The organism is Bradyrhizobium sp. KZN70725, from assembly GCF_055264925.1.
Map to the genome: position 1 here is coordinate 114,445 of NZ_JBUYWT010000007.1, position 110,926 is coordinate 225,370.

A 110,926-nucleotide genomic window follows, 5' to 3' on the forward strand; every position below is an offset into this window, starting at 1 on the left:
GCGAGATTCTTCCGGACGATTTCAGGACCTCGAGCGTGCCGTTCGGCTTCTCGGCGGATTGACGAAGTCGATCACCCCTGCGGCCGGTTCGCGTCGTACAGCACCCGCACGCGGATCGTGCCGTCAATGGCTTTCAAATCGGCCAGCAGTCCCTCGCCCTCGCCGCCGACCACGTCGGTCTCGAGCACGACATAGCCGACTTCCGGATCGGTCTGCAGATATTGCGCCAGGATATTGATCCCGTGCCGGGAGACCGCGTCGTTGACCTGGCGCATGACGCCGGGAACGTTGCGATGAACATGGATGAAACGGGTGCCGGTCGGTCGCGCCGGCAATTGCACCTGCGGAAAATTGACCGCGCCGAAGGTCGACCCGACATCGGAATAGTCGATCAGCTTGCGCGCAACTTCGCCGCCGATCCGATCCTGCGCTTCTTCCGTCGAACCGCCGACATGCGGCGTGAGGATGACGTTGGGGAGACCTTGCAGCGGCGAGACAAAGCGCGCCTCGTTCGACACCGGCTCGACCGGAAACACGTCGACCGCAGCACCCGCCAGCCGGCCCTCGCGCAGCGCGCTCGCCAGCGCATCGAGATCGACCACGGTGCCGCGCGAGTTGTTGATCAGATAGGCCTCAGGCTTCATCAGCTGGAGCTGGGCGGCGCCGATCATGTTGGCGGTGGCCGGCGTCTCCGGCACATGCAGCGATACGACGTCGCTGGCTGCGAGCAACGCGTCGAGCGATTCGGCGGGCTCGGTATTGCCATGGCGGAGCTTGTCGGTCTGATCAAAATAGATCACGCGCATGCCCATGGCTTCGGCGAGGTTCGACAGCTGCGAGCCGATGTTGCCGTAGCCGACGATGCCGAGCGTCTTGCCGCGCACCTCGCGGCTGCCTTCGGCGGACTTGTCCCAGCCGCCGGCATGTGCGGAGACCGAACGCGGAAAGATCCGGCGGAACAGCATCACGATCTCGGCGATGGTCAGCTCCGCCACACTGCGGGTGTTGGAGTATGGCGCGTTGAATACGGGGATTCCCAGCTTCCGCGCGGCGTCGAGATCCACCTGATTGGTGCCGACCGAAAAGCAGCCGACAACGAGCAATCGGTCGGCGGCCTCCAGGATGTCCGCGGTCAACTGGGTCCGCGAGCGAATTCCCAGCATGTGGATGCCCGACAGCGCCTGCCTGAGTTCTTTTGGTCCCAGCGCCTTGGGCAGACGCTGCAGCTCGGTATAGCCGTTCGCCTCAAACATCCGGGCCGCGGATTCGTTCACGCCCTCCAGCAGCAGCACGCGTATTTTGGTCTTGGGAAGCGACAGCATCATCGAGATCCGGATTCGTAAGGTTCGGGCAGATCCTGCCACGAGCGCAGTTTCGACGGATCGCGTGATAGCATGGAAAACGGTCGCGTCAGAAGCCGCCGTGGGCTGCCCGCTCTGCGATTCCCGATGAAGCCTCTCGATCCGCGCATCCAGGCGCGGAGCGGGAACCCGTTCAGTCAAAGATCCTGGCCAATTCGCCCCAGAAGCCGCGTTTGCGGCTCCTGGGGCGCTCGAACGCCTGCTCCGGCTCACGGGCCGGAGCTCCATTCGTGCTCAGCGTGGCCGCCGAGGGCTATTGTCTGGAGCGGCGGGTTCGCTTCCTCCCCGTTCCGGCGCCGCAAGCCTGCGGCAGTCTCACTGGCAGGGATACCGCCGGCCGTCCTTTGCCTGGAACGTATTCGACGCCGCATCGTACGAGCGATAGCGCTGGGCGCAGGACGCCGCGTGCTGCTGGGCGGCGGCAGCTTCCTGCTGCGCGGCGGCGTTGGCTGCGCCGGCCGCGATGACGCCGCCGATGAGGCCACCGACCAGTCCGCCGACGGCAGCGCCGCCGCCATTGTCATAGCACTGCCCGTAACGGCACCAAACCTTCTCGGTCAACGATGGCACTGCCGCCGCAACGCCGGTACCGTGCTGCAACGGAGCCGAAATGGCGGAGGCCGAAAACACCACGGCACCGGTGGTCGCCATCAAAACAACTTTCACAAAGCGAGCCCTGCGCATCATATCTCCTGCTTCATTGCTGTGGGCGCAGGCCGGCACCTGCGTCCCGATTCCCTCGACTTGGATGAACTCGTCTGGTTCCGGACCGGACGACACCCGGACACGCGCGGCCGGTTACAATTCGCGCGTCAGCCCGCTTCACAGATGGGCGAAGTTCATTGGCCGGCCGCGTTCACGACGCGGCAGAGGTTATCGCCGACACCTGGAGCCAACTGTCCCGGCGGCAAGCTGAAGATCGCATCGACGCGGCTGCCTTTGCCGTCCTTGCGGACGACGACTTGCAGCGTTTGTGGGCGGCCGGATCCGGTGGTGTCCTGCTGGGTGGTCAGCGTGCCGAGTTTCTTGTCGACGTTCACACCGACAAAGCCCTCCGCCAGAACGGCGCGGGACACCTTGTCGAGGGCGGCACCGGGATTGACCGACGGGAAGATCATCCAGGTCTTGTGCGTCATGCCCGTTACCATGGGAACGCCGGTGCTCTGGACGTGATCTGCGCAACCATCGGCCAGCGCAGGCATGGACGAAAGAACTGTAAGCGCGAGTACGCAAGTAATCCTTGTAAGCATGCTTTCATAACCCGTTTGAGTTGGTCGTGACGATTTAGGCCAAATGGGCTACGAGTCCATGGACGACGTCGCATTCCGGATGCAGGCGTTCGGATTGTGGCTAGAGCAGTCGATCGCGAATGCTGTGCATCCGCTGGTGCTCTCGAACGTTGGCGCGGCGGATTGAATCGGAACGTTCGCGCGATGCCGGCGAGCGGATGAGATCAAATGTCAGCTTTCGCGGCTCGATTGCGCGACCTGGATATTCTGTTCGCTATTCGGATATTGAAGAAATTGTGAGAAAGGGTACGCGACCCGAAATCACCAAAGCTGTGCTAGTGTGGTGATGCGGTCTATGCGTGTGGCGGACGCCCTGAACAGCGGAAAACCGGTCTGATGGATCGGGCAATCCGCGAAACAGCAATCATCCGATGGTTGGGATTTGATGGTCGAAGACGTACTCGCTGCACCTCCCACGCGATCGGGATCTTCGTTCGAAGAACTCCTTGAAATGCTCCACCCCCACGGGATCAATGCGCATTCCTCGCCGCGGCCTGACGAATCGTTTCGCTGGCATGCGGACATAGCCATCGGCGCGGAACTTGACGTCGTGCGGGCCGATCTGTCGGCCGGTTGGGATTGGCGCTATTCTTACGAGAAATCTGCCGGAGAGCTTGCAATAAGCCTGCTGAATGCCGGCCAGGCCGAAATGCTCATCGCAGGAAAGAGCATCCAGCGGACCCCCTCCGAGATCGCCATCGTCCCCCTTCCGACGATGCAAGCGCAGCGGGTCGAAGCGGTCGATGGACGATACTCAAGCGTCACGCTCACCTTGCATACGGGCGTAGTTGCCAAGGTGCTGTCTGCGACGTTCGGGAGCACGGCGCTGGAAGATCTCAACCTAACGCCGATCGTCGACTTGTCGACCGGCGTTGGACAGACCCTTCTTCAGCTTGTCCGCACGAGCACCACCGGCTTGTATGACGGGATCCTGGTACGCTCTCCGAAAGCCAGCGCGCTGCTATCGGAAGCAGCCATACAGCTCATCCTTGAGAACGTTCCTCATCGGTTGACCGACCGGTTGAGCCGCCACCCGCGGGATGCGCCGCCGCGCTACATTCGCCGTGCGGTCGAGTATATGCGGGCCAATCCGCATCTGCCGCTGACGATCTCGGATATTGCCGCAACGGTTGGGGTCAGCAGCCGGTTGCTGCAATTGGGCTTTCGTAAAATCCACGGCACGACGCCGGTCGCCTATCTGCGACAAATTCGGCTGGAGGCCATCCACGACGAACTGTCGCGACCGGAGAACATGCTCCCGATCAGCGAAGTCGCGCTGAAGTGGGGTTTTACGCATATGGGCCGTTTCGCTGCGGTGTACCGCTCGGCCTTCGGCCTGTATCCGTCCGATACGGTCCGGCGCGCGCGAGGTTTCTTAAGCTAGGCAGGCGGTTGTCGAGCCAGGCTGCGGCGGATCAGCAAATAGCCGTCCCAGACGCCTTGTCGAATAAGTGCGTTCGCTCAAGATCGAGCGCGACGTCGATGACATGATCCGGTTCCGCGGCGACGCCGACCGGCATTTGCGCCGTGAACGCGAATGGGCCGACGGTCCCGATCACCAGAGTGTGCGGCCCGAGCGGCTCCACGTCTTTCACAAGGATTCGGACGGAAGAGCCTGTCGATGCGTCTTGCCGCAACACATGGTCGGGCCGGACGCCGAGCACCACGGGCTTGCCGACGCTGCCGGCATAGGCCGCCTCGCGTGACTTCGGCACTCTCAACGCAGTGCCCGACGGCTCGGTGAAAATGAGCGCGCCGTCGCGGGCGACTAGCTCGCCATGGATGAAATTCATGCTGGGCGCGCCCATGAAGCCGGCGACGAAGAGATTGCTGGGCTTCTCGTAGATCGTGATCGGATCGGCCGCCTGCTCGATGCGGCCGCGGTTCATCACCACGACGCGGTCGGCCATGGTCATGGCTTCGACCTGGTCGTGCGTGACATAGACGATCGTCTTGGCGAGACGGCGGTGCAGCGCCTTGATCTCGGTCCGCATCTCGATGCGAAGCTTGGCGTCGAGATTGGACAATGGCTCGTCGAACAGAAACACATCCGGGCTGCGCACGATGGCGCGGCCGATCGCCACGCGCTGGCGCTGCCCGCCCGAGAGCTGTTTGGGCCGGCGCTGCAAATATTGTTCGAGGTCAAGCACGCGCGCAACGTCGCTGACGGCCTTCTCGATGCTGGCGCGCGATTCCCCGCGCACCTTCATGCCGTAGCCGATGTTCTCTCCGACCGTCATATGTGGGTAGAGCGCGTAGTTCTGGAACACCATCGCGCAATTGCGCAAGCCAGGACGCAATTGCGTCACGTCGCGATTGCCGATGCGGATAGTTCCGCTCGTCACCGCCTCCAGTCCTGCGATCATGCGCAACGTCGTCGTCTTGCCGCAGCCGGACGGGCCGACAAGCACGACAAACTCCTCGTCGGCCACGTTGAGGTCGAGCCCTTCAATGATCTTGTAGGGCCCGTATGCCTTGCTGACATTCTCGATCTCGACGTGCGCCATGGATTCCTTTTCCGTCCCTTCGTCGACGGCAAGTAAAGTCCCGGACGATGCTCGCGCATCATCCGGGACGTCTCACTGGAAAGCTAGTTCTTCGGCGGAAGGCCCATCGCCGCGCGATAGGCCGCGAGCTGCTTGGCCCGGCCGAACTCGTCGGTCAGCCGATTCCACTCCTTGGCCATCGCGTCGAGCGCCGCCTGCGGCGTGGTCTGGCCGGCCAGCGCCTTGCCGAGCTCGATCTCGACCACCTCGGTGTAAGAGAAGTAACCGGGCAGACGCATGTCGAGCGCGACGTTCTTGGCATTGATGGAGTCCGATTGCGCGCCGAGATATTCCTTGGCCTCTTCCGGCGAGAAGATCTTGCTCCACAGTTGTAGATTGGCAGTGTGCGATTTGCGATAGGGATTGACGCCGCTGCCGCCGGTGATCGCCGCCTGGCCCGACACTTCAGGGCTTGTCAGTGTCTTGACGAAATCCCATGCCGCCTTCTGGTTCTTGCCGGCCTTCGGCACCGCGATCTGCCAACCGCCGAATGCCATGAACGGGCCCGGAAGCACGCTCGGGAACTTGTCCCACTTCTTGGTCTTGGCGTTCCAGATCTCGTCCGAACCGGGCAGCATCGCCGAACCGACCTTGCCCGAGATCTTCGACTGCTTCGGTTCCGCGGCGATGACACCGGTGTCGCCCCAGCCGATCGATTCCGCAACCTGGCCGCCGGCCACCGCCGCGTTCACCTCGCCGAACGAGAAATTCAGCGCGTTGGGCGGACCGAGCTTCGATGCCCTGATGTACTCCTCGAGCCCCTTCACCCAGCCCGGGTTGTTGATCTGCGCGTCCATCGTCTCGGGGTCGAAGAACATCGCGCCCGGATAGTTCGGATTGTTGGTGTAGGCCGCCGCATGGCTGAAGAAGAACCAGAACTGCTGACCGCCGCGGCGGAAGGCTTCCGCCGTTCCCCACAGCCCCTTGTCGGGCCGCTGGAAGAACTCGGCAATGTCGAGATACTGCTTCCAGGTCTTCGGCGGCGCGAGGTCGTAGCCGTATTTGGCCTTGAAGGCGTCCTTCTCCTTGGGATCGCTGAACAGGTCGGTGCGGTAGGTATAGGTGTGGACGTCGCCATCCATCGACTGCGAGTAGATCTTGCCTTCCCACACCATCAGCCGTTCGCGATAGGCCGGCTCGATATCGTCCCAGTCCTTGCCGGACTGCATCTCCTTCGGCATCTCGCTGAGATAGGGCACGAAATCCGGCAGCCAGGCCGGCGCGAAGCTGACGAGGTCGAACGTCGCGTCCGATGCGGTGAGCGACGTCGCGATCTTCGGATAGAGCTCGGACCATGGAAACTCCACGACATTGACCTTGCCGCAGGTCTTCTTCGCCCATTCGTCCGCGCCGAGCTTGAGCGCGGAGGCGATATACGGCCCGGTCTGCGACGCCACCGTCAGGGTGACGCCGGTATAGTCCGGGCTGCAGGCAGCATTCGCCTGGCTCGCGGCACAGGCCATCGCGAGCGAGGTGGTCAGCATCAGGAACGTCCGTCGCAACATCGTCTAGTCCTCCCTACAAGGTTTTTTGCTATTTGATGGCCCCGAGCAGCAGGCCCGACCGCATCATCCGGCTGAGCAGGCCCGCCATGATCATCATGGGAACGATGGCGACGAGCGCCGCAGCCGATATCGCCCACCATTCGTCGCCGCGCTGGCTGTTCTGTCCCGCCACCAGGATCGGCAGCGTCTGCCATCTGGAATTGGTCAGGAACAGCGCGAACAGAAACTCGTTCCAGACGAAGGCCAGCGTGATCATGAACGTCGCCAGCAGCCCGTTCATCGACATCGGCACCACGATGCCGAAGAAGATGCGCCAGCTCGGCACATTGTCGACCATCGCCGCCTCCTCGACCTCGATCGGCACAGCCTCGAAGAAGTCGCGCATCAGCCAGACGACGATCGGCAGCGAGAAGGCGACGTAGCAGAGCGTCAGGCCGACAAAGCTGTCGATCAGCTGGAAGCCCAGCCGCCCGATCTCGCTGTAGAGCAGATACAGCGCGAAGGCGGTGACGATGGGCGGGAACATGCGCTGGCTGACGAACCAGAACAGGATGTCCTCATTGCCGAGGATCGGTCCGGGCAGCGGCAGGCGGTTGGCGGCGACGGCCACGATCAGCGCGATCGGAAAGGCCAGCAACAGGGCCTGCGGGCGGGTGAACCCGAACGTCGTGTTGAACAGCAGGTAGCCGCCGAGCGCGAGCAGGAAGAACGCGAGGCCCGCGCCGAAGCGGACCTTGAATTCGAAGCGCACCAGCGCATAGGCCGCCATCGCGCCAATCGCCGTGGCGATCGCTGCCGCGGATAGGCCAACGATGGTCGAGTTCAGGAAGGTCCGGAAGAACTCGCCGCGGATGCCCTGATAGAGATCGATGAAGGGCTGCAAGGTCGGCGTGAAGTCGATGAACGGCAGATAGGTCGGCCCGCCGACGACGCCGGGCGGCGTCTTGAATGCGGTCACCACCACCCAATAGAGCGGAAACACCGTGATCAGGCACCAGATGAGAACGCCGGCCGCGACCAGGCGGCGGCGCCATGGCGACAGTCCCGTCAAGCCCTGGCCGCTCATCGGCGCTTCTCCAGATGCGGCCGCAGCAGCGCCAGATAAGTCACGCCGATGATCGTGATCGCGATCAGGAACAGGAAGCTGAGCGCCGATGTGTAGCCGAGATTGAACTTCTTGAAACCTTCCTGATAGGCGAACAGCGTCAGCGTCTCGGTGTCGACGCCCGGCCCGCCGCCGGTCATCACGAACACCGTGTCCATGATCTTATAGCTCTCGATCAGGCGGATGAAGACGACGGCGGCCGAGATCGGCAGCATCATCGGAAAGGTGATGGCCCAGAACTGCTGCCAGGCGCTGGCATTCTCGAGCTCGGCGGCCTCGTAGACATCTTCGGGAAGCGTTTGCAGCCCGGCTAGCATCATCAGGATGACGAACGGGGTCCACTGCCAGACCTCGACCGCGATGATGCAGGCGAGTGCCCAATGTCCATTGGTAAGGAACGGCAGGTTGACCAGGCCGAACTTCGACAGGAACTGATTGAGCGGTCCCATCGTCGGATTGAAGATCATGCGCGCCACCAGCGCGACCGCGACGGGCGCCAGCAGCATCGGCAGCAGCAGGGCGACGCGGAACAGCCGCTCACCCGGCACCCGCGCATTCAGCGCCAGCGCGACGCCGAACCCGATCGCGTATTGCAACCCGACCGCGATCAGCGCAATCAGCGTCGTGGTGAAGAGCGCATTCCAGAACCGCGGCTCCTGCAACAACGCCGCATAATTGCCAAGCCAGACGACGCGCGGCGGGATCGGCGGAATCAGCCGGTAGCTGAGGAAGCTCGTAGTCAGCGAATAGATCAGCGGAAATATCGAGATCGCCAGCACGACGAGCACCGCCGGCCAGATGAAGACATGCTTGATCGGATCATTCCGCATCATCGCAGCATCATCCCCTCAGCAGCGCTTCGATCTCCGCGCGCCGCGGCATCGCGGGCGCGGTGCCCGGCCGGGTCACCGAGATTCCCGCCGTGGCCGCACCGAACCGCGCGGCCTCGAGCGGATCGACGCCGTCGGCGAGCGCCGCCGCGAAGCCGCCGACGAATGCATCGCCCGCGCCGGTGGTTTCGACGACCTTGCCGGACGCGAAGGGCGGCACGTGCAGCGAGCGATCCCGCGCATGGAATAGCGCGCCGCGTTCGCCGAGGGTGATCAGCGCGGTCCCGGCGCCTTTGGCCAACAGGGCGTCGCCGGCGCGGCGGGCGCCGGCGAGGTCGCCCACCGCGATGCCTGTGAGCGCTTCGGCCTCGGTCTCGTTGGGAACGACATAATCGCACAGCGCAAACAGGCCATCGTCGAATTGGATCGCCGGTGCCGGATTGAACACCGTGATGCTGCCGGCGGCGCGCGCAATCTCGAGTCCGCGCCGCGCTGCATCGACCGGCTGCTCGAGCTGCGTCACGAACACGCGGCTGTCGCGGATCGCGTCCGCCACCGCGTCGACATCGGCCGGGCCGATACCGCCCGCTGCACCCGGCACCACGATGATGGCGTTGTCGCCGCACGTCTCATGGACATAGATAAACGCCGCGCCGGTCGGCGCATCCGCGGTCCTCGCCACGCGCGGCCGGATTCCCTCGGCCTCCCAGGTCCTGATCGCAAGCTCGCCGAAGGCGTCGCTGCCGATCCGCGAGATGAAGCTCACGCCGGCGCCGGCCCGCGCGGCCGCGACAGCCTGGTTGGATCCCTTGCCGCCGGGCCCCATCGCGAATCCCGAACCGGCGATCGTCTCGCCGATCGCCGGCATGTTGCCGGCGCGGAACGCCAAGTCGACGACGAAGACGCCGAGGACGGCGACGCCACTCTTGCTCATCTCGTCACTCCCCGTCCGGCCCGATCACGCCCTTGCTGAACAGGAAGCAGCCATAGAAGCGCCGCTCGCCCGTCGCGATCACGCAATAGGCCGTCTTGGCCTTCTCGTAGAAAGCGTGGCGCTCGACGCCGACCAGCGGCCATGACCGTCCCTCCGCGCGATCGATCGCGGCCTGCACCTCGCGCTGCACGGGTGGCACTTCCTGAGCCTGGCCGACAATCTCCATGCGGATCGCTGCATCGTCGACAAACGTATCGAGCGGCATCACCGACAGCATCGCCTCGATCGCCCTAGCCGCGTTGACATTGTCGATGCGCAGCAACCGGCCGAGAACCGTCTGGCGCGCGATCGAGTCGGCCGGAAAATTGGTATCGCACACCACCAGACGATCACCATGCCCCATCGCCCGCAGGGCATAGAGTACGTCGGCATTGAGCAGTGGATCGATGCCCTTGAGCATGTTGCGTCCCTCCCTTGTGTTCAAACTCGCCGGACTCTGACGGTCCGAACCCCATCGATATCACCGCGAGGTGACGTCGCTAGTCACCGTACGGAATCCAGATGTTCTTCACCTGCACCGCGTGGCGGAGCAGGATCGGGCCCTCGCTCGCGGCCTTGTCGTACCAATCGAGCGCGAGGCCATGATCGACCAGCGTCCGTTTGAGATTGCCGATCGACAGCCGTTCGGCGGCCGCTGAGGCGTCCTGCGATCCGAACGCCCAGAGCGCGTCGACATCGTCGTGCTCGGCAAGCACCTTGACCAGCTCGCTGTGATCGCCGGTGACGATGTTGACCACGCCGCCAGGCACGTCCGAGGTCTCCAGCACCTGGTAGAAGTCGGTCGCGGCGAGCGGATGCCGCTCGCTGGGCACGGCGACGACCCGGTTGCCCATCGCAACCAGCGGCGCCACCAGGCTGATGAAGGCAAGCAGCGGCGCCTCGTCGGGACAGGCGACGCCGACCACGCCGATCGGCTCATGCATCGCGAGCGCCACGCCGCGCAGCGGCGGCGCGTGGATGGATCCTTCGAATTTGTCCGCCCAGGCGCCATAGCTGAACAACCGCTCGATGCTCGCATCGACTTCCGTGCGCGCCTTCGCAGCCGACACGCCGGTCATCTCGGCGATGCGCCGGGCGAATTCGTCGCCGCGCGCGGAAAGATTCTCGGCAAGGTAATAGAGGATCTGGGCGCGATTATGCGCCGTCGCCCGCGCCCAGGACTCGGCGGAGCGCGCCGCGGCCACCGCATTGCGGATATCCTTGCGATTGCCCTCGCCTGCCTCGCCGAGGCGCCGGCCCTTCGGCGACAGCACCGGACGCGAATAATTGCCGTCCGGGCGCACCTGCTTGCCGCCGACGAACAGTTTTGCCGTTCGATCGATCGGCGGCACATCGAATCCGGCGCTGGCGCCAGAAGCCGTCGCCAGCGGCGATGCCTTGGCCCGCGCCTTGCGCCCGCTCCAGGCCTTCGGCTTGAGGTACTCATACATGCCTTCACGGCCGCCCTCGCGGCCGAAGCCGGACTCGCGATAGCCGCCGAAGCCGACGCTGGCGTCGAACAGATTGGTGGCGTTGACCCAGACCACGCCGGCCAAGAGCTTCGGCGCGATATCGAGCGCCAGCCCGAGCGTCTCGCTCCACACGCTCGCAGCAAGACCGTAGCGCGTGTTGTTGGCGAGCATCACAGCCTCGTCGGGGGTGCGGAACGTCATCGCCACCAGGACAGGGCCGAAGATCTCTTCGGTCGCAACCGTCGAGGACGGATGCACGTTCCAGAGCAAGGTCGGCGGATAGAAACATCCTTCCGCCGGGATCGCACCGGACGCCTGATATTTCTCGGCACCCTCCTTCACTCCGGTCTCGACCAGCGACTTGATCCGTTCGAGTTGCACCGGCGCGACCACCGCGCCCATGTCGATCGCCTTGTCGAGCGGCATGCCGACGCGAAGCGTCTCCATGCGGCGGATCAGGCGCCGGCGGAAAGTCTCCGCGATCCCCTCCTGCAGCAGCAGCCGCGAGCCGGCGCAGCAGACCTGGCCCTGGTTGAACCAGATCGCATCCACCACGCCTTCCACCGCGCCGTCGATATCGGCATCGTCGAACACGATGAACGGCGACTTGCCGCCGAGCTCCAGCGTGAGGGACTTGCCGGTGCCTGCGGTCGACTGGCGGATCAGCCGTCCGACCTCGGTCGAGCCGGTGAACGCGATCTTGTCGACGCCGGGGCTTTCGACCAGCAGCGCGCCGGTGGCACCGTCGCCGGTCACGACATTCAGCACGCCCGGCGGCAGGCCGGCCTCGGCCGACAGTTCGGCGAACAGCAGCGCGGTGAGCGAGGTGAACTCCGCCGGCTTCAGCACCACCGTATTGCCCGCGGCCAGCGCCGGCGCGATCTTCCACGCCAGCATCAGCAGCGGAAAATTCCACGGAATGATCTGCCCGATCACGCCAACCGGCACCTGATCGGTGAATTCGCGCTCCTGCAGCTGCGCCCAGCCGGCGTGATAGAGGAAATGGCGCGCGGCGAGCGGCACGTCGAGATCGCGGGTTTCCCGGATCGGCTTGCCGTTGTCGATCGCCTCCAGCACGGCGAACAGCCGGGCGTGACGCTGTAGCATGCGCGCCAACGCATAGAGATGACGCGCGCGGCCGTGACCGCCGAGCTTTGCCCAGGCTGTCTGCGCAGTGCGTGCGGCGTTGACCGCCGCCTCGATATCGGCGGCGGCGCCCTGCGCGATGCGCGCCAGCGTCTTGCCCGTGGCCGGCTCGGTCGTCGTGAGGTGTTTGCCGGCGTGCGGCGCTGTGAACTTGCCGGCGATGAAATGCCCGAACGTGGCGCCATGCCGCGCCAGCCAGGCGCGTGCCTCGCCGTCCGCCTCCGGCGCGGGGCCATACTCCATGGTCTCGAAATAGCTTGCGACGCTCATCGCTGGAGTCTCATCCCACGGGGTGGCGATTGAAGGCCGAATAGTGGCCGGTCACGTGATGCTCGAGCTGTCGCTCGATATCGGCGAGCAGGCTGGAGGCGCCGATGCGGAACAGATCCGGCTCGAGCCAGTCGCGTCCCAGCTCCTCCTTCATCAGGAACTGATAGTTGAGCACGTCCTTTGCCGTCGAGATTCCGCCGGCCGGCTTGAAGCCGATCTGGTAGCCGGTGCGCTCCTGATAGACGCGGATCATCCGCAGCATCGCGAGCGTCACCGGCAGCGTCGCGTTGACGCCTTCCTTGCCGGTGGAGGTCTTGATGAAATCGGCGCCGGCCATCATGCAGACCATCGACGCCTTGGCGACATTGCGCAGCGTCTTGAGATCGCCGGTGGCCAGGATCGTCTTCAGATGCGCGTCGACGCAGGCGACGCGGAAATCCCGCACCTCGGCGTAAAGCGCCCGCCAATCGCCGGTCAGCACATGCTCGCGCGTGATGACGATGTCGATCTCCTGCGCGCCGTCGCGGACCGACGCTTCGATCTCCTTCAGCTTCAGATCATGCGGCACGAGGCCTGCGGGAAATCCGGTCGAGACCGCGGCGACCGGGATGTCCGATCCGCTGAGCGCTTCGACGGCCGTCGCCACGAACCGATGGTAGACACAGACCGCGCCGGTATGCAGCTCGCGGCCGGCAAAGCCGAGCCGCTCGAGAAGGTCGCCGCGCACCGGCGCTTTGGCCTTGGCGCAGAGGCGCTTCACCCGTTCGGTCGTATCGTCGCCATTGAGCGTCGTCAGGTCGATGCAGGTGATCGCCTTGAGAAGCCACGCCGCCTGCGCGTCTTTCTTGACCGTGCGCCGGCCCGGCAGGCTCGCAACGCGGCGTTCGGCGGCCGACAGATTGATCCTGATCTCGTCGACCCAATCCATCTCGAGCGCGCGACCGCTGTTGCGCGGGAGCTGATGCCCGCCGCCCGGGGAAGGCGACTGCGCGGCCAATGGGGATGGATTCTGCATGAAGACGCTCTGCGTCATGGAGGCGCCGTGCGTCCTAGCGAATCGACGAGATCGCCAGATAGACTGAATGTGTCGATCGCAACATGTGATCCTCCCCTGACCTTGCCGCGGGGTTTGCCGACGGCCTGAGGACGACACCGTCCCCGACCCTCGATCAGCCCGCCGGACTGGATGTTATTATTGTAACAAATCGACGTTGATAAACTCACAACATTGTAAGATCATTGTCAATCGGATAAGCAAGCCCGGCGATCAAAATGGCTGAAACATCGAACGCACGACCAAGCGAGACGCGCGTGCAGCGCCTGCAGAGGCTGCGCCGCGCCGTCGAATCGAGCGGCACGCTGCATCTGAAGGACGCCGCCGAGCTCCTCAAGGTTTCCGAAATGACGGTCCGGCGTGATCTCGCCGGGCCGGACGCCGCGCTGGCGCTGCTCGGCGGCTACGTCGTCAATGCGGCGTCGCCGACCGGGGTCAAGTACACGTTCGAGCAGGAGATCGATCAGCACACCCAGGACAAGCGCCTGGCCTGCCGGTCTGCCGCGGCCTCGATCAAGGAAGGCGATACGATCTTCATCGATTGCGGCACGACGATGCAGTCGCTGGCGGACTGCCTACCGGAGGACCTGCCGCTTTCGGTGATCTGCTATTCGATGAACGTGGCGTCGATCGTCACGCGACGGCCGGCCACGCAGGTGATGCTGATGGGCGGCCTCTACCATCCGTCGTCGCAGTCCTTTGCGTCGGACGACGGCCTATCCTATCTGCGGCGGCTCGGCATCAACAAGGCCTTCATCTCCGCGGGCGGCGTGCACTGGACCCGCGGCGCGAGCTGCTCGAATTTTCACGAGGTCGCCGTCAAGCAGGCCGTCATCGAGACCGCGATGGAAAGCATCCTGGTGATCGACGCCAGCAAGCTCGGCAGCCTCAAGTCGGCGTTCTTCTCCGATATCGGCGCGTTCTCGCGCATCATCGTCGGCGGCGCGGCGTCAGCGGACATGCGCAAGCACTTCCGTAGCCTTCCCGTCGAGTACGTGACCAGCGCAACCTGATCCGAGCGGGGGCTGGCACGCCCGGATCAGGCTGCTCACGATGCGCGGGCTCGCGGGACCACGCATCGCACTCCTGCGGCTCAGTTGCAGGCAGGCTTCGCCTTGTTGCAGGCGTCGGTCAGCTCCGGCGGCGGCTCCTTCTTGAACACCGTCTTGTAGGATTCCAACACGTTGGACTGCGTCACCGGCAGCGACTGCACACCGATCCAGCCCGGCGTTTCCTTGCCGAGCAGCGCGTTCATCATGGCCATCGCTTCGGCGACACCCTGGTCATAGGGGCGCTGCGATCCGGTCGCCTTCAGCGGGCCACCCTTGGCGATCTCGATCGCCGATTGCAGGCCGAGATCGACGGTGGCGACCGGAATGTCGATGCCCTGCGCGCGCATCGAGCTCAGCGTATCGAGCGCCGGCTGGTCCCAGACCGCGAACAGGCCCTTGATATCCGGATTGCCGGTGAGGAAGTCGCCCGCGATCTGCGACACCTTCGGCGGGTCGGTGAAGTCGACCTGCTTCATCTTGATGTCGGGACGATTCTTCTGCATCCACTCACGGACGCCCTTGGTGCGCTCGTTGGTGCTGAAATAATCGACGCCGAAATTGACGAGGCCGATGGTGCCGCCCTGCGCGACGCAGGACGCCAGGATCTGGGCCGCGATCAGGCCGTTGCCCTGGCTATCCGCCGAGATCATGGAGGCATATTCCTCCGGATGCTTCAGGCCGGTCGGGATGCTGTCCATCAGCACGAGCTTGATGCCGGCCTTGGCGATCTTCTTGTAGGTCGGTGCGGTCGCCGTGAAATCGACCGGGATCGAGATGATGCCATCCGGATGCTGCTGGATGGTGTTCTCGATATCGGCGATCTGCTTGTCGACCTGATATTCGGCGGACGCGACGCCGGTGACGGTCACACCGTACTTCTTCAGCGTATCGGTGATGCCCTGGATCTGCAGTTGCGCCCAGTCGAGATTGACGGTCTGCATGGAGATGCCGACCTTGAAATGCTTCTCCCTGATCTTGGCGGCATCGGCGTCCGACAGCGCCAGCACTTCGGGCGAGGCGGCCTTCTCGCCGTGCGGCCCCTGACCGACGATCGATTTCGGTCCAAGCGTCGCGAGATCGACGCCCTTGACGCAGGTTGCAGGCACTTCGGCGCGAGCCGAGGCGGCGATCGAAATGGCCGTCGCCGCGATCAACGCGGTCAGCGGCAGGGTTTGTCGCAAGATCGGCTTCATTGTTTCCTCCCGTTTTGGTCGCCGATTGACCGGAGGCCGGCGACCTTGCCCCTACCCTTGCAACGCCTGACCTTGCGGCCCATGCGCTGCACCGTCGTGCTCTAGCGTTTCGTGAAGGCGACCGCGGCCACGATGATCGCTCCCTTGATGACGAGCTGCAGCGGCGAGCTGACGCCGAGCAGCACGAGGCCGTTGTTGAGTGTGCCGATGATGAGGCTGCCGAACAGCGTCCCCAGGATGTAGCCGCGCCCGCCGAACAGGCTGCAACCACCGAGGATCACGGCGGCGATGACGTCGAGCTCCATGCCCTGCACGACGTCGGGCCGCGCGGCGTGCGAGCGCGCGGACAGCACCAGCGCCGCAAGCCCGGCGAGCGCGCCGGTCAGCACAAAGGCCGCGGTCGTTACCCATTTGGTGTTGATACCGGAATACAGCGCCGCGGTCGGATTGCCGCCGACCGCATAGATGCGGCGGCCGAACACGTTATAGTGCAGCAGCAGGATGCCGACGATCATCGCCACCAGCGTCCAGGCGATCGGAACCGGTATGCCCAGGAACGAGCCTTCGCCGAAGATCGCAAAGTACGTCTCGTTGGTGATGATGACAGGCTTGGTATTGGTTACCATCATCGCCAAACCGCGCGCCATGCTCAGTGAACCCAGCGTCACCAGGAACGACGGGATCGAGAGCTGCGTGGTCAGGATGCCGTTGAGCAGCCCGACCAGCGCGCCGGTGCCGAGCCCGGCAACAGCGCCTACGATCCAGCTATTGTTGATCTGACTCATCGCGAGCGCCGCGGCCATGCCCGACAGCGCCAATGTCGATGCGACCGACAGATCGATCTGGCGCGCGATGATCACAAAGGTCATGCCGACCGCGATGATCGAGACCAGCGTGGTCTGGCGTCCGACGTTCAGGAAATTGTCGACCGACAGGAACCAGGGCGAGGACAGGCTGAACACGACCAGCAGCACCACGAAGGCGATGTACAGCATGTAGGGCCGCTCACCCCGCAGCAGATTCTGCAGCAGCTTGCGGCGTCGATCGGATCGGGTCGACGAGGCGACGAGGTTGGGCGCGGTCAGTTCGGTCATGCGAGCAGCTCTTGCAATACGCCTTGTTCGGAAGCCTGGTAGATCTGCAGCAGATGATGGAGCTCTTCGGCATCATCGATCTCCCCGCGCAGCAGCGTTCGCGCCACGCGTCCATCGACGATCACGGAGATGCGGTCGCAGAGCTCGATCAGTTCGACGAGGTCCGACGAGACCACCAGGACGCCGGTGCCGTCGCGAGCGGCATTGCGGATCACGCCGTAGATCTCCTCGCGCGCGCCGACGTCGACGCCGACCGTCGGCTCGTCGAGCAGCAGCACGCGCGGCCGCGGATCATTCCATTTTCCGAACACGACCTTCTGCTGGTTGCCGCCGGACAATGTCCTGACCAGGCTCGAAGCGCCTTGTGCCTTCACCGACAGCCTCGCCACCGCAGCGTCGGCACGCCGGGCGGCGGCGCGCTGCTGCATGAAGCCCCAGCGCGAGAAATGCGGAATCCGCGGCAAGGTGATGTTGCGCTCGATCGAATGATCCAGCACCAGGCCCTGCAGATGCCGGTCTTCCGGCACCAGCGCGACGCCATGGTCGATCGCATCGGCCGCGCTCCTCGGCAGCCATGGCCGGCCGTCGATCTGGCATGTGCCGCTGTCGACCGGCCGAAGGCCGAAGATGGTCTCCAGAATCTCGGTGCGTCCGCTGCCGATCAATCCGGCAAGGCCGTGGATCTCACCCTTCATCACGGACAGTTCGACGGCCGACAGGCGATCGTTCGACACGCGCGACAGCGACAGAACCGGCGACGGATCGAATGAACGCGCAACTGCAGGTTCGGCGCGCGACGCCGCGGGCACCAATCGATCGATGCCGATGATGGCGTTCACCAGCCGCTTCATGTCGGTCTCGGCGGTGACGAAAGTCCCGGCATTGCCGCCGTCGCGCAGCACCGTGACACGCTGCGAGATCTCGAACACCTCGTTGAGCCGATGCGTCACATAGATCACGCCAACGCCGCGGCGCGTCGCCTTGCCGATCGCATCGAACAGGATGCGAACTTCATCCGAAGTAAGGGACGATGTCGGTTCATCGAGGATCAACAGGCGCACCTCGCCCATCAGTGCCTTGGCGATCTCGGTCATCTGGCGGTAGGCGAACGGCAGCGAGCCGACTGCTGCCTTGGTATCGAGGGGAATGCCGAGCTCGCTCAGGAACGCCCCGGCCCTGGCCATCAGTTCGCGCTTGCGGACAAAGCCGAACCGCGTACGCGGCTCGCGGCCGAGCAACAGATTGTCGGCGACGCTCAGCGACTCGACGAGACTGAGGTCCTGATAGACGACGGCGATGCCTGCCTCGCGCGATCTAGCCGGACTGTCGAACGTAGCTGGTTTGCCGGCGATCTCGATCGTGCCGCTGTCGGCCGCGTGGACACCACTAAGGATCTTGATCAGCGTGGACTTGCCGGCCCCGTTCTCGCCCAGCAGCGCGTGCACCTCGCCGGCCCGGACCTCTAGGTTGACGTCGCGCAACGCCCGCACGCCGCCGAAGCGTTTGTTGATGCCACCGACCATCAACAGCGCCGTCGACGGCCGAGGCTCGGCTGCGATCGAACCGGACAATTCCAAATTTTCCTCCCGTCGACCGCGCGAGGCGCTGGTACGATGGTGACATATTGTTATTTTTGCAACTTATCTTGTTATAATTCTATCACATCGACCGACCTGTCAATGGGAGATCGCGCCGGCGGGCGCTCGAATTGAAGGCGGCGATCGGATGTTGCACCGCCATACGTGCGGCCGGCCTCCGCCAGGCACGATGGCAGCCGGAAGGTTGTGCTAAGCTGCAATTGCTCTCTTCATCAAAGCCAACGCCGGTGAATCACGATGAAACTGAGTGCTGCGATTGCCATCGCCCTGATCTCGTCTTGCCTGCCCGCCGCGGCGCAGCAAGCCGGTGCCGACCTCTACGCGCAACGCTGTGCGCAATGTCACGACAGCAGCAACACGGGTGTTCGCGCGCCGAGCCGCACCACCCTGCAATCCAGATCGTTCGACGAGGTGCTTGGTGCGATCACCACCGGCCCGATGGCATCCTTCGCGCAGGGACTGACCAGCGACGAGCGGGCGGCGATCGCCTCACTCGTCACCGGAAAGGCCGCGTCGCTCGTGCCAACCGAGAGCGCAGGCCAATGCGCGCAGAACGAGACCGGCTTTCCGCAGCCGATCGATGGGCCGCGGTGGAACGGTTGGGGCACGGATATCAACAACAGCCGGTTTCAGCCGGCGGCAATGGCCGGCCTCGCGCAAGACCAGGTCCCGCGGCTGCGTCTGAAATGGGCGTTCGGATTTCCTGACACGTCGAACGCCAACGCGCAGCCGGCTGTCGTCGGCGGCTTGCTGTTCGTCGGTGGCGGCGACCGCAAGGTCCACGCCCTCGACGCCAAAAGCGGCTGCACGCGCTGGGCGTTTCCGACCGAGGCGCCGGTGCGGACGGCCATCAGCTTTGCCCCGCTGGACAACGGCCAGCCTGCCATCTTCTTTGGCGATGTGCGTGCCAACGTCTACGCCCTGAATGCCGCGACCGGCAAACTGATCTGGAAGAGCAAGGTCGACGATCATGTGGCCGGCCGGATTACCGGTGCGCCAGTGTTCTATTCCGGCGTCGTCTATGTCGGCGTTTCATCGATCGAGGAGGCTATCGGGTCTCGTCCCACCTACCAGTGCTGTACGTTTCGCGGCAGCGTCGTTGCGCTGAAGGCCGAGACCGGCGCGCAGATCTGGAAGGCCTATACGATTCCCGAGGCACCGCATCCGACACGGGCGAACGCCCTCGGGACCCAGCTGTTCGGTCCGGCCGGCGCGTCGGTCTGGTCCGCGCCGACGATCGACGTGCAGCGCCAGGCGCTCTATGTCGCGACCTCGAACAGCTATGCCGATCCGGCAACCGACACCAGCGATGCCATCCTCGCGTTCGATCTCGCGACCGGCCGAATGCTTTGGCACCAACAGGCCACACCGAAGGACAGCTTCGTCGTTGCGTGTTTCGGCACCGATCAGAGCAATTGTCCGGAAGACCGCGGCCCCGACCATGATTTCGGCCAATCACCGATCCTGGTGAGCCTGCGTAACGGACAGCGCGTGCTGGTGATCGGCCAGAAATCCGGCGTGGTCCACGCGCTCGATCCCGACCACGAGGGCAAGATCCTGTGGCAGACGCGGATCGGCAAGGGTGGCGCGTTGGGCGGGACCGAATGGGGTTCCGCCGCCGACCAGGACCGAATCTATGTCGCCAATTCGGACGTACGATTTCTCAGGGACGGCACGCGACGTCTGAATTCAAGCGAAGGTGGCGGCCTGTTCGGGCTCGATCTTGCGACCGGAAGGATCGCGATGCAGGTGGCGCCGGTGGCCTGTGGCGACCGCCCCCAGTGCAGTCCCGCTCTCTCCGCGGCGGTCACCGCCATTCCCGGCGTCGTGTTCTCGGGCGGCGTGAGCGGCTTCCTGCGCGCCTACGCGACCGATGACGCACGGCTGCTCTGGGAAATCGACACCGCCCGCGACTACGCCACGGTCAACGGCGTTGCGGCCCATGGCGGCGCCATGGACGGACCCGGCCCGGTCGTCGTCGACGGCATGCTGTACGTCAATTCCGGCTACGCGCAATGGAGCGGGCTGCCCGGCAATGTTCTGCTGGCCTTTGACGCCGGCAACCCTTGACAGGTATTTGCGCCGGCAAGCTGAGCACTACTCGCGGCGGGCTATTCGTGCTTTGATGCCGGACAGGATCAGTCGAGAGGTCCGAAGGGAGACCGTGTGGTGATTGGCGACGTGCTACGCAACATCACGTCAGGGGCCGTTACCCTCGCGCGCTCCAATGGTCCCGAATCGCCGATATCAGAGACAGGCGTCCCGAAATCGACCGACATGGCAGCCGCGCTTCAAATCGATGCGCATGTCGTTGCGCACGAAAAACACAGAAACTATAAGTGCTTGAAAGAATGGTCGGAGTGGCAGGATTCGAACCTGCGACCCCTGCGTCCCGAACGCAGTGCTCTACCGGGCTGAGCCACACTCCGACTGAGGGCCGGCTTATAGCGTCGGGTTTCGGGGACCGCAAGGGACCACGAGCCACCCAATTGAGGAATCTAGTCACAGTGGATACAGGTCTGAAAACGCACGTTTTGTCCGCCGGCGCCGCCGCCACGGCGACGGCCGCCGGGGTCCTGGCCGAGGGCGGCCTGGTGGCGTTTCCGACCGAGACGGTTTATGGCCTCGGCGCCGATGCCGGCAACGCCTCAGCGATCGCCCGGCTTTACGAGGCCAAGGGCCGGCCGGCCTTCAATCCCCTGATTGCCCATGTCGCCGATCTGGGCGCCGCCCGCCGGATTGCCCTGTTCAATGGGCAGGCCCTGCGATTGGCGGACGCGTTCTGGCCGGGTCCCCTGACCCTGGTGCTGCCGAAGGCGCTGTCCTGCCCAGTTGCGGAACTCGCGACCGCCGGGCTCGACACGGTCGCCATACGCATCCCGGCCCACAAGGTGGCGCGCGACATCATCAAGGCTTTCGGCGGTGCCGTGGTAGCGCCGTCGGCCAATCTCTCCGGCCATGTCTCGCCGACCACCGCCGAGCATGTGAACGGCGATCTCGCGGGCCGCATCGACCTGATCGTCGACGGCGGGCCGGTCGAGGTCGGCGTCGAATCCACCATCATCGGCTGCTTCTCCGATCCGGTGCTGCTGCGACCGGGCGGGCTGACGCGCGCAGAGATCGAGCGCGTGCTCGGCCAGCCCTTGCAGTCGCCGCCGCAAGACGCGGAAAGCGACGCCCAGCCGGTTGCCCCCGGCATGCTCGCCTCTCACTACGCGCCGCGGACACCGGTCCGGCTCAATGCCAGCGACGTCCATGTCGGCGAAGCCTTGCTGTCGTTCGGGCCGGCCAAGGTCGCGAGGCGCGAATGCGCCTCGGTGGAGATGAACCTGTCCGAGCGCGGCGATCTTGCCGAGGCCGCCGCCAATCTGTTCGGCTACCTTCGCACCCTCGACAAGAGAAACGCGGATGCGATCGCGGTGACGCCGATTCCCGAGGAGGGATTGGGCGAAGCCATCAATGACCGGCTGCGCCGCGCAGCCGTTGGGCGGTAACAAGCATGACCCGGACCGGAACGGCCGCGTTGGCGCCAAGCGGGAACCGGTTTTCCCTCGCGACAAACGCGAAGCGTTTGCGCGAAGGGCATGCTTAGGCAAAGATCCCCGACTGAGTGAAAGACCAAGAAAAAATGAACATCGTCCAATCAGCGGTGCCGCCGCTTCCGCCCGAATTGCTTGAAAAATTCCGCGCCATCGTCGGCGCGAAATATGCGGTGACCGATGCTGCCGACATCAAGCCTTACGTCACCGAGGAACGCGACCTGTTCCACGGCCGCTCGCCGCTGGTGCTGCGCCCGGGTTCGACCGCCGAGGTCGCTGCGATCTGCAAGCTTGCGACCGAGCACAGGATCGCGCTGGTGCCGCAGGGCGGCAATACCGGCCTGGTCGGCGGCCAGACGCCGCACAATGGCGAGGTCGTGGTCTCGCTGCGGCGTCTCGACAAGATCCGCGATATCGATGTCGAATCCAACACCATGACCTGCGAGGCCGGCGTGGTGCTGCAGGTCGCGCAGCAGAGGGCAGTCGAGGTCGACCGGCTGTTTCCGCTGTCGCTCGGCGCAGAAGGCAGCTGCACGATCGGCGGCAACCTCTCGACCAATGCCGGCGGCACCGGAGCCCTTGCCTATGGCGTGGCGCGCGAAATGGCGCTCGGGGTCGAAGTCGTGCTGGCTGACGGCCGTGTGCTGAACGCGCTGTCGAAGCTGAAAAAGGACAACACCGGCTACGATTTGCGCAACCTCTTCATCGGCGCCGAAGGCACGCTCGGCATCATTACCGCGGCCACGCTAAAGCTGTTTCCGCGGCCGCGTGCGGTCGAGACCGCCTATGTCGGCTTGGCTTCGCCGGCGGCCGCACTCAAGCTGCTGTCGATCTCGCGCGATCAAGCGGCCGGAGCGCTGACGAGCTTCGAGCTGCTCGCCGACGTCGCGGTCGACTTCTCGATCCGCCACGGCATCGATATCCGCGATCCGCTTGAGAGCAAGCACCCCTGGTACGTGCTGATGGAATTGTCGTCGTCGCGCGACGATGCGCGCGACACGCTGGAGGCTATCCTGGCCCAGGGCATGGAGGACGGCATCGTCGATGACGCTGTCATCGCCGCCAATCTGAGCCAGCGCCAGGCGTTCTGGAAGCTGCGCGACGAGATGTCGGCGGCGCAAAAGCCGGAAGGCGGCTCGATCAAGCACGACATCTCGGTGCCCGTCGCAGCCGTGCCCGCCTTCATCGAGGAAGCCAATGCTGCCGTGGTGAAGCTGATCCCCGGTTCGCGGCCGGTGCCGTTCGGCCATCTCGGCGACGGCAACATCCACTACAATGTCAGCCAGCCGGTCGGCGCCAATGCGGCCGACTTCCTGGCGCGCTGGCACGACGTGAATGCCGTCGTGTTCGAGATCGTGCTGCGGATGGGCGGCTCGATCTCGGCCGAGCACGGCATCGGCGTGCTCAAGCGCGACGAATTGCCTGACGTCAAGGATAAGGTCGCGATCGAGCTGATGCGGCAGGTCAAGGCGATGCTCGATCCGCTCGGCATCATGAACCCGGGCAAGGTGCTGTGACCGCGCAGGCGACGATGCCCTCCTCCTCTGCCTCCCTCGCCATTGCAGAGATCACCGATAACGACATCGCCGATGTCGTCGCGCTGTGGCAGGCCTGCGGCCTGACGCGGCCATGGAACGATCCTGCTGCCGACATCGCGCTGGCGCGGCGCGGACCGAATTCAGCCGTGCTGGTCGGCCGCGACGCCAATGCGATCGTGGCGACCGCGATGGTCGGCCACGACGGTCATCGCGGCTGGGTCTATTACGTCGCGGTCGATCCCAACCGCCAGGGCAAGGGGCTTGGCCGCACCATCATGGCGGCGGCCGAGGACTGGCTGCGCGCCGCCGGCGTGCCGAAGCTGCAACTGCTGGTGCGGCGGGAGAACGCCAAGGCCGGCGCGTTCTACCAATCGCTCGGCTATGACGAGTCGACCTCGGTGATGCTGGCCAAATGGCTCGACGGGCGCGAAGCGACGCCGTGAGAGGGCTGAGGACCGACGCATGAGCATCGCCGACCGCGTTCGCGTCAAGCACGTCGAGCTGCTTTCGAAGCGCCGCTACGAGCTGAAGAGCGCGACGTTCGACTACCGGCGCGCCAACGGCGAATGGCAGACCCAGGTGCGCGAGGTCTACGACCGCGGCAACGGCGCGGCGCTGTTGCCCTACAATCTGACGACCCGCTGCGTCGTGCTGGTGCGCCAGTTCCGCTTCCCCGCTTTCGCCAACGGTTATGACGATCTGCTGATCGAGGTTGCCGCCGGCATGCTCGACGGTGCCGAGCCGGAAGCACGCATCCGCGCCGAAGCGGAGGAAGAGATCGGCTACCGGCTCGTGCATGTGCGCAAGGTGTTCGAGGCTTTCACGTCTCCGGGCGCCGTGACCGAGAAGCTGCATTGCTTCGTCGCCGAATACGACGCCGCGATGCGCATCGGTGACGGCGGCGGGCTCGCCGACGAGGGCGAGGACATCGAGGTGCTCGAGCTTGCGATCGACGACGCGCTCGCCATGATCAGCGACGGCCGCATCGTCGACGCCAAGACCATCATGCTGCTGCAATACGCCGCGCTGCATCTGTTCAGGTGAGCGCGGCTTCGCCCCGGCCGGTGCCGGCACGGCCTTGCGGCTTCGCGCACTCAACGCTTTAGACTAGCTGTCCCCGTCATCCCTGCGCAATGGCTATGCCATTGTCATGGCTATGCCATTGTCGCTGGAGGTGCGAGCCACTTCGGCGAGCCTCGAAGGATGAATCGGCCACCAGTCGGGCCGTGCATCCTTCGAGACGCGCGAAGACGCGCTCCTCAGGATGACGGGGATAAACCGAACGAAATGCTCTACCGCATCGTGATCGCAAGCCCGCTCAGATCGGCGTTGGCCATCAGGCCGACCTGGTGGCCGGTCAACTCCAACACCGCGCCCTTCTGATTGGTCAGCACGATCGCACGCGCGCCGCGTCCGACGGCAAGCCCCGCGCCGGCCGCACCGTAGACGCCGGCAACGTCGGACGGACGGTTGATGTTGCTGACCCGGCCGCGTAGCACGGTCTTGGAGCCGCCGAACACCAGTCCGTAGTCGAGGCCGCCGGTGGAGAGCCGGTAGGAGCGGCCGCGGAAGGTCAACACGCCGCTGCCGCCGGAGCCACCGATGATCCATCCGGCCTTGTAGATCGTGAGCGTCACGAAGCCGCTGTCGGCGCGGGCCGCGGAAGAGAACGCAAGGCCAATGAACGCCAGCAGCGCGGCAAGCGCAGCACGCAGGGTGGATGAAGGTTTCATGTGTGGTCTCCCCAGGATTTACTCACGTCGATTTGCTCTCGTCGATTTGCTCGCGTCGTGACACGGCTGCGAATCGCGATGCTCCGACTGTAGCAAGCGCGTAAACAGGCGCAATTTGGCACAGCGATGGCCGATTTGTTGACGGGTGCTTTCGCACGACCGGTGTTGAACCTGTTCCCGGGGTTGCAATACTCACTGCATGTCCGGGGCGATCGGCCCCTGAGCTCCAGGATTGCCCCGCGGAGCATTCATTTTTCAAACCGGAGATTTCCCATGCGTCGTCTTGCGATTGCCTGTGCCGCCATTGCCGCCACCGTGTCCTTGCTTGCCGCGGCAAGCCCAGCCAGCGCCACGCCCTATCATCTGATCCGCTGGCAGGACACCGGCTTCTGCCAGATCTGGGACCAGAGCATCCCGACCACGCCGTGGCCGGCGAACTTCTCCATCGTCAGCGAGGAGCTGCCGACCTTCGACGCTGCGTTCAGCTACAAGACCGGCCTCCTGAACAACGGCACCTGCGCGTTTTGAGCGAACGCCATTCGATCACGCAAAGGGCGGACACGCGGCAACAGCGCGGCGTCCGTCCTTGTGCTGTCAGATATGACGCGATCCAGCGTCAGTGATGCTTGATCAGGGCGTCGCGCGCGGCGGCGAGTTCGAGGAATGCCGCGCCGTTGCCGCCGCCGTCGGGATGCACCGTCTTGGCGGCGCGCTTGAAAGCCTGCTGGACTTCGGTCGCAGCGAGGCGGCGGCCCAACGGCAGGCCGAGCAATTGCCGGTACTGCTCCTCCTGCGTCAGCGCCTTCGGCGCCAGGCCGCGCTGGCCAAACCGCGGTGCCGACAGCATGTGCAGTGCGTCGTTGACGATGCCGAGACGGCGCAGCGCCATCGCTTTGGTGCGGCGGTCGGCCGATTTCATCGCCGCCTGGCGCAGGATCGGCAGCACCTGTGCGGCCGCATGCCGCAGCGTCTCGTCGATGTCGGTCGCGGCGATCTCCGCGACCATTTTGGCCATCTCGCGGTAGTCGGGATCCGGCGCCGCGCAAAAGCGCTCGATCGCAACTTTCCAGTGTCTGATATGCGGGTCCATGTCCGCGGTCCGTAACCGTCATCCGAATCCGGATAACAGCAACGCGCAAACGCGGCTTGGCGTTTCGGTTGGCGCAGTTTTGAATAGTGTTGTCGACAACGCTCACAAATCAGAACGAGGAAACGCCATGGCCCTTCTCGACAATCACATCGCCGTCATCACCGGTGCGGGCTCGGGCATCGGGCGCGCCATCGCACGGGGCTACGGCCGCGAGGGCGCGCGCGTGGTGCTGCTCGACATGAACGGCGATGCGGCGGCGGAAGCGGCCAGGGAGATCCGCAATGCCGGCGGCAAGGCGGAGAGCTTTGCGCTCGACGTGACCAATCGCGACGCCTGCGTCGCGATGGCAAAGCAAGTGGCCGACAAGGCCGGGCCGGTCTCGATCCTGGTCAACAATGCCGGCATCGCGCGCCGCAACGGCATGCTCGGCACCGACGAGGCCGTGATCAAGGATTGGGAAGACATCATCTCGATCAATCTCACCGGCGTGTTCAACGTGACGCATTCGTTCCTCGCGCCACTGCGCAAGAACAAGGGACGCATCGTCAACATCGGCTCGATCCAGTCCTTCGTGCATCTGCGCACGCCGAGTTCGCCGGCCTATACCGCCTCCAAGCACGGCGTGCTCGGCTTCACCAAGGCGCTGGCCGCCGAACTCGGCAAGGATGGTGTGCGCGTCAATGCAATCGGGCCGGGCTTCATCGAGACGCCGTTGAACGAGAAGGTGCGCGCCACCAATCCCGACCTCGTCAAGGTCTTCATGGACCACACCCCGCTCGGCCGCGCCGGCAAGCCGGAGGACATCGTCGGCCCCGCCATCTTCCTCGCCTCGGACCTGTCGGCCTATGTCTCGGGATCGATCGTGATGGTCGATGGCGGCTACCGCACATTGTGACGGATGGAACCGCAATCGTGGCGATTTCTGGGTATTTTGCTTACAGAGCAGGGAGTTAGGGGCGCGTTAAGGGCTTGTTAACCAAACCGGCACACCGTTGATCTACGGGGTAGTTGGTTCTCGATGTCTTCGCTTCACCGACGAAGCGGGCGTTGATCGGGAGGAGTTCATGTCTTACGCGTCCACCGTACCGTCGCCGGAAGCTCTGCTGCCGTCGCTGGCTCCAAATGAAATCGTCCCACTGCTGATCGGCGCGACCGTCGATGAAGTCGAGCGCGAGCTCGTGCTGCAAACGCTTGCGCGCTGCGACGGCAACCGCACCCGCGCCGCGCGCGTGCTCGGGCTGTCGGTTCGGACGTTGCGGAACAAGATCCGCGAATATTCGGCCGACGGCATCGACGTGCCGCTGAGCGAGCACGCCGCAGCCTAGAGCAAGATCCGGAAACGCGCGAAGCGGCTTTCCGGGAAGATCGTGCTTGGACAACGAGCTAAGCGTGATGACGATTCAACCGGATCGCATCACGCATGAGCGGCACGTCGACGCTAGATCGGCAGGTCGATCGAAAGCCGCCGCCAGCGCGACAACAGCTCGCTGCCGCCGGCATCAAGGCAGCGAGCGAGACGCACCTCGGTCGTCGCGGCCTGTTGCAGCGTCTGCGCGACCAGCGCCGTCGCATAGTCCCAATAGTCGCGCCGCCCCTTCGGATCGTCGTCGACCAGCGATTTTGCGAGGATCTCGACATAGATCGCAGCGACGGCTCTTTGCCAGAGCTCACCCGCGCGCTCGCCCTCCGCCAAGGACGCGCCGGTCCGCGACTGACAGGCCAACCAATAATTTTCCTCCGCGCCGCCCCAAGCGGATGGCAATAGCGATGGATCGAGGCATGGCGAGCGACACTCAAGCGGCTGCATGCCGCGCGCGTCGCAGAAGAAGCAATAGCCAAGCTTGTCGTACCAGTTAACGCGCAGCAATCTGCGAATCTCGGTCTGTTGATCCGCTGCGAGCCGCCTCATGCCCGTCAGTTCGAGATCGCCGATGATCGCCGCCAGGCGATCGCGATCATACGGCTCGACCTCGAGCACCACGCCGATATTGCGCGGAAACAAGGCGTCGAGCATCTCGATCATCTCGCGATAGAACCGGCCCGCCAGGCCGCCGCCGCGCCACGCCTTCGCGACGCCGACATAGTTGCAGTAGATCAGCTCGCTTGCGTGATCGTAGGTGAAGAAGCCGAGGCCGATCGCGCGCCCTTCCGCGCGCAGGATGAAGCAGCGCGAGTCGAGGCAATATGACAGCTGCTGATCACCGACGCTGAACTCTCGTCGCTCGCCGACATCATCTGACAACACCCAACGCACAATGTCGTCGGGGGCGTCGCGCTCGTTCGGAGGAAACAGCTCGGCATACAGATCGAGGACGCCAGTGTTGCGAAACGCCGCTTCGTCGCGCAGATCGTGCCGCGTCACCACGATGTCGAACGTCAGCGTCCCTGTTGCGTCGCCTGCAACTGCCCCGCGCCTGTCGTTCAGAATCCGCAACGCGTCCTCCCGTCACGATCTTCGCATCGAATTATGATTGTTGATCGCTTGCATCAGCCGCGCCCGGCAGAATTGAAGCCGTCATCCAACCTCTGTTACAAGCGGCTTGAAATCGCGACGGAGCATATCAGTGGCTGACGAGACAATCTCCCGCCAGGGGTCACGAGGGGCGCAGGGGCCGCAGGGCCGTCAGGGCGAGCCGGGTCGGCCCGGTCCGCAAGGACATCCGGGGCGGCCGGGGCCGGAAGGTGCGCGCGGCAAGCCGGGTCCGCAGGGCAAGCCCGGACTGGTCGGGAAGGCGGGGCCCCAGGGCAAGCCGGGAGCGCAAGGCAAGGCGGGCGTGCAGGGTCCGCGCGGCGAGGCTGGCCCACAGGGACCGCAGGGACCGGCCGGCCCGCGCGGTGAAGCCGGCCCGCCCGGACAATTGCCGTCGATCGAGCAGGTGATGCCGTGGCTGCACATGATCTTCGACGCCTGGGAAGACTACAAGCGCACCAAGGAGCGTGAAGCCGCCGAGTTCGCCGAGCGCGATGCCGCCGAGCGCGCGGCAGCGGAGGCGATCGCGCTTGACGTCGACGCCATCGACTTTGCGGAAGATGACGACGAGGACGACGATCACAAGAAAAAGAAGAAGCACCGCAAGAAGGACAAGAAGTAATCCTTCCGGTCCTGGCGCGGCGACGCGGCCAGCTCTGTCCGTGTCGCCCCGATGCCTACTGCTCCGCGCCCGGATTGGCCGGAGGATCGGAGGGGCGAGCGAGGTGCATGAGCTGGAAGACCCAGCGCATGGCGTAATACCAGGCAACGCCCGCGAGCGCCCCGCAGGCCGACAGGATGATGACGTTGGCAAGGTCGATCGTCCCGCTCGACCACAGCATGCCGCAGGTCCAGAGCACGGCGAACGCAATCGAACAGGACGTGAGCAGGGCAGGCTTCATGGCGTCGCTCCGGGATCGGGTGAACGACACCGATGCCCGGACGCGTGGCGCCGTACCGTGATCTGCATCACAGTGCGCCCCGCCCTCAGCCAAACCGCAGGCGCGAACGCTCCCTCGCCTTCTCCGCCTCCACCTCGCGATCGCGCGCCGGTGCCGTGGTCTGCAACGAGATCAGGAGCCTGCGCGCGGCATTCGAGACCTCGGTCACGGCCAGGTTGAAGGCGGCCTCATTGGACTGCGACGGCTTGTTGAAGCCGGACAGTTTGCGCACGAACTGCAGCGCCGAGGCGTGGATCTCGTCCTCGGTGGCGGGCGGCTCGAAGTTGAACAGCGTCTTGATATTGCGGCACATGTCGGTCTCCCTCGCCCGCGGCAACGGGGCGGCTCTCTCAGGACGATCGGCTGCTGCAAAATACGACATCGTGGTCTATTCTGGCAGTGTCATCGTCCACGGTGGAGCGAGGTTCCGGATGAGCCACGTGATCTACAAGGTAGTCCAGCACGACGGCGGCTGGGCCTATACCGTCAACGGGGTGTTCTCGGAACCATTTCCTACCCACGCCGCGGCACTCGCCGCTGCCCGACGCGCCGCCAACGAGCAGCGCGTCCCCGGCCGTACCGAGGCGATCCAGTACGAGACGTCGGACGGCAAATGGTTGACCGAAACCGCCTCCGGCAATGACCGCCCGGAGACCGAGGTCGAGGACGGCCGCTAGATCATCTCGTCGCCTTCAGAACGGAACCTGGACGCCAAGCCGGTCGAAGAACGCCCGCCCCCGGTCGGTGATCCGCAATGCGCGCGGAATCCGATGCGGCGCAACGCCGCGCATCTCGATCAGCCGCGCCAGCACGGCATTGGCAAACGGACCGGCGAGATGCGGCACGCGCTCGGTCCAGTCGTTGCAGAGCCGCAGATGCGGCTGCCGCGCCGAATCGAAATCGATTGCCTCGGCCCGGCACCAGGCTAACCCCTGCTCGGTCACGCGACCATCGCGGCCGTCGATCACGACGAGGCGGCGGCGGATCAGCGCATTCGACAACAGCACGCCGAGCTGACCCGCAAGGTGGTGGTAGCAGGTCCGCGATCGCCTGAGCTGCTCGGCCGGCATCGCACGCCGCCGCCCGACGGTGGCCTTGGCCGCAAGATCGACGAGGTTCTCGATCAGCGCCGCGACGTCGTCGTCCCTGATCCGGTAATATCTGAACCTGCCCTGTGCCCACACCGACAGCACGCGGGCGTCGACCAGCTTCTGCAAATGCGCGCTGGCGCCTTGCGGCGAAATGCCGGCGACCGCAGCAAGCTCGCCCGCCGGCAGCGCCTTGCCGTCGGCCAGCGCACTGACCATCGCCTCGCGGACCGGATCGCCCAAGGCCTCGGCGATCCGCGAAAATCCTGTCTGCAAGCCCTGGGATGATCCCACCGCATCGTCCTCCAGATCGCGCCGAAACGTCCTACCCGCATGCGCCGTGCCACGCAGCTCATTTCAGATTTTCCTGAAACGTTGCGGCGGCCTGTTCCGTTCAAATGGGCGGCAGTCGACCAAACACAAGGGAACGATCATGACAGCTGGCAGCAACGACGCGGAACGTATCTACAGGCTCTGGGATGATGCGCTCGGTAACAAGGACCTCGAGGCGGCGCTCGCGCTCTACGCAGCCGACGCCTCGATCGAGAGCCCGCTGGTCCAGCATTTGATGCAGACCAAAGACGGGATCGTCCGCGGCCGCGACGCGCTGTGCGAGTTCATCACGCGCGTGTTCCGCACGAACCCGCCGCAACGGCGGCGCTTCAAGCAGGGCTTCTTCAGCGACGGCCGCCTTCTCACCTGGGAGTATCCACGGCAGTCTCCGGACGGCGATCAGATGGATCTGGTCGAGGTCATGGAGATCGATGACGGCCTGATCCAGCGTCACCGCGTCTATTGGGGATGGTATGCGCTGAACGTGCTGAAGGCGAGTTAACCGGACACTTCTGCGTCAGGGGCGCGGCGCCGCTATCGGACGACGCCTTCCGTCATGCTAGGCTTGCACGCAAGCGGCTGGACAAATGCGCCGCGCGTGGGAAGAAGCATAATGATCCGTTGGTGCGCGGCCTTTGTGGCCGCTGTTGTTGTCTCGATGTCGGTACCGGCCATGGCTGCAGACTATCCCACGCCGCAGGATGGCGAATGGATCGCAAAGGACTTCAAGTTTCACAGCGGCGAGGTGATGCCGGAACTGCGGCTGCACTACACCACGGCCGGCGCGCCCACCGGACAGCCGGTGCTGGTGCTGCACGGCTCCGGCGGCTCGGCGGCCAGCATGCTGACGCCGAGCTTTGCCGGCCAGCTGTTCGGCCCCGGCCAGCCGCTCGATGCGGCGAAATACTACATCATCATCCCCGACGGCATCGGGCACGGCAAATCGTCGAAGCCGTCGGACGCGATGCGGACGAGCTTTCCGAAATACGACTACAACGACATGGTCGACGCGCAGTATAGGCTGGTCACCGAAGGGCTCGGTATCAGGCATCTGCGGCTCGTGATCGGTAACTCGATGGGCGGCATGCACACCTGGATCTGGGGCGTGCGCTATCCGCGGATGATGGACGTGCTGGTGCCGATGGCCTCGCAGCCGACCGCTATGGCGGCACGCAACTGGATGCTGCGGCGGACGATGCTGGAAACGATCCGCAACGATCCCGACTACAATGGCGGCAACTACACCAGCCAGCCGCGGATGATGAAATACGCCATCGCCGCCTATCGCTTCGCCAGCGCCGGCGGCACGCTCGCCTACCAGATGCTGGCGCCGACCGCGACGCAGGCCGACAAGCTCGTCGACGACCAGCTGGCCCTGCCGGTCACATCAGATGCCAACGACTACATCTATCAATGGGAGGCCTCGCACGATTACGATCCGTCGGCGGGACTGGAGAAGATCGAGGCCACCCTGCTTGCGATCAATGCGGCCGACGATGAGCGCAATCCGCCGGAGACCGGCGTCACCGGAGCTGCAGTGAAGCGGATCAAGAACGGCAGGATTGATCTGATCCCGGCAAGCAGCGAGACACGCGGCCATCTCACCACCGGCGACGCGCGGTTCTATGCCAGGCAATTGCAGGAACTGTTGCAGACGGCGCCGCAACGCACGATGTAGCGATCGAGGCCAAGGCGATGTCCGCTGATCGCTTCCGCCGCATTGCGCTGAGCCTGCCCGAGGTCGTTGAAGGCGCGCATCACGGCACCGCCGACTTCCGCGTCGGCAAGCGCATCTTCGCGACGCTCGGCTATCCCGACCAGGATTGGGGCATGGTGAAGCTGACACCTGAGCAGCAGGCGATGGTGGTCGAGGCCGAGCCGGAGATCTTCCGGCCGGTGCCGGGCGGCTGGGGCAAGAGCGGCAGCACCAATGTCCGCCTCGCGAAAGCGGATCAGATCACGCTGCGCAGCGTGCTCGAAATGGCGCGGGACAATATCGCGGTGAAAGCCGCGAAGAGGGCGCGCACGAAGCAACCAACCTGAGCGCAACCATCCCGCACTGCATCACGCCTGACTGCGCGGTTTCGCCGATTCTTTGAGCATGCATCCCGCGCGCGGTTCGTGCCTAATCGCGCAAACACCGGATTCGCGTGACGCTACGCGCGGGTCACGTAGAAGTTTTCGCCGGAGGAAGGCAATGCGAAAGCTCACGCATGTCGCGGTGCTTGCGTGGCTCGCCATGATGGCGGGCGCTGCACTGGCGTTCGACAACGGCCAATATGACAACGTGCCGCCCGATATCCGCGCCTGGTTCAAGAGCGTGATCGCGCCGAATGGCGTGCCGTGCTGCGACATCTCCGACGGCCATCGCACCAGCTACGACGTTCGGGGCGGCGCCTATTGGGTGCCGATCGAGGGCGAGTGGATGATGGTGCCGGAGCGCGCCGTGATCCGCGATCGCGGCAACCCGGTCGGCGAGGCCGTGGTGTGGTACGTGCACCACCGCGGCAGCATCATCATCAGCTGCTTCGTTCCGGCGGATGCGGTCTGAGCGGCGCCCGCCGCCTGCGCGGGAAGCCTGCGCGCGAGGTCGCGTCAATTTGAAACAGTTACTCCCTGTTAACCTTACTTTTTAACCAATAATTAAGGATGAGTTTGCGGGCGCCATGAGGCGCGGCCTAGCGTCTGCAGAAATGCTCCGTAACCGCGAGTTGGTGCGTGCCATGGCTCTTCGAAGAATGGCGTATCGAACAACTGGGGCGCTGATGGCGTCCCTTGGCATTGCAGCGCTGCTGCTTGCTTCCCCGACCGAGACCTATGCGAGATCCGGATCCGCAGCGCGCGGCACGTTCTCCTCGCATCATCCAGCTTTCCGCCATCATGTGCGGGTGCCCGGCATCGTGTTGCCGGACGCGGGCGGATATTATGATGGCGCGGCGAGCGTTCCTTTCGCCGCCGAGGTCCCGGCGCCGGTCTCGAGCGACGTCCGCTACACCTACACGCAGGACGTGCCGTGGGATTGGGCGCACCGCTATCCGCCGGCCGTGGTGCCGTCGGATCGGCCCTATGTGTCGAGCTGCCCCACCGAGAGCGTCACGGTGCCCGGCCGCGGCGGCGACCGCACCATCAACATCACGCGGTGCTACTGACGAATAGCTCGTTCACAAAAACAAAAGAGGCCGCCCGCAAGGCCGGCCTCTCGTATTTTGGCAGACGCTCGGCGCGCGGCTGACAGCCGGTCAGGAATCCTCGCCCTTCAGATGACCGACGTGCTTCTGGGTGTAGAGCTCAAGGCCGATGCGCTTGATCAGGTCGAGCTGGGTCTCGAGGAAGTCGATGTGCTCTTCCTCGTCCTTCATCAGCTGCTCGAACAGGTCGCGGCTGACATAGTCCTTGACGCCATGGCAGTAGGTCGCCGCCTCCTGGTAGAGCGTGCGCGCGCCGATCTCGGCGGCGAGGTCACACTCGATGATCTCCTTGACGTCCTGGCCGATCTTCAGGGGATCGAGCACCTGCAGGTTCGGGAAGCCGTCGAGGAACAGGATGCGATCGACGAATTTGTCGGCGTGCTCCATCTCCTCGATGGACTCCTTGCGCCAGACCTTGGCCATCTCCAGGAGGCCCCAATTGTTGAGCATCCGGTAGTGCAGCCAGTACTGATTGATGGCGGTCAGTTCGCTGCGCAGCCCCTTGTTCAGATAATCGATGACCTTCGGGTCGCCTTGCATGATCCACTCCACCTGTCGCGGCCAACCTTGGCCGGCGCTAAACTTAGAACGCTTCTAAATCAGATTATCGGCAAGAGCAACTCTTCGCAGAAGCAGCGCGTAGATAACCGGATTCGAAGGATTAGCGCAGCGTCTTCCAGCGAAACGGAAGCCGGTTCGCCGTCAGGAAGCGCGTCGAAACGAGAAGCGTTAGCAGGCCGCGAGCGCGAATTCTGCCGGCTCGGCGTCCTCGTTGGCGGCGTGCGGATGGCCGCTGTGGGGGCAGCCGGAGCAGCAGGCCTTGGCGCAAGGACCGAGCGCCTCGTCGATGATCGCCTTGATGGTGCGCGCGCAGCGGCCGCATTCGGCATTGCAGCCGAGGCAGCCGTACACCTGCTTGGCATTTCGAGTCACGGACCCACCGCCATTGACGGCATTGCGGACATCGTGGTCGCTAAGGACGTTACAGGAACAGACAATCATCGGAGAAAGGCGGGGTCCAACGGTGATGCTTGGCAATATGGATATTGTCGGCTCCCGCGGGATGCAAAAGGAAAAAGCGGTTTTTGTAGCAATTCCAAACTGATGCGGGATTCATATTGGAATGAGTCTAAATCGGTCGGAGGTCAGGAATCCGACACCCGCCGGGTGGCTGACGGCCAATAACCGCTGCCTTCGCCACCGGCCCCCATGAGTAGGCGCCTCGCCGCGGCGCTATCGGGCTTGTGCGTTGCAAGATATTGCAAAAACTGCAAGCATTTGGTCGCGAATGCGGCAGCGTCGTTCATTGATCATTCAAGCTGAATATGGAACCCTCCGGCGAGACAGATCGCCAATGCACGCTGTCCCTGCTGCCGCGAGAAAGGTGAGGCCATGAAGAAGACATTGCTGGCGCTTTGCGCCGTCGCCGCTGTGGCGGCTTCGACTGTGGCGGTGCCCGCCCCCGCCCAGGCACAACGCGGTGTCGCCGCCGGCGTCGCTGCGGGATTAATCGGTGGCGCCATTGTCGGTGGCGCGATCGCATCGCAGAACCGCTATTACGGTCCCGGATACGGCTACTATGCGCCCGGTCCGGCCTATGTCGCCGAACCCGGCTACGGCCCCGACTGCTTCTGGCAGCGCCAGCGGTTCTGGGACGGCTACACTTGGCGTGTTCGCAGCGTCCGCGTTTGCGATTGATCGCCGTTCATCTCGATTAAATCGAACCAGATGTCCCGGAAGACCGACTGTTTCTCCGGGACATCTGCTGCAGATGGCCAGAAAAAACCGCTTTTCTGCGCGATCAGCCTGCGGACGTTTACTTTCGGTTGACTGTTCTGCGCTGTTTAGCAAGACAGCAGTTCGAGATCAGCGTGTGAGTCACCTCAACCCGGCGCCGAACCACGGCGCCACCATCTTCCAGGAGAGCCAAAGACATGAAGAAGACTTTAGCTGCCCTTGTCGCCGTTACCACGATTGCCGGTTCGCTGGCCGTTGCTCCGGCTGCCAAGGCTGGTGACGGCGGCGCCGTCGCGGCCGGCGTTGCCGGCGGCCTGATCGGCGGCGCCCTGCTGGGCGGCGCTATCGCAGGCGCTCGCCCCGCCCCGGTCTATGTCGCACCGGCGCCGGTTTACGTCGAAGAGGCCCCGTGCCGCATGGTTCGTGAGCGCTTCTGGGACGGCTACGGCTGGCGCTTCCGTCGCATCCAGGTTTGCGACTGATCGACCGACACGTTTTCAGCATCACATTCGAAAACCCGGCCTCGCGGCCGGGTTTTTGCTTTTACGCCAACAGGCGGCCTTGCGAGCCAGCCCGATCAGCGCTGCCCGTTCATCGCGCGCAGCACCGCCTCGCTCGGCCAGCAATCAACCTTCAGCCCGGCCTGCTTCTGATAGGCGCCGAGCGCCGCGCGGGTCTGCATCCCGGCCTTGCCGTCGAGCTTGTCCTTGTAGAGACCGATCTTCGTCAGCTGCTGCTGCATCGCCTCGACATCGGCGGAGCGCAGCTGCTTCGACGCCGACCATGGCGTCGCGAATGGCTGCGGGCTCGTCATGCGGTCGGCGAGGTGGCCGACGAACAGCACGTAGAGATCGGAGAAATTGTATTCCTTGATCACGAAGTAGTTCGGCGTGGTCAGGAAGGCCGGACCGTAGCTGCCTTCCGGCAGCAGCAGCGACGCCGATTGCGCCTGCTCGGCGGCGCTGAGCTTCTGCCCGCGCACCGGCACGAAGCCGGCGCGCAGCCACTGGCTGATCGGCTTCGTCACTTCAGGCACGCCCATCGTGCAGTCGGCATTGGCCGGCGCCTGCACCTCATAGGCCCAGCGCACGCCGGGCTGCCAACCCTTGTTGACCAGCTGCTGCGCGGCGGAGGCGAGCGCGTCCGGCACCGAATGCCAGATGTCGACGCGGCCGTCGCCGTCGAGATCGACGCCGTGCTTGTAATATTCCGACGGCAGAAACTGGGTGTAGCCGGTCGCTCCCGCCCACGATGAGCGCATCTCCTTGCGCGTCACCGCGCCCTCGCCGAGGATCTTCAGCGCCAGGATGAACTCGGTGCGGTACTGATCCTTGCGACGGCCGACATAGGCCTGCGTCGCCACCACGCGCAGCGTGTCGTAGGGCAGCGAATAGCGCCCGTAATCGGTCTCGCGGCCCCAGATCGCCAGCACGACGGTGGCCGGGACGCCGAACCGCTTCTCGATCGCATCAAGCGAGGAGCGATACTTCTGCAACAGCCGCTGCCCCTCAGCGGCGAGCCGCGCGATCGAGGCTTCCCTGATGTAATCGGCCGGCACCTGCACGAACTCGGCCTGCGCCGGTGCGCCGGTCTTCGGACGTCCGGGCAGGATCAGGTCGGGCAGCTTGTAGTCGGGCTCGATCGAGCGCGTCTCGCGATCGAAGGTTTCGCGCGACACGCCGGCGGCCTTGGCCTCCGGCCACAGCGAGGCGATGAATTGGGTGAACGCGGCATCGGCGGCGCGCGCGGGTGAGACGACGGATGCAAGCAGGAGCCCGAGGGCAAGCGCGCGGAGGAATGTCAAATCCAACAACCTGTTCACGCAGCGGTCCAATGGGCGCGGCATCAGGCCAACGCCCGCGATATCAGTGTCGTGAGCCTTACCACGACACCGGATTGCTGTGAACCTTGGCGGCCGCGCTCAATGCGCGGCCTGCTTGGCGCCCTCGATCGAGTCGTTCGACAGCTTGTCGACGATGGCGATGCCGATGGCCGACAGGATGAAGACGCAGTGGATGATGGTCTGCCACATCACGCCGGTCTCAGTGTAGTTGCCCTTGCCTGACGACAGCGCGCCGGCCTCGATGAAGGTGCGCAGCAAATGGATCGAGGAGATGCCGATGATGGCCATCGCCAGCTTGATCTTCAGCACGCTGGCATTGACGTGGCTCAGCCATTCCGGCTCGTCCGGATGGCCCTGCAGATTGAGGCGCGAGACGAAGGTCTCGTAGCCGCCAACGATCACCATCACCAACAGGTTCGAGATCATGACGACGTCGATCAGGCCGAGAACGGCCAGCATGATCTGCTGCTCGCTGAAATCGAAGGCATGGGCGAACAGGTGCCATAGTTCCTTGAGGAACAGCACGACATAGACGCCCTGGGCGATGATCAGGCCGACATAGAGTGGCAATTGCAGCCAGCGCGATCCGAAGATCAGCATGGGAACGGGACGCAGCGACCGGCCCTTCGCGGGGGCGCGCGCCTCAGAAAGTGCGGACATGGTGGAGTGCTCGCAGGATTGAAAATTGCGGAGCGCTCTATCTACGCAATCCCGCGCGCTTGAAAAGCGACAACTGGCCGCACATTGCGCCGCGATGCCGTCACGATCCTGCCAACGAAGAACGGTCGAGCGCGGCGAGATGCCGCGTTCGACCGTTCATACTGGTCAGCGCGTCAGCTTCTTGTACTTCACGCGATGCGGAATGATGCTGTCCTGGCCGAGCCGGCGCATCTTGTCCTTTTCGTAATCCTGGAAGTTGCCCTCGAACCATTCGACATGGCTGTCGCCCTCGAAGGCCAGGATGTGGGTCGCGATGCGGTCGAGGAACCAGCGGTCATGGCTGATAATGACGGCGCAACCGGCGAAATCCTCGAGCGCCTCTTCCAGCGCGCGCAGCGTGTCGACGTCGAGGTCGTTGGTCGGTTCGTCGAGCAGCAGCACGTTGGCGCCCGACTTCAGCATCTTGGCGAGATGCACGCGATTGCGCTCACCGCCTGACAACGCGCCGACCTTCTTCTGCTGGTCAGCGCCCTTGAAGTTGAACGCCGAGCAGTAGCCGCGCGAATTGACTTCCTTCTTTCCGAGCAGGATCAGCTCGTTGCCCCCGGAGATCTCCTCCCACACCGTCTTGTTGCCCTCGAGCGCGTCGCGCGACTGGTCGACATAGCCGAGATGCACGGTCTCGCCGACCGTGATGGTGCCCTTGTCCGGCGTCTCCTGCTCGGTGATCATCTTGAACAGCGTGGTCTTGCCGGCGCCGTTGGCACCGATCACGCCGACGATGCCGCCGGGCGGCAGCTTGAAGGTGAGATCGTCGATCAGCAGGCGATCGCCAAATCCCTTGCTGAGACCTTCGAAGTCGACGACGTTGGCGCCGAGCCGCTCGGCGACCGGAATGATGATCTGCGCTGTCTGGGTCTGCTTCTCGCTCGCCTTCTTGAGCAGATCCTCATAGCGCTGGTAGCGCGCCTTCGACTTGGCCTGGCGCGCCTTCGGCGAGGACGCCACCCATTCCTGCTCGCGGGCCAGCGTCTTCTGGTGCGCGGCGTCCTCGCGGCCTTCCTGCTCGAGTCGCTTCTGCTTCTGCACCAGCCAGGACGAGTAATTGCCCTCGTACGGGATGCCGCGGCCGCGGTCGAGTTCGAGGATCCAGCCCGTGACGTTGTCGAGGAAGTAGCGGTCGTGGGTCACGATCAGGATCGCGCCGGGATAGTTGCGCAGATGGCCTTCCAGCCACGACACCGATTCGGCGTCGAGATGGTTGGTCGGCTCGTCCAGCAGCAGCAATTCCGGCTGGTCGAGCAGTAGGCGGCACAGCGCCACGCGGCGGCGTTCACCGCCGGACAGTTTTGTGACATCGGCATCGTCGGGCGGGCAGCGCAGCGCGTCCATCGCCTGGTCGACCTTGCTGTCGAGATCCCACAGGCCCTGGGCCTCGATCTCGTCCTGCAGCTTGGTCATCTCGTCGGCGGTCTCGTCCGAATAGTTGACCGCAAGCTCGTTGTAGCGGTCGAGGATCGCCTTCTGCTTGGCGACGCCCTGCATGACGTTCTCACGAACGTTGAGTGCCGGATCGAGGTGCGGCTCCTGCTCGAGATAGCCGACGCGGGCGCCCTCGGCGACCCAGGCCTCGCCGTTATACTCCTTGTCGAGGCCGGCCATGATCTTGAGCAGCGTCGACTTGCCCGAGCCGTTGACGCCGAGCACGCCGATCTTGGCGTCCGGGTAGAAGCTCAGATGGATGTTATCGAGCACCTTGCGGGTCGGGTACGCCTTGGTCAGACCCTGCATGAAATAGATGAACTGGCGAGCCATCCGCTGTCCCTGGAATTGATCCGATTTGTGGAAATTTTGCTGCCGCCGATGTAACGGCCGGCCCCCGAAAGCGCAACCGCGGGACCTCTGTTTTCCGTCCGTTCACCACGTTTCGCGGCTTCACCACGGATGATTACGGGTTCGACGTCATGTGTGCGCCGAATCACGACAATTGAAACCATCTTTTAATAAATCAGGCCAAAACTCGTTCTCAACGTCGAAAAACGGCGATTTTCGCGGCAGAACCGCGGCCAAAACAGTTGAGGCCACGTCATGGCTACCATCATTTCAGCACCCCTTCCGCGCCCGACGACCAAAGGCGAGGCGACGCTGTTCGCCGAATTCCGCGCCTTTTGGCGCGCCTTCGTCGCCAAGGCTTTCAATCCCTACCGGCCGGAACTGCACTATATGCGCGGCCCGGGTCCGGCCTGCCGTGCCAAGCAGATGGCGCTGTCGCCGGCGGTCCGCTCGATGCTCGCCGATATCCGCGCCACGAAGAAGCCGTCGCCGCGCGTGTGACAATCGCCGCTTTTTGAAACCGCGGCCGCTTGCGCGCCTGCCGATTGCGCGCGACCATGACGGGTATCCCGACGGTTGATCTCCCGCCGTCGTCCTCACCCTGAATGGACCTCCCCGATGACGCGGCTCCGCTGTGCAATCCTCGACGACTATTTTGACATCGCGCTTTCGGTGGCCGACTGGCCGAAGGTCAAGGACCGGGTCGACGTCACCGTGTTCGACAAGCCGTTCGCGAGCGAGGCGGAAGCGGCGACGAAGCTGAAGGATTTCGAGATCATCTGCGCGATGCGCGAGCGCACCCCGTTCCCGAAGAGCCTGCTCGACGCGCTGCCCAGGCTGCAGCTCCTGATCACGTCAGGCATGCGCAACGCGGCGATCGACATGGAGGCCGCCAAGAACCGCAAGGTGGTGTTGTGCGGCACCCAATATAGCCGCGATCCCACCGCGCCGCTGACCATGGGCCTGATCCTGGAACTGACGCGCGGCATCGGCCGCGAGAATGCGCGCATGCACGCCGGCGAGGCCTGGCAGACCTTTGCCGGTACCGAGATCGAGGGCAAGACGCTCGGCATCATCGGCCTCGGCAAGCTCGGCAGCAAGGTCGCCGGCATGGCCAAGGTGTTCGGCATGAACGTCATCGCCTGGAGTCCCAATCTGACGCCCGAGAAGTGCAAGGGGGCCGGCGTCGGCTATGCCAGCAAGGACGAGCTGTTCGCGACATCAGACATCATCACCATCCATGTCGTGCTGAGCCCGCGCTCGCGCGGACTGGTCGGCGCCGCCGATCTCGCCCGCATGAAGCCATCGGCCTATCTCGTCAACACCGCGCGCGGGCCGATCGTCGATGAGGACGCCCTGTTCGCGGCGCTGCGCGACAAGACGATCGCCGGCGCCGGCATCGACGTGTTCTCGGTCGAGCCGCTGCCGTCGGATCACCCGCTGCGCAAGCTCGACAACGTCGTGATCACGCCGCATCTCGGCTACGCGACGCGCGAGAGCCTGCAGGCGCATTATCAGCAGATGGTCGAGTGCATCGATGCCTTCACCAAGGGCAACGAGCCGCCGCGGCGCCTGGCCTGACAGCGGCATTCACTGCGGCTAGCCGAGCCAGCGGAACGCGCGTTCGAGCTCGGCGCGGCCGTCCCGGTCGTACCAGCGCCCGTGGGCGAGAATGATCCGCTCCGGATCCCATTCGATCATGCGGTCGACGGCGGCCTTCATCGCGTCCCTGTCCTGCAGGAAGGTCGAGCGCAGATCGGTTGGCGTGCTGCCGTCGGGATCGCGCACGCCGCCGAGCCAGATCAGGAACCGCATCAACGGCGAGCGGACTCGTCCGGCCTCAAAATTCTCGATCAGGTCCGTCAGCAGCAATGTCCGCGACGGCAGATGGAAGAACACGACCTCCGTCATGTAGCTGCCTGCCACCGGCAGCGTCGCGATCCACTCATCCCAGGGATAGCCGGATGATCGTTCCAGTGGCTCGCCTTCGAAGGTCAGCCGATTGTCCGCCTGTTGCTTGATCCCGGGCGCAAGGAAGATGCGCGCGTCGGGATAGGCAGCATTCCATTGCGGAATCCACCAGTAATGCAGACGGTTCGGACCGATGATCCAGCGCGGTACGCCCAGCTCAACGATTGCGGCCTTGAGCTCGGCCAGCAATGGTGTCGGCGAGTGAATGAACAGCCGCCCACCCGGCAGACGAACGATCGTCGCGCGCGTTGGAAACGGCATCTTGAACCAGCGCGGACCGAACCGGATGATCGGACCATCGATCATCCATACGTCATCGGCGACAGGCTTTGGCGCATTCAGCGGCGGATAGGTCTCGCAGACGTCCTGCATCGCATTGCTTCCCAAGCTGCAACGTCGAAATGCGCGGCTTGTTGCAACAAAAAAAGGCGCGCTGTTCGCGCGCCTTTTTCAATGATGAACTTGCCGGTTGGCCTAGCGCACCGTCACCGGTGCGGGCAGCGGCTGCACCGTGGTCGGCTGCGTGCCGGGCAGCGGCGCGGCCGCCTGAGCCTGGGCCGCAGAGGGAGCCATCGGGTTCGCGGGCGCGGCAGAAGCCGTCGCCGTTCCCGGCGGCGGACCACCGGGCAGCACAACCACGCGGGTGCCGACCTTGGCACGCTCGAACAGGTCGGAGACGTCCTCGTTCAGCATGCCGATGCAGCCCGACGAGACGAACTTGCCGATGGTCGACGGCTGGTTGGTGCCGTGAATACGGTACACGGTCGAGCCGAGATACATCGCGCGGGCGCCGAGCGGGTTGCCGGGTCCGCCGGCCATGAAGCGCGGCAGATAGGGCTGACGCTCGATCATCTCGGTCGGCGGATGCCAATCCGGCCACTCGGCCTTACGGGTGATCTTCTGCACGCCGGTCCAGGTGAAGCCGTCGCGGCCGACACGGACGCCGTAACGGATCGCCCGGCCGTTGCCCAGGATGTAATAGAGGTAGGTGTTCGACGTATCGACAACGATCGTGCCTGCCGGCTCCTTGGTCGCGAACGACACTTCCTGGCGACGCAGTTTCGGCGGCAGTTGCGCCGGGGCGTCTTCTGGCTGCTCGTCCGGCGGCAGCGCCGCGATCTGCACCGGCTTGCCGTTGGCATCAACCGGCGCCTGCTGCTGCGGCACGGCTCCGGTAACGCCCTCGGGCGGACGCATGCCGCCGCGGTCGTCGCCGTAGGAAACACCGGCGGCCGGAACGCCATTGTCGCGATTGGCTTGTTGCGCACCCACACGATCGCCGTAGATCACCGGCGGCGGCCCCATCGGACGGCCATAGCGGGGATCATCGGGCGACATCACTGGCCCAGTCGGCGCGCCACGGTCGGAATAGACCGGAGGAGCATTCATCGGGCGGCCATAGCGCGGATCGTCCGGCGACATCACCGGACCGGTCGGCGCGCCACGATCGGAATAGGCGGGCGCATTCGCCGGACGGCCATAGCGCGGGTCGTTCGGCGACAGCACCGGGCCGGGCGGCGGCAATGCAGCCGAATCCTGCCCGTCATCGTCATTGAGTGCGTCGAAATCCGGCATGCTGCCTTGGGGGTAGGGCTGGGGCGCCGTCGAATAGGCGGTGCCTTGGGGCGCCGGATAACCCTGCTGCGCATGCGCAAGCGAGGTTCCTGCCACGCCGAGAGCCGCGGCAGCGCAAATCGTCAGAATGCGGTTGATCATCATTGCTCTGTTATAGTCCCCAAGCCACACCGGACTGTTAACGGCCCAATGCAGGAAGATAGCGGCGCATTCAAGACAAATCCGCGAAACCCGGGCTATTCCGGGCCTTTTGTGATTTCGCGTCAACGCTGCGGCAAAGATGTCTCACGGGTCGGGAATGTTTGTCCACGTGGCCAAAGTCATCAATCACCCGCATTTTGTAACAAACAGTCCCGGGACGTTGCGATATCTTCGAATCGGCCTGATTCGCGCTCGCGACGCCGGCTTTCTTGTGTGGTCACCGCGTTCCCTCGACATCGAAGACCCTCCCGCAGAAGGGGGAACCCGCGCCCATGCTCCCCGGCCTTCGTTTTCTGTTCGCCGCGATCGTGCTGGCGACTTCGCTTCTGGTGTTCGGGTTAGGGGCAGCCGCGCTGTTCCGCGCGGCGCATGAAGAGTTCGCCAGCATTCCGGCCCGCCGGGCGCCGCCGCCCGAGCCGCAATTCGCGCAGCAGCCCGAGACCCCGCCGGTGCTTGCCATGGTGCGGGTCGATCCGCCCGCCGCCGACAAGGTGACGACCGATACGCCGGCAGCCCCGTCCGAGCCGGCCGCTCCCGCTGAGATCGCCGCCCCTGCAGCCGAGCCGGAGAAGGTCGCCGCCGTGACGGCGGATGATCCGGTCCCACCCGCTCCGCCGAAGCCGGAGGCCCAAGCCACGGGGACCCCGGCGCCGGCCCAATCCGCCGACACTGCGGCTCAGACTCCGACCGCAGATCCCTCGGCGGCATCGGAGCCGACGCCCGCTGCCGCCGAAGCCGCACCGGCAGCTACGGAGGCCAAGGTCGCCGCCGTCGCCGATCCGCCTGCCCCCAGCGAGCCCGCGCTTCCGCCGCCGGCACCCGCAATGGCAGCGCCGGAGCCCGCCCCGCCGCCATCACCCGAGGCGATCGCGGCCGCGACCAAGATCGCAACGCTGGGTGGGCCCGAAGTTGTTGTCGAAGTGCCGGTAGCGCCGAAGGCCGCTGAGGCGAAGAAGCCGGAGCGCAGCGCGGTCAGCAAGCCGGCACATCGCAAGGAGCGGCGGCGGATTGTCCGCGCGCCGCCGGTTCGGCAGGTCGTTCAGCAGCAGCAGCTCGATCCGTTCGGCCAGCCGACCCTGGTGCCGCTCACCCGGCGCTAGCAAGCAGGAACGACCTGTCAGGCCGGCCCCGTTGCGATCGGCGGGCCGCTCGCCTGCCCCCATTCCGACCACGAGCCGTCATAGAGCGCGCTCTCGGTGACGCCGAGCCGGTAGAGCGCAAGCGTCAGCACGCCGGCCGAGACGCCGGACCCGCAGCTCGTGACGATGGGCGCATCGAGCTTCACGCCGGCGCCCACGAACGACTTGCGCAGGTCATCGAGCGGCTTCATCTCGCCGGTCGCGGCATCGAACAATTGGTTGTAGGGCACGTTGCGGGCGCCTGGGATGTGGCCGGCGCGGATGCCCGGACGCGGCTCCGGCGCGCGGCCTTCGAAGCGGTCGGCGGCGCGCGCATCGATCACCTGCTCGGCACGGCTTTCGACATTGGCGATCATCTGCTCGATGCTGCGCACGCGCTGCGGATCGTAGCTCGCCTTGAAGGTCGCAGGCTTCGGCTTCACCTCGCCGCTCTCGACCGCCCTGCCCTCGGCGCGCCACTTCTTCAAACCGCCGTTGAGAATGCGCACGTTGCGATGGCCATAGGACAGGAACATCCACCAGGCGCGCGGTGCCGCGACCCAGCCGCCGGAATCGTAGATCACCACGGTGTCGGCATTGCCGATGCCAAGCGCACCGATGTCGCGGCCGAACTGCTCGGCGCTCGGAAACATGTGCGGCAGCGGATTGGCATGGTCGGACACCGCGTCGACATCGAAGAACACAGCACCCGGCAGATGCGCGGCGAGATAATCGTCCTTCGGCAATGGCAGCACGCCGGGCAGCTTGAAGGTCGCGTCGAGCACCTTGACGTTGGCATCGCCGAGATGCGCAGCCAGCCATTCGGTCGAAACGAGCGGATCGTCGGTCATCGTCATCTTGCGTGTTTCTCCATCGTCATTGCCGGACTTGATCCGGCAATCCATCTTGCCTTGAAGCGATGGACACGCGGGTCAAGCCCGCGTGTGACATCCTGCCTAGCCCTTCTTCTTCGGCTCCCACGCCTCGATCGGCCCGCCGGCCTCGCGCCAGGCGGCATAGCCGCCGCCCATATGCGCGACCGGCTTCAGGCCCATGTCCTTTGCGGTCTTGGCGGCGAGCGCCGAGCGCAGGCCGCCGGCGCAGTGGAAGATGAACTTCTTGTCTTCCTGGAAGATCGGCTTGGCATAGGGGCTGTTCGGATCGATCCAGAACTCCAGCATGCCGCGGGTGCAGGAGAACGCGCCGGGGATCTTGCCGTCGCGCTCGATCTCGCGGGGATCGCGGATGTCGACGATGACGACGTCGTTCTTGCCGATCAGCGTGATCGCGTCGGCCGCGCTGATGGTCTCGATCTCGGCATTGGCCTCGTCGATCATCACCTTGATGCCGCGGTGGATGTTCTGGGGCATGGGGCTCTCCCTGGCTTTTCTTGATCGTCATTCTGGGGCGATGCGGCAGCATCGAACCCGGAATGACGATCGAATTTCATCAACTCGAGATTCCGGATCGATCCCATGGACCGTCCGGAATGACGGGATTGGTTACCGCACCAACTCCCGCATCGCGTTCTCCAGACCTTCGATCGTGATCGGATACATGCGTTCGGAGAACAGGCGGCGGATGATGGTGGTCGATTCCGAATAGTCCCAGTGCTTCTGCGCCACCGGATTGAGCCACACCGCGTGCGGATAGGTGCGGATGATTCGATCGAGCCAGACCGAGCCGGCCTCTTCATTGACATGCTCGACCGAGCCGCCGGGAACCATGATCTCGTAAGGCGACATCGAGGCGTCGCCCACGAACACCACCTTGTAGTCGTGCGGATATTTGTGCAGCACGTCCCAGGTCGGCGTGCGATCGGTGAAGCGCCGCTTGTTCTGCTTCCAGACGCCTTCATAGAGGCAGTTGTGGAAGTAGAAATACTCCATGTGCTTGAATTCGCTCTTGGCGGCCGAGAACAGTTCCTCGACCTGCTCGATATGCGAATCCATCGAGCCGCCGATATCGAAGAACACCAGCACCTTGACCGCGTTGCGCCGCTCGGGGCGCATGTGCACGTCGAGATAGCCGTGGTTGGCGGTCTCCTTGATCGTGGTGTCGAGGTCGAGCTCGTCTGGCGCGCCGGTGCGCGCGAACTTGCGCAGCCGCCGCAGCGCCACCTTGATGTTGCGGATGCCGAGCTCGACATTGCCGTCGAGATCCTTGAACTCGCGCTTGTCCCACACCTTCACGGCGCGGTTGTTGCGGTTCTTCTCCTGCCCGATCCGCACGCCCTCGGGATTATAGCCATGGGCGCCGAACGGCGAGGTGCCGGCGGTGCCGATCCACTTGCTGCCGCCCTGGTGGCGGCCCTTCTGTTCCTCGAGCCGCTTCTTCAGGGTCTCCATGAGCTTGTCCCAGCCCATGGCCTCGATCTGCTTCTTCTCTTCCTCGGTGAGATATTTCTCGGCGAGCTTCTTCAGCCACTCCTCGGGGATCTCCGCCTTGCCCATGGCGTCGAGCAGGCTCTCGAGCCCCTTGAACACGGTGCCGAACACGCGGTCGAACTTGTCGAGATTGCGTTCGTCCTTCACCAGCGCGGCGCGCGACAAATAGTAGAAGTTCTCGACCGTCTGCTCGGCGAGATCGGCGTCAAGCGCTTCCATCAAGGTCAGATATTCCCGTAGCGTCACGGGGACCTGGGCGTCGCGCAGCGATGTGAAAAACTGCAGGAACATACCCACCTAGATCGCCCGCTGGGCCGGTGGCGTCAAGGGCCCCCGGCCGTGCTTCATCCCGAGATCAGCCATCCACTTTCACCGGGTTACCTCCGCCGCCGTCGGTCCGTGGCGGCGCCCGCGCCATCGCGGCAAGGTCGCGCCACGCCGGCGATCATTCCGCAGAGCGGAAAGATGATGCATGACATTCCATGCGGAAGCCCACATCGGTACCGCTGCGCTGCGGAATCCGCGCTAGACCGCCCGGCTTTTTCAATTAGAATTGTAGCGGACAAGATATCGGAGAGGACATGCGACCGCTGCGAGAGCGGTCGTTTCGTGTGGGGGCCCGGGCCGCCGACGAACGAAGCAAGGCAAACAGATAGATGAAATTCACGGGTACCAAGGACTACGTCGCCACCGATGACCTCAAGGTCGCCGTCAATGCCGCCATCGTGCTCGAGCGCCCGCTGCTGGTGAAGGGCGAGCCCGGCACCGGCAAGACCGTACTGGCCGAGGAAGTCGCCAAGGCGATCGACGCGCCGCTTTTGACCTGGCACATCAAGTCGACCACCAAGGCGCAGCAGGGCCTCTACGAATACGATGCCGTCTCGCGACTGCGCGACAGCCAGCTCGGCGACGCCCGCGTGTCCGACATCAAGAACTACATCAAGCGCGGCAAGCTGTGGGAGGCCTTCACCAACGAGAAGCGCCCGGTGCTGCTGATCGACGAGATCGACAAGGCCGACATCGAATTCCCCAACGATCTGCTGCTCGAACTCGACCGCATGGAATTCCACGTCTACGAGACCGGCGAGACCATCAAGGCGAAGCTGCGCCCGATCGTGATGATCACGTCGAACAACGAGAAGGAACTGCCGGACGCCTTCCTGCGCCGCTGCTTCTTCCACTACATCAAGTTCCCCGACAACGAGACGATGGGCAAGATCGTCGACGTGCATTTCCCCGGTATCAAGAAGCGCCTGGTGGAAGAGGCGCTGCGGATCTTCTTCGAAGTCCGCGAGGTGCCGGGCCTGAAGAAGAAGCCCTCGACCTCGGAACTGCTCGACTGGCTCAAGCTGCTGTTGAACGAGGACATCACCCCCGAGATGCTGCGCGAGCGCGATCCGCGCAAGCTGATCCCGCCGCTGCATGGCGCGCTGCTCAAGAACGAGCAGGATGTGCATCTGTTCGAGCGGCTCGCTTTCCTCAGCCGCCGCGAAGTCTAGTTCCGATATCGGCAAACGCCGGGGCGATGGCTCCGGCGTTTTGCTTCTGCAGCTCAACAAACAAGCCAACAAGCAAGAAGACCAGGGAAGATGAACGTCCAAACCCAGATCCGGGCCGCCGAGCCCGTCACGACAGAGCACTTCGACGTCCTGATCGCAGGCGCCGGCATCTCCGGCGTCGGCGCCGCCTACCACCTCACCACGCAATGCCCCGGCACCAGCTTCGTGGTGCTGGAGACGCAGAAGACTTTTGGCGGTACCTGGTCCACCCACCGCTATCCCGGCATCCGCTCCGACAGCGACCTGCACACCTTCGGCTATCGCTTCAAGCCGTGGACCAGCGCGCCGATCGCGACCGCGGCCGAGATCCTGAAGTACATGGGCGAGGTGATCGAGGAGAACGACATCGCCCGTCACATCCGCTATCGCCACACCATCACCGCGGCGAAGTGGTCGAACGAAACCAATCTCTGGACCATCGATGCGACGCGCATCGACACCGGCGAGCGGCTGCGCTTCACCACCAACTTCTTCTGGATGTGCCAGGGCTATTATCGCCACGACGCGGGCTATACGCCCGAATGGACCGACATGGCGAAGTTCAAGGGCACCGTCGTGCATCCGCAGACCTGGCCCGACGACCTCGACTACAAGGGCAAGCGCGTGGTCGTGATCGGCTCCGGCGCCACCGCCGCGACCCTGATCCCGGCGATGGCCAAGGACGCCGGCCATGTCACCATGCTGCAGCGTTCGCCGACCTATTTCCGCACCGGCCGCAACGCCATCGAGATCGCCGAGGAGCTGCGCAGGCTGCAGGTCGACGAGCACTGGATCCACGAGATCACCCGCCGCAAGATACTGTTCGAGCAGGACGCCTTCACCAGGCGGACCTTCGCCGAGCCCGAGGGCGCCAAGAAGGACCTGCTGGCGGCGGTCGAAGCCGTCCTCGGCAAGGACTACGACATTGCCACCCACTTCACGCCGAGCTACCGGCCGTGGCGGCAGCGCATCGCCTTCGTGCCGGATGCCGACCTGTTCCACGCCATCAAGGGCGGCAAGGCGTCGGTCGTCACCGACGAGATCGACCGCTTCACCGAGACGGGCATCCTGCTCAAGTCCGGCAAGCAGCTCGAGGCCGACATCATTATCACCGCGACCGGCTTCCACCTCTCCGCCAACGGCGGCATCGACTTCGAGATCGACGGCAAGCCGCTCGACTTCGCCGATACCGTGACCTATCGCGGCATGATGTTCACCGGCGTGCCGAACCTCGTCTGGGTGTTCGGCTATTTCCGCGCCAGCTGGACCTTGCGCGTCGATCTGGTCGGCGACTTCGTCTGCCGCCTGCTGCAGCACATGAAGGCGACCGGCGCGAACAAGGTGACGCCGGAACTGCGCCCCGAAGACCACAACATGCCGCTGCTGCCGTGGATCGATCCGGAGAACTTCAACCCCGGCTACATGATGCGCGGCATGCACCTCTTGCCGAAGCGCGGCGACAAGCCGGAGTGGCAGCACAACCAGGATTACTGGGCCGAGAAGGACGAATTCCCGGCGATCGACCTCAAGGACAAGGCGTTCGTCTACGGCTGAGCTCCTGATATTAGTCCCGTCATCCTGAGGAGCGCGTAGCGCGTCTCGAAGGATGCACGGCCCCACTCGGGCCGTCGTGCTTCGAGACGGCCGCTTCGCGGCCTCATCAGCATGACGGTGTTAGACACAGCGCGCTGATCAAAAAGCAACGTCGCGTACGCCTCTATTCCGTCACGCATACTCCGGCAGCTTCGCAGCCGCCTCGGGTGCCTTGCCGCGGATCATGTCGGAGGCCTTGTCGGCGATCATCAAGGTCGAGGCGTTGAGATTGGCTGAGATCATCCGCGGCATGATCGAGGCGTCGATCACGCGCAGGCCCTCCATGCCATGGACCCGAAGCTGGTCGTCGACCACCGCCCACGGCGCGTCCGCCGGTCCCATCCGGCAGGTGCAGCCGGGATGGAAGGTGGTGGTGCCGCGCTCGGTCGCGGCCGCGAGCAGTTCGTCGTCGCTCGTGACCTTCGGGCCCGGAAAGTCCTCATAGGCGTAATACGGACTGAGCGGCTCGGAGGCGAGCAGCCGGCGCGCCAGCTTCATGCCGGCGACGACGACGCGGCGGTCGATCTCCTCGGCGAGGTAGTTGGTCTGGATGATCGGCGGCGCGAAAGGATCGGCGGAGCGGATCCGGACATAGCCGCGGCTCTCCGGCCGCTGCTGCCATGACGCCACCGTCATGCCGGGCTCGTCCTCGAGCTGGCCCTGCACGCCTTCCTTGTAGCTCGCCGGCGTGAAGGTGAGCTGCAGATCGGAGCTCTCGGTGGTCTCGCCGGAATGCCAGAAGCAGTAGACCATGGTAGGCGACAGCGACAGCAGGCCGCGCCGCGTCGTCGCCCATTTGATCGCCTCGCCCCACAGGCTGAAGCCGCGGCGAAGCTCGTTGATGGTCCTGATGTTCTTGACCCGCGCCACCGAGCGCGGCGCGTAATGATCCTGCAAACCTTCGCCGACGCCCGGCAGCGCGTGGCGCACCTCGATGCCGTGCGCCTGCAACAGCTCGGGCGCGCCGACGCCGGAGAGCTGCAACAGCTGCGGCGAGTTGTAGGCGCCGCCGGAGAGGATGACCTCCTTGGTGGCGCGGATCTCCAGGGGATCGCCGTGCTTGCCGCCGCGGTTGTAGCGCACGCCGACCGCGCGCTTGTCCTCGAAGATGATGCCGGTGACATGCGCATGCGTGCGCACATCGACATTGGGCCGCCGCCGTGCCGGATGCAGGAACGCGGTCGCGGCGCTGACCCGGCGGCCGTTTAGGATGGTGCGCTGGCAGTACGACACGCCTTCCTGTATCTGGCCGTTGTAATCAGGATTGCGCGGAATGCCGAGGCTGACCGCGCCTGCCATGAAGGCCTCGCAGAGTGGATCCTGCCAGTCCATGGTGGTGACGGTGAGGTTGCCGTCGCGGCCGCGATAGGTGTCGTCGCCCTCGCCGATCCGCCTCTCCATGCGCCGGAAATAGGGCAGCACGTCAGGATAGCCCCAGCCGCGATTGCCGAGCTGCGCCCAGGTGTCGAAATCCTGGCGCTGGCCGCGATTATAAATGTGGCCGTTGATCGAGGACGAGCCGCCGAGCGTCTTGCCGCGCGGCGCATAGATGCTGCGCCCGCCGGTGTAGGGACCCACCTCCTGCTGATAGGCCCAGTTCACGCTCTTCATATGGAAGGTCTTGATGAAGCCGGCCGGCAGATGGATGTAGGGATGCCAGTCGCTCGGCCCCGCCTCGAGCACGCACACCTTGGTGCCTGCGTCTTCACTCAAGCGGTTGGTCAGCACGCTCCCGGCGGAGCCTGCGCCGATGATCACATAATCGAACGTTTCCATCGTCTCGTTTCTGGCGCCGACTATCGTGTCAGCGCGGCTTTTCGTTGAGTTGATAGGTCAGATGCGCCTTCACCGTCGGCCATTCGCTGGCGATGATGCTGTAAACCACGGTGTCGCGCAACGTGCCGTTGGACGCGATCTGATGGCTGCGCAGAATGCCGTCCTGCTTCGCACCCAGACGCTCGATGCCACGCCGGCTCTGGTGATTGAAGAAATGCGTGCGGAACTCGACCGCGATGCAATCAAGCTTCTCGAAGGCATGGGTCAGCAGTAGCAGTTTGCACTGCGTATTGACCGCGCTGCGCTGCACACGCTTGGCGTACCAGGTCGAGCCGATCTCAACGCGACGGTTCGACGTGTCGACGTTCATGTAGGTCGTCATGCCGGAAATCTTGCCGTCGGCGTCGAACACCGTGAACGGCAGCATCGATCCGGCCTTTTGCAGGCCGAGCCGGCGGTCGATCTCCTTGGCCATGTTCTCCGGCTGTGGGATCGCGGTGTACCAGAGCTTTGACAGCTCGCCGTCCTTCACCGCCTCGACCAGCCCGTCGCGATGATCGTGGGACAACGGCTCCAGCCGCGCATGCGCGCCGCGAAGGGTGACCGGTTCAAGCCAGGGCATTCGAGATCTCTCCATCTTTGTCATTCCGGGGCGATGCGCAGCATCGAACCTCAGATGCGCAATTGCGCATCGGGGAATCTCGAGATTCCGGGTCTGGCGCTTCGCACCATCCCGGAATGACGATTGCGCTTCGCGAACCGCAATCGTCATCTATTCAGAAAATTCAGCGGCAATCCCGGCCGCGGCCAGTCCATCGCGATCAGCTCGCCCTTGCCCGACAGCGTGATGTAGGCGGTCTTCAGCTCGGGGCCGCCGAAGGCGATGTTGGTGGTGACGCGGTCGCCGGTCGGCATCTGCTCGACCACGGTGCCGTCGGGCGCGATCACCGAGATGCAGCCCGACACCAGCGTCGCGACGCAGACATTGCCCGATGCCTCGACCGCGAGCGAGTCGAACATCTGGTAGCCGCCGAGGCCGGCGATCGGCTTGCCGCGCTCGCCGCGATAGATCACGTCGCGCGGCTTGACGGTGCCGGGCTCGGAAACTTCATACGCCCACAGCCGCGCGGTCGGCGTCTCCGCGATGTAGACGGTCTTCTCGTCCGGCGACAGGCCGATGCCGTTGGCTGGCAGGATGCCGTGCACGGCCTCGACGATCTCGTTCATGCCGGGCTTCAGATAATAGAACGCGCCGACATCCATGTCGCGGGCGCGGCGCTTGCCGAGGTCGGAGAACCACAGGCCACCCTGCCTGTCGAACACCAGGTCATTCGGCCCGCGCAGCGCGTGCTCGCCGCATTTCGTCACCACGGTCTCGACCTTGCCGGATTGCAGATCGACGCGCTGGATCGAGCCGCCGAGATAATCCTCGGGCTGCGGCCCCGGCATGATCATGTTGCGGGTCGGAATCCAGGAGAAGCCGCCATTGTTGCAGATGTACATCTTGCCGTCGGGACCGAGCGCCGCGCCGTTCGGGCCGCCCGGCACCTTGGCGACGATCTCCTTGCGCCCGTCGGGATAGACCCGCGTCAGCCGCTGGCCGCGGATTTCGACCAGCACGACCGAACCGTCGGGCATGACGACGGGACCTTCGGGAAACTCCAGATCGGTGGCGAGAACTCGGATATTGGCCATGGCATCCTCCCGGCTCTTTGGCTGCAGGCGGATTCCGAACGGCCCCGCACGCGCAACGTTGTTGTTTCATCCTGTTATGGCAAACGGGGTTTGGCTTGCCAAGCAATGGCCCCGCAAGGCTGCCCGGCGTTGGGGCGGGATGGGCGCGCCGCAAATGCCCCTGTCGTCCCTGCCTAGTGCGCAATTGCGCACTAGGCAGGGACGACACCGAATAGGTGGCACGGTCAGTGAGTCAAACTTCCGCGTTCTCGCGACACTGTCCGAGCTTCGCGATTCGGATAAAGCGAAATATTTTCGCGCGCGAGGATTGACAGGTTTTGCTGAGTTGCCCGTCGGGTTGTTTTGTCGCACCCCTCTCCGTCGTCATTCCCCAGTGCGCAATTGCGCGCCTCCTGGCGCGAGCCTCGGAATGACGGAGAGAGAATGGGCGCGCACTAGCTCAGCGTGCCCGCATGCACCCACCAGCCGGGGTGACCGGCGCGGAGTTGTTCGCCGGCCGCCTCGGCGTCGGCGTCGGTTCCGAACACGGCAAAGCAGGTCGCGCCCGAGCCCGACATGCGCACCAGACGAACGCCCCGGGTCTCACGCAGCGCGGACAGCACGTCACTGATGACGGGCTGGATGCGCGCCGCGGGGGCTTCGAGATCGTTGGTGCCGCGCTCCAGCGCCGCGATCCAATCGTCGATCGCGCGCCCGGCTTCCGGCCATGACGGCGCCTGCATCACGACGTCGGTGGCGCCGATCAGGAGCTCGCCATTGCGCAGGCCGAGCGCATTGAAGACGTCCCTGGTCGCAACCGGCACGCGCGGATTGACCAGCACGCACGGCATTTTCGGCAGGTCGAGCGGCAGCAGGCCTTCGCCGACGCCGGTCATGTCGCAGGCCCGCGAGGCGACGCACACCGGCACGTCGGCGCCGGTCTGCAGCGCGACCTCCATGATCCGGCTATCGTCGAGCGAGAGCTCATTGAGCCGCGCCAACAGCCGCAGCGCCGCCGCGGCGTCCGCCGAGCCGCCGCCGATGCCGGCCGCAACCGGCAGCACCTTCTCCAGCGTGAAGTGGCCGACCTCGAGGTCCGCGACGCGCTCGCCGAGCAGCCGCGCGGCCTTCAGCACCAGATTGTCAGAGGTGTCGCCGCAGGCATCGGCCAGCGGCCCCGCCATCGAAAGCGACAGCTCGGGTCCCGGCTCGAGCATCAGGCGATCGGCGCAATCGGCAAACGCGACGACGCTCTCCAAGTCGTGAAACCCGTCGACGCGCCGCCCGACAACCTTCAGCGTCAGGTTGACCTTGGCACGCCCTTCTTCAATCAGCGCCGGCACGGCGATAAACCCCTAAAAAACAAACATCGTGATGCGATTAGCGTAAATCGCCGTACGATCCTATCCCTTTGTTTGGATGGAAATTCCGCCATGACTCGTCATGCCCGGGCATAGCCGTCTGAAGGACGGCGTCGCTTCCGCTCGCCTATGACCCGGGCATCTATCAACCAAGAACGAATTTCTCGAAGGGATGGATGGCCGGGTCAAGCCCGGCCATGACGGGCAAACGTCAATGCCCGGGACATCTTGCGCGAAGATGCGCTTCGCGCTTTTGCCCGGGCATCACGGTATTTTATGAAGATGCAGCGCGACGACCGCCGCTCAGCCACCCTTGCCGTCGTCGTCCTTCTTCTTCTCGGCAGCGGCGGCGTTGGAGGTGTCATCCGGCAGGCCGTTGTCGATCTTGGCCTGGATCTTCGGCAGCTCTTCCGGCTCGGGCTTGAGGTCGCGGGCATGCGCCCACTGGAACTTGGCTTCCAGGGTGCGGCCGACGCGCCAGTAAGCGTCGCCGAGATGGTCGTTGATGGTCGGATCTTCCGGCTTCAGATCGATCGCGCGCTCGAGGTTCTTCACCGCCTCCTCGTAATTGCCGATCCGGTAATAGGCCCAGCCGAGCGAGTCCACGATGTAGCCGTCGTCGGGGCGCTGATCGACGGCACGCTTGATCATCTTCATGCCTTCGTCGAGGTTGATGCCCTGGTCGATCCAGGAATAACCGAGATAGTTCAGCACATGCGGCTGCTCGGGCTGCAGCTCGAGCGCCTTGCGCATGTCGGCCTCGGCCTTGTTCCACTGCTTGGCGCGCTCCTCGCAGATGCCGCGATAGTAATAGGTGACCCAGGCGTTCTTGTCGCCGCCGGCCGGCAGTGCGTCGATCGCCTGCGAATAGGTGGTGGCGCAGTCGGCGAACTTCTTGCGGCCGCGCTCGATATTGCCGAGCGCCAGGATCGCCTCGATGTCCTTCGGCTGATCCGATGTGACTTCCTTGAGGATCTTGATCGCCTCGTCGCTGCGGTCGGCGGCATCGAGATTGGTCGCGAGCTGGATCTGCGCGTTGCGCTTCAGCGGCGAGGACGCCGGCATCCGCTCATAGACCTTGATCGCCATCTGCGGCTTCTTCACCGATTCATAGAGATCGGCGAGCGACAGCAGCGCCAGCGGATGGTTGGGCTGCAGATAGAGCGCGAGCTGCAGGTAGACCAGCGCGAGGTCCTCGCCGCCGCGGCGGGTCAGCGTCGCGCCGATGCCGTACAGTGCCTCGGCCGCGCCGGCCTGCGGTGACTCGACCAGCGGCGGCAGCTTCTTGCCGGCCTTGGTCTCCTTGATGCCTTCCAGCACCAGCGGGTGACGCGGCAGCTTCTTGTCGAAGGCCTCGTACATCGCGGTCGCGGCGGCCGCGTCCTTGTTGCGCGAGGTCCAGCGCGCATATTCGTCGACCGTGCGCAGCATCGAATCATCGAGCTTGTAGACGCGCTCGAAGCGGGCGCCGGCATCCCTCTCCTTGCCGGACAACTCGTAGATCATGCCGGCATGCAGGTCCTTGAAGATCGGATACCATTCCGGGCCAGTCAGCTTGTCGATCGAGGCGACCGCGGCCTTGCTGTCGCCGGCGCCATAGGCGGCCCAGGCCGACAGCAGCGTCGCGACGAGATCGGTGATCGGGCCGCGCACCGACTGGTTGATGTTGGACTGCGCGGCGGCATATTTCTTCAGCTTGAGATCGCGCACGCCGACGACGAGGCGCGCAACGCGGTTGGCCTTGTCCTGGGTGAGGATGCGGTCGGCGAGCTTGACCGCCTCCTCGATATCGCCGTCGGCAAGCGAGGAGATGAAGGCGCGGTCGAGCAGCTCGGAATTCTTCGGGTCGGTGCGCAGCGCCGAGCGGTAGAACGTCGCGGCCGAGGTCGCATCGCGCTCGACGCTGGCGTGGCGGGCGGCGAGATAGCTGCCGGCGGTGGTCAGCGACTTCAGGTCGTTCTTGGACGGGAATTGCGCGGCATTGTCGGTCGGATGGTCCGGCGTTTGCGCTGCAAGCTGCGCAGGCACGGCAAGCGCTGCGGCAGCGAGAACGGCAATCGTCAGGCGGTGGAATCGGGTGGACAGCATCACGGTCGCCTTGCTCCAGGGATTTACGCCAAGATGGATTTTACGGCCAAGATCTTGCGATCAGTCTCAAAATGCGAACCCAAGCGGCGGCATCACGGCGGGGGACAATGCCGCTTTTGGCGCTTATCCGCAAGGATCGCCCAAAGGCAACCCATGACGAATCAATTGGCAGATTAGGCCTTTAGGCCCGCCGATCCAGCCAGCCTCCGCAAGACGCTTCCACTATGGCGGTATCGTGACCGGGCCGGGCATATTCGCGCGCGGACGCAAAAAGGCGCGAGATAAGGGTGCCACGGCACCCCTTTTTGCGTCTTCCGTTGTAACCTGAAGTGCAATCCGGCCGCTCCACGCGCTGAGAGGCCAAGCGGAGGTTGCGGCAACTCGCGCGGCCGCCTCACGCAAATGTGGTCGGCCGCCTCGAGCTCACCCTGGCCTCACATTGCCTCGTAGTTCGGACCGCCGCCGCCCTCCGGCGGAACCCAGGTGATGTTGCCGTTGGGGTCCTTCACGTCGCAGGTTTTGCAGTGGACGCAGTTCTGGGCGTTGATCTGGAAGCGCGGACCCGTCGATTCCTCGACCCATTCATAAACGCCGGCCGGGCAATAGCGGTTGGACGGACCGGCGAACACGTCGTGTTCCGAGGTCTTCTGCAGATTGAGGTCGGCGACCTTGAGATGGACCGGCTGGTCCTCCTCATGGTTGGTGTTGGACAGGAACACCGACGACAGCTTGTCGAACGAGATCTTGCCGTCCGGCTTCGGATAGGCGATCGGCTGGTGCTGCTTGGACGGATCGAGCGTCTTGCGGTCCGGCTTGGCGTGCGGCTGGGTGCCGAACAGCGAGAAGCCGAGCGTGTTGCACCACATGTCGAAGCCGGAGAGCACCGTTCCGAGCATGCTGCCGAACTTCGACAGCAACGGCTTGGCATTGCGGACCTTGAACAGGTCCTTGCCGATCGCCGACGAGCGCCAGGCGTTCTCGTACTCGACGAGCTCGTCATTGGCGCGTCCGGCGCCGAGCGCGGCCGCGACATGCTCGGCGGCGAGCATGCCGGAGCCCATTGCGTTGTGGACGCCCTTGATGCGCGGCACGTTGACGAAGCCCGCCGCGCAGCCAATCAACGCGCCGCCCGGGAACGAGAGCCGGGGCACCGACTGGTAGCCGCCCTCGGTGATGGCGCGCGCGCCATAGGCGAGCCGCTTGCCGCCCTCGAACAGCTCGCGGACATCGGGATGGGTCTTGAAGCGCTGGAATTCGTCGAACGGCGACAGATAGGGATCGTTGTAGTTCAGATGCACGACGAAGCCGACCGCGACGCGGTTGTCGTCGTAATGATAGAGGAACGAGCCGCCGCCGGTCCTGTCGTTCAGCGGCCAGCCGAGCGTGTGCTGCACCCGACCCTTCTTGTGCTTCGCCGGGTCGATCTGCCAGACCTCCTTGAGGCCGATGCCGAACTTCGGCGGCTCGGAGTTGGCATCGAGATTGAACTTCGCGATCAGCTGCTTGGACAGCGAGCCGCGTGCGCCTTCGGCGAACAGCGTATATTTGCCGAGCAGCTCCATGCCGCGGGTGTAGGAATCCTTGTGGCTGCCGTCCCTGGCAATGCCCATGTCGCCGGTGGCGATGCCGCGCACCGCGCCCTTGTCGTCATAAAGCACTTCGGCCGCGGCAAAGCCCGGATAGATCTCGACGCCGAGCGCTTCCGCCTTCGGTGCCAGCCAGCGGCAGACATTGCCGAGCGAGCCGATGTAGCAGTGATGATTGTTCATCAGCGGCGGCATGATGAAGTTCGGCAGGCGGAACCAGCCTTGCGACGTCGTCCAGTAGAAGCGGTCGTCCTTGACCTGCGTCTTCAGCGGACAATCGGCGTCGTCGCGCCAATCGGGCACGAGCTTGTCGAGCCCGGCCGGATCGATCACCGCACCCGAGAGGATGTGCGCGCCGACCTCGGAGCCCTTCTCCACCACGACGATCGAGAGCTCCGGATTGAGCTGCTTCAGCCGGATCGCGGCCGACAGGCCCGACGGGCCGGCGCCGACGATGACGACGTCGAATTCCATAGACTCGCGCGGAGGAAGGTCTTCAGCATTCATGATCTTTGATCTCAGCCCATTGAGAACGCTTCTAAGCTTTTCACGGGTCGTTGTTTCCGATTTTTGGCGGAAGGACAACCATGGAATTGCGCTTCCATGGGTTTGCACGGCCCGGGTACCGCAAGAGAATAATCTTTTCCGAAAACCGCCCTCCACTTTTCTGGTCGATGCTCTAGATTGCGCCCATGATGGCCCTGCCGCCCGAGCCCACCCCTACACTGCAGCAATTGCTGGCCTTTTACCTTGAGGCCGGGGTCGATTGCGCGCTTGGCGATGCGCCGATCAACCGGCTCGAGGAGCCGGAGCCAGTTCCCGCCCCAGCCGCGCCGCGCCCATCAGTTGCACTCAATCCGCTGCGTCCGCCGCCGATGCCGTCAGTTCCGCGCAGCGAAATCACCGTGGCGCCGGATGCCGCGATCGCTTCCGCGCGCGAGGCTGCGCGGACTGCGCCGACGCTTGCAGCCCTGCGCACGCTGATGGAGAATTTCGACGGCTGCGCGTTGAAGCACACCGCAACCAGGCTGGTGTTCGCCGACGGCAATCCGCAGGCGCGCGTGATGTTCGTCGGCGAGGCGCCGGGCCGCGACGAGGACATCGAGGGCCTGCCGTTCGTCGGCCGCTCCGGCAAGCTGCTCGACCGCATGATCGCGGCGATCGGGCTCGACCGCAGCAAAGCCTATATCGCCAACGTGATCCCGTGGCGGCCGCCCGGCAACCGCACGCCGACGCCGCAGGAGACGCAGGTGTGCCTGCCCTTCATCCAGCGCCATATCGAACTCGTGAATCCCGACGTGCTGGTGACGCTCGGCAATCCCTCGACGCAGGCGCTGCTCGGCACGCGCGAGGGCATCATGCGCACGCGCGGCAAATGGATCGACTACGACACCGGCACCCGCACGATCCGCGCCGTCGCCACCTTCCATCCCGCCTATCTGCTGCGCTCGCCGTCGTACAAGCGGCTGTCGTGGCAGGATCTGCGCGCGATCGCGAAGGTGTTGCAGGTGGCGAGCGCGTAGCTTCGTAGCCCGGATGGAGCCAACGGGTCGCGCGGACGCGCGCCCGATGACAGGCTCCGCGCAATCCGGGTGGATCAGGTGGCGTAAAAGGGCGGCCCCGGATTTCGCTCCGCTTCATCCGGGCTACGGCTCCACGTCACGTCAAATCACGTCCCTTTCGGCCGCACGATCGCCCAGCCGATCCGCAGCACCGGCTGCCGTCCGTTGACCAGCCGGTCGAACGAACGCGGCACTTCCGGCACGAGGCCGGGGAAGCGCTGCGCGATGTCGGGCGGCGGCGTGCCGGCGGTGTCCTGTGCGCGCCACACCACGACGCCGCCGGTCTCGTTGAATTTTGCGACCGACAGCCACGGCGTCCGCTGCGGCGTGGCGTCGAGCAAGAGATGCGGGCGCCGGCGGTTCATCGCAATCAGGCTGGCAAGTTCGGGATCGCCGGCCACCGCGCGCAGGCGCTGGTTGGTGCGGCGCTCATAGCTGTCATCGAAGAAGCGGCCCATCGCGGCTGCCGGCAGCGAGGTGGACGCCTCCGTGGTGCTGGTCCAGGGAAGGAACAGCGCCGCCGCCAGCGCGAGCGCTGCAGGCGCCGCGACCGCCAAGGCCCAGACCGAACGCAGCAGCCGCTGCCGCCTGAGCGGGATCAGTTCGCCGGTCGCGACCACGACGGCAAGCCCGGACATCAACAGCGCCACTCCGGCGCCGCCGAAGGCGCGATCGAGATTGAACAGCGCGGAGACGAAGCTGCTCGCGATCGCCGGCGCAAACGCGAAGAAATACACGAATTGCCGCGCCAGCGGACTGACCGGCGGGCGGTTGATGATCGGGGCATCCTCGGTCTTGCCGGCGAACCAGCGCGAATTGAGGATCGCCAGCAGCGCGATCGCGGCGGTCGCCACGATCAGCCCGCCGAGCACCACGCCCCAGCGCAGCGCGCGCGCCTTGAGATCGGCGAGTGCCGGCAAGGCCGGCAGCGCCAGGACGTCGGCGCGGAGCATCCAGATCAGGTAGGGCAGCGCCAGCACGATGATGACGAGCAGCGCGTAGATCGGATCGACCGATTTGAGCATGCGCCGCCCGCGCTCGGTTGCGAGCGCAAAGCCGGTCACGAGCAGGATCATGCCGATCGCCGCCGGCGTCGTCAGCAGCAGGAGGCCGCAATCGATCGACCAGGCGAACCAGGCGCTGCGCCGGTTCTGCCCGATCAGTTGCCAGGAATGCAGCAACAGCAGCGCCCAGAGCGGGCGCGCCAGGATCAGCGGACCGAACTCGACGCTTGGCGAGGAGAACACCACGACCGTCATCGACAGCAGCACTGCCAGCACGCCCTGCGGGCCACCGACGATGGAGCGCGCCAAGGCGTAGAAGGCGATGAAGGTGACGATCTCGCAGATCTGCGCCAGGAGATAGACGCCGAACACGTGATTCCCGACGGCGCGGAAGGCGATGTCGGCGAGCCAGAACGCGAGCGGCGGCCCCATGTCGGTGCCGACCTGATATTCGCGGCCGAAGGCGAGGATGGTGGCGAGGTTGCCGGGCGGACTGCCGTAGAAGATGGCCGGCAGGAACAGCCAGATCGCGGCCTGCGCCAGCACCACGATCCAGACCACGAGGCGCGGCCGGGCGCGGATCAGTTCGACAACCAGGGAGGTAAACCGCATGAAACGCCTGAAATGCCCCAGCCACCCGTATCAAGCGGCGCCATCTGATCCCGAGGTTTTTTGATAAACGGCGGCGGCGATGGAGGCAACCGGGCTGGATGTGTCCACGGTGCAAAGTCAAACATCGCTGTCATGCCCCGCGAAGGCGGTCATCCAGTACGCCGCGGCGGCCAGGCTTGAGCACAACGGTCTCTGGAATACTGGATCGCCCGGTCCCGTCTTCGCCAAGGCTTCGACGAGGCCAGGGCCCCCTGGCGCGCCGAAGCTTTAGCGGAGGCGGCGAGCCGGGCGATGACACCGAGAGTGCGGCGCCGCCGCGCTTTACGCCGCTTCGGATGCCGCGGCTTCGCTTTCGGCGTCCACCGTGAACAGGTCGGGCTCCGCCGGGACCGGGAAATGCTTCAGCCGCGCCGCGACGACGGGAGCGAAGAAGCTACGGTGATGGCTGCTGGGGCCGAGCCGGTCGAGCGCCTCGAGGTGCTCGGGGACGGCATAGCCCTTGTGCTGCTCGAAGCCGTAGCCGGGGCAATCCAGCGCCAGCGCGCACATCAGGCGGTCGCGCGTCACCTTGGCGATGATCGAGGCCGCCGCGATCGAGGCCACGATGCCGTCGCCGCCGATCACGGCGTCGCAGTCGCAGGGCGTGGCGAGCTTGTCGCGGCCGTCGACGAAGACATGCTTCGGCATTTCCGGCAGCGCATGCACCGCGCGCGCCAGCGCCCACAGCGAGGCGCGCAGGATGTTGTCGCGGTCGATCCGCGCCCGTGACGCCACCGCGACCGAGAACGCTGCTGTCGCGCAGATTTCCTCGAACAGTTCCTCGCGGCGCTCGACGGTCAGCCGCTTCGAATCATCGAGGCCCTTGGGTATCCGATTTGGGTCCAGCACCACGGCGGCGGCGACCACCGGACCCGCCAGCGGCCCGCGCCCGGCCTCGTCGCAGCCGGCGACCGGCCAGACGCCGCGCTTGATCAGCGCGCGCTCGCGCCGAAAGCTCGGCCGCGTCACCACGATGACGCGCTTGTCCGGCTTGGCCGGCTCGGCCGGCTTCTTCTTCGACGCGGTCTTTGACGTGCGATTGGACTTGTCCCGAATCATGCGGGGATCGTGATCAAGCCCGGCCCGCGGCGCAACCGGGAACCTGGCGCCCTTCCCCGTTATTCAATCCGCCACCCTAATCGGGATCGGCGCTCTAATCGGGGATTGACACCCGGCGGTCGTCGCGAACCTCAAAGCCCGGCGCGCGCACCACTTCCCAGGCGTGGCCGTCGGGATCGCCGAAATAACCGCAATAGCCGCCATAGCTGGTCGGCTGCGCGGGTTTCAGCAGCCTGGCGCCTTTCGACAGCGCGAACGCCATCACACGATCGACCTCGGCGTCGTCGTTGCAGTTCCAAGCGATCGCGACGCCGCGGAACGCTGAAGGCCGTGGCTGATCCGGCAGCCCGGCATCGGCAGCGAGCAGATGCCACGGGAACAGGCCGAGCACGGTGCCGCCGGTCTCGAAGAAGGCGACCTCCTCGCCGGTCGCGCGCATCTTCCTGGAGAAGCCGAGCGATTCATAAAAGCCGATGCTGGCGCGCATGTCGCTGACGCCCAGCGTGAGGACGGTGAAGCGTGCGGTCGCGGCGTTACTCATGTTTACCTTTCCCGTCGTTGCGAGCGAAGCGACGCAATCCATTGTTCCACATATTCGGATGCATGGATTGCTTCGTCGCTTCGCTCCTCGCAATGACGATCATCACTTTGCTGGCACCTAAAACAAGCTCAGCTGCTGCCCGCTGCGCTTCGGCTTGGCGAAGTGATCGGTGGTCAGCTTGGTCCGCCGCTTGTTGAGGCCGAGCTTTTCGCAGGCGATCTCGAAGCGGCGGCCGATCATCCAGGCCATCGGGCCGGTGCCCTTCATCCGCGTGCCCCATTGCGAGTCGTAGTCGCGGCCACCGCGCATGTCGCGGATCAGCGTGAAGACGTGACGGTAGCGATCGGGATAGTTGGCCATCAGCCATTCGCGGAACAGATCGCGCACCTCGAGCGGCAGCCGCAGCAGCACATAGCTCGCCTCCCTGGCGCCGGCATGTGCGGCGGCATCGAGGATGCGCTCGATCTCGGAATCGTTCAGCGCCGGGATCACGGGTGCGACCATCACCGTGGTCGGGATGCCGGCATCCGTGAGCCGCTTGATCGCCTCGAGCCGCTTCGGCGGGGTCGAGGCGCGCGGCTCCATGGTGCGGGCGAGTTTCGGGTCGAGCGTCGTCACCGAGAGCGCGACCTTGGCGAGATTGCGCTTGGCCATACGTGCCAGGATGTCGATGTCGCGGGTGACCAGCGCCGACTTGGTGACGATGCCGACCGGATGGCCGGCGCGCTCCAGCACCTCGAGGATGCCGCGCATGATCTTCCGGTCGCGCTCGATCGGCTGATAGGGATCGGTGTTGGTGCCGATCGCGATCATCCGCGCCTCGTAGTCCGGTGCCGCCAGCTCCCTCTCGAGCAGCGCGGGTGCGTCCGGCTTGGCGAACAGCTTCGATTCGAAGTCCAGCCCCGGCGACAGGCCGAGATAGGCGTGGGTCGGCCGCGCGAAGCAATAGACGCAGCCGTGCTCACAGCCGCGATACGGATTGATCGAGCGGTCGAAGCCGATGTCGGGCGAGTCGTTGCGGGTGATCACCTTGCGCGAGGTGTCGAGCGCCACGCTGGTCGCAAATGGCGGCAGGTCCTCGAGGCTCTGCCAGCCGTCGTCGAAGGCAACGCGCGCCTCGGCCTCGTAGCGGCCGCTGGCGTTGGACTGCGCGCCGCGGCCGCGCCGCCGCTCGCGCTCGATCGCGACCGCAAGCTCGGGAAAAGGGGAAGGTGCACCCGCCGGGTTATCGGAGGGCGCCGTTACCGGCGGGTGCTTGAGGGCATGAGAGGATGCTCGGCTCATGCTTTGAAGCTAACACAGCACGAGAACAAATCAAGAACATGAACGGAGAAATTCCACAAAACCTTGCTACAAAATTCTGCAGGCGAACAGGCTGCTTTGAATATGACAAGGTGATAACACGGCCGGAGTTTCTCCACCGTTTGAGCCATCGAAGCCTCAAAATCATGCTGAGCGTGATCATTCCAACCGACGGCGTCGAGCGCACCGCGGTCGTAACATTGGCGGCGCTGGTGCCGGGCGCGGCCGCGGGCGTCATCCGCGAAGTGCTGCTGGTCGACCGCAGCCACAGCGATGTGATGGAGCGCGTCGCCGACGTCGCCGGCTGCCGCTTCCTGCGCTTCGAGGGCACGCGCGCCGCCGCGCTTGCGGCAGGCGCGCGGCAGGCGCGGTCGCCCTGGCTGATGTTCCTGCATCCGGGCGCCGTGCTCGATGCCGGCTGGATCGAGGAAACCACCCAGTTCATCCAGATGGTGGCGGCCAGCGGCAAGGACCGCGCCGGCATCTTCCGCTACGCCCGCGCACCCTACACCGACCCGGGCCTGCGCGACGGCCTCAAATTCGTTGCCCGGATGATCACCGGGCCCTCGGCCGAACAGGGCCTTTTGATCGCGCGCGAGCATTACGAGCGGATCGGCGGCTACCGGCCCGATGCCCGCCGCTCCGAGGCGCGCCTGCTGCGCCGGCTCGGCCGTTCCTCCCGCACCATGCTGCGGAGCCGGATCATGGTGGCCTGAACAAAGCGCTTGCGGATTATTTGATTCCGTCAAATAGTATGCTTGATGAAATCAAACTTCCATGACACCACGCTCGAGAGCCAGGTCGCCGCGGTCCGCGGCTTCAGCCGGTTCTATACCCGCAAGCTCGGCATCATCGAGCCGAAGCTGTTGCACTCACCATTCACGCTGCAGGAAGCGCGGATCATCTACGAGCTCGCGCACCGCGAAAATTGCACCGCAACCGATCTGGTGCGCGATCTCGACCTCGATGCCGGCTTCGTCAGCCGCACGCTGGCGGCGCTGCAAAGGCGCCAGATCGTGACGCGGAAGCCATCGAAGGCCGACAAGCGCGTCAACGAGGTGGCCCTCACCGCCAAGGGCCGCACTGCTGCCGCCGATCTCGACTGCCGCTCGCGCAGCGAGGTCGGGACGCTATTGAAGCAGATGGACGGCGACCGTCGCGCCGCGGTGGTGCGCGCCATGGGCACGATCGAGCAATCGCTGGAGCCGCCGGCCGAGAAACCGGTCGGCTTCCTGCTGCGCAGCCATCGCGTCGGCGACATGGGTTGGGTCGTCTCGCGGCAGGGACAAGCCTACGCGGAGGAGTATGGCTGGGACATTAGCTACGAGGCATTGGTGGCCGAGATCTGCGCGCAGTTTCTGCGATCGTTCGATCCGGCGCGCGAGCATTGCTGGATCGCGGAGGTCGACGGCGAGCCGGTCGGCTCGGTCTTCCTGGTCGACGGCGGCGACGGGGTCGCCAAGCTGCGCCTGCTGCTGGTGGAAGAAAAGGCGCGCGGGCTCGGCGTCGGCCGCGCACTGGTCGAGCAATGCATCCGCGCCGCGCGCGAGAAGGGTTACAAGAAGATGACGCTGTGGACCCAGAGCATCCTGGTCGCCGCGCGCGGCATCTACGCCCGTGCCGGCTTCGAGCGGGTCAAGGAAGAAAAGCACCACAGCTTTGGCGTCGACCTAGTCGGCGAGACCTGGGAGCTGGAGTTGTAGGGCTCTTTACCTCTCTTTACCCTCCGGCGTCATTCCGGGGCGATGCGCAGCATCGAACCCGGCATCTCGCGCCACAATCTCTGGATTCCGGGTTCGCGCTTCGCACGCCCCGGAATGAGGGAGGCTAAGCGCTCGCGCCTTTCGCCTTCGGGCGGCGCAGATGTTCATCCAGCCGCGGCATGATCTCGACGAAATTGCAGGGGCGCGTGCGGTAGTCGAGTTGCGCCGCCAAAATGCCGTCCCAGCCGTCGCGGCAGGCGCCGGGCGAGCCGGGCAGGCAGAAGACGAAGGTCGCGCCCGCAACGCCAGCGGTGGCGCGGCTCTGGACAGTCGACGCCCCGATCTTGGCGTGGCTCAGCATGTGGAAGGCGATCGAAAAGCCGTCCATCCGCTTCTCGAACAATGGCTCGACCGCCTCCGGCGTCACGTCGCGGCCGGTGAAGCCGGTGCCGCCGGTGGTGATGACGGCATCGACAGCGGGATCGGCGATCCAGCGCCGGATCACGGCTCTGATCGCCTCGACATCGTCGGTGACGATCTCGCGCGCCGCGAGCTTGTGGCCGGCCGCGGTGAGACGGTCGGCCAGCGTGGTGCCCGACTTGTCATCCGCCAGCGAGCGGGTGTCGGAAATCGTCAGTACCGCGATATTGAGCGGGATGAATGATTTGGATTCGTCGAGTGAGGACATTTGCACCTCTTTCCATCCCGCTGACGACATCCTGAGGTGCTCGCCTCGCGGTGCACTTGCATCACTGGGCGAGCACCTCAGGATGGGCCACGGGCTCCGTCATCCTTCGAGGCTCGCCAACAGGCGAACATATCCCGAGTGAGCGCGTTCGCGCTCATCCGGGGATGACGCTACCGGCACACGGCTACAAGCTACCGCCGAACGTGTTGCAGGCCTGCACGGTGCCCTGCTGGTAGCCCCTCATGAACCACTCCTTGCGCTGCGCGGCGGAGCCGTGGGTGAAGGAATCAGGCACCACCCTGCCCGTCGCCTGCCGCTGCAGCGTGTCGTCGCCGATCGCGTTCGCGGTGGTCAGCGCGGCGTCGATGTCGCCGGCCTCGAGGAAGCCCGGCCGCTTCTTCTCCTCGCGGTTGACCCAGACGCCGGAAAGGCAATCGGCCTGCAGCTCGACCTTGACCTGCAGCGCGTTGGCCTCGGCCTTGCTGCCGGCCTGCTGCTGCAGCCGATTCACGCGCGGAATGATGCCGAGCAGGTTCTGGATGTGATGGCCGGCCTCATGCGCGATGATATAGGCCGCGGTGAACTTGCAGGCGTTGCCCGAGCAGCCGCGGAAGCGCGTCTCGACCTCGCGGAAGAAGCCGGTGTCGAGGAAGATGGTCTTGTCCGGCGGGCAGTAGAACGGTCCCATCGCCGACTGCGCCATGCCGCAGCGGCCGCCATTCGTGGCATTGCGGAACAGCACGATCTTCGGACCGGTGTAGGTCTGCCCGCTGGCCTTGAAGATCTCGCTCCAGCGATCGTCGATCTCACCCAGGATGCCGGCGATCATGCTGCCCATCTCGTCGGTCGGGGCGCCGCGCTTGGCCTGGCCGCCTGACGACTGCCGGTCGGTCTGGTAGGTCGGCGCCTGGCCGCCGCCGGTGAGAATCTCGGCGCCGCCGATCAGGATGCGCGGGTCGATGCCGAAGGCATAGCCGAGCAAGCCGAGCACGATGATGGTGCCGATGCCGAGCCCGCCACCACCCATCGGAACGCCGAAGCCGCCACCGCCCCCTCCGCCCATCCCGCCTTCATCGCGACGATCTTCGATGTCGTCGCTGCGGCGGAAATCATCATAGCGCATGGTGGTTTCCCTTCATTCCAGTCGGCGACCCGACGCGGGACACTCCAACTTAAAATTTCCATTCTGTTAATCAATATCCTGCCCGGCAATAATTGCCTAGTCCGGAAGAGGCGCATCCCTTGCGGTGCAAACGGTTGCCAATGAGCGCAAATTTACCGCGCGAATCGTGCCGGTTTGATGATCCGCAAATTTTTTCGCCGAACGCGCTGATGTTGCAGCACAACGCCGGTGGCATCGCGACGTGCCGCGCAAAAGATGCTGCAATCTTTTGCATGAAGATTTCCAATTAAGTCGATTTTTACTTTGCCGGGTCAATGTGACGCCAGTCGGTTGTTTAGTCCCGCGTCGCCGACAGCGTCGCCTGAGTCAGAGTTCTTGAGTCATGGTAGTGTCGCGTCGCGGGGCGTCTGCAAGGGCGCCCCGCACTAAATTTGAGAGTGCCCCATCGAGCCACATCGTCATTGGCGATTGCGTGGCCGAATTGTCGAAGCTTCAGGCCGGCTCGGTCGACCTGGTCTTCGCGGATCCTCCCTACAATCTGCAGCTCAAGGGCGACCTCAAGCGCCCCGATGAGTCGCATGTCGATGCCGTCAACGACGACTGGGACAAGTTCTCGTCGTTCGCCGCCTACGACGATTTCACCCGCGCCTGGCTGCTGGCCTGCCGCCGCGTGATGAAGCCGTCGGCAACGCTGTGGGTGATCGGCTCCTATCACAACATCTTCCGCGTCGGCGCGATCATGCAGGACCTCGGCTTCTGGCTCCTGAACGACATCGTGTGGCGCAAGTCCAATCCGATGCCGAACTTCCGCGGCCGCCGCTTCACCAATGCGCACGAGACCATGATCTGGGCCGCGCGCGACGAGAAGGCCAAGGGCTACACCTTCAATTACGAAGCGCTGAAGGCGTCCAATGAGGACGTGCAGGCACGCTCCGACTGGCTGATCCCGCTGTGCACCGGCGAGGAGCGCCTCAAGGACGGCGACGGCAAGAAGGTGCATCCGACGCAGAAGCCCGAGCAGCTGCTCGCCCGCGTGTTGCTGTCGTCCTCGAAGCCCGGCGATCTCGTGATCGATCCGTTCAACGGCACCGGCACCACCGGCGCCGTCGCCAAGCGCCTCGGCCGCAGCTATATCGGCTTCGAGCGCGACAAGGCCTATGCCGCCGCCGCCGAGGCGCGCATCGCCGCGATCGAGCCGCTGCCGGAAGCAACGCTGGCGCCGTTCATGACCGCGCGCGAGGCACCGCGGGTGGCGTTCTCCGAACTGATCGAACGCGGCATGATCGTGCCGGGCGCCAGGCTGGTCGACGCCAAGAAGCGCCACGGCGCCCTGGTGCGCGCCGATGGCGCCATCATGCTCGGCGACAAGGTCGGCTCGATCCACCGCATCGGCGCGGTCGCGCAGGGCTCCGGCGCCTGCAACGGCTGGACCTTCTGGCACGTCGAGACCAAGAGCGGCCTGCGGCTGATCGACGAGCTGCGCGCCGAGATCCGCTCCGAGATGGCGGCGGGCTGAGGCAAGCCGACTAATCTTCCTCGTCATTCCGGGCTCGCCGCTTCCCGGCGCCCTCAGATGCGCAATTGCGCACCGGGGAATGACACGTTGGGAAAGATGACGCCGTCTTGAATGCGGCCCGCCTTGTTGCGCCGCGACGGCGGGACTAGATTCGGTCCCACCACTTGCCGCTTCGACTGGTCGCCCGATGCGCAGACAATCCGAGACATTGCTGCTGGTGCCGCTGCTGCCGGTCTTCCTGCTCGGCATGTTTCCGATGCTGCTGATCGGCCTGCTCGGATTCTTCGGCCTGATCATTTTCGGCATCCTGCTCGTCTGCGTCGGCCTGACGCTCGCCCTCGAGGCGCATGGCGAGTTCAATGAAGAGATCATCGTCCATGGCTACGCGCGGGGATCAGAACGCGCGGCGCAGGTCTCCCATTTGCGTGCTGCGACCCGCTCCGCCGCCGCGCTGGACGTCGCGGGCATCGCGCTGGTCGTCGCGGGTATCCTGGGCTTCTTTTGGGCCGGCTGACCAGCGCGCCACGCGACCCTGATTCACAAACTCGTCGCTTGCGCCGCGGCGTGAAATTTGCGCAAGAGGAGCCGGTCTGCGGCCTTCCCCGCCGCGTCGCGATCTCGCCGGCTACAAGAACCAAGGGAGTCCCTTCATGATCAAATTCTATTTCAATGGTGCGCCGAACCCGAACAAGGTCGCGCTGTTCCTCGAAGAGTCCGGCCTGCCGTTCGAGGCGATCCCGGTCGATACCCGCAAGGGCGAGCAGTTCGCGCCGGAATTCCTCAAGGTCAACCCGAACGGCAAGGTGCCGGCGATCGACGATGACGGCGTGCTGGTGTTCGATTCGAACGCGATCCTGCTCTACCTCGCCGAGGAGCACGGCAAGTTCCTGCCCGCCAATACGCCGGCCAATCGCGCCGCGACGCTGTCCTGGCTGATGTTCATCGCGACCGGCCTCGGCCCCTATTCCGGCCAGGCCGTGCACTTCAAGCACTTCGCGCCGAAGGATCTCGACTACGCCAACAACCGCTACCAGTACGAGGCGCACCGCCATTACAAGATCCTCGACGATCACCTGGCGAAACAGCGCTACATGGTCGGCGACAGCTACACGATCGTCGACATGGCGTTCTGGGGCTGGGCGCGGATGGCGGCGTTCATCCTCGGCGAGGAAGGCTACGCCAAATATCCGAACGTCAAGCGGCTGGTCGACGAGATCTCGGCGCGGCCGGCGGCGGCGCGCGCGATCGCGCTGAAGGACAAGCACACCTTCAAGGCCGAGATGGACGACGCGGCGCGCGACATCATGTTCGGCCACCTCAAGTCCAAGGTGGCGTAAGCCAATCCACACGACGGCAAGACGACGGCGCCCGGATGGGCGCCGTCTTCGTTTGTGCCGCCCGTTAGCGGCGGACCGCTACGCCGGAAACGCGCCGAGCGCCTTCTCGGTCAGGACCGAGTCGCAATATTCCCGCACCTCCTTGATCCGACCACCGTCGAAACGGAACACCAGGCAATAGTCGTTGTCGTAGCGCTGACCTTGCTTGGTGAGGTTGTCGCCCTTGGCCTCGATCACGACGATGTCGCCGTCGGCGATGATGCGATGGGCGACGGTGCGGCCGCGCTCGACCAGTTTCGAGCGGACATGGCCGTGCAGATCGTTGATGATCGACTGCTTGCCGGTGAACGTACGCGACCAGGAATATTGCCCGGTCACGGTCCAGATCGCGTCGTCGGCAAGCGTTGCCATGAACAGCGAGTTCTCGCGCACCGCAGGATCGGGACTGCCTGCGATCACGAACATCTCCTGCACCAGTTTCTTGTTGTCGGCTGCGCTCATGGCGCGTCTCCTTGCGATTGATAGACCCTGATTTCAGGCGTTTCCTCACGCGATGCGGTCTTCGGCTCTCGTGAAAAACGCCTTGCCCGCAATCCTGCGGCGCCTGCGCGCATTCTTCCAATCGATAGGTAGTATGATATATATTCACTCGATGAATTTGAATTCGCTTGACCTCAATCTGCTGGTCGCGCTCGACGCCCTGCTGCGCGAAGCCAATGTCAGCCGCGCGGCGATGCGGCTCAATCTGTCGCAACCGGCGACCAGCCACGCGCTGCAGCGGCTGCGCGACCTGATCGGCGATCCGCTTTTGGTGCGCACCGGCGCGCGGATGGAGCTGACGCCGCGGGCGCAGGCATTGCGCTCGCCGCTGGCCCATGCGCTCGACCAGGTGCGCGCGCTGTTCGTCTCCGACGATTTCGACGCCGCGCGCAGCGACCGGCACTTTCGCCTGATGATGCCCGACCTCGCGGTCGAGCTCCTGATGCCGCCGCTGATGGAGAAGGTGACGCAGATCGCGCCGAACGTCACCATCGACGTGGTGCCGTGGCGGGGACCTGCGATCTTCACGCCCGAATTCGCCCGCACCATCGATCTCGTGATCTCGATCGGCGACTCCTTCAAGGGCTTTCACCGCCAGCGGCTCTACACCGACAGCGATGCACTCGCGGTGCGGCGCGGCCACGGCGTCGGCACGAAGCTGAAGAATTGCGAGGCCTTCCTCGCCGCGCGCCATGTCGCCGTGATCATCCGCGGCCAGAACGAGGACCTGATCGACAGCTGGCTGCGCGCCAAGGGCATCGAGCGGCGGATCGCGCTGGTGGTGCCGGGTTATATCGAGGCGCTGCACGTCACCGCGCGCACCGACCTCGTCGCCTTTGTGCCGCGCCGGCTGATCTCGGCGCTGTCGAAGCAATTGTCGTTGATGACGGTGACGCCGCCGCTCGATCCAGGGATCGACGAGCAGCACATGTTCTATCCGACAAGGGCGCAGATGGATCCGGGCTCGCTCTGGCTGCGCAAGCTGATGCTGGAGACCGGACGCGAGTTGGAGACGGGGAAGGTGTAGCCCAGCTCTCTCCACACGTCGTCCCGGCGAAGGCCGGGACCCATAACCACAGGGTTGCGTTGTGAGAGTGAGCTGCGGCCCCGGCGTCGCGTAACAACGATCGTTGGTGGTTATGGGTCCCGGGTCGCGCTGCGCTTGCCCGGGACGACACCGAATTTTTGGGCCTTACGCCCTCTGCTCCGCCAGCACCTTCTGCACCGCCGGGCGGCCCTCCATCGCCGCGCGATGCGCCTTCACCTTGGGCAGCGTTGCGATGTCGACGCCGTCGCCGTCGAGCCACAGGGTCAGCGTGTAGAGATAGGCATCGCCGACGGTGTAGTTCTCGCCCATCACCCACGGGCCCTTCAGCATGTCGCGCTCGATCAGGTTGAAGCAGGCGCCCATGGTCTTCGGCACCATCGCCTTCATGTCGGCGAACGACGTCTCCTGCGTCGCCCAGCGCGGACCGCGCATCTTGTGGGCGTGACAGATATGGACCGTCGAGCACAGATAGGAGTTGAAGGCCTGCAGCCTGGCGAATTCGAAGGCGTCGTCGGGCGCGAGCTTCGCCTGCGGAAAGCTCTGCGCGATATAGGCCAGCATCGCCGGCGTCTCGGTCAGCACGCCGCGATCGGTCACCAAAGTGGGCACGCGGCCCTTCGGATTGATCTTCAGGTATTCCGGGCTGTTCTGCTGGTTGGTCTTGAAGTCGATCTTCTCGGTCGTGTAGGGCGCGCCGGCCTCGGCCAGCGCGATGTGGGACGCGAGCGCGCAGGTGCCGGGGGCAAAATAGAACTTGAGCATGTTGCTGTCCTCTCCGAGCCTTGTCGGTTCGTTGCGAACGCGGCTCTGGTTCTTGTTCTGACGGCGCGGAGGTTAGCGGCAGCCCCCTTGGCCGTCCACCCCGCGCGCCGCGGACCTTGCCCGCGGCGGTGCCGTCGTGCGATGACCATGGCCAATTGAGAGGATTTTTTATGACTGTGCTCATTGCAGGTGGCGGAATTGGCGGGCTGACGCTGGCGCTCAGCCTGCACCAGATCGGCGTGCCGGCCCGCGTCTTCGAGAGCGTGCCCGAGCTGCGGCCGCTCGGCGTCGGCATCAACGTGCTGCCGCATGCGGTGCGCGAACTGATCGAGCTCGGCCTGCACGATGTGCTCGACGCTTCTGCGGTGCGCACCCGCGAGCTCGCCTATTTCTCAAAGCACGGCAAGCCGATCTGGAGCGAGCCGCGCGGGCTCGAGGCCGGCTATAAATGGCCGCAATTCTCGATCCATCGCGGCCGGCTGCAACAGCTGCTGCTCGATGCCGCGACCGAACGGCTGGGGGCTGCGAACATTCTCACCAGCCATCACCTCACCGGCTGGACCGAGACCGCCGACGGCGTCCGCGCCGATTTCATCGATCGCGCCACCGGCAAGCCCGCCGGCAGCTATGACGGCGTGGTGCTGATCGCCGCCGACGGCATCCATTCGGCGGTGCGCGAGAAGCTCTATCCGCAGGAGGGGCCGCCGATCTGGAACGGCCGCATCCTGTGGCGCGGCATCACCCGCGGCGATGCCTTCCTGACCGGCCGCACCATGATCATGGCCGGCCACGAGATCCTGAAATTCGTCTGCTACCCGATCTCGAAGGAGGCAGGCCCCGACGGCAAGTTCGACATCAACTGGGTCGCCGAGCGACACATGCCGCCGACCTATCAATGGCGCCGCGAGGACTACAACCGGACCGCAAAGCTCGACGAGTTCCTGCCGTGGTTCGAGAGCTGGAATTTCGACTGGCTCGATGTCCCCGGCCTGATCCGGAACTGTCCGCATGCCTACGAATATCCGCTGGTCGATCGCGATCCGATCCCGCAATGGACCTTTGGCCGCGTCACGCTGATGGGCGATGCCGCGCATCCGATGTATCCGATCGGCTCCAACGGCGCCTCGCAGGCGATCCTGGATGCGCGCGTGCTGACGCGCGAGATTCTGGCGCATGGCCCGACGCAGGCGGCACTCGCGGCCTATGAGGCCGAGCGGCGGCCTGCGACCGCGGACCTCGTGATGCTGAATCGCCGCAACGGCCCGGAGCAGGTGATGCAGCTGGTCGAGGAGCGCGCGCCTGACGGCTTCAAGGTCGTCACCGACGTGCTGTCGCAGCAGGAGCTGGAAGACATCGCCGCCAACTACAAGCGCGTCGCCGGTTTCCAGGTCGAGGGACTGAACGCCAAGCCGCCGATCGTGCAGCGGGCAGGCTGAGTTGTAGCGCGGCGCACTATGTATCACCGTCACCCTGAGGAGCCGCGAAGCGGCGTCTCGAAGGGTGCACGGCCCGGCCGGTGGCCATGCATGCTTCGAGACTCGCTCCGCTCGCACCTCAGCATGACGGACTTACCAATGCAGGCGCGGCTTCATCGCAGCGCGCGCGCCGCCTCCACCAGGCGGATGCTGCTGCTCGCGGTCGCGAGCAGTGTGCCGTCGGCGGCGCTCAGCTTTCCCTCGACGAAGGCGATGGTCTTGCCGAGTTGCGTCACCGTCGCCTCGCCGGTGATCGGCCCGGGTTTTGCCGGCGCCAGGAAATTCACGGTCATCGTGATGGTCGTGGTGAAGAGCCGGCCCTCGGTCATCACGAACACCGCCGGCCCCATCGTATCGTCGAGCATCGCCGAGAGCATGCCGCCCTGGATAAAGCCGGCCGGATTGCAAAACTCCGGCTTGCCGTCGAACACGATCCTGATCCAGCCCTCCTGCGGACGGGCGTCGACCACGTGCCAACCCAGTAGCTTTGCGACGGGCGGCATCGGAATGCGGTCGAGTGCGGTTACGATCATGGCGGCCTCCGGTTTCCGGAGGTGATAGCGAAGCCCTGCTGCCAGCATGGTGTCAGCAGGTCAGAGCATGATCCGGAAAAGTGGGAACCGGTTTTCCGAAAAAATCATGCTCAAAAAAATGAGCCGATGATGTGATTCATCGCATCGTCAGAGATCGAGCCCATGCGCGATGACCTTGCGCATCACGTTCGGAAACGCCTCGCCGTCCAGCGTCGCCACCGGCACCCAGCGCATGCCATCCGGCGCGCGGCTCCGCGGCGGCACGCTGGCAGTGTAGACGACGAGCTCCAGCGGGAAGTGCGTGAACACGTGGGTGACAACGCCCGCCTTGCGGTGCCAGCGCGTGACGCCCTTCAGGTCCGGCGCTTGCGCCAGCGCCGCCGCGTCCTCCTGCTCGGCCAGCCATTGCGATCCCGGCACCTCGGTCATGCCGCCGAGCAGGCCTTTCTCCGCGCGCGAGCGCACCAGAAGCTCGCCGCCGCGCGTCACCACGAAGGCCGCGCCGCGGCGCAAGATGCCGCTCTTCTTCGGTGCCTTGCGCGGGAACGTTTCCTGATCGCCGCGCGTGCGCGCCGCGCAGTCGTCATTCAGCGGACACAATGCGCAGGCCGGCTTCTTCGGCGTGCAGATCGTCGCGCCCAAATCCATCAGCGCCTGAGCACTGTCGCCGGCGCGGGACGGGCCGAGCAATGTCGCCGCCATCTCTTTGATCAGCGGCTTGGCCTGCGGCAGCGCCTCCTCGATGGCGTAGAGCCGACTGACCACGCGCTCGATGTTGCCGTCCACCGGCATGGTGCGGCGGTCGAAGGCGATGGCGGCGATCGCGGCCGCGGTGTACGGCCCGATGCCGGGCAGCGCGCGCAGGCCCTCCTCGGTGTCCGGAAACACCCCGCCGTGGTCGCCCATCACCGCGACCGCGCAGGCGTGCAAATTGCGCGCCCGCGAATAATAGCCGAGCCCGGCCCACATCCTCAGGACGTCGTCGAGCGAGGCACGCCCAAGCGCGGTCACGTCGGGCCAGCGCGACACGAATTTCTCGAAATAGGGCCCGACCGCCCGTACCGTGGTCTGCTGCAGCATGATCTCCGACAGCCAGACGCGATACGGATCGGCCCGCTCCCCCGCCACCGCGCGCCACGGCAACGTCCGGCGATGCCGGTCATACCAGGCGAGCAGACGCGCCGGGCGGTCGGCCTGCTGATCGGTCGATTTGATTTTGGCGGCAGCGCGAGAACTCATGAACGCATCTTAAGCCACATCTCGCCATGTCATGCCCGCGCTTGACCCGGGCATCCACGTCTTTCTTCGCCCGGCACGAAAAACGCCGCCACAATGATGAACACGGTTTCAGCCACATCACCACCACTGCTATAACCCTCCCATGTCCAGACCCGGCCCGATCAGCGCCAAGCCCCTGTCGATCCTGCTCAGCGATGTCTTCACCGACGCCTATGCCAAGCAGGGCTTTGCCGCGCGCGAATTGGTGACGCGCTGGACCGAGATCGCGGGCGAGCGGATCGCGGCCTATTGCGAGCCGCTGAAGATGCAGTGGCCGCGGCCGGTGGAGGGACAGCCGCAGGAGCCGGCGACGCTGGTGCTGCGGGTCGAAGGGCCGATGGCGCTGGAGATCCAGCACTCCTCCGAAGTCATCCTGGAACGGGTGAACCGCTTCTTCGGCTGGCATGCGGTCGGCCGCCTGACCATCCGACAGGCGCCGCTCTCGCGCCGCAGCCGCCCGGTACGGCCGCGCCCGCCGGACGCCAAAACCGTGGCCCGGGAGGCGGCCAACCTTGCGGCCGTCGAGGACGACGATCTGCGCGCGGCGCTGGCCCGTTTGGGTGCCTCGATCAAGCGAAATTGACGCTTTTCGGCAGGCCCGCCGCAAGACCGCGGCATTGCCACAATGGCCGTTTCAAGCTAGCGAAGGCTTCTTTTTCGGGACCCCTTCATTGTGGCGTGAATGCGCCAATCCGGGAGCTGACCTTGATCATCACGCGCCGCGCCTTCACCACCGCTCTCTCGCTGACCGGGCTTGCCGCCCTCGCCGGCCTGTCGCCGCTGCGCCTGATCACCGACGCGTTCGCGCAGACCGCCGCCGAGGTCGCCAAGCCGCAGTCGCTGCCGGACATGGGGCTCGGCCCGCAGGACGCCAAGGTAACCATCATCGAATACGCCTCGATGACCTGCCCGCACTGCGCCAATTTCAACGAGACCGTGTTCCCGAAGATCAAGTCGACCTACATCGACCCCGGCAAGGTCCGCTACGTGTTCCGCGAATTCCCGCTCGACATCAAGGCCGCCGCCGGCTCGATGCTGGCGCGCTGTATCGCCAAGGACGACGCGCCGAAGTATTTTGCCGTGATCGACCTGTTGTTCCGCCAGCAGAACGACTGGGTGGTGAAGAACACCACCGAGACACTGACCCGGATCGGCAAGCAGGCCGGCCTCACCCAGCAGCAGGTCGAGGACTGCCTGAAGGATCAGAAGCTGCTCGACAAGATCGCGGCCGACCAGAAATACGCCAACGAGGTGCTGAAGGTGAACTCGACGCCGACCTTCTTCGTCAACGGCGAGATGCTAAAGGGCGAGACCTCGTTCGAGGAATTCAGCAAGCACATCGATCCGCTGCTGAAGAGCTGATCGGGAGCCCGCGAACCTGACGTCTTCGTGGCTCGCTTTCGAGTCGAGGCACGATAATTGTGGATGATTTGCGATCACGGCACGCAGCCGTCGCATCATTTGGTTGTTGAAAACCTGATTCGCGCGATGCGAATCATCGAGGACATGCAAGGGCCATAAAACCCTGCAAATCCCTTGGGAAAAGCTTGCTCAAGCGGTTGCCCTGACGCGCTCGCATCGCCATTGTCGCCGCTCATGAGAGCTGCACGCAGCAACTCACCCACACACCGACATTGCCTTCCATGGTATTGTCACGGCAGGGAGATTCGCGCCCGGCCAAACGAGATTTGTGTACATGAAGCTCACGCGCCTCCGCCTGCACGGTTTCAAGTCGTTCGTTGAACCCACCGATTTCATGATCGAGCCGGGCCTGACCGGCGTCGTCGGACCGAATGGCTGCGGCAAATCCAATCTCGTCGAAGCGCTGCGCTGGGCGATGGGCGAGACCTCGCACAAGTCGCTGCGCGCCGCCGACATGGACGCGGTGATCTTCGCCGGTTCCGGCAACCGTCCGGCACGCAATCACGCCGAAGTCGTGATGACGATCGACAATTCCGATCGCTCGGCGCCGGCCGCGGTGAACGACAGCCAGCTCTTGGAAATCTCCCGCCGCATCGAGCGCGAAGCCGGCTCAGTCTACCGCATCAACGGCCGCGATGTCCGTGCAAGAGATGTGCAGATCCTGTTCGCCGACGCCGCCACCGGCGCGCGGTCGCCGGCGCTGGTCCACCAGGGCAAGATCGGCGAGATCATCCAGGCCAAGCCCGAGCAGCGCCGCCGCGTGCTGGAAGACGCCGCCGGCGTGGCCGGCCTGCATGCCCGCCGCCACGAGGCGGAACTGCGGCTGAAGGCGGCCGAAACCAACCTCACCCGCGTCGAGGACGTGATCGGCCAGCTCACAGGCCAGATGGAAGGCCTGAAGAAGCAGGCGCGCCAGGCGATCCGCTACCGCGAGGTCGCGGCCAAGGTGCGCAAGTCCGAAGCCATGCTGTTCCATCTGCGCTGGATCGAGGCCAATGCCGACGTCAACGACGCCGCGCAGACCCATGATATCTCCGTGCGCGAGATGGCCGAGCGCACCCGCGAGCAGGCCGAATCCGCCCGCATCCAGGCGATCCGCGCCGCCGAATTGCCGGCGCTGCGCGATGCCGAAGCGCGCGCCGCCGCCGGCCTGCAGCGCCTGACCAACACGCGCGAGATGCTCGACCGCGAGGAGCAGCGCGCCAAGGAGCGCGTCGGCGAGCTCGATCGCCGTCTCACCCAATTCGCCCAGGACATCGCGCGCGAGCAGCAGCAGACCTCCGATGCCGACATCGCGCTGCAGCGGCTCGACACCGAAGACGCAGAGCTGAAGGAAGAGATCAAGTCGCGCGTCGAGAAGCGCTCCGGCGTCGACGAGCGCGTCGCTGAGGCCGAGGAGATCCTGGCCGCGACCGAGCGCCAGTTCTCCGAGCTGACCACGCAGCTCGCCGATCTCACCGCCAAGCGCAATCAGCTCGAAGCCGGCGTGCGCACGCATCGCGACCGCTTGGCGCGGCTCGATCAGGAGATCGCCAACGTCCAGGCCGAGGAATCCAAGCTCGCGCAGGAGACCGGCAATCTCGGCGACATCGACGCGCTGGCCGCCGCCATGGAGATGGCGCAGCAGACCCTTGCCGAGTCCGAGGCCGCCGTGCAGACCAGCGAGGCGCATCACGCCGCCGCGCGGCAGACGCTGGAAGCCTCGCGCAATCCGCTCACCGAAGCCGAGAAGCGCGTGCAGCGGCTCGAGACGGAAGCCCGCACCATCTCCAAGCTCGTCACCAGCGAGACCAAGAATCTGTGGCCGCCGATCATCGACGGCATCACCGTCGCCAAGGGCTATGAAAAGGCGATCGGCGCCGTGCTTGGCGACGACCTCGATGCGCCGGTGGATTCCTCGGCGCCGATGCGCTGGACCAATATAGGCGTGGCCGGCGAAGATCCGGCGCTGCCGGATGGCGTCGAGCGGCTGGCCGACCATGTCCAGGCGCCGCCGGAACTGGCGCGCCGCCTGGCCCAGATCGGCGTCGTCGCCAAGGAACGCGGCGCGGCGCTGGTGTCGCAGCTGAAGACCGGCCAGCGGCTGGTGTCGCTCGAAGGCGACGTCTGGCGCTGGGACGGCTTCGTCGCCGACGCGCATGCCCCGACCGGCGCCGCCCGCCGTCTTGCCGAGCGCGCCCGTCTTGTCGACATCGAGCACGAGCTGGAACAGGCCCGCATCGATGCCTCCAACAAGCGCCAGGCGCTGGAGACGGCTGAAGAGGAATTGCGCTCGGCGTCCGCCGCCGAGGGTGCCTCGCGCGAAGCCGTCCGCGCCGCCCGCCGCGAGGCCGACGCCGCGCGCGAACGTCATGCCGCCACCGAGCGCGAGATCAACCGCCACGCCGCACGCAAATCGGCGCTGACCGAGGCGCACAGCCGCGTCGCCGCCGACCGCGCCGAGGCCGAAGCCGCATATGAGAGCGCGGCTGCCGCGCTCGCCGAACTGCCGCCGGGTGTCGAGACCGAGGCCCAGCTCGCCGCGGTTCGCGCCGAGATCGACAACCAGCGCCGGGCCGCGGCACAAGTCCGCGCCGAGGCGCAGGCGCTGGCCCGCGAGGCCGAGCTCGCCGACCGCCGCGTGCAGGCGATCGTTGCCGAGCGCAACGAGTGGCAGAACCGCAAGACCAGCGCCGCTTCGCAGGTCGAGACCGTCGAGGCGCGCATCGCCGAAGTGTCGGCCGAGCGCGAGGAGCTCGCCAATGCGCCCGAAGTCTTCGCCGAGAAGCGCAGCGCGCTGATCACGGAGATCGAGCACGCCGAGGGCGATCGCCGCATCGCCGCCGACGCGCTGGCGACCGCGGAAGCCGCGATGGCGGAAACCGATCGCCTCGCCAAGGCCTCGCTCGAAGCGCTGTCCTCATCCCGCGAAGCTACCGCGCGCGCCGAGGAGCGTATGGAAGGCACCCGCCGCCGCCTCGCCGACATCGAGCGCGAGATCCACGACATGCTCGAGGTCGAGCCCAGCGCGGTCGTCGGCATGGCCGAGATCGAACCCGGCCAGGAGCTGCCGCCGGTCACGCAGGTCGAGGAAGAGCTCGAAAAGCTGCGCCGCGACCGCGAGCGGCTCGGCGCCGTCAATTTGCGTGCCGAGGAAGAGCTCAAGGAAGTCGAGACCCAGCACACCGCGCTGACCACCGAACGCGACGATCTGGTCGAAGCGATCAAGCGGCTGCGCCAGGGCATCCAGAGCCTCAACCGCGAGGCGCGCGAGCGCCTGCTGACCTCGTTCGAGACCGTTAACAACCACTTCAAGCGGCTGTTCACCGAGCTGTTCGGCGGCGGCGAAGCCGCGCTGCATCTGATCGAGAGCGACGATCCGCTCGAGGCCGGCCTCGAGATCATCGCCAAGCCGCCCGGCAAGAAGCCGCAGACGCTCTCGCTGCTCTCGGGCGGTGAGCAGGCGCTGACGGCGCTCGCGCTGATCTTCGCGGTGTTTCTGACCAACCCGTCGCCGATCTGCGTGCTGGACGAGGTCGACGCGCCGCTCGACGACCACAACGTCGAACGGTTCTGCACCCTGCTGAACGAGATGACCGGCTCGACCGAGACACGCTTCATCATCATCACGCACAATCCGATCACGATGGCGCGGATGAACCGGCTGTTCGGTGTCACCATGGCCGAGCGCGGCGTGTCGCAGCTGGTGTCGGTCGACCTGCAGGGCGCGGTGGACATCCTCGACCAGAACGTGGCTTAGGCGTAGCACCTACGCGTCGACGTCATTTTCTGGATACCCGCGCCTCCGCATCGTCATTGCGAGGAGCGATAGCGACGAAGCAATCCATGCCTCAGCACGCGGCGCTATGGATTGCTTCGCTCCGCTCGCAATGACGTGGGATAGTCCGTCACATGACCTCACCCGATCTCCCCGCCGAACTGCGCGCAGCCCTCAACGCCAGGCTCGAAGGCCTGTCGCGCAGCGACGCCGCCGGCCGCGCGGCGGTGATCTCGCAGACCTATCGCGAGGGCGGCGGCTCCTCGACGATCAGGACGGAGACCGATGCGCTGGCCTATGCGCTGGCGCGGATGCCGGCGACCTATGCCGCCGTCGCAGCGAGCCTCAACGCCCTGACGGAGATCAGGCCGGACCTCGCGCCGGCGCGCCTGCTCGATGTCGGTGCCGGTCCGGGGACCGTGACCTGGGCCGCCGCGGAAGCGTTAACGTCGCTGCGGGACTTCACCCTACTTGATGCCAACGGCGCGTTGCGGACGCTCGCCGAGGAGCTGTTTCACGGCAGCATTCGCCTGCACGACGCCAGCTATCAACTCGGCGAGGCGCGCGCCCTGCTCGACAAGGCCGAGCCCGCCGACCTCGTCGTCGCCAGCTACATGATCGGCGAACTCGGCGATGCCGAGCGCGGGGCGCTGGCCGATGCGCTGTGGTCGAAGACCAGCGATACGCTACTGGTCGTCGAGCCCGGTACGCCCGCCGGCTACGCGCGGATCATCGCACTCCGCGCGCGATTGATCGCTGCCGGCGCGCATGTCGTGGCCCCCTGCCCGCATGACAGCGGCTGTCCGCTGGTCGCGCCCGATTGGTGCCACTTCTCGCAGCGCCTGCAGCGCTCGCGCGCGCACAAGCAGCTCAAGGGCGCCGACGTCCCGTTCGAGGACGAGCGCTTCGCCTATGTCGCGCTGAGCCGCGCGCGCGTTGAGAACAGGCCATCGCGCGTGCTGCTGCAGCCGGACGTCGGCAAGGTCGAGATCGCGGCGAAACTGTGCACGCCCGAGGGCGTATCGGTTGCGCGGATCCCGCGCCGCGCCAGAGCCGAATACGCAAGCGCCCGGCGCTGGCGCTGGGGCGATGCGGTATCTCGTCGTCCCGGCCTTCGCCGGGACCCATAACCACCGAAGTTTGTTGTGAGTGAAGCCGTCGCCGCTTGTGCCCCTACCACGGGCCGCGGCGCATGGGTCCCGGCCTTCGCCGCGACGACGGAATATGTTGAACCGATGTCGGCCAACCTTCGACTAACGCTTGCCCACCTTTCCGCGGCGGGCTGCCCTGCGCCCCGATCTTGGGCTACGGTGCCGCCGTCTCGTCCATCAGGAGCTGCCCCGTCATGTCGACCAGCTGGATCGTTATCGGCGTCATCGTGCTTCTCGTGCTGTTTGCATTCGGCGCCTACAACCGCCTCGTGGCGCTCAGCCAGCGGGTCGGACAGGCCTTTGCCGACATCGACGTGCAGCTCAAGCAGCGTCACGACCTGATCCCGAACCTAGTCGAGACGGTGAAGGGTTATGCCGCACATGAGCGCGGCACGCTCGACGACGTCATCAAGGCGCGCAATTCGGCGATGTCGGCGCAGGGCCCGGCCCAGGTCTCGGCGGCGGAAAACCAGCTCTCCGGCGCGCTCGGCCGGCTGATCGCGCTGTCGGAGGCCTATCCGGACCTCAAGGCCAACGCCAATTTCCAGCAGCTCGCCTCCGAGCTCTCCGATCTCGAGAACAAGATCGCCGCCAGCCGCCGCTTCTTCAACAACGCGGTCCAGGAATACAACACCGGCATCCAGCAGATGCCGGCCGCGCTGTTCGCCGGCATGTTCGGCTTCACCCGCAAGGATTTCTTCGACCTCGGCGCCAGCCGCACGGAGGTCGAGGCGGCGCCGAGCGTGAAGTTCTGATTACTTCCTTCGAGATGACGCCCCTTCGGTCATTCCGGGGCGATGCAACGCATCGAACCCGGAATCTCATCTCACTCACTAATCTCGAGATTCCACAAAGCGCAATTGCGCATTGGGGTTCGCGCGTGCCGCGCGCCCCGGAATGACGGTGAGAGCGGACGCGCACCATGGCCGCCTATGGTCTCTACACGCATATCGCATCGAACAAGTTTCGTTCGATGCTGCTGCTTGCCGGCCTGTTCCTGCTGATCTACGTGCTGGTCTATGCCGGCGCGCTGGTCGCGGAGGTGATGATCGATAGCGGCCGCACCGTCGACTACTACCTAACGCGGGCCTCGCGCGACCTGGTCTCGGCCTTCCCCTGGGCGACGATCGCGGCAGCGACCTGGATCGTGATCGCCTATTTCTTCCACCAGAAGATGATCGATGCCGTCACCGGCGGCGAGAGCGTGACGCGGCAGCAAGAGCCGCGGCTCTACAATCTCCTGGAAAATCTCTGCATCTCGCGCGGCATCCCGATGCCGAAGCTGAAGGTGATGGACAGCCCGGCGCTGAATGCGTTCGCGACCGGACTGAACCGGAGTCAATACGCTATCACCGTCACCACCGGCCTGTTGAAGGCGCTGAACGATAAGGAGATCGAGGCCGTGCTCGGCCACGAGCTCACCCATATCAAAAACGGCGACGTGCAGCTGATGGTGATCGCGGTGATCATCGCCGGCGTGGTCGGCTTCTTCGGCGAGCTGTTCTTCCGCCTGTTCACGAACCTGTCGTGGAACTCGAGCGGCGGCGGAGGCGGCTGGTCGTCTTCATCCTCTCGCTCCTCGTCATCCTCCTCGGACCGCGACAGCAAGGGCTCGGGCGGCGGCGCGATCATCGTGATCATCATCGCGGTCGCGCTGATCTTGCTGGCCTGGCTGCTGTCGCAGGTGGTCAAGCTCGCACTGTCGCGCTCGCGCGAATTCCTCGCCGATGCCGGATCGGTTGAGCTGACCAAGAACCCCGACGCGATGATCTCGGCGCTGCGCAAGATCGAGAACCGCGGCGAGCTGCCGGACGCCACCTCGGCGGTGATGGAACTCTGCGTCGACAATCCGCGCGAGGGGTTTGCCGACCTGTTCGCCACCCATCCTTCGGTGAAGTCCCGGGTCGATGCCCTGGTGAAATACGCCGGCGGCCACGATCCCGGACCGCTGGCGCTGTCGGACGAGACGGAGCCGCAGGATGAGCCGCCCGCGGCGGGCGACCAGCCTCCGCCGGCGACCCATGGCCCATGGGGCGATGTGCCGCCGACACAGAAGAGCAATCCGCCAGCGCTGCCGGGCAACAACCCCACGCAGGGACCATTGGGTCCTCTCCAGGGCCCTTGGGGACGACACCGCTAATCGCGCCCTAGCCTACTCAGTCCATTAAGGAAATTCCCACCAAACCCATCGTGGGCGCCTTAAGGAATTGAATTCTCCCTCGTTTCTGCCATGTTCGCGCCCAAAGCAGTGTGGGGACTTGCCGATCGCCATCGCGATCGGGAGCGCGCTTTAAGGGACTTCCATGGCAAAGCCGGTTGTGATCGTGGTGGGCGCCGACAAGGGCGGGGTCGGCAAGACCACCGTCTCGCGGACGCTCCTAGACTATTTCAGTGCCAATAACGTGCAGACCCGGGCGTTCGACACTGAATCGCCGCGCGGCACGCTGAAGCGCTTCCATCCTGACATCACCGAGATCGTCGACATGACGACGACCGCGGACCAGATGAAGATCTTCGACACGCTGAACTCGGGGCCCTCGGTTACCGTGATCGACGTCCGCGCCGGCCTGTTGTCGCCCGCGCTGGCCTCGCTGCGCGATATCGGCTTCCTCGACGCGGCGCGTTCCGGCCAGATCACCTTCGCCGTGTTCCATATCCTCGGCCCGTCGATCGCTTCGCTGGACGAGATCGCCGAAACCGCCAACTTCATGAGCGGCGCGAAATATTTCCTGGTGAAGAACTTCATCAACGACACCCAGTTCTTCCAGTGGGACCAGGCGACCTACAATTCCTACTTCCACCGCATCAAGGATGCCGTGGACCTGACCATCCCGAAGCTCAACGAAATGGCCTATGAGCAGGTCGAGGTCTCCTCGGTTCCGTTCCTGAAATTCGTCGCCAACAAGGGCATCAACGACGACGCCGCCAACTACTCCTTCGTGCTGCGCGGCTATGTCCGGCACTGGCTCGCCAATGTCTGGAGCGAGTACGACCGGATCAAGCTGACCGACCTGGTCGGCGCCAAGTCGGCCAAAGGCGAAAAATAGTCGGACCTTCGACCTTGATGGGGCTGGATTAGGCGAAAATTTGGCCTGATATAGCGGGCGATGTCGTCCACGCCCGTTTACATCATCTGCTCGCCCCGCCCGCAGGTCGGCAAGACGCTGATCGCGCGGCTGCTCGGCGAATTCCTGCTGCTCAAGAACGGCGACGTGGTCTGCTACGACATCAATCTGAAGGAGCCGTCGCTGCTCGACTACCTGCCGCGGATCACCGAAACCGCGGACGTGATCGACACCTACGGCAAGATGCAGCTGATGGACCGCGTCATCGTCAATGATGGCATCGGCAAAGTGATCGACCTCGGCTACCACGCCTTCGACGAATTCTTCAAAATGTGCGACGAGATCGGGCTGATGAAGGAGGCGCTGCGCCGTCGCGTCGCGCCGGTCATCCTGTACGTCGCCGATACCGACCGCGCCTCGGTGCGTGGCTACCAGACGCTGCTCGGCACGATCCCGCCGAACGCGCTGATCGTCATCGACAACGAATTCGTGGTGCGCGGCGAGCTGCCGCCGGTCATGACCGCCAGCCGGGTGTTGCGCTTCCGCGCGCTGCCTGTGTTCCTGAAGACCTATATCGACCGGCTGAACTTCTCCTTCACCGGCTATCTGCGCCAGGAAAAGGATTCATCGACCGAGCTGCATCAATGGATCCGGCGGAATTACACGACGTTCCGCGATCTCGAATTGAGCATGCTGCTGCAGCGGGGATGACTCTGCTCCCTCGCCCCGCTCTTGCGGGGAGAGGGTCAGGGTGAGGGGCTGGTTCCGCAAATTCGACCGAGATTGGAGTGCGCGGAGAGTCCCCTCACCCGGATCGCATCTTCGATGCGATCCGGCCTCTCCCCGCACGCGGGGCGAGGCTAAGAGATCAATGCCCCTCGAACGCCATCAGCGTGCGCACCGGAACGTCCATCGCGCGCAGCTTGGCCGCGCCGCCGAGGTCGGGCAGGTCGACGATGAAGCAGGCGGCGACCACATTGGCGCCGATCTGGCGCAGCAGCTTCACCGCGCCCTCCGCGGTGCCGCCGGTCGCGATCAGATCGTCGACCAGGATCACGCGCTCGCCGGGCTGCACGGCGTCGGCATGCATCTCCATCTCGTCGATGCCGTATTCAAGTGAGTAGGCAATCCGCACCGTGGTGTGCGGCAGCTTGCCCTTCTTGCGGATCGGCACGAAGCCGGCGGAGAGCTGATGCGCCACCGCGCCACCGAGGATGAAGCCGCGGGCCTCGATGCCGGCGACCTTGTCGACCTTCGCCCCCGCCCAGGGATGCACCAGCTCATCGACGGCCCGGCGGAAGGCGCGGGCATCCGCCAGCAGCGTCGTGATGTCGCGAAACAGGATGCCCTTCTTCGGGTAGTCCGGGATGGTGCGAACGGTCGCCTTGATGTCGTGGTCGAAGGTCATTGGTCTCGCTCTGAGGGTCATTCCGGGGCGATGCGAAGCATCGAACCTGGAATCTCGTCATTCCGGGTCTGGTGCTAACGCACCATCCCGGAATGACGATGGTTAAACTTAGCCTTCACTTGCTACTCACATTAAGCCGGAATGCATTCTCGACAATGCGCAGGCCGACCTCGTTGCCGAGCGACATCAGCGATTCCGGGTGGAATTGCACGCCGCCGACCGGCAGGGTCTTGTGCTCGATCACCATCGCGACGCCGTCTTCGGTGGTCGCGGTCACCGCCAGCACCTCGGGCACGCTGTCGCGCTCGACAAACAGCGAGTGGTAGCGGCCGATCACGATCTCATTGGGCAGGTTCCGCATCAGCCGGCCACCGCGCACCTGGACGCGCGACGGACGGCCATGCGCGGGCTGACCGAGCTGGCCGAGCTGGCCGCCGAAATATTCGCCGATCGCCTGCACGCCGAGGCAGACGCCGAAGATCGGCAGCTGCTTCTCGAGCGCGGTATCGATGGTTTTCGCGATGCCGAAATCCTCCGGCCGACCCGGCCCGGGCGACAGCACCAGGAGGTCCCAGCCCTTCTTCTTGAGCATGTCCTGGGCATGGACGTGCCTGACCACGGTGACGTTGGCACCGACCTGGCGGAAGTAATCGGCCAGCATGTGCACGAAGCTGTCGTCGTGATCGATCAAGAGCACGTTCTTGCCGGAGCCGGTGGCGTCGGGCGCGAAATCCGACAGCGGCTTCGGCGGATCGCCGCGCAGCGCCTGGAACAGCGCCGCGGCCTTGACTTGGCACTCGCGATCCTCGGCGGCGGGATCGGAGTCGAACAGGCAGGTCGCGCCGACGCGCACCTCGGCGAGACCGTCCTTCATGCGGATGGTGCGGATGGTGAGCCCGGTGTTGATGCTGCCGTCGAAATTGACGCAGCCGATCGCGCCGGCATACCAGCGCCGCGGCGACCGCTCGTGGTCCTCGACGAACTGCATCGCCCACAGTTTCGGCGCGCCGGTCACCGTCACGGCCCAGGCATGGGTCAGGAAGGCGTCGAGCGAATCGAAGCCCGGCCGCAGCATGCCCTCGACGTGATCGACGGTGTGGAACAGCTTTGAGTAGGTCTCGATCTGACGCCGCGCCAGCACCTTGATGGTGCCGGGCACGCAGACGCGCGCCTTGTCGTTGCGATCGACGTCGGTGCACATGTTGAGCTCGAACTCGTCCTTCTCCGAGTTCAGGAGCTTGCGGATCTGCTCGGCATCGCCGATCGAGTCCGAGCCGCGCGCGATGGTGCCCGAGATCGGGCAGGTCTCGACCCGGCGGCCGTCGGAGCGCACGAACATCTCCGGCGACGCGGAGACCAGGAATTCACCGTCGCCGAGATTCATCAGCGCACCATAGGGTGACGGATTGATGCGGCAGAGCCGCTGGAACACTTCAGCCGGCGAGCGCTCGCAGGGCTCGGCGAACAGCTGCCCGGGCACCGCCTCGAACAGGTCGCCGCGGGCAAACGCCGCGCGCGCGACCTCGACAGTCGCCTGATATTCGCCGGGCGCGTGATCGGCAAAGCCTTGCCGGCCGTTCCTGGCGTAGAGGCTCGGAGCGGTCTCCTGCGGCAGGCCGGCGGTGGATTTGCCCTTCCACGCGAACTCGTAACTGAGCGCCACGCCGCGGCCGGTGGCGCGGTCATAGGCCAAGAGACGGTCCGGCACGTAGAGCACGATGTCGCGCTGGTCGGCCTCGCGGGCGCGCTTCTGCGCGAGGTCCTCGATCTGGAACACGAGGTCGTAGGCGAAGGCGCCGAACAGGCCGAGCAGCGGATCGGCATTGGAGGTGAACGCCGCCACCATGTCGCGCACCAGCGACATCACGCTGGCGCGACGCGTGCGCTGGTCTTCCTCGACCGGCGCGGCGCCGCGGATGATATGGCCGGCGAGCCGCGTTGGGGTCCGCTCCGAGATCACGACGCAGGGCTCGCGCAGCACGTCGCCGAGGAAGGCGATCAGGACCTCGCCGCGCGGGTTCAGCGCCTGTAACGAGAAGTTGGTGCCCGACGTCTCCAGCACCAGCGGCGGATCGGCAAAGCCGAGGTCAAAGCTCTCGTAGCGGCCCGGTACCGTCGTGCCCGAGGACAGCACCACGCCGCGGCGGCGGTCCAGCAGCGCGATCAAATCGTCGAGACGGTTGGCGCCGCCGGTGAATTGCTCGACCACACGCGCGACCGCAAGGCCGCCATTGGTCAGATATTCGCTTCGAGCCGGCAGGGAGAAGACTGTCCTGTTCATGTGATCCTCTTACGAGACTTGCCGAGAGAGCGCCACACAGGACAAACGAAGGGCAAATAAACTAACCATCGGTCGCACTGCGATGGCGACCTTCGACGTTTGTGAAAAAAGAAAACGCACCGGCCACCTATGAGAAGGTGGGCCACCAACGACGGGATGGACTGGCAACGGTGCTCATGCCCGTTACTCACCACCCGGCGCGGGCCGTGTCAAGAGATGGCCCGGCACCCCTGCCCAATCCTGGACGCCCTTTCGGGCGGCATTTTCGGGTTTGAAGGGGCAGGAATCCGCGTAGGATTTGCTGAAATGGCGGCTGGTCGGCCGCCCAAAAAACAGACAGATGGCGGAGGCGCAGATGGCGATTTTGGGTCTCGGATATGCCGGCTTCGGCTCCGACGCGCTCGACGACTGGCGGCGGTTCGGCACTGGCCTCGTCGGGCTGCAGGCGGTCGAACGCGGCAATTCGCTGCTCGCGTTCCGGATGGACGACCGCAAGCAGCGCATCGTGATCGACCGCGCTCAGGGCGAAGGCACCCGGTTCTTCGGCTGGGAGGTGGCTGACAGTGCGGCCCTCGATGCGCTGGCGGCACGGCTGGAGCGCGCCGGCGTCGCGGTGACATCAGAGCCGCTGGCGCTCGCAGATAGCAGGCGGGTGCGCGGCCTGATCTCGTTTCGGGATCCCGGCGGCAACCGCCTCGAGGCGTTTCATGGCGCCGAGATCGACGACACGCCGTTCAGGCCGGGGCGCTCGATCTCCGGCTTCCGCACCGGGCCGCTCGGCCTCGGCCACGCGGTGCTGACCGTCGAGCACATCGCCCCGGTGATGAGCTTCTATGTCGACGTGCTCGGTTTCGGCTTAAGCGACTACATCGAAAAACCGTTCCGCGCCTATTTCTTCCATGTCAATGCCCGCCATCACTCGCTGGCGCTGATCGAGACCGGCACGAACGGCCTGCATCATCTGATGGTCGAGCTGTTCTCGCTCGACGATGTCGGCCAAGCCTACGACGTCGCCCAGCAGGAAGATCGCGTCAACGTCACGCTCGGCCGTCACACCAACGACCTGATGACGTCGTTCTACGCGAGGTCGCCGTCCGCCTTCATGGTCGAGTGCGGCTGGGGCGGCCGCGAGATCGATCCGGCGAACTGGACACCGTTCGAGATGCATGACGGCCCGAGCCTGTGGGGCCACGAGCGGGTCTGGCTGTCGCCGGAGGACCGCGCCGTCGCGCGCGAGATGCGGATGCGCGCCGCCGCCGAGGGCAAGCGCGCACCGGTGCAGGTGATGGAAGGCAATTTCAGGCTGATGTCGGGGACCTGCCCGTGGTGGGACGGGGTGAAGGCGGAGAGTTAGATCTCGCCGTCGTCCCTGCCTAGTGCGCAATTGCGCATGGGAGCAGGGACCCATAACCACAGGGCCTAGTTATTTGGCGAGATGACTGCCAGCGTGCCCATTGCAAAAGCCACGGCGTATGGGTCCCGGCCTTCGCCGGGACGACGCCGGTGGTTTTGGCAATCGCCTTACCCCAGGTGCTTCTTGAAGAAGTCCGTGGCGCGGCCCCAGGCGAGTTCGGCGGCCTCGCGGTCGTGCACCGACTGGCGCTGCTCGTTGAGGAAGGCGTGCTCGGCGTCATAGCGGAACAGCTCGAGCGATTTGCCGGCGGCCTTCATCGCCTTCTCGAAATTGCTGACGAGCTCCGGCGTGCACCAATCGTCCTTGTTGGCGAAATGCGCCTGCAGCGGAATCCTGACGTCGGCGGGCTTGGCGGCCTGCTCCGGCGGAATGCCGTAGAACACGACGCCCGCAGTTAGTTCCGGCACATGCACCGAGCCGATGATGGTCACCGCGCCGCCGAGACAGAAGCCGGTCAGGCCGACCTTGGCGCCGTTCTTCGCGAGATACTGCGCGGCGCCGCGCACCGTCTGCGTGGTGGCGTCCATGAAGTCGAGCGAGTTCATCTCTTTGCCCGCGGCATCGGTGTCGTGATACGGCACCACCTTGCCCTTGTAGAGATCGGGCGCCAGCGCATCGAAGCCTGCCACCGCGAAGCGGTCGCACAGGCCCTTGATCTGGTCCGACAGGCCCCACCATTCCTGGATCACGACGACGCCGGGTGCGTTGCCGCGCGCCGCATTGGCGAGATAGCCCGACGCATCCTTGCCGTCCGGACGCTTGAAGCTGATGCTGGTACCCATGAGTTCCTCCGCAATGTTTGCCGGCTGATTGGCCGGCATCTTGTCCGCACTCGGCGGCCGACGCAATTGACGACACCGTCATTCCGGGTTCGATGCTACCCCGTCACCCCGGAATGACGGAGAGATTGCAAACAAAAAAGCCCCCGAAGGGGGCTTTCTCAAACTCGCTATACCGTACCCGAGATCAGTGGGCGTTGGCCCAGACCTTGCGCTTGGTGAAGTACATCAGGAAGGCGAAGACGACCAGGAAGAAGAACACCTGCATGCCGATCCGCTTGCGCTCCTCCATGTGCGGCTCGGCCGCCCACATCAGGAACGTGGTGACGTCATGCGCGTACTGCTTGACCGTCGCCGGCGAACCGTCGTCGAAGGTCACCTGACCATCGGACAGCGGCTTCGGCATCTTGATGGCGTGGCCGGGGAAGTACTTGTTGTAGTACGAGCCCTCCGGGATCGTGACGCCCGCCGGAGCCTTGTCCTCGAAGCCCTGCAGGATGGCGTCGACGTAGTCGGGTCCCTGCTCCTGGTACTGGGTGAAGAAGTCGATCGCGAACTGCGGGAAGCCGCGCTTGTAGGACCGCGCCTTGGTGATCAGCGAGAGGTCGGGCGGCGCCGCGCCGCCATTGGCCGCGCGCGCGGCCTGCTCGTTCGGGAACGGCGACGGGAAGTAATCCGCCGGGCGGCCCGGACGCTCGAACATCTCGCCCTGGTCGTTCGGACCGTCCTTGATCTTGTACTCGGACGCGAAGGCCGCCGCCTGCGCCGGCGAATAGCCGGGACCGCCGGGATCGGCGAGGTTGCGGAACGCGACATAGGACAGGCCGTGACAGGCGGCACAGACTTCCTTGTAGACCTTCAAGCCGCGCTGCAGCGAGCCACGGTCATAGGTGCCGAAAGGACCGGAGAACGACCACTTCTGGGCCGGCGGCGCGTTGCCACCCTCCTCGGCCTTGGCGTTCTGGGTGCCGCCGACGAGCAGGCTGCCGGCCACGACCATCGCGAGCATCACAGAGGCCGCGGTCGCGGCCCTGCCCTTGCTCTTCGCCAGCACGTCGTCGGCGATCGAGTTCGGCACCGGACGCGGCGTCTCGATGCGGGCGAGCAGCGGCAGCACAATCAGGAAGTAGGCGAAGTAGCAGACCGTCAGGATGCGGCCGGCGATCACATAGATGCCTTCCGGCGGCTGCGAGCCGAGGTAACCGAGCAGGATGCAGACCACCACGAAGATCCAGAAGAACTGCTTGGCCAGCGGGCGATACTTCGACGAACGGGTCCGTGCGCTGTCGAGCCAGGGCAGGAAGCACAGGATGATGATCGCCGAGAACATCGCCACGACGCCGGCGAGCTTGTTCGGGATCGAACGCAGGATCGCGTAGAACGGCAGGTAGTACCATTCAGGCACGATGTGCGCCGGCGTCACGCCCGGGTTCGCCGGGATGTAGTTGTCGGCGTCGCCGAGATAGTTCGGCATGTAGAAGATGAACCAGGCGAAGAAGATCAGGAAGCAGGACACGCCGAACATGTCCTTGATCGTCGCATACGGCGTGAACGCAACGGTGTCCTTCTCGGTCTTGGCCTCGACGCCGGCCGGGTTGTTCTGACCCGCGACGTGCAGCGCCCAGACGTGCAGCACGACCACGCCGGCGATCACGAACGGGAGCAGATAGTGCAGCGAGAAGAAGCGGTTCAGCGTCGGGTTGCCGACCGAATAGCCGCCCCACAGCAGGGTCACGATGCTCTCGCCGAAATAGGGCACGGCCGAGAACAGATTGGTGATGACGGTGGCGCCCCAGAAGCTCATCTGGCCCCACGGCAGCACGTAGCCCATGAAGCCCGTCGCCATCATCAGGAGGTAGATGATGACGCCGAGGATCCACAGCACCTCGCGCGGCTCCTTGTACGACCCGTAATAGAGGCCGCGGAACATATGGATGTAGACGGCGAAGAAGAACATCGACGCGCCGCAGGCATGCATGTTGCGCAGCAGCCAGCCGTAATTGACGTCGCGGACGATCAGTTCGACCGACTTGAAGGCGAGGTCGGCGTGCGGCGTGTAGTGCATCGCCAGGATCACGCCGGTCAGGATCTGCAGCGCCAGCATCATCGAAAGGATGGCGCCGAAGGTCCACCAGTAGTTCAGGTTGCGCGGCGTCGGATAGGCCACGAACGAGGAGTGGATCAGGCCGAAGATCGGAAGGCGCCGTTCGATCCACTTCAAGGCGGGGTTGCTCGGTTGGAAATCAGATGGTCCGCTCATTGATGCGATCCTGAAGAAGAAAAACGACGCGATGGGTCCAAGTGGAAGCTGAAATCCCGGAGGGGCCGGGACTTAGCCGATCTGGATTTTGGTGTCGGAAAGGAAGGCGTAAGGCGGCACCGCCAGGTTGGCGGGCGCCGGCCCCTGGCGGATACGACCGGAGGAGTCGTACTGCGAGCCGTGGCAGGGGCAGAAGAAGCCGTCGTAATTGCCTTCATGGGCGATCGGGATGCAGCCGAGATGGGTGCAGATGCCGATCACAACCAGCCACTGGTCGTGGCCGGCCTTGACGCGGGCCGAGTCGGGCTGCGGATCGGGCAGGCTCGAGAGCGCCACGCTCTGGGCCTCCTGGATCTGCTTCTTGGTGCGATGGCTGATGTAGATCGGCTTGCCGCGCCAGAAGACCTTGATGTCCTGGCCCTCGGCGATCGGCGTCAGATCGACCTCGATCGGCGCGCCGGCCGCGATCGTCGCGGCATCCGGGTTCATCTGCGCAACCAGCGGCCAGACGGTGGCGGCTGCGCCGACCGCGGCGGCAGCTCCGGTTGCAACAAAGAGAAAATCACGGCGTGTCGGATGGTCCGCCGAAGACGCTGTCGTCACGATTCCTAGCCCTTTCTTTTCTGCAGCCGGTGGAACCGCCCTGGAGACGCAGGACGCGCCCCAAGAAAGGCTGCCGGCGCCCGCGGCCCCCGCGGCGGCAGAAAACCGCTATTCCCCACCCCAAATGGCGGAACAGCAGTCCAGAATCGTTCTATTGGCACCCTTGCCGGACGAGCGCAAGCCCGCTATCGGCTCGCACACGTGCAATGCACGAAATCCGCGCCGAGCGATGTTTTATTGAGACAATTTCATCCGGATTTCACAGGCCGCCCGCACCATGCAGATCGCGCTGTTCCAGCCCGACATCCCCCAGAATACAGGGACGATTCTGCGCCTCTGCGCTTGCCTGGACGTGGCAGCCCATATCATCGGACCGGCGGGATTCGACACCTCGGACCGGAATTTCCGCCGGGCGGGTATGGACTATCTCGACCATGTGCGGTTGAAGCGTCACGACTCATGGTCGAAATTCGAGGAATGGCGGGCCGAGGCCGGATGCCGGCTGGTGCTGTTCACGACCAAGGCGGCGAAATCCTATCTTGATTTCGCGTATACGGCCTCCGATGTCCTGCTGTTCGGGCGCGAGACGGCAGGGGTGACCGACGCGGTGGTGGCCGCTGCGGATGCGCGGCTGGTGATTCCGATCGGGCCGACCATGCGTTCGCTCAATGTGGCCGTCACAGCGGCCATGGCCGTCGGCGAGGCGCTGCGGCAGACCGGTTCAGGAATCGCCGGTTCGGCAACTTAAGGGATTTTTGGTGAGCTACGCGGTCAAGGAGATCTTTCTCACCCTGCAGGGCGAAGGCGCCCATGCGGGCCGCGCCTCCGTGTTCTGCCGCTTCGCCGGCTGCAACCTCTGGAGCGGCCGCGAGCAGGACCGCGCCGGCGCGGTCTGCAAGTTCTGCGACACCGATTTCGTCGGCACCGACGGCACGCTGGGCGGCCGCTATGCGACCGCCGAAGAGCTGGCCGGCACCATTGCCGCGCAGTGGACGGGAGGCGAGGCCGACCGCTACGTGGTCCTGACCGGCGGTGAGCCGCTGCTGCAGGTCGACGCGGCCTTGATCGATGCCCTGCACGGCCACGGCTTTGCGATCGCGATCGAGACCAACGGCACCATCGTCCCGCCCGACGGGCTCGACTGGATCTGCGTCAGTCCCAAGGCCGCGGCCGAGCTCGTGATCCGCAAGGGGCACGAGCTCAAACTGGTCTATCCGCAAATGGAGAACGCACCGGAGGATTTCGCCGGCCTCGCCTTCGAGCGCTTCTCGCTGCAGCCGATGGACGGCCCCGACGTGATCGAGAATACCGAGCGGGCGATCGCCTATTGCCTGAAGCACCCGCAATGGCGCCTTAGCGTGCAGACGCACAAGTCGCTCGGCATTAGATGAACTAACAGAATCGGGTTGTTGAACGAGATGTGGGAATTGACGAAAGCGTTTCGGTTCGAGGCTGCGCATGCGCTGTCCGGAACGACCTTTGGCGCCGCCAGCGAGGAGATTCACGGCCACTCCTTTCGAGCCGAAGTTACCGTCCGCGGCACGCCCGACCCCGCGACCGGTATGGTGGTCGATCTCGGCCTCCTCGAACGCGCCATGGCCGAGGTGCAGAAGACGCTCGACCATAAGTTCCTGAACAAGATTGAGGCGATCGGCGTACCGACGCTGGAGAATCTGTCGCGCTTCATCTGGGAGCGCTTGCAACACGCAGGCAAGCTGACCCGCGTCAGCGTCCATCGCGACAGCTGCAACGAAAGCTGCACCTATTTCGGCCCGCAGGGTTAGTCATGCTGCCAACAGATCCCGCCATCATCGAGGACCGCAAGGTGCGTGCGCGCGGCTGGTTCGAGGCGCTACGCAACGACATCTGCGCCGCCTTCGAGAAGCTCGAGGACGACGCCCCGTCCACGCTTTATCCCGGCGCCGCCGGCCGGTTCGCGCGGACCCCCTGGGACCGCACCGACCACACCGGCAAGCCGGGCGGCGGCGGCGTGATGTCGATCATGAAGGGCCGGCTGTTCGAGAAAGTCGGCGTGCACTGCTCGACCGTGCACGGCGAGTTCGCCCCCGAATTCCGCGCGCAGATTCCAGGTGCCGCCGACGATCCACGCTTTTGGGCGTCGGGCATTTCGCTGATCGCGCATTTGCGCAATCCGAACGTGCCCGCCGTGCACATGAACACCCGCTTCGTCGTCACCACGAAGGCGTGGTTCGGCGGCGGCGCCGACCTGACGCCGGTGCTGAACCGCCGGCGCACCCAGGAGGACCCCGACACGGTCGCCTTCCACGCCGCGATGAAGGAGGCGTGCAGCGGACCGAACGGCGTCGCCGACTACGACAAGTACAAGAAATGGTGCGACGACTATTTCTACCTGCCGCACCGCAAGGAAGCCCGCGGCATCGGCGGCATCTTCTACGACTGGCACGACAGCGGCGACTGGGAGGCCGATCTCGCCTTCACCCAGGACGTCGGGCGCAGCTTCCTGAAGATCTATCCCGACCTGGTGCGGCGCAATTTCGCGGCCGCCTGGAGCGCGGAGGATCGCGACGAGCAGCTGGTCCGCCGCGGCCGCTATGTCGAGTTCAACCTGCTCTATGACCGCGGCACCATCTTCGGCCTGAAGACCGGCGGCAATGTGGATTCGATCCTGTCGTCGCTGCCGCCGGAGGTGAAATGGCCATGATGAACCTGCCGCGCGCGATGTTGATCGACATGGATGACACCATCCTGTCGGCCTATGGACGCCCCGAGATCGCCTGGAACACGATCACCACGGAGTTCGCCGCGGAACTGGCGCCCCTCCCCCCGGATCAGGTCGCGACCGCGCTCTTGGCCTATGCACGGCAATTCTGGTCGACCGCCGAGCCGATCTGGCGGATCAAGCTCGGCGAGGCTCGGCGGCTCACCGTGAAGGGCGGCTTCGCGGCGCTCGCGGCAGCCGGTCACCGCGCGCTGCCGGACGATCTTGCGGACCGCATCGCCGATCGCTTCACCGCCTATCGCGAGGAAGAGATGTTCGTCTTCCCCGGCGCGCATGAAGCGATCGATGCGTTGAAGGCGCTCGGCATCAAGCTCGCGCTGGTCACCAACGGCGCCGCCGACATGCAGCGCGCCAAGGTCGAACGCTTCGCGCTCGGCCATCGCTTCGATCACATCCAGATCGAGGGCGAGCACGGCTTCGGCAAGCCGGAGGAGCGCGCCTACCTGCACGCGATGGAAGCGCTCGGCGTCACCGCATCCGACACCTGGATGATCGGCGACAATCTCGAGTGGGAAGTCGTGGCGCCACAGCGGCTTGGCATCTATGCGATCTGGATGGACGTGCACGGTGTCGGGCTGCCGCCGGGATCGACCATCAAGCCCGACCGCATCATCCGCTCGCTGAGCGAACTGGTTCCTGCCGCACGCAAATAGCGCATCGCGGCGTTTTCCACGTCAATTCCATTGAAGCTGGCGCCGGTCCATTGAAGCTGGCGCCGGCCGTGATTTGGCTGTCATCACCGGTCGCTAGCCTGCCGCCCGCGTCATCCAGCGCGGAGGGAAAATCATGGAACTGAAACCAGGCGATGTTGTCATGCTGAAGTCCGGCGGCCATCCGATCACGGTCGTCGAAATCGACGAGGACAAGGTCGAGTGCCTGTGGATGGGTACGGACGGCGACCTGTTTCGCGAAACCTTGCCGCTTGTCGCACTCGAATCGACCGAGCTCGATCCGGAGGACGATGAAGAGGAAGACGACGAAGACGAGGACGACGCGGAAGAAGAGGACGACGAGGACGAAGACGACGACGGCGACCGCAAGAAGAAGCGCAAGGCGGCGTGAGATCAGTTGGCGCGATGCTGACTGGCAGATGCCGGCAGCATCGCCTCCATGCGACGTTCGACCGATCGTCGTTCAGCCAATCGTCACCGTGCCGCCGCTGACCACGGCGGCATCGAGACGTCGGCAAGAAAACTCAGAGAAAACTCAGAGGAAATTCAAAGCCGATGGTCGCGGGTGAAACGGGCCGCGGTCTGGTCGGCGATATCAGACAGTATCTTCGGCTCCAGCGGAAAGTCCGCGGCCAACCAGGCATCCTCCGCCAGGGTCAGGACATGTCCGAGTGCCGGTCCCTCGGCAATGCCGCGCGCGATGAAATCCGACGCCCGCAACGGAAAGTGCGGCGCGCGCCAGCGCTCCGGCAGCGTGGCGAGCGCGCGCCATTGATCGACATCCTGGCCCGCGCCGGTGCGCGCCCAGGCCAATAGCACCCGGTCGCGATACGGCTCCTCGTCGAGCCGGTACAGCCTGCGCCTGGCATGCGCCTCGTCCATGCCGGGCAAGCGCCACCAGCGATGGCCCATCGAATCGAGCGCCTTGGCCTCGGCGTTGGAGAGCCGCAGCCGGCTGGCGATACGCCGCGCGTCCTCGGTCACGGCGACCGTCAGCGCGGCGAGCCTTCGCATCGCGCTCGGCGCGAGCTTCATCAGCCGCTCGATCTCGATCATCGCCGCGAACGGTCCAGTATAGGCGATGCCGCCGAACAGCGGCTGCAGCAAACCACCGTCACCCATCGCGACCATTGCACTTGCGGCGCCGTTCGCGACCACGAGCTTGAGCATCTCCATGCGGATCCGCTCGGCCGACAGGCCGCTCAAACCGGCGCGCCCGCCGATGCAGGCGAGATAGCCGGCGCGATCGACCTCGCCCGCGCCGTAGGCGGCGTGGAAACGGAAGAAGCGCAGGATGCGCAGATAGTCCTCGGCAATCCGCTGCGCGGGATCGCCGATGAAGCGCACGCGCCTCGCCTCGATGTCGGCGAGGCCGCCGACATGATCGTGCACGACGCCCGAAGCGTCGACCGACAGGCCGTTGATGGTGAAGTCGCGCCGCTCGGCGTCACGCACCCAGTCGCGACCGAACGCCACCCTGGCCTTGCGGCCATAGGTCTCGGTATCCTCGCGCAGCGTCGTCACCTCGAAGGGCTGGCTGTCGACGACCAAGGTCACCGTGCCGTGCTCGATGCCGGTCGGCACGCTCTTGATGCCCGCCCGCTTGGCACGGCGGATCACCTCCTCCGGTAGCGCCGTGGTGGCGATGTCGATGTCGGCGAGCGGAATCTGCATCAAGGCGTTGCGCACGGCCCCGCCGATCACCCGCGCTTCCTCGCCGTCGGCATTGAGCAGATCGAGCACGCGCGCCGCGGGCCCGGAAGCGAGCCATGGCGCGTCGGACAACAGGCGCACCTCGCTCATTTCTCAACTCCCGGCACCAGCTTGCCGTTCTCGATATGGGCTGGAACGTAGATCGAATTCGGCGGCGCGCCAGTCAATTCGGCCAGCAACACGAAGCTCACGATGACCATCACCAGCGCCACCAGCGTCAGCTTTGCGATCATGTCGAGCGGCCATGACGCCGGCAGCGTCACGCCGGACCGCGTCGCGATGAGGAAGATGGCATAGACCGCGAAGGGGACCAGAAAGATTCCGATCTCGGTCAATACCGTGCGGATCATGACAGATAGATCCGCTCATACAGCACGCGCAGGATGCCCGCGGTCGCGCCCCAGATGTAGCGCTCGGCGAACGGCATCGCGTAATAGGATCGGTCCATGCCGCGGAATTCCTTGGTGTGGATCTGATGATTCTCGGGATTCATCAAGAAGGCGAGCGGCACCTCGAACGCATCGACCACCTCCGCCTCGTTGATCGCAAGCGTGAATCCCGGCTTCACCTTGGCGACCGTCGGCAGGATGCGGAAGCCGAACGCGGTGCCATAAAGGTCGAGATAGCCGACCGGGTCGATGAATTCCCGCTTCAGTCCGACCTCCTCGCAGGCCTCGCGCAGCGCGGCATCGAGCGGCGAGGCGTCGGTGGCGTCGATCTTGCCGCCGGGAAACGAGATCTGGCCGGCATGGCTCGACAGATTGGGCGAGCGCTGCGTCAACAGCACGGTCGGCTCGGGGTGATCGACCACCGGGATCAGCACCGCGGCCGGCCGCACCGGCTGCTCCTGCGCCACGATCTCGAGCATGCGGTCGTTGCCGGAATCTCCGGTGCGCGGAATGATATGCGGATCGACCAGGCCCGGCGGCACATCGAAAGTGAGCCGCGTGCGGGCCCGCGCGAAGAATTCCGTCGAGCTGATCGTCGCCGGCTCCACCTTCAGCAACGGCTCGTTCAAAGTGCGTCCCTCACCTGACTGGCATCGGCCATCGCGAAGAACTCGCCGCCGGACTCGATGCCGAACATCTCCTGACCATCGACCATCCGCTGCTCGCCCATGTCAACCAGATCGTAATAGAGCGCGCGGGTGACCTTGGCCCACAAATCGGCGCGGACGTGCAGATAGGGCGTCAATCCGCCGTCCTCGGCCGCCTCGAATCTGAGGCCGTGGCCTTTCTCGCAATCGACCCAATCGTCGACATTGGTGCGGAACCTGAGCAGGCGGCCGCGCGCGTCTTCCCCGGCCTGCATTTCCACGGCAAGGAACGGCGCGTCATCGACGCGGATGCCGACCTTCTCCACCGGTGTCACGAGAAAGTGCTTGCCGTCCTCGCGCTTCAGGATCGTGGAGAACAACCGCACCAGCGCGGGGCGGCCGATCGGCGTTCCCATGTAGAACCAGGTGCCGTCAGGCGCGATTCGCATGTCGAGATCGCCGCAGAATGGCGGATTCCACAGGTGAACCGGCGGCAGACCCTTGCGTCCGGCCGAACCCGATGTCGCAGCTTGATTGGCGGCCGTGGTGAGCCCTTCGAGACCCTTGCTCCCGAGGCCCGTAGTTTCCCTGCCGGAATCGCTCTGCCCTTGCTTCGCCATTGTTTGCCTTAAAGTTTCCTACCTTCAATCTGGCACGTTTGGTGCACATATCCTGAGATGTGGTCGGGATGTCATTCTCGCCACATCGTGATGCCGTTCATACCCTGAAACACCGATAAGGTGGGGATAGTTTAATTCAACGAATACATGGCCTTCGCTCAGGTTTAGCATGAGGGCCGAGATGACGACAGATGATGACGACGCGCCGATGTGCGCGCATCGTCAAGAAGGAGCGGATCGAATGGCTGGTGCAGACAGCGTCGAGAAACTGGAGGATGTGATCGTCCGTTCGGCCGAGCAGGTCGCGGGCCAGATCAAGGCCGCCAAGGAAGCGGTCTCCACCGTGATCTTCGGCCAGGAGCAGGTGATCGAAAACACCCTGGTGACGATTCTGTCGGGCGGCCACGCGCTGTTGATCGGCGTGCCCGGCCTCGCCAAGACCAAGCTGGTCGAGACCCTCGGCGTCACGCTCGGCCTCGATGCCAAGCGCATTCAGTTCACCCCCGACCTGATGCCGTCGGACATTCTCGGCGCCGAAGTGCTCGACGAGAGCTCGGCCGGCAAGCGTTCGTTCCGCTTCATCGCAGGTCCCGTGTTCGCGCAACTGCTGATGGCCGACGAGATCAACCGCGCCAGCCCGCGCACCCAGTCGGCGCTGCTGCAAGCCATGCAGGAGCAGCACATCACCATTGCCGGCGCGCGGCATGATTTGCCAAAGCCGTTCCACGTGCTCGCGACACAGAACCCGCTGGAGCAGGAAGGCACCTATCCGCTGCCCGAGGCGCAGCTCGACCGCTTCCTGATGGAAATCGACGTCGACTATCCCGATCGCGACGCCGAGCGGCGCATCCTGTTCGAAACCACCGGCGCCGAAGAGGCCGCGGCCAAGCCGTCGATGGACGCCGAGACGTTGCTCACCGCGCAACGCCTGGTGCGGCGGCTGCCGGTCGGTGATTCCGTGGTCGAGGCGATCCTGACGCTGGTCCGCGCCGCGCGTCCCGGCACCGAGGGCGGCGAGGCCGGCAAGCTGATCGCATGGGGCCCGGGTCCGCGCGCCAGCCAGGCCTTGATGCTCGCGGTGCGCGCCCGTGCATTGCTCGACGGGAGACTCGCGCCGTCGATCGACGACGTGCTCGATCTCGCCGAGCCCGTGCTCAAGCACCGCATGGCGCTGACGTTCTCGGCGCGCGCCGAGGGTCGCACCATTCCCGACGTGATCAAGCAACTGAAGACCCGGATCGGTTGATGGCCGCAGACAACAGGCACCACAACGAGGAGATCCTTGCGGTTCGACGTGCCGATGGCGAAAGCCGAACGCTCGCCGCATCGCTGCCGCGTCTGGTGCTTGAGGCCCGCCGTGTCGCTGCCAACGTCATCCATGGCCTGCACGGCCGCCGCCGCGCCGGCTCGGGCGAGAATTTCTGGCAATACCGCCGCTTCGTCTCCGGCGAGCCGTCGCAGCGCGTCGACTGGCGCCGCTCGGCACGCGACGACCATCTCTATGTCCGCGAGCAGGAGTGGGAAGCCGCGCACACGGTGTGGATCTGGCCCGACCGCTCACCGTCGATGGCCTTTGCCTCGCGCGAGGCGCGCGACAGCAAGCTGGAGCGCGGACTGATCGTAGCCTTCGCGCTCGCCGAGTTGCTCGTTGCGGGCGGAGAACGCGTCGGCATTCCCGGCCTGCTGAATCCGACGGCAAGCCTCAACGTGATCGACAAGATGGCGGAAGCGATGTTGCACGACGAGAAGACGCGCGCGAGCCTGCCGCCGTCCTTCGTGCCGTCGTCGCTGGCCGAAGTCGTCGTGTTGTCGGATTTCTGGTCGCCAATCACAGAGATCACGACGATGCTGGCCGGGCTTTCCTCCTCCGGCGCGCACGGCACCATGATCCAGGTCGTCGATCCCGCCGAAGAGACCTTCCCCTATTCCGGGCGCGTCGAATTCGTCGAACCGGAGATCGGCAGCGTCATCACCGCGGGCCGCGCCGAGAGCTGGGCGAGCGATTATGTCGCCCGGGTCGCGCTGCATCGCGACCAGATCCGCGGCGAGACCAATCGGCTCGACTGGCTGTTCTCGACCCATACCACCAGCCGCTCCGCTGCCGAGCTGCTGTTGTTCCTGCATGCCGGCATGATGGTGAGCAAGGGCGGCGGCCGCTCAATAGTCAAGGCGGGACGCAGCGCATGATCGCAGGCCTCCCCCTCTCCTTTGCCGAACCGCTGCTGCTGCTGGGGCTGGTCAGCCTGCCGGTGCTGTGGTGGCTGTTGCGCGTGATGCCGCCGCGGCCGCGCCGGATCGAATTCCCGCCGACGCGGCTATTGTTCGACATCGCGCCGAGGGAGGAGACACCGTCGCGCACGCCATGGTGGCTGACGCTGCTGCGGCTCGCCGCCGCCGCGCTCGTCATCTTCGCAGCCGCCGGCCCGATCTGGAATCCACAGACCGGCGTTGCCGCCGGCAAATTGCCGCTGGTGATCCTGCTCGACGACGGCTGGAGCGCGGCCTCGAGCTGGGATGCGCGGATCAGGGCCGCGGACGAACTGATCGCCAACGCCGACAGCGACCGCCGCGGCGTCGCGCTGGTGCCGCTGTCCGAGCCCGCGCGCGACATCACACTGATGCCGGCCGGCGCCGCGCGCGTCGCGCTGCGCCAGCTCGCGCCGAAGCCCTACTCGGTCGATCGGGTTGAAACTCTCGGCGCGCTTGGACGTTTCCTCAAGTCGACCGGCGACTGCGACATCGCCTGGCTGTCCGACGGCGTCGACACCGGACGCGGCAGCGAATTCACCGAGGGGCTCGGCAAGGTGATCGAGAGCCGCAATCTGACGATCTATGCGGGCGGTGCGCAGTCGGCGCAGGCGCTGGTCGCGGCCGAGAACGCCGCCGCCAAGATGACGGTGAAGGTGCTGCGCACCGAGAGCGGCATCGCGGCGGGAACGGTACGCGCGGTCGACGCCAAGGGATCGCCGATCGGCGAGGCGCGCTACACATTCGGACCGCAGGATCGCGAGACCGAAGCCGCCTTCGATCTTCCGGTCGAATTGCGCAACGACATCGCACGGCTCGAAATCTCCGGCGAGCATTCGGCCGGCGCCGTGCAGCTGCTCGACCGGCGCTGGCGCCGCCGCGCCATCGGCGTGGTCTCGGGTGCGAGCAACGACACCGCGCAGCCGCTGTTGGCGTCGACCTTCTATCTCTCCCGGGCGTTGTCGCCATTCGCCGATGTCAGGCTCGGCGATCGCGGCGCGCCGCAGCAGGTGATCGGGCAATTCCTCGACCAGCGGCTGCCGATGATCGTGATGGCCGACGTCGGCACGCTATCGCCAGAGATTCGCGACCGGCTCAATGCCTGGATCGAGCAAGGCGGCGTGCTGGTGCGCTTCGCAGGTCCGCGCCTCGCCCAGGCCGATGACGACCTCGTTCCCGTCAAGCTCCGCCGCGGCGGACGCACGCTCGGCGGCAGCCTGACCTGGGAGAAGCCGCAGCACATGGCCTCGTTCGCCGCCGATGGCCCGTTCTCGGGCCTCACCGTGCCGAAGGACATCACCGTCAACCGCCAGGTGCTGGCCGAGCCCGACGCCGTGCTCTCGACCAAGAGCTGGGCCTCGCTGGAGGACGGCACGCCGCTGGTCACCGGCGAGCGTCGCGGCAAGGGCGTTGTCAGCCTGTTCCATGTCGGCGCTGACATGCGCTGGTCGGATCTGCCGATGTCCGGCACCTTCGTCGAGATGCTGCGCCGGCTGATCGACATGTCCGGCTATACCTCGAAGCCCGGCCCGGGCGTCGCCAGCGATCCCAATGCCGAGACGGTTGCGCCGCTGCGCACGCTCGACGGCTTCGGCGTCTTCGGCCCGCCGCCCTCGAGCGCCAAGCCGATGTCGGCGGACTATCGCGATCGCGGCACGGCCGACCATCCGCCCGGCTTCTACGGCACTGCCGAGAGCCCGATCGCGGTCAACACGCTCGCCTCCGCCGATCGCATCGCGCCGCTCGACACCTCGGCCCTGCGCGCGACGCGTGCGAGCTACACCAACGCCGAGCCGCGCGATTTGCGCGGCATCATGCTGTCGACGGCGCTGGCGCTGTTCCTGCTCGATGCGATCGTGGTGGCCATGCTCGGCGGCGGCCTTGCCGCGCTGATCCGGCGGCGCGCGGCACCGGCCGTGCTCGCGTTGGCCTTCATCCTTGCGACCACGATGGTGCCCTCGCCGAGCCGCGCGCAGAACGCCAGCAGCGACGACTTCGCCATCAAGGCGGTGTCGCAGACGCGGCTGGCCTACGTCGTGACCGGCAATGCCGACGTCGATTCCATCGTCAAGGCGGGGATGTCCGGACTGACGCTGTTCCTCGGACAGCGCACCGCGCTGGAAGCCGGCGATCCCGTCGGCATCGATCCCGCGCGCGACGAGCTGACGTTCTTCCCCCTGATCTACTGGCCGATCGTGCCGGGCGCGCCGAAGCCGCCGCAGGACGCCATCAACAAGATCGACGCCTACATGAAGCAGGGCGGCACGGTCATCTTCGATACCCGTGACGCCGTCGAAGCGCCGCCGGGGGACAGCGGCTCATCGCAAACGCCCGGCATGCAGACGCTGCGCGAATTGCTGTCGACCCTCGACGTGCCCGAGCTCGAGCCGGTGCCGCGCGAGCACGTGCTGACCAAGACGTTCTATCTGCTGCGCGACTTCCCCGGCCGCTTCAACTCCGGTCAGACCTGGGTCGAGGCGCTGCCGCGCGAGGACGACGACGAGGCTGCGCAGCGCCCGGCGCGCGGCGGCGACGGCGTCTCGCCGATCATCATCACGTCGAACGACCTCGCCGGCGCCTGGGCGATCCGCCCCGACGGCCAGCCGATGCTGCCGCTGACGCCGGGCGAGCCGCGCCAGCGCGAATTTGCCTTCCGCGCCGGCGTCAACATCGTGATGTACACGCTGACCGGCAACTACAAGGCCGACCAGGTGCACGCGCCTGCCTTGATCGAGCGGCTGGGACAATAGAGATGCAAGTGCTTCAGCTGCCAACACCGTCATTCCCGCATGGTCCGAAGGACCAGACCCGGAATCTCGAGATTCCGGGTTCGATGCTTTCGCATCGCCCCGGAATGACGGAGTGACGTCATGAACTACGGCATCGCGTTCACACCGCTGGTTCCTTCGCTCGTGCTGTGGCTCGCGCTCGGCGCGATCGTCGTCATTGCCGTGCTGCTGCTTGTGTCGCGCGCGCGGGGCGCCGCGGTGCGGGTCGCGGCGCTGGCGCTGATCCTGCTGGCACTGGCCAATCCCTCCTTCACCCGCGAGGACCGCGAGCCGCTGTCCTCGGTCGCTGCCGTCGTGGTCGACAAGAGCCCGAGCCAGAATTTCGGCACGCGCAACCAGGAGACCGACAAGGCGCGGCAGGCGCTGGTCGACAGCCTGAAGCAGATCAAGGGCCTCGAGGTCCGCGTCGTCGAGGCCGGTCAGGCCGATGGCGAGACCGACGGAACGAAGCTGTTCGGCGCGCTGACGTCGGCGCTGTCGGACGTTCCGGTCGAGCGCGTCGCCGGCGCCTTCATGATCACCGATGGCCGCGTGCACGACATTCCCGCCAACGCCCAGGCGCTCGGCTTCCAGGCGCCGGTGCACGCGCTGATCACCGGCCGCAAGGACGAGCGCGACCGCCGCATCGCGATCACCGCCGCGCCGCGCTTCGGCATCGTCGGCCAGACCCAGACCATCACCTTCCGGCTCGACGACCAGGGCGTCACCGGCGAGCGCGCCAAGGTCACGATCCGCCGCGACGGCGAAGTGATCAACGAGCGCACGCTGACCAGCGGCCAGACCTCGAGCGTCGACATCGACATCAAGCACGCCGGGCCCAACATCGTCGAGATCGAGGCCTCGCCGCTCGAGAACGAGCTGACGCCGGTCAACAACCGCGCCGTGGTCGCGATCGACGGCGTGCGCGACAAGCTGCGCGTGCTGCTGGTTTCCGGCGAGCCACATTCCGGTGAACGCACCTGGCGCAACCTCTTGAAGTCCGACCCCAGCGTCGATCTCGTGCACTTCACCATTCTGCGTCCGCCGGAGAAGCAGGACGGCACGCCGATCAACGAGCTGTCGCTGATCGCGTTTCCGACCCGCGAGCTGTTCCAGCAGAAGATCAACGAATTCCAGCTGATCATCTTCGACCGCTACGCCCGCCAGGGCGTGCTGCCGATCGCCTATTTCGACAACATCGCGCGCTATGTCCGCGCCGGCGGCGCGGTGCTGGTGTCCGCCGGTCCCGACTACGCCTCGACCACCAGCATCTGGCGCACGCCGCTGGACTCCGTGCTGCCGGCCGAACCGGTCGGCGTGACCGAGAAGCCGTTCTACGCGCATCTGAGCGATGCCGGTAAGCGCCATCCGGTGACGCGCGGGCTGGAAGGCTCGAATGCCGAGCCGCCGCATTGGAGCCGGTTCTTCCGCACCGTCGATACCCGCAACGCGATCAATCCGCCGGTCATGACCGGAGCCGACGGCAAGCCGCTGCTGCTGCTGTCGCGCTTCGGCGAAGGCCGCGTCGCGCTGCTGCTCTCGGACCACATCTGGCTGTGGGCGCGCGGCTACGAGGGCGGCGGCCCGCATCTCGATTTGTTGCGGCGGGTGTCGCACTGGCTGATGAAGCAGCCCGACCTCGATGAAGAGGCGCTGCGCATGCAGGTGCAGGGCAAGGATCTCATGGTGGTCCGCCAGACCATGGCCGACACCGTGTCGCCGGTCACCGTGACGTCGCCGAGCGGCACCACGCATGAACTGACGCTCACCGCCGGCGATCCCGGCGAGTGGCGCGCGACGCTGCCCGCCAACGAACTCGGCCTGTGGCAGGCCACCGACGGCACGCTGAAGGCGCTAATCAATGTCGGGCCGACCAACCCGAAGGAATTCTCGGAGGTCACCTCGACCACCGACATGCTGAAGCCGCTGGCGCAGGCAACCGGCGGCGACGCCCGGCGCATCGTCGACGGTTCGAGCGTCGACATGCCGCGCGTCGTGCCGGTACGCTCCTCCTCGATCTTCCGCGGCGACGGCTGGCTCGGCGTCAAGATGCGCGACGCCAGCGTCGTGAAGGGTGTCGGCGTGCTGCCGATGTTCGCCGGCCTGGTTGGCCTGCTGCTGTTGCTCGGCGCATTCGCGGCAACATGGCTGCGCGAGGGACGCTGAGTCCGGCCGGGCTCACGTCTGCGTTGCATCAAGCACACACAGGCAATGCATCGACACGGATTGTCTGAACGCCGGTTGACATCGCGGATGCCATCCGATGTTATAATGTAACATCGGGACGCTTAGGTGTTGACGCGCTCCCGATTGGGCGGGCGTTATCGGCATGCAGTGGTTCCGGCGACACATCAAGACTGGCTCGCGGCTGGCGCTGTTCGCGCTCGCCGTCCAGTTCATGCTGTCGTTCGGGCATTTCCATCCGATCGCGGCCGCGCAAGCGGAGCCCGCAGTTCAGACCGGGCTGTCGCTGATCGATCTCGCCTATATCGGGACGTCGGCGACGCCGGACCTCGCGGTCCAGGTGACCGGGACCGAGCCGCCCGCCAAGCACGACAACGACCGGCATCCGGCCGACAATTGCGCAATCTGCGCCGTCATCTCGCTCGCGAGCAGCATGCTGTTCACTGCGCCGCCGGTGCTGTTGCTGCCGGAAGCCGTCGAGCTTCTGTTCCGAACCACCAATGCCGAATTCCTCCATCTGAAGTCGGCGCCTGCGGCCTTTCATTCCCGCGCCCCTCCCCTGTCCTGACATCGACTGGTTGCTGCACGCCCTGAGCGGACGGCCGCGTCACATGCGGCCTGCTCCAGCGGGGCAAATCGGGATCGATCCGTCATTTCGACGGGCCCTGGATCGGGACTTGGATCGGGACAATGACACTTCAGAAGAAACGAGCATTCCACATCGGGAGCGCGAGCTGGCTATTGCTGGGCGCAATGAGTAGCGGCGCGCTGGCCCAGGAGACGCCGACGCAACTGCCTGACATCACCGTGACGGCGCCGAGCCCGATCCAGCGGCACCGGACTGCGCCGACGCGCACGCCGACCCGTGTTGCTCGGGCTGCGCCGAGCCGCAGCCGCGAACGCGCCGCCGCGGTACAACCGGCGCCCGCAGCGGCGGCGCCAGCACCGCAGCAGGGCGTGCTGCCCGTCGTCACCGATCAGTTCGCCACCGTCACCGTGATCCCGAACGAGGAACTGCGGCGCTCCGGCGCCGCCACGCTCGGCGATCTGCTGTTCTCGAAGCCCGGCATCACCGGCTCGAGCTTCGCCCCCGGCGCATCCAGCCGGCCGATTATCCGCGGCCTCGACGTCAACCGCGTCGGCATTGTCGAGAATGGTCTCGGCGGTGGCGGCGCCTCGGATCTTGGCGAAGACCATTTCGTGCCGATCGATCCGCTCTCGACCAATCAGATCGAGGTGGTGCGCGGCCCGGCCGCGCTGCGTTACGGCTCGACCTCGATCGGCGGCGTAGTGAGCGCCACCAACAACCGCATCC

At 65.3% G+C, this 110,926-nt stretch carries 110 protein-coding genes and 1 tRNA gene (2 of these 111 running past the window's edge); 54 read left to right on the top strand and 57 right to left on the bottom strand.

Going from position 1 to position 110,926, the window contains the following annotated elements:
• On the top strand, positions 1-62 hold the 3' end of the coding sequence (locus ACZBJS_RS09210; RefSeq protein ID WP_076829069.1) for a helix-turn-helix domain-containing protein. Its footprint begins 1,372 nt before the window's first position; 62 of the gene's 1,434 nt are visible here — the last part of the coding sequence; its start codon lies beyond the left edge, outside the window; it ends in the stop codon at positions 60-62.
• 9 nt (positions 63-71) lie between these two features.
• Here ACZBJS_RS09210 and serA read toward each other — a convergent pair whose 3' ends face one another.
• From serA to ACZBJS_RS09225, 3 genes are all read right to left on the bottom strand, one after another.
• A complete protein-coding gene (gene serA, locus ACZBJS_RS09215; protein WP_316396037.1) occupies positions 72-1,325 on the bottom strand; it encodes a phosphoglycerate dehydrogenase in 1,254 nt (417 codons plus the stop codon).
• A gap of 351 nt (positions 1,326-1,676) precedes the next feature.
• The gene (locus ACZBJS_RS09220) at positions 1,677-2,012 is read right to left on the bottom strand and encodes a BA14K family protein (RefSeq protein ID WP_229192251.1); all 336 of its coding nucleotides are present in this window, start codon (positions 2,010-2,012) and stop codon (positions 1,677-1,679) included.
• A 188-nt stretch (positions 2,013-2,200) separates the two neighbouring features.
• Positions 2,201-2,497, bottom strand: coding sequence for a hypothetical protein (locus tag ACZBJS_RS09225; protein ID WP_229192252.1), 297 nt, complete (start codon positions 2,495-2,497; stop codon positions 2,201-2,203).
• Positions 2,498-3,035: 538 nt separating this feature from the next.
• On the opposite strand from ACZBJS_RS09225, the gene ACZBJS_RS09230 reads away from it, so the two are divergent.
• Positions 3,036-4,034 (top strand): helix-turn-helix transcriptional regulator, encoded by a 999-nt coding sequence (locus tag ACZBJS_RS09230; RefSeq protein ID WP_316396038.1) that lies wholly within the window; start codon positions 3,036-3,038, stop codon positions 4,032-4,034.
• 31 nt (positions 4,035-4,065) lie between these two features.
• Here the strand turns inward: ACZBJS_RS09230 and ACZBJS_RS09235 are convergent, their stop codons facing one another.
• From ACZBJS_RS09235 to deoC, 8 genes are all read right to left on the bottom strand, one after another.
• Entirely contained in the window at positions 4,066-5,157 is a 1,092-nt protein-coding gene (locus ACZBJS_RS09235) for an ABC transporter ATP-binding protein (protein WP_253603290.1), read from the bottom strand.
• 83 nt (positions 5,158-5,240) lie between these two features.
• On the bottom strand, positions 5,241-6,680 hold the full coding sequence (locus ACZBJS_RS09240; protein ID WP_316396051.1) for an extracellular solute-binding protein: 1,440 nt from the start codon (positions 6,678-6,680) through the stop codon (positions 5,241-5,243).
• 49 nt (positions 6,681-6,729) lie between these two features.
• On the bottom strand, positions 6,730-7,767 hold the full coding sequence (locus tag ACZBJS_RS09245; protein ID WP_057018873.1) for a carbohydrate ABC transporter permease: 1,038 nt from the start codon (positions 7,765-7,767) through the stop codon (positions 6,730-6,732).
• Positions 7,764-8,639: a carbohydrate ABC transporter permease gene (locus ACZBJS_RS09250; protein WP_253624229.1), complete on the bottom strand. Its 876-nt coding sequence runs from the start codon at positions 8,637-8,639 to the stop codon at positions 7,764-7,766. The genes ACZBJS_RS09245 and ACZBJS_RS09250 overlap by 4 nt, the downstream gene beginning before the upstream one ends.
• A 7-nt stretch (positions 8,640-8,646) precedes the next feature.
• Positions 8,647-9,570 carry a ribokinase gene (locus tag ACZBJS_RS09255; protein WP_316396039.1) on the bottom strand — a complete coding sequence of 308 codons (924 nt, stop codon included), beginning with the start codon at positions 9,568-9,570 and terminating at the stop codon, positions 8,647-8,649.
• Positions 9,571-9,574: 4 nt separating this feature from the next.
• A complete protein-coding gene (locus ACZBJS_RS09260) occupies positions 9,575-10,030 on the bottom strand; it encodes an RbsD/FucU family protein (RefSeq protein ID WP_316396040.1) in 456 nt (151 codons plus the stop codon).
• Positions 10,031-10,109: 79 nt separating this feature from the next.
• On the bottom strand, positions 10,110-12,497 hold the full coding sequence (locus ACZBJS_RS09265) for an aldehyde dehydrogenase family protein (RefSeq protein ID WP_316396041.1): 2,388 nt from the start codon (positions 12,495-12,497) through the stop codon (positions 10,110-10,112).
• Between the two features lie 10 nt (positions 12,498-12,507).
• On the bottom strand, positions 12,508-13,512 hold the full coding sequence (gene deoC / locus ACZBJS_RS09270; protein WP_316396042.1) for a deoxyribose-phosphate aldolase: 1,005 nt from the start codon (positions 13,510-13,512) through the stop codon (positions 12,508-12,510).
• A 257-nt stretch (positions 13,513-13,769) separates the two neighbouring features.
• Here deoC and ACZBJS_RS09275 point away from each other — a divergent pair, with 257 nt between their 5' ends.
• Positions 13,770-14,564, top strand: a complete 795-nt coding sequence (locus ACZBJS_RS09275) for a DeoR/GlpR family DNA-binding transcription regulator (RefSeq protein ID WP_057018878.1) — start codon at positions 13,770-13,772, stop codon at positions 14,562-14,564.
• Between the two features lie 80 nt (positions 14,565-14,644).
• Here ACZBJS_RS09275 and ACZBJS_RS09280 read toward each other — a convergent pair whose 3' ends face one another.
• The 3 genes from ACZBJS_RS09280 to ACZBJS_RS09290 all read right to left on the bottom strand — a co-directional run bounded on the left by ACZBJS_RS09280 (position 14,645) and on the right by ACZBJS_RS09290 (position 18,467).
• Complete coding sequence (locus ACZBJS_RS09280) at positions 14,645-15,796, bottom strand: substrate-binding domain-containing protein (protein ID WP_057018879.1); 1,152 nt, start codon at positions 15,794-15,796, stop codon at positions 14,645-14,647.
• Positions 15,797-15,897: 101 nt separating this feature from the next.
• Complete coding sequence (locus ACZBJS_RS09285) at positions 15,898-16,890, bottom strand: ABC transporter permease (protein ID WP_316396044.1); 993 nt, start codon at positions 16,888-16,890, stop codon at positions 15,898-15,900.
• Positions 16,887-18,467, bottom strand: coding sequence for a sugar ABC transporter ATP-binding protein (locus ACZBJS_RS09290; protein WP_316396045.1), 1,581 nt, complete (start codon positions 18,465-18,467; stop codon positions 16,887-16,889). Before ACZBJS_RS09290 ends, ACZBJS_RS09285 begins: the two co-directional genes overlap by 4 nt.
• A 258-nt stretch (positions 18,468-18,725) precedes the next feature.
• On the opposite strand from ACZBJS_RS09290, the gene ACZBJS_RS09295 reads away from it, so the two are divergent.
• Positions 18,726-20,558, top strand: a complete 1,833-nt coding sequence (locus ACZBJS_RS09295; RefSeq protein WP_316396046.1) for an outer membrane protein assembly factor BamB family protein — start codon at positions 18,726-18,728, stop codon at positions 20,556-20,558.
• Between the two features lie 282 nt (positions 20,559-20,840).
• Here ACZBJS_RS09295 and ACZBJS_RS09300 read toward each other — a convergent pair.
• Positions 20,841-20,917, bottom strand: a tRNA-Pro gene (locus tag ACZBJS_RS09300).
• A 78-nt stretch (positions 20,918-20,995) separates the two neighbouring features.
• Here ACZBJS_RS09300 and ACZBJS_RS09305 point away from each other — a divergent pair.
• The 4 genes from ACZBJS_RS09305 (at position 20,996) to ACZBJS_RS09320 (ending at position 24,609) form a co-directional block, all read left to right on the top strand.
• Complete coding sequence (locus tag ACZBJS_RS09305; protein WP_092087289.1) at positions 20,996-21,982, top strand: L-threonylcarbamoyladenylate synthase; 987 nt, start codon at positions 20,996-20,998, stop codon at positions 21,980-21,982.
• A 134-nt stretch (positions 21,983-22,116) separates the two neighbouring features.
• Positions 22,117-23,544 carry an FAD-binding oxidoreductase gene (locus ACZBJS_RS09310; RefSeq protein WP_316395725.1) on the top strand — a complete coding sequence of 476 codons (1,428 nt, stop codon included), beginning with the start codon at positions 22,117-22,119 and terminating at the stop codon, positions 23,542-23,544.
• 14 nt (positions 23,545-23,558) lie between these two features.
• The gene (locus tag ACZBJS_RS09315; protein ID WP_035632483.1) at positions 23,559-24,008 is read left to right on the top strand and encodes a GNAT family acetyltransferase; all 450 of its coding nucleotides are present in this window, start codon (positions 23,559-23,561) and stop codon (positions 24,006-24,008) included.
• A gap of 19 nt (positions 24,009-24,027) precedes the next feature.
• Entirely contained in the window at positions 24,028-24,609 is a 582-nt protein-coding gene (locus ACZBJS_RS09320; protein ID WP_316395727.1) for an NUDIX hydrolase, read from the top strand.
• A gap of 248 nt (positions 24,610-24,857) precedes the next feature.
• Here the strand turns inward: ACZBJS_RS09320 and ACZBJS_RS09325 are convergent, their stop codons facing one another.
• Positions 24,858-25,298 (bottom strand): hypothetical protein, encoded by a 441-nt coding sequence (locus tag ACZBJS_RS09325; protein WP_141343177.1) that lies wholly within the window; start codon positions 25,296-25,298, stop codon positions 24,858-24,860.
• Between the two features lie 273 nt (positions 25,299-25,571).
• Here ACZBJS_RS09325 and ACZBJS_RS09330 point away from each other — a divergent pair, with 273 nt between their 5' ends.
• Positions 25,572-25,826 carry a hypothetical protein gene (locus ACZBJS_RS09330; RefSeq protein ID WP_057019143.1) on the top strand — a complete coding sequence of 85 codons (255 nt, stop codon included), beginning with the start codon at positions 25,572-25,574 and terminating at the stop codon, positions 25,824-25,826.
• A gap of 88 nt (positions 25,827-25,914) precedes the next feature.
• On the opposite strand, the gene ACZBJS_RS09335 is transcribed toward ACZBJS_RS09330, so the two are convergent.
• Positions 25,915-26,388, bottom strand: coding sequence for a hypothetical protein (locus tag ACZBJS_RS09335; RefSeq protein ID WP_316395728.1), 474 nt, complete (start codon positions 26,386-26,388; stop codon positions 25,915-25,917).
• Positions 26,389-26,515: 127 nt separating this feature from the next.
• Between ACZBJS_RS09335 and ACZBJS_RS09340 the strand changes: the two genes are divergently transcribed.
• Together ACZBJS_RS09340 and ACZBJS_RS09345 are read left to right on the top strand one after the other, a co-directional pair.
• The gene (locus ACZBJS_RS09340) at positions 26,516-27,283 is read left to right on the top strand and encodes an SDR family NAD(P)-dependent oxidoreductase (RefSeq protein ID WP_316395730.1); all 768 of its coding nucleotides are present in this window, start codon (positions 26,516-26,518) and stop codon (positions 27,281-27,283) included.
• Positions 27,284-27,452: 169 nt separating this feature from the next.
• Positions 27,453-27,713: a helix-turn-helix domain-containing protein gene (locus ACZBJS_RS09345; RefSeq protein WP_016840962.1), complete on the top strand. Its 261-nt coding sequence runs from the start codon at positions 27,453-27,455 to the stop codon at positions 27,711-27,713.
• Between the two features lie 113 nt (positions 27,714-27,826).
• Here the strand turns inward: ACZBJS_RS09345 and ACZBJS_RS09350 are convergent, their stop codons facing one another.
• Positions 27,827-28,822: a hypothetical protein gene (locus tag ACZBJS_RS09350; RefSeq protein WP_229193055.1), complete on the bottom strand. Its 996-nt coding sequence runs from the start codon at positions 28,820-28,822 to the stop codon at positions 27,827-27,829.
• 130 nt (positions 28,823-28,952) lie between these two features.
• Between ACZBJS_RS09350 and ACZBJS_RS09355 the strand changes: the two genes are divergently transcribed.
• Positions 28,953-29,480: a collagen-like domain-containing protein gene (locus ACZBJS_RS09355; RefSeq protein WP_057019139.1), complete on the top strand. Its 528-nt coding sequence runs from the start codon at positions 28,953-28,955 to the stop codon at positions 29,478-29,480.
• Positions 29,481-29,535: 55 nt separating this feature from the next.
• On the opposite strand, the gene ACZBJS_RS09360 is transcribed toward ACZBJS_RS09355, so the two are convergent.
• On the bottom strand, positions 29,536-29,760 hold the full coding sequence (locus tag ACZBJS_RS09360) for a hypothetical protein (RefSeq protein WP_028334831.1): 225 nt from the start codon (positions 29,758-29,760) through the stop codon (positions 29,536-29,538).
• A gap of 85 nt (positions 29,761-29,845) precedes the next feature.
• Positions 29,846-30,112, bottom strand: a complete 267-nt coding sequence (locus ACZBJS_RS09365) for a DUF2277 domain-containing protein (RefSeq protein ID WP_057019313.1) — start codon at positions 30,110-30,112, stop codon at positions 29,846-29,848.
• Positions 30,113-30,230: 118 nt separating this feature from the next.
• On the opposite strand from ACZBJS_RS09365, the gene ACZBJS_RS09370 reads away from it, so the two are divergent.
• Positions 30,231-30,476 carry a DUF2188 domain-containing protein gene (locus tag ACZBJS_RS09370; RefSeq protein WP_016840968.1) on the top strand — a complete coding sequence of 82 codons (246 nt, stop codon included), beginning with the start codon at positions 30,231-30,233 and terminating at the stop codon, positions 30,474-30,476.
• Positions 30,477-30,491: 15 nt separating this feature from the next.
• Here the strand turns inward: ACZBJS_RS09370 and ACZBJS_RS09375 are convergent, their stop codons facing one another.
• A complete protein-coding gene (locus tag ACZBJS_RS09375) occupies positions 30,492-31,181 on the bottom strand; it encodes an ArsR/SmtB family transcription factor (RefSeq protein ID WP_316395735.1) in 690 nt (229 codons plus the stop codon).
• A 139-nt stretch (positions 31,182-31,320) separates the two neighbouring features.
• Between ACZBJS_RS09375 and ACZBJS_RS09380 the strand changes: the two genes are divergently transcribed.
• From ACZBJS_RS09380 to ACZBJS_RS09400, 5 genes are all read left to right on the top strand, one after another.
• On the top strand, positions 31,321-31,722 hold the full coding sequence (locus ACZBJS_RS09380) for a nuclear transport factor 2 family protein (protein ID WP_316395736.1): 402 nt from the start codon (positions 31,321-31,323) through the stop codon (positions 31,720-31,722).
• Between the two features lie 111 nt (positions 31,723-31,833).
• On the top strand, positions 31,834-32,898 hold the full coding sequence (locus ACZBJS_RS09385) for an alpha/beta fold hydrolase (protein ID WP_463438657.1): 1,065 nt from the start codon (positions 31,834-31,836) through the stop codon (positions 32,896-32,898).
• A 17-nt stretch (positions 32,899-32,915) separates the two neighbouring features.
• Positions 32,916-33,263, top strand: coding sequence for an MmcQ/YjbR family DNA-binding protein (locus ACZBJS_RS09390; RefSeq protein ID WP_316395738.1), 348 nt, complete (start codon positions 32,916-32,918; stop codon positions 33,261-33,263).
• Between the two features lie 154 nt (positions 33,264-33,417).
• Complete coding sequence (locus tag ACZBJS_RS09395; protein WP_076830365.1) at positions 33,418-33,771, top strand: hypothetical protein; 354 nt, start codon at positions 33,418-33,420, stop codon at positions 33,769-33,771.
• 187 nt (positions 33,772-33,958) lie between these two features.
• Positions 33,959-34,369: a hypothetical protein gene (locus tag ACZBJS_RS09400; protein WP_076830363.1), complete on the top strand. Its 411-nt coding sequence runs from the start codon at positions 33,959-33,961 to the stop codon at positions 34,367-34,369.
• A 90-nt stretch (positions 34,370-34,459) separates the two neighbouring features.
• Here ACZBJS_RS09400 and bfr read toward each other — a convergent pair whose 3' ends face one another.
• Complete coding sequence (gene bfr / locus ACZBJS_RS09405) at positions 34,460-34,948, bottom strand: bacterioferritin (protein WP_076830360.1); 489 nt, start codon at positions 34,946-34,948, stop codon at positions 34,460-34,462.
• Positions 34,949-35,137: 189 nt separating this feature from the next.
• A complete protein-coding gene (locus ACZBJS_RS09410) occupies positions 35,138-35,410 on the bottom strand; it encodes a (2Fe-2S)-binding protein (protein WP_106322359.1) in 273 nt (90 codons plus the stop codon).
• Positions 35,411-35,800: 390 nt separating this feature from the next.
• Here ACZBJS_RS09410 and ACZBJS_RS09415 point away from each other — a divergent pair, with 390 nt between their 5' ends.
• The gene (locus tag ACZBJS_RS09415) at positions 35,801-36,106 is read left to right on the top strand and encodes a hypothetical protein (RefSeq protein WP_016843729.1); all 306 of its coding nucleotides are present in this window, start codon (positions 35,801-35,803) and stop codon (positions 36,104-36,106) included.
• Between the two features lie 236 nt (positions 36,107-36,342).
• Positions 36,343-36,627, top strand: a complete 285-nt coding sequence (locus tag ACZBJS_RS09420) for a hypothetical protein (protein ID WP_016843728.1) — start codon at positions 36,343-36,345, stop codon at positions 36,625-36,627.
• Positions 36,628-36,722: 95 nt separating this feature from the next.
• On the opposite strand, the gene ACZBJS_RS09425 is transcribed toward ACZBJS_RS09420, so the two are convergent.
• The 3 genes from ACZBJS_RS09425 to ettA form a co-directional block, all read right to left on the bottom strand.
• A complete protein-coding gene (locus tag ACZBJS_RS09425) occupies positions 36,723-37,967 on the bottom strand; it encodes a lytic murein transglycosylase (RefSeq protein WP_410469719.1) in 1,245 nt (414 codons plus the stop codon).
• A gap of 99 nt (positions 37,968-38,066) precedes the next feature.
• Positions 38,067-38,648: a TIGR00645 family protein gene (locus ACZBJS_RS09430; RefSeq protein WP_057019130.1), complete on the bottom strand. Its 582-nt coding sequence runs from the start codon at positions 38,646-38,648 to the stop codon at positions 38,067-38,069.
• 165 nt (positions 38,649-38,813) lie between these two features.
• Positions 38,814-40,463 carry an energy-dependent translational throttle protein EttA gene (gene ettA, locus ACZBJS_RS09435; RefSeq protein ID WP_057019129.1) on the bottom strand — a complete coding sequence of 550 codons (1,650 nt, stop codon included), beginning with the start codon at positions 40,461-40,463 and terminating at the stop codon, positions 38,814-38,816.
• 273 nt (positions 40,464-40,736) lie between these two features.
• Here ettA and ACZBJS_RS09440 point away from each other — a divergent pair, with 273 nt between their 5' ends.
• Positions 40,737-40,982, top strand: a complete 246-nt coding sequence (locus ACZBJS_RS09440) for a hypothetical protein (RefSeq protein ID WP_057019128.1) — start codon at positions 40,737-40,739, stop codon at positions 40,980-40,982.
• A gap of 117 nt (positions 40,983-41,099) precedes the next feature.
• Positions 41,100-42,062: a D-2-hydroxyacid dehydrogenase family protein gene (locus ACZBJS_RS09445; protein ID WP_316395743.1), complete on the top strand. Its 963-nt coding sequence runs from the start codon at positions 41,100-41,102 to the stop codon at positions 42,060-42,062.
• A gap of 18 nt (positions 42,063-42,080) precedes the next feature.
• On the opposite strand, the gene ACZBJS_RS09450 is transcribed toward ACZBJS_RS09445, so the two are convergent.
• Positions 42,081-42,824, bottom strand: coding sequence for a DUF4336 domain-containing protein (locus tag ACZBJS_RS09450; protein WP_229193191.1), 744 nt, complete (start codon positions 42,822-42,824; stop codon positions 42,081-42,083).
• A 102-nt stretch (positions 42,825-42,926) separates the two neighbouring features.
• Complete coding sequence (locus ACZBJS_RS09455; protein ID WP_253625588.1) at positions 42,927-44,171, bottom strand: L,D-transpeptidase; 1,245 nt, start codon at positions 44,169-44,171, stop codon at positions 42,927-42,929.
• A 329-nt stretch (positions 44,172-44,500) separates the two neighbouring features.
• Here ACZBJS_RS09455 and ACZBJS_RS09460 point away from each other — a divergent pair, with 329 nt between their 5' ends.
• Complete coding sequence (locus tag ACZBJS_RS09460) at positions 44,501-45,328, top strand: hypothetical protein (RefSeq protein ID WP_253625587.1); 828 nt, start codon at positions 44,501-44,503, stop codon at positions 45,326-45,328.
• Between the two features lie 17 nt (positions 45,329-45,345).
• Here the strand turns inward: ACZBJS_RS09460 and sseA are convergent, their stop codons facing one another.
• The 3 genes from sseA to ACZBJS_RS09475 all read right to left on the bottom strand — a co-directional run bounded on the left by sseA (position 45,346) and on the right by ACZBJS_RS09475 (position 48,024).
• The gene (gene sseA, locus ACZBJS_RS09465; RefSeq protein ID WP_253625586.1) at positions 45,346-46,203 is read right to left on the bottom strand and encodes a 3-mercaptopyruvate sulfurtransferase; all 858 of its coding nucleotides are present in this window, start codon (positions 46,201-46,203) and stop codon (positions 45,346-45,348) included.
• Between the two features lie 99 nt (positions 46,204-46,302).
• A complete protein-coding gene (locus ACZBJS_RS09470; protein WP_316395747.1) occupies positions 46,303-46,716 on the bottom strand; it encodes a rhodanese-like domain-containing protein in 414 nt (137 codons plus the stop codon).
• 132 nt (positions 46,717-46,848) lie between these two features.
• The gene (locus ACZBJS_RS09475) at positions 46,849-48,024 is read right to left on the bottom strand and encodes a vWA domain-containing protein (protein WP_016847779.1); all 1,176 of its coding nucleotides are present in this window, start codon (positions 48,022-48,024) and stop codon (positions 46,849-46,851) included.
• A 365-nt stretch (positions 48,025-48,389) separates the two neighbouring features.
• Here ACZBJS_RS09475 and ACZBJS_RS09480 point away from each other — a divergent pair, with 365 nt between their 5' ends.
• Both ACZBJS_RS09480 and ACZBJS_RS09485 read left to right on the top strand, forming a co-directional pair.
• The gene (locus ACZBJS_RS09480; RefSeq protein WP_016847781.1) at positions 48,390-49,232 is read left to right on the top strand and encodes an AAA family ATPase; all 843 of its coding nucleotides are present in this window, start codon (positions 48,390-48,392) and stop codon (positions 49,230-49,232) included.
• Between the two features lie 90 nt (positions 49,233-49,322).
• Complete coding sequence (locus ACZBJS_RS09485; RefSeq protein WP_057019124.1) at positions 49,323-50,825, top strand: flavin-containing monooxygenase; 1,503 nt, start codon at positions 49,323-49,325, stop codon at positions 50,823-50,825.
• Between the two features lie 171 nt (positions 50,826-50,996).
• On the opposite strand, the gene ACZBJS_RS09490 is transcribed toward ACZBJS_RS09485, so the two are convergent.
• The 6 genes from ACZBJS_RS09490 to ACZBJS_RS09515 all read right to left on the bottom strand — a co-directional run bounded on the left by ACZBJS_RS09490 (position 50,997) and on the right by ACZBJS_RS09515 (position 59,856).
• Entirely contained in the window at positions 50,997-52,640 is a 1,644-nt protein-coding gene (locus ACZBJS_RS09490; protein ID WP_316395749.1) for a GMC family oxidoreductase, read from the bottom strand.
• Positions 52,641-52,668: 28 nt separating this feature from the next.
• A complete protein-coding gene (locus tag ACZBJS_RS09495; RefSeq protein WP_316395750.1) occupies positions 52,669-53,262 on the bottom strand; it encodes a GNAT family N-acetyltransferase in 594 nt (197 codons plus the stop codon).
• A 146-nt stretch (positions 53,263-53,408) separates the two neighbouring features.
• Positions 53,409-54,335 carry an SMP-30/gluconolactonase/LRE family protein gene (locus tag ACZBJS_RS09500; protein ID WP_463438658.1) on the bottom strand — a complete coding sequence of 309 codons (927 nt, stop codon included), beginning with the start codon at positions 54,333-54,335 and terminating at the stop codon, positions 53,409-53,411.
• 434 nt (positions 54,336-54,769) lie between these two features.
• Positions 54,770-55,657, bottom strand: coding sequence for a 4-(cytidine 5'-diphospho)-2-C-methyl-D-erythritol kinase (locus ACZBJS_RS09505; protein ID WP_057019120.1), 888 nt, complete (start codon positions 55,655-55,657; stop codon positions 54,770-54,772).
• A 321-nt stretch (positions 55,658-55,978) separates the two neighbouring features.
• Positions 55,979-57,763 carry a tetratricopeptide repeat protein gene (locus tag ACZBJS_RS09510; protein WP_463438659.1) on the bottom strand — a complete coding sequence of 595 codons (1,785 nt, stop codon included), beginning with the start codon at positions 57,761-57,763 and terminating at the stop codon, positions 55,979-55,981.
• Between the two features lie 434 nt (positions 57,764-58,197).
• On the bottom strand, positions 58,198-59,856 hold the full coding sequence (locus tag ACZBJS_RS09515) for an electron transfer flavoprotein-ubiquinone oxidoreductase (protein ID WP_316395751.1): 1,659 nt from the start codon (positions 59,854-59,856) through the stop codon (positions 58,198-58,200).
• Between the two features lie 185 nt (positions 59,857-60,041).
• Between ACZBJS_RS09515 and ACZBJS_RS09520 the strand changes: the two genes are divergently transcribed.
• Positions 60,042-60,872 (top strand): uracil-DNA glycosylase, encoded by an 831-nt coding sequence (locus ACZBJS_RS09520; protein ID WP_410469720.1) that lies wholly within the window; start codon positions 60,042-60,044, stop codon positions 60,870-60,872.
• A 146-nt stretch (positions 60,873-61,018) separates the two neighbouring features.
• On the opposite strand, the gene ACZBJS_RS09525 is transcribed toward ACZBJS_RS09520, so the two are convergent.
• The 4 genes from ACZBJS_RS09525 to ACZBJS_RS09540 all read right to left on the bottom strand — a co-directional run bounded on the left by ACZBJS_RS09525 (position 61,019) and on the right by ACZBJS_RS09540 (position 65,450).
• A complete protein-coding gene (locus tag ACZBJS_RS09525) occupies positions 61,019-62,527 on the bottom strand; it encodes a glycosyltransferase family 39 protein (RefSeq protein WP_316395752.1) in 1,509 nt (502 codons plus the stop codon).
• Between the two features lie 321 nt (positions 62,528-62,848).
• Positions 62,849-63,625 (bottom strand): ribonuclease HII, encoded by a 777-nt coding sequence (locus ACZBJS_RS09530; RefSeq protein ID WP_076830319.1) that lies wholly within the window; start codon positions 63,623-63,625, stop codon positions 62,849-62,851.
• Positions 63,626-63,719: 94 nt separating this feature from the next.
• Positions 63,720-64,166 (bottom strand): VOC family protein, encoded by a 447-nt coding sequence (locus tag ACZBJS_RS09535; RefSeq protein WP_463438660.1) that lies wholly within the window; start codon positions 64,164-64,166, stop codon positions 63,720-63,722.
• Between the two features lie 117 nt (positions 64,167-64,283).
• Positions 64,284-65,450, bottom strand: a complete 1,167-nt coding sequence (locus ACZBJS_RS09540) for a PA0069 family radical SAM protein (protein ID WP_316395754.1) — start codon at positions 65,448-65,450, stop codon at positions 64,284-64,286.
• Between the two features lie 164 nt (positions 65,451-65,614).
• Here ACZBJS_RS09540 and ACZBJS_RS09545 point away from each other — a divergent pair, with 164 nt between their 5' ends.
• Both ACZBJS_RS09545 and ACZBJS_RS09550 read left to right on the top strand, forming a co-directional pair.
• Positions 65,615-66,184 carry a glycosyltransferase family protein gene (locus ACZBJS_RS09545; RefSeq protein WP_316395755.1) on the top strand — a complete coding sequence of 190 codons (570 nt, stop codon included), beginning with the start codon at positions 65,615-65,617 and terminating at the stop codon, positions 66,182-66,184.
• Between the two features lie 45 nt (positions 66,185-66,229).
• On the top strand, positions 66,230-67,171 hold the full coding sequence (locus ACZBJS_RS09550) for a bifunctional helix-turn-helix transcriptional regulator/GNAT family N-acetyltransferase (protein WP_076830312.1): 942 nt from the start codon (positions 66,230-66,232) through the stop codon (positions 67,169-67,171).
• 124 nt (positions 67,172-67,295) lie between these two features.
• On the opposite strand, the gene moaB is transcribed toward ACZBJS_RS09550, so the two are convergent.
• The 3 genes from moaB to ACZBJS_RS09565 all read right to left on the bottom strand — a co-directional run bounded on the left by moaB (position 67,296) and on the right by ACZBJS_RS09565 (position 69,256).
• Positions 67,296-67,859: a molybdenum cofactor biosynthesis protein B gene (moaB, locus tag ACZBJS_RS09555; protein WP_316395756.1), complete on the bottom strand. Its 564-nt coding sequence runs from the start codon at positions 67,857-67,859 to the stop codon at positions 67,296-67,298.
• A gap of 184 nt (positions 67,860-68,043) precedes the next feature.
• Positions 68,044-68,982 (bottom strand): KPN_02809 family neutral zinc metallopeptidase, encoded by a 939-nt coding sequence (ypfJ, locus tag ACZBJS_RS09560; RefSeq protein WP_057016999.1) that lies wholly within the window; start codon positions 68,980-68,982, stop codon positions 68,044-68,046.
• 70 nt (positions 68,983-69,052) lie between these two features.
• A complete protein-coding gene (locus ACZBJS_RS09565) occupies positions 69,053-69,256 on the bottom strand; it encodes a hypothetical protein (RefSeq protein ID WP_156436184.1) in 204 nt (67 codons plus the stop codon).
• A 108-nt stretch (positions 69,257-69,364) separates the two neighbouring features.
• Here ACZBJS_RS09565 and ACZBJS_RS09570 point away from each other — a divergent pair, with 108 nt between their 5' ends.
• The 3 genes from ACZBJS_RS09570 (at position 69,365) to ACZBJS_RS09580 (ending at position 71,835) form a co-directional block, all read left to right on the top strand.
• The gene (locus ACZBJS_RS09570) at positions 69,365-70,498 is read left to right on the top strand and encodes a site-specific DNA-methyltransferase (protein WP_057016998.1); all 1,134 of its coding nucleotides are present in this window, start codon (positions 69,365-69,367) and stop codon (positions 70,496-70,498) included.
• Between the two features lie 187 nt (positions 70,499-70,685).
• The gene (locus ACZBJS_RS09575) at positions 70,686-71,012 is read left to right on the top strand and encodes a hypothetical protein (protein ID WP_057016997.1); all 327 of its coding nucleotides are present in this window, start codon (positions 70,686-70,688) and stop codon (positions 71,010-71,012) included.
• A 136-nt stretch (positions 71,013-71,148) separates the two neighbouring features.
• Positions 71,149-71,835 (top strand): glutathione S-transferase family protein, encoded by a 687-nt coding sequence (locus ACZBJS_RS09580; protein WP_028334792.1) that lies wholly within the window; start codon positions 71,149-71,151, stop codon positions 71,833-71,835.
• Positions 71,836-71,913: 78 nt separating this feature from the next.
• Here ACZBJS_RS09580 and ACZBJS_RS09585 read toward each other — a convergent pair whose 3' ends face one another.
• Positions 71,914-72,336 carry a nuclear transport factor 2 family protein gene (locus ACZBJS_RS09585; protein ID WP_057016996.1) on the bottom strand — a complete coding sequence of 141 codons (423 nt, stop codon included), beginning with the start codon at positions 72,334-72,336 and terminating at the stop codon, positions 71,914-71,916.
• Between the two features lie 151 nt (positions 72,337-72,487).
• Between ACZBJS_RS09585 and ACZBJS_RS09590 the strand changes: the two genes are divergently transcribed.
• Entirely contained in the window at positions 72,488-73,402 is a 915-nt protein-coding gene (locus tag ACZBJS_RS09590) for a LysR family transcriptional regulator (RefSeq protein ID WP_316395757.1), read from the top strand.
• 165 nt (positions 73,403-73,567) lie between these two features.
• On the opposite strand, the gene ACZBJS_RS09595 is transcribed toward ACZBJS_RS09590, so the two are convergent.
• On the bottom strand, positions 73,568-74,185 hold the full coding sequence (locus tag ACZBJS_RS09595; RefSeq protein WP_316395758.1) for a glutathione S-transferase family protein: 618 nt from the start codon (positions 74,183-74,185) through the stop codon (positions 73,568-73,570).
• Positions 74,186-74,355: 170 nt separating this feature from the next.
• On the opposite strand from ACZBJS_RS09595, the gene ACZBJS_RS09600 reads away from it, so the two are divergent.
• Positions 74,356-75,621 (top strand): flavin-dependent oxidoreductase, encoded by a 1,266-nt coding sequence (locus ACZBJS_RS09600; protein ID WP_316395759.1) that lies wholly within the window; start codon positions 74,356-74,358, stop codon positions 75,619-75,621.
• Positions 75,622-75,773: 152 nt separating this feature from the next.
• Here the strand turns inward: ACZBJS_RS09600 and ACZBJS_RS09605 are convergent, their stop codons facing one another.
• Together ACZBJS_RS09605 and mutY are read right to left on the bottom strand one after the other, a co-directional pair.
• The gene (locus tag ACZBJS_RS09605; protein WP_253625576.1) at positions 75,774-76,193 is read right to left on the bottom strand and encodes a PaaI family thioesterase; all 420 of its coding nucleotides are present in this window, start codon (positions 76,191-76,193) and stop codon (positions 75,774-75,776) included.
• A gap of 147 nt (positions 76,194-76,340) precedes the next feature.
• The gene (mutY, locus tag ACZBJS_RS09610) at positions 76,341-77,432 is read right to left on the bottom strand and encodes an A/G-specific adenine glycosylase (RefSeq protein WP_076830294.1); all 1,092 of its coding nucleotides are present in this window, start codon (positions 77,430-77,432) and stop codon (positions 76,341-76,343) included.
• 142 nt (positions 77,433-77,574) lie between these two features.
• Here mutY and ACZBJS_RS09615 point away from each other — a divergent pair, with 142 nt between their 5' ends.
• The 8 genes from ACZBJS_RS09615 (at position 77,575) to ACZBJS_RS09650 (ending at position 87,577) form a co-directional block, all read left to right on the top strand.
• Complete coding sequence (locus tag ACZBJS_RS09615; protein WP_316395761.1) at positions 77,575-78,054, top strand: DUF721 domain-containing protein; 480 nt, start codon at positions 77,575-77,577, stop codon at positions 78,052-78,054.
• 122 nt (positions 78,055-78,176) lie between these two features.
• A complete protein-coding gene (locus tag ACZBJS_RS09620; RefSeq protein WP_076830481.1) occupies positions 78,177-78,833 on the top strand; it encodes a DsbA family protein in 657 nt (218 codons plus the stop codon).
• 334 nt (positions 78,834-79,167) lie between these two features.
• Complete coding sequence (smc, locus tag ACZBJS_RS09625) at positions 79,168-82,632, top strand: chromosome segregation protein SMC (RefSeq protein ID WP_316395762.1); 3,465 nt, start codon at positions 79,168-79,170, stop codon at positions 82,630-82,632.
• A gap of 152 nt (positions 82,633-82,784) precedes the next feature.
• Complete coding sequence (locus ACZBJS_RS09630) at positions 82,785-83,780, top strand: small ribosomal subunit Rsm22 family protein (RefSeq protein ID WP_316395763.1); 996 nt, start codon at positions 82,785-82,787, stop codon at positions 83,778-83,780.
• A gap of 215 nt (positions 83,781-83,995) precedes the next feature.
• Positions 83,996-84,556, top strand: a complete 561-nt coding sequence (locus tag ACZBJS_RS09635; protein WP_016839704.1) for a LemA family protein — start codon at positions 83,996-83,998, stop codon at positions 84,554-84,556.
• A gap of 167 nt (positions 84,557-84,723) precedes the next feature.
• Positions 84,724-85,941 carry a M48 family metalloprotease gene (locus ACZBJS_RS09640; protein WP_168855842.1) on the top strand — a complete coding sequence of 406 codons (1,218 nt, stop codon included), beginning with the start codon at positions 84,724-84,726 and terminating at the stop codon, positions 85,939-85,941.
• Between the two features lie 163 nt (positions 85,942-86,104).
• Entirely contained in the window at positions 86,105-86,848 is a 744-nt protein-coding gene (locus ACZBJS_RS09645) for a P-loop NTPase family protein (protein WP_016839706.1), read from the top strand.
• Positions 86,849-86,908: 60 nt separating this feature from the next.
• Positions 86,909-87,577, top strand: coding sequence for a P-loop NTPase family protein (locus ACZBJS_RS09650; RefSeq protein WP_057016987.1), 669 nt, complete (start codon positions 86,909-86,911; stop codon positions 87,575-87,577).
• Between the two features lie 157 nt (positions 87,578-87,734).
• Here the strand turns inward: ACZBJS_RS09650 and ACZBJS_RS09655 are convergent, their stop codons facing one another.
• Together ACZBJS_RS09655 and ACZBJS_RS09660 are read right to left on the bottom strand one after the other, a co-directional pair.
• Positions 87,735-88,274 (bottom strand): adenine phosphoribosyltransferase, encoded by a 540-nt coding sequence (locus tag ACZBJS_RS09655; RefSeq protein ID WP_018273383.1) that lies wholly within the window; start codon positions 88,272-88,274, stop codon positions 87,735-87,737.
• A 115-nt stretch (positions 88,275-88,389) separates the two neighbouring features.
• Positions 88,390-90,555, bottom strand: a complete 2,166-nt coding sequence (locus ACZBJS_RS09660; RefSeq protein ID WP_463438661.1) for an anthranilate synthase component I — start codon at positions 90,553-90,555, stop codon at positions 88,390-88,392.
• 355 nt (positions 90,556-90,910) lie between these two features.
• Between ACZBJS_RS09660 and ACZBJS_RS09665 the strand changes: the two genes are divergently transcribed.
• Positions 90,911-91,909: a VOC family protein gene (locus ACZBJS_RS09665; RefSeq protein WP_316395765.1), complete on the top strand. Its 999-nt coding sequence runs from the start codon at positions 90,911-90,913 to the stop codon at positions 91,907-91,909.
• A gap of 167 nt (positions 91,910-92,076) precedes the next feature.
• On the opposite strand, the gene ACZBJS_RS09670 is transcribed toward ACZBJS_RS09665, so the two are convergent.
• From ACZBJS_RS09670 to petA, 3 genes are all read right to left on the bottom strand, one after another.
• On the bottom strand, positions 92,077-92,751 hold the full coding sequence (locus ACZBJS_RS09670) for a dienelactone hydrolase family protein (protein ID WP_253589310.1): 675 nt from the start codon (positions 92,749-92,751) through the stop codon (positions 92,077-92,079).
• 184 nt (positions 92,752-92,935) lie between these two features.
• Positions 92,936-95,008 (bottom strand): cytochrome c1, encoded by a 2,073-nt coding sequence (locus ACZBJS_RS09675; RefSeq protein ID WP_026193258.1) that lies wholly within the window; start codon positions 95,006-95,008, stop codon positions 92,936-92,938.
• A gap of 72 nt (positions 95,009-95,080) precedes the next feature.
• On the bottom strand, positions 95,081-95,611 hold the full coding sequence (gene petA, locus ACZBJS_RS09680; RefSeq protein WP_016839713.1) for a ubiquinol-cytochrome c reductase iron-sulfur subunit: 531 nt from the start codon (positions 95,609-95,611) through the stop codon (positions 95,081-95,083).
• Positions 95,612-95,888: 277 nt separating this feature from the next.
• Between petA and ACZBJS_RS09685 the strand changes: the two genes are divergently transcribed.
• The 6 genes from ACZBJS_RS09685 (at position 95,889) to ACZBJS_RS09710 (ending at position 99,434) form a co-directional block, all read left to right on the top strand.
• Positions 95,889-96,359: a tRNA (cytidine(34)-2'-O)-methyltransferase gene (locus ACZBJS_RS09685; protein ID WP_463438662.1), complete on the top strand. Its 471-nt coding sequence runs from the start codon at positions 95,889-95,891 to the stop codon at positions 96,357-96,359.
• 10 nt (positions 96,360-96,369) lie between these two features.
• Positions 96,370-97,002, top strand: a complete 633-nt coding sequence (gene queE / locus ACZBJS_RS09690) for a 7-carboxy-7-deazaguanine synthase (RefSeq protein ID WP_076830475.1) — start codon at positions 96,370-96,372, stop codon at positions 97,000-97,002.
• A 27-nt stretch (positions 97,003-97,029) separates the two neighbouring features.
• A complete protein-coding gene (locus ACZBJS_RS09695; RefSeq protein WP_076830472.1) occupies positions 97,030-97,395 on the top strand; it encodes a 6-pyruvoyl trahydropterin synthase family protein in 366 nt (121 codons plus the stop codon).
• A 2-nt stretch (positions 97,396-97,397) separates the two neighbouring features.
• Positions 97,398-98,294, top strand: coding sequence for an oxygen-dependent coproporphyrinogen oxidase (gene hemF / locus ACZBJS_RS09700; RefSeq protein WP_463438663.1), 897 nt, complete (start codon positions 97,398-97,400; stop codon positions 98,292-98,294).
• Complete coding sequence (locus ACZBJS_RS09705; RefSeq protein WP_463438664.1) at positions 98,285-99,025, top strand: HAD family hydrolase; 741 nt, start codon at positions 98,285-98,287, stop codon at positions 99,023-99,025. Before hemF ends, ACZBJS_RS09705 begins: the two co-directional genes overlap by 10 nt.
• A gap of 160 nt (positions 99,026-99,185) precedes the next feature.
• Positions 99,186-99,434: a DUF2158 domain-containing protein gene (locus ACZBJS_RS09710; RefSeq protein WP_245311420.1), complete on the top strand. Its 249-nt coding sequence runs from the start codon at positions 99,186-99,188 to the stop codon at positions 99,432-99,434.
• A gap of 155 nt (positions 99,435-99,589) precedes the next feature.
• On the opposite strand, the gene ACZBJS_RS09715 is transcribed toward ACZBJS_RS09710, so the two are convergent.
• From ACZBJS_RS09715 to ACZBJS_RS09730, 4 genes are read right to left on the bottom strand one after another with little or no spacing between them, the layout of a single operon-like run.
• Complete coding sequence (locus ACZBJS_RS09715) at positions 99,590-100,846, bottom strand: CCA tRNA nucleotidyltransferase (protein WP_057016981.1); 1,257 nt, start codon at positions 100,844-100,846, stop codon at positions 99,590-99,592.
• Positions 100,843-101,106, bottom strand: a complete 264-nt coding sequence (locus tag ACZBJS_RS09720; RefSeq protein ID WP_057016980.1) for a DUF6111 family protein — start codon at positions 101,104-101,106, stop codon at positions 100,843-100,845. The genes ACZBJS_RS09715 and ACZBJS_RS09720 overlap by 4 nt, the downstream gene beginning before the upstream one ends.
• Positions 101,103-101,738 (bottom strand): CoA pyrophosphatase, encoded by a 636-nt coding sequence (locus ACZBJS_RS09725; protein WP_371852161.1) that lies wholly within the window; start codon positions 101,736-101,738, stop codon positions 101,103-101,105. The genes ACZBJS_RS09720 and ACZBJS_RS09725 overlap by 4 nt, the downstream gene beginning before the upstream one ends.
• A gap of 32 nt (positions 101,739-101,770) precedes the next feature.
• Positions 101,771-102,412, bottom strand: coding sequence for a DUF1285 domain-containing protein (locus ACZBJS_RS09730; RefSeq protein ID WP_057016979.1), 642 nt, complete (start codon positions 102,410-102,412; stop codon positions 101,771-101,773).
• Positions 102,413-102,653: 241 nt separating this feature from the next.
• Here ACZBJS_RS09730 and ACZBJS_RS09735 point away from each other — a divergent pair, with 241 nt between their 5' ends.
• The 6 genes from ACZBJS_RS09735 to ACZBJS_RS09760 all read left to right on the top strand — a co-directional run.
• The gene (locus ACZBJS_RS09735; RefSeq protein WP_038386028.1) at positions 102,654-103,658 is read left to right on the top strand and encodes an AAA family ATPase; all 1,005 of its coding nucleotides are present in this window, start codon (positions 102,654-102,656) and stop codon (positions 103,656-103,658) included.
• A complete protein-coding gene (locus tag ACZBJS_RS09740; protein WP_076830268.1) occupies positions 103,658-104,599 on the top strand; it encodes a DUF58 domain-containing protein in 942 nt (313 codons plus the stop codon). The genes ACZBJS_RS09735 and ACZBJS_RS09740 overlap by 1 nt, the downstream gene beginning before the upstream one ends.
• Positions 104,599-107,409, top strand: a complete 2,811-nt coding sequence (locus ACZBJS_RS09745) for a DUF4159 domain-containing protein (protein ID WP_076830466.1) — start codon at positions 104,599-104,601, stop codon at positions 107,407-107,409. The genes ACZBJS_RS09740 and ACZBJS_RS09745 overlap by 1 nt, the downstream gene beginning before the upstream one ends.
• A gap of 120 nt (positions 107,410-107,529) precedes the next feature.
• The gene (locus tag ACZBJS_RS09750) at positions 107,530-109,593 is read left to right on the top strand and encodes a hypothetical protein (protein WP_057016977.1); all 2,064 of its coding nucleotides are present in this window, start codon (positions 107,530-107,532) and stop codon (positions 109,591-109,593) included.
• 163 nt (positions 109,594-109,756) lie between these two features.
• Positions 109,757-110,179 carry a DUF2946 family protein gene (locus tag ACZBJS_RS09755; protein WP_463438665.1) on the top strand — a complete coding sequence of 141 codons (423 nt, stop codon included), beginning with the start codon at positions 109,757-109,759 and terminating at the stop codon, positions 110,177-110,179.
• A 122-nt stretch (positions 110,180-110,301) separates the two neighbouring features.
• Positions 110,302-110,926, top strand: partial view of a TonB-dependent receptor gene (locus tag ACZBJS_RS09760; RefSeq protein WP_253625569.1) — the beginning only. It continues 1,745 nt past the right edge of the window; only the first 625 of its 2,370 coding nucleotides appear in the window; its start codon is at positions 110,302-110,304; its stop codon lies off the right edge, out of view.

Excerpts from the sequence above, each read along its gene's own strand:
- ACZBJS_RS09220 (WP_229192251.1), bottom strand. The coding sequence starts at position 2,012 with ATGGCGACCACCGGTGCCGTGGTGTTTTCGGCCTCCGCCATTTCGGCT.
- ACZBJS_RS09255 (WP_316396039.1), bottom strand. The coding sequence starts at position 9,570 with ATGAGCAAGAGTGGCGTCGCCGTCCTCGGCGTCTTCGTCGTCGACTTG.
- ACZBJS_RS09655 (WP_018273383.1), bottom strand. The coding sequence starts at position 88,274 with ATGACCTTCGACCACGACATCAAGGCGACCGTTCGCACCATCCCGGAC.
- ACZBJS_RS09570 (WP_057016998.1), top strand. The coding sequence starts at position 69,365 with ATGGTAGTGTCGCGTCGCGGGGCGTCTGCAAGGGCGCCCCGCACTAAA.
- ACZBJS_RS09630 (WP_316395763.1), top strand. The coding sequence starts at position 82,785 with ATGACCTCACCCGATCTCCCCGCCGAACTGCGCGCAGCCCTCAACGCC.
- ACZBJS_RS09585 (WP_057016996.1), bottom strand. The coding sequence starts at position 72,336 with ATGAGCGCAGCCGACAACAAGAAACTGGTGCAGGAGATGTTCGTGATC.
- ACZBJS_RS09385 (WP_463438657.1), top strand. The coding sequence starts at position 31,834 with ATGATCCGTTGGTGCGCGGCCTTTGTGGCCGCTGTTGTTGTCTCGATG.
- ACZBJS_RS09260 (WP_316396040.1), bottom strand. The coding sequence starts at position 10,030 with ATGCTCAAGGGCATCGATCCACTGCTCAATGCCGACGTACTCTATGCC.
- ACZBJS_RS09410 (WP_106322359.1), bottom strand. The coding sequence starts at position 35,410 with ATGATTGTCTGTTCCTGTAACGTCCTTAGCGACCACGATGTCCGCAAT.
- ACZBJS_RS09640 (WP_168855842.1), top strand. The coding sequence starts at position 84,724 with ATGGCCGCCTATGGTCTCTACACGCATATCGCATCGAACAAGTTTCGT.
- ACZBJS_RS09500 (WP_463438658.1), bottom strand. The coding sequence starts at position 54,335 with ATGGCCAATATCCGAGTTCTCGCCACCGATCTGGAGTTTCCCGAAGGT.
- ACZBJS_RS09605 (WP_253625576.1), bottom strand. The coding sequence starts at position 76,193 with ATGATCGTAACCGCACTCGACCGCATTCCGATGCCGCCCGTCGCAAAG.
- ACZBJS_RS09295 (WP_316396046.1), top strand. The coding sequence starts at position 18,726 with ATGAAACTGAGTGCTGCGATTGCCATCGCCCTGATCTCGTCTTGCCTG.
- ACZBJS_RS09455 (WP_253625588.1), bottom strand. The coding sequence starts at position 44,171 with ATGATGATCAACCGCATTCTGACGATTTGCGCTGCCGCGGCTCTCGGC.
- ettA (WP_057019129.1), bottom strand. The coding sequence starts at position 40,463 with ATGGCTCGCCAGTTCATCTATTTCATGCAGGGTCTGACCAAGGCGTAC.
- moaB (WP_316395756.1), bottom strand. The coding sequence starts at position 67,859 with ATGTCCTCACTCGACGAATCCAAATCATTCATCCCGCTCAATATCGCG.
- ACZBJS_RS09740 (WP_076830268.1), top strand. The coding sequence starts at position 103,658 with ATGGCCGCAGACAACAGGCACCACAACGAGGAGATCCTTGCGGTTCGA.
- ACZBJS_RS09460 (WP_253625587.1), top strand. The coding sequence starts at position 44,501 with ATGCTCCCCGGCCTTCGTTTTCTGTTCGCCGCGATCGTGCTGGCGACT.
- ACZBJS_RS09550 (WP_076830312.1), top strand. The coding sequence starts at position 66,230 with ATGAAATCAAACTTCCATGACACCACGCTCGAGAGCCAGGTCGCCGCG.
- hemF (WP_463438663.1), top strand. The coding sequence starts at position 97,398 with ATGCTGCCAACAGATCCCGCCATCATCGAGGACCGCAAGGTGCGTGCG.
- ACZBJS_RS09580 (WP_028334792.1), top strand. The coding sequence starts at position 71,149 with ATGATCAAATTCTATTTCAATGGTGCGCCGAACCCGAACAAGGTCGCG.
- ACZBJS_RS09530 (WP_076830319.1), bottom strand. The coding sequence starts at position 63,625 with ATGATTCGGGACAAGTCCAATCGCACGTCAAAGACCGCGTCGAAGAAG.
- ACZBJS_RS09600 (WP_316395759.1), top strand. The coding sequence starts at position 74,356 with ATGACTGTGCTCATTGCAGGTGGCGGAATTGGCGGGCTGACGCTGGCG.
- ACZBJS_RS09380 (WP_316395736.1), top strand. The coding sequence starts at position 31,321 with ATGACAGCTGGCAGCAACGACGCGGAACGTATCTACAGGCTCTGGGAT.
- ACZBJS_RS09335 (WP_316395728.1), bottom strand. The coding sequence starts at position 26,388 with ATGGACCCGCATATCAGACACTGGAAAGTTGCGATCGAGCGCTTTTGC.
- ACZBJS_RS09245 (WP_057018873.1), bottom strand. The coding sequence starts at position 7,767 with ATGAGCGGCCAGGGCTTGACGGGACTGTCGCCATGGCGCCGCCGCCTG.
- ACZBJS_RS09415 (WP_016843729.1), top strand. The coding sequence starts at position 35,801 with ATGAAGAAGACATTGCTGGCGCTTTGCGCCGTCGCCGCTGTGGCGGCT.
- ACZBJS_RS09650 (WP_057016987.1), top strand. The coding sequence starts at position 86,909 with ATGTCGTCCACGCCCGTTTACATCATCTGCTCGCCCCGCCCGCAGGTC.
- ACZBJS_RS09330 (WP_057019143.1), top strand. The coding sequence starts at position 25,572 with ATGCGTCGTCTTGCGATTGCCTGTGCCGCCATTGCCGCCACCGTGTCC.
- ACZBJS_RS09525 (WP_316395752.1), bottom strand. The coding sequence starts at position 62,527 with ATGCGGTTTACCTCCCTGGTTGTCGAACTGATCCGCGCCCGGCCGCGC.
- mutY (WP_076830294.1), bottom strand. The coding sequence starts at position 77,432 with ATGAGTTCTCGCGCTGCCGCCAAAATCAAATCGACCGATCAGCAGGCC.
- ACZBJS_RS09645 (WP_016839706.1), top strand. The coding sequence starts at position 86,105 with ATGGCAAAGCCGGTTGTGATCGTGGTGGGCGCCGACAAGGGCGGGGTC.
- ACZBJS_RS09445 (WP_316395743.1), top strand. The coding sequence starts at position 41,100 with ATGACGCGGCTCCGCTGTGCAATCCTCGACGACTATTTTGACATCGCG.
- ACZBJS_RS09635 (WP_016839704.1), top strand. The coding sequence starts at position 83,996 with ATGTCGACCAGCTGGATCGTTATCGGCGTCATCGTGCTTCTCGTGCTG.
- ACZBJS_RS09750 (WP_057016977.1), top strand. The coding sequence starts at position 107,530 with ATGAACTACGGCATCGCGTTCACACCGCTGGTTCCTTCGCTCGTGCTG.
- ACZBJS_RS09370 (WP_016840968.1), top strand. The coding sequence starts at position 30,231 with ATGAGCCACGTGATCTACAAGGTAGTCCAGCACGACGGCGGCTGGGCC.
- ACZBJS_RS09275 (WP_057018878.1), top strand. The coding sequence starts at position 13,770 with ATGGCTGAAACATCGAACGCACGACCAAGCGAGACGCGCGTGCAGCGC.
- ACZBJS_RS09520 (WP_410469720.1), top strand. The coding sequence starts at position 60,042 with ATGATGGCCCTGCCGCCCGAGCCCACCCCTACACTGCAGCAATTGCTG.
- ACZBJS_RS09440 (WP_057019128.1), top strand. The coding sequence starts at position 40,737 with ATGGCTACCATCATTTCAGCACCCCTTCCGCGCCCGACGACCAAAGGC.
- ACZBJS_RS09420 (WP_016843728.1), top strand. The coding sequence starts at position 36,343 with ATGAAGAAGACTTTAGCTGCCCTTGTCGCCGTTACCACGATTGCCGGT.
- bfr (WP_076830360.1), bottom strand. The coding sequence starts at position 34,948 with ATGCAAGGCGACCCGAAGGTCATCGATTATCTGAACAAGGGGCTGCGC.
- ACZBJS_RS09310 (WP_316395725.1), top strand. The coding sequence starts at position 22,117 with ATGAACATCGTCCAATCAGCGGTGCCGCCGCTTCCGCCCGAATTGCTT.
- ACZBJS_RS09660 (WP_463438661.1), bottom strand. The coding sequence starts at position 90,555 with ATGAACAGGACAGTCTTCTCCCTGCCGGCTCGAAGCGAATATCTGACC.
- ACZBJS_RS09545 (WP_316395755.1), top strand. The coding sequence starts at position 65,615 with ATGCTGAGCGTGATCATTCCAACCGACGGCGTCGAGCGCACCGCGGTC.
- ACZBJS_RS09395 (WP_076830365.1), top strand. The coding sequence starts at position 33,418 with ATGCGAAAGCTCACGCATGTCGCGGTGCTTGCGTGGCTCGCCATGATG.
- ACZBJS_RS09535 (WP_463438660.1), bottom strand. The coding sequence starts at position 64,166 with ATGAGTAACGCCGCGACCGCACGCTTCACCGTCCTCACGCTGGGCGTC.
- ACZBJS_RS09320 (WP_316395727.1), top strand. The coding sequence starts at position 24,028 with ATGAGCATCGCCGACCGCGTTCGCGTCAAGCACGTCGAGCTGCTTTCG.
- ACZBJS_RS09575 (WP_057016997.1), top strand. The coding sequence starts at position 70,686 with ATGCGCAGACAATCCGAGACATTGCTGCTGGTGCCGCTGCTGCCGGTC.
- ACZBJS_RS09235 (WP_253603290.1), bottom strand. The coding sequence starts at position 5,157 with ATGGCGCACGTCGAGATCGAGAATGTCAGCAAGGCATACGGGCCCTAC.
- ACZBJS_RS09430 (WP_057019130.1), bottom strand. The coding sequence starts at position 38,648 with ATGTCCGCACTTTCTGAGGCGCGCGCCCCCGCGAAGGGCCGGTCGCTG.
- ACZBJS_RS09685 (WP_463438662.1), top strand. The coding sequence starts at position 95,889 with ATGCAGATCGCGCTGTTCCAGCCCGACATCCCCCAGAATACAGGGACG.
- ACZBJS_RS09485 (WP_057019124.1), top strand. The coding sequence starts at position 49,323 with ATGAACGTCCAAACCCAGATCCGGGCCGCCGAGCCCGTCACGACAGAG.
- ACZBJS_RS09495 (WP_316395750.1), bottom strand. The coding sequence starts at position 53,262 with ATGCCCTGGCTTGAACCGGTCACCCTTCGCGGCGCGCATGCGCGGCTG.
- sseA (WP_253625586.1), bottom strand. The coding sequence starts at position 46,203 with ATGACGATGACCGACGATCCGCTCGTTTCGACCGAATGGCTGGCTGCG.
- ACZBJS_RS09470 (WP_316395747.1), bottom strand. The coding sequence starts at position 46,716 with ATGCCCCAGAACATCCACCGCGGCATCAAGGTGATGATCGACGAGGCC.
- ACZBJS_RS09540 (WP_316395754.1), bottom strand. The coding sequence starts at position 65,450 with ATGAGCCGAGCATCCTCTCATGCCCTCAAGCACCCGCCGGTAACGGCG.
- ACZBJS_RS09315 (WP_035632483.1), top strand. The coding sequence starts at position 23,559 with ATGCCCTCCTCCTCTGCCTCCCTCGCCATTGCAGAGATCACCGATAAC.
- ACZBJS_RS09695 (WP_076830472.1), top strand. The coding sequence starts at position 97,030 with ATGTGGGAATTGACGAAAGCGTTTCGGTTCGAGGCTGCGCATGCGCTG.
- ACZBJS_RS09670 (WP_253589310.1), bottom strand. The coding sequence starts at position 92,751 with ATGGGTACCAGCATCAGCTTCAAGCGTCCGGACGGCAAGGATGCGTCG.
- ACZBJS_RS09735 (WP_038386028.1), top strand. The coding sequence starts at position 102,654 with ATGGCTGGTGCAGACAGCGTCGAGAAACTGGAGGATGTGATCGTCCGT.
- ACZBJS_RS09475 (WP_016847779.1), bottom strand. The coding sequence starts at position 48,024 with ATGTTCCTGCAGTTTTTCACATCGCTGCGCGACGCCCAGGTCCCCGTG.
- ACZBJS_RS09565 (WP_156436184.1), bottom strand. The coding sequence starts at position 69,256 with ATGCAAAAGATTGCAGCATCTTTTGCGCGGCACGTCGCGATGCCACCG.
- ACZBJS_RS09400 (WP_076830363.1), top strand. The coding sequence starts at position 33,959 with ATGGCGTATCGAACAACTGGGGCGCTGATGGCGTCCCTTGGCATTGCA.
- ACZBJS_RS09510 (WP_463438659.1), bottom strand. The coding sequence starts at position 57,763 with ATGCTGTCCACCCGATTCCACCGCCTGACGATTGCCGTTCTCGCTGCC.
- ACZBJS_RS09230 (WP_316396038.1), top strand. The coding sequence starts at position 3,036 with ATGGTCGAAGACGTACTCGCTGCACCTCCCACGCGATCGGGATCTTCG.
- ACZBJS_RS09225 (WP_229192252.1), bottom strand. The coding sequence starts at position 2,497 with ATGACGCACAAGACCTGGATGATCTTCCCGTCGGTCAATCCCGGTGCC.
- deoC (WP_316396042.1), bottom strand. The coding sequence starts at position 13,512 with ATGCAGAATCCATCCCCATTGGCCGCGCAGTCGCCTTCCCCGGGCGGC.
- ACZBJS_RS09265 (WP_316396041.1), bottom strand. The coding sequence starts at position 12,497 with ATGAGCGTCGCAAGCTATTTCGAGACCATGGAGTATGGCCCCGCGCCG.
- ACZBJS_RS09715 (WP_057016981.1), bottom strand. The coding sequence starts at position 100,846 with ATGAGCGAGGTGCGCCTGTTGTCCGACGCGCCATGGCTCGCTTCCGGG.
- serA (WP_316396037.1), bottom strand. The coding sequence starts at position 1,325 with ATGATGCTGTCGCTTCCCAAGACCAAAATACGCGTGCTGCTGCTGGAG.
- ACZBJS_RS09590 (WP_316395757.1), top strand. The coding sequence starts at position 72,488 with ATGAATTTGAATTCGCTTGACCTCAATCTGCTGGTCGCGCTCGACGCC.
- ACZBJS_RS09515 (WP_316395751.1), bottom strand. The coding sequence starts at position 59,856 with ATGAATGCTGAAGACCTTCCTCCGCGCGAGTCTATGGAATTCGACGTC.
- smc (WP_316395762.1), top strand. The coding sequence starts at position 79,168 with ATGAAGCTCACGCGCCTCCGCCTGCACGGTTTCAAGTCGTTCGTTGAA.
- ACZBJS_RS09365 (WP_057019313.1), bottom strand. The coding sequence starts at position 30,112 with ATGTGCCGCAATATCAAGACGCTGTTCAACTTCGAGCCGCCCGCCACC.
- ACZBJS_RS09665 (WP_316395765.1), top strand. The coding sequence starts at position 90,911 with ATGGCGATTTTGGGTCTCGGATATGCCGGCTTCGGCTCCGACGCGCTC.
- ACZBJS_RS09340 (WP_316395730.1), top strand. The coding sequence starts at position 26,516 with ATGGCCCTTCTCGACAATCACATCGCCGTCATCACCGGTGCGGGCTCG.
- ACZBJS_RS09710 (WP_245311420.1), top strand. The coding sequence starts at position 99,186 with ATGCTGAAGTCCGGCGGCCATCCGATCACGGTCGTCGAAATCGACGAG.
- ACZBJS_RS09755 (WP_463438665.1), top strand. The coding sequence starts at position 109,757 with ATGCAGTGGTTCCGGCGACACATCAAGACTGGCTCGCGGCTGGCGCTG.
- ACZBJS_RS09480 (WP_016847781.1), top strand. The coding sequence starts at position 48,390 with ATGAAATTCACGGGTACCAAGGACTACGTCGCCACCGATGACCTCAAG.
- ACZBJS_RS09615 (WP_316395761.1), top strand. The coding sequence starts at position 77,575 with ATGTCCAGACCCGGCCCGATCAGCGCCAAGCCCCTGTCGATCCTGCTC.
- ACZBJS_RS09285 (WP_316396044.1), bottom strand. The coding sequence starts at position 16,890 with ATGACCGAACTGACCGCGCCCAACCTCGTCGCCTCGTCGACCCGATCC.
- ACZBJS_RS09345 (WP_016840962.1), top strand. The coding sequence starts at position 27,453 with ATGTCTTACGCGTCCACCGTACCGTCGCCGGAAGCTCTGCTGCCGTCG.
- ACZBJS_RS09390 (WP_316395738.1), top strand. The coding sequence starts at position 32,916 with ATGTCCGCTGATCGCTTCCGCCGCATTGCGCTGAGCCTGCCCGAGGTC.
- ACZBJS_RS09325 (WP_141343177.1), bottom strand. The coding sequence starts at position 25,298 with ATGAAACCTTCATCCACCCTGCGTGCTGCGCTTGCCGCGCTGCTGGCG.
- ACZBJS_RS09675 (WP_026193258.1), bottom strand. The coding sequence starts at position 95,008 with ATGAGCGGACCATCTGATTTCCAACCGAGCAACCCCGCCTTGAAGTGG.
- ACZBJS_RS09360 (WP_028334831.1), bottom strand. The coding sequence starts at position 29,760 with ATGAAGCCTGCCCTGCTCACGTCCTGTTCGATTGCGTTCGCCGTGCTC.
- ACZBJS_RS09240 (WP_316396051.1), bottom strand. The coding sequence starts at position 6,680 with ATGCTGACCACCTCGCTCGCGATGGCCTGTGCCGCGAGCCAGGCGAAT.
- ACZBJS_RS09450 (WP_229193191.1), bottom strand. The coding sequence starts at position 42,824 with ATGCAGGACGTCTGCGAGACCTATCCGCCGCTGAATGCGCCAAAGCCT.
- ACZBJS_RS09730 (WP_057016979.1), bottom strand. The coding sequence starts at position 102,412 with ATGGCGAAGCAAGGGCAGAGCGATTCCGGCAGGGAAACTACGGGCCTC.
- ACZBJS_RS09250 (WP_253624229.1), bottom strand. The coding sequence starts at position 8,639 with ATGATGCGGAATGATCCGATCAAGCATGTCTTCATCTGGCCGGCGGTG.
- ACZBJS_RS09490 (WP_316395749.1), bottom strand. The coding sequence starts at position 52,640 with ATGGAAACGTTCGATTATGTGATCATCGGCGCAGGCTCCGCCGGGAGC.
- ACZBJS_RS09705 (WP_463438664.1), top strand. The coding sequence starts at position 98,285 with ATGGCCATGATGAACCTGCCGCGCGCGATGTTGATCGACATGGATGAC.
- ACZBJS_RS09720 (WP_057016980.1), bottom strand. The coding sequence starts at position 101,106 with ATGATCCGCACGGTATTGACCGAGATCGGAATCTTTCTGGTCCCCTTC.
- ypfJ (WP_057016999.1), bottom strand. The coding sequence starts at position 68,982 with ATGCGCTATGATGATTTCCGCCGCAGCGACGACATCGAAGATCGTCGC.
- ACZBJS_RS09280 (WP_057018879.1), bottom strand. The coding sequence starts at position 15,796 with ATGAAGCCGATCTTGCGACAAACCCTGCCGCTGACCGCGTTGATCGCG.
- ACZBJS_RS09595 (WP_316395758.1), bottom strand. The coding sequence starts at position 74,185 with ATGCTCAAGTTCTATTTTGCCCCCGGCACCTGCGCGCTCGCGTCCCAC.